92 protein-coding genes, 1 tRNA gene and 1 other annotated feature are annotated in these 108695 nt (G+C 62.9%); of the genes, 46 read left to right on the forward strand and 47 right to left on the reverse strand.

Annotated features, from left to right (window positions below; all coding sequences use genetic code 11):
- Nucleotides 1-194: 194 nt before the first annotated feature.
- Both V8352_RS10765 and V8352_RS10770 read right to left on the reverse strand, forming a co-directional pair.
- The gene (locus V8352_RS10765; protein ID WP_336424295.1) at nt 195-1148 is read right to left on the reverse strand and encodes a dihydrodipicolinate synthase family protein; all 954 of its coding nucleotides are present in this window, start codon (nt 1146-1148) and stop codon (nt 195-197) included.
- Nucleotides 1145-3298 carry a xanthine dehydrogenase family protein molybdopterin-binding subunit gene (locus tag V8352_RS10770; RefSeq protein WP_336424296.1) on the reverse strand — a complete coding sequence of 718 codons (2154 nt, stop codon included), beginning with the start codon at nt 3296-3298 and terminating at the stop codon, nt 1145-1147. The genes V8352_RS10765 and V8352_RS10770 overlap by 4 nt, the downstream gene beginning before the upstream one ends.
- Nucleotides 3299-3416: 118 nt before the next feature.
- On the opposite strand from V8352_RS10770, the gene V8352_RS10775 reads away from it, so the two are divergent.
- A complete protein-coding gene (locus tag V8352_RS10775) occupies nt 3417-4205 on the forward strand; it encodes an aspartate dehydrogenase (protein ID WP_336424297.1) in 789 nt (262 codons plus the stop codon).
- 3 nt (nt 4206-4208) lie between these two features.
- Nucleotides 4209-5171, forward strand: a complete 963-nt coding sequence (locus V8352_RS10780) for a LysR family transcriptional regulator (protein WP_336424298.1) — start codon at nt 4209-4211, stop codon at nt 5169-5171.
- Here V8352_RS10780 and V8352_RS10785 read toward each other — a convergent pair.
- From V8352_RS10785 to dctP, 9 genes are all read right to left on the reverse strand, one after another.
- Nucleotides 5135-6397: a TRAP transporter large permease gene (locus V8352_RS10785; RefSeq protein ID WP_336424299.1), complete on the reverse strand. Its 1263-nt coding sequence runs from the start codon at nt 6395-6397 to the stop codon at nt 5135-5137. The two genes, V8352_RS10780 and V8352_RS10785, sit on opposite strands and share 37 nt — an antisense overlap.
- Complete coding sequence (locus V8352_RS10790; protein WP_336424300.1) at nt 6394-6888, reverse strand: TRAP transporter small permease; 495 nt, start codon at nt 6886-6888, stop codon at nt 6394-6396. The genes V8352_RS10785 and V8352_RS10790 overlap by 4 nt, the downstream gene beginning before the upstream one ends.
- A 118-nt stretch (nt 6889-7006) precedes the next feature.
- On the reverse strand, nt 7007-7999 hold the full coding sequence (locus V8352_RS10795; RefSeq protein ID WP_336424301.1) for a TRAP transporter substrate-binding protein: 993 nt from the start codon (nt 7997-7999) through the stop codon (nt 7007-7009).
- Between the two features lie 88 nt (nt 8000-8087).
- On the reverse strand, nt 8088-8639 hold the full coding sequence (locus tag V8352_RS10800) for a 3-hydroxyanthranilate 3,4-dioxygenase (protein ID WP_336424302.1): 552 nt from the start codon (nt 8637-8639) through the stop codon (nt 8088-8090).
- Between the two features lie 150 nt (nt 8640-8789).
- Nucleotides 8790-10307, reverse strand: coding sequence for a malonate--CoA ligase (locus tag V8352_RS10805; protein ID WP_336424303.1), 1518 nt, complete (start codon nt 10305-10307; stop codon nt 8790-8792).
- A 3-nt stretch (nt 10308-10310) separates the two neighbouring features.
- Complete coding sequence (locus tag V8352_RS10810) at nt 10311-11558, reverse strand: malonyl-CoA decarboxylase (protein ID WP_336424304.1); 1248 nt, start codon at nt 11556-11558, stop codon at nt 10311-10313.
- Nucleotides 11555-12871: a TRAP transporter large permease gene (locus V8352_RS10815; RefSeq protein ID WP_336424305.1), complete on the reverse strand. Its 1317-nt coding sequence runs from the start codon at nt 12869-12871 to the stop codon at nt 11555-11557. Before V8352_RS10815 ends, V8352_RS10810 begins: the two co-directional genes overlap by 4 nt.
- On the reverse strand, nt 12871-13419 hold the full coding sequence (locus V8352_RS10820; RefSeq protein WP_336424306.1) for a TRAP transporter small permease: 549 nt from the start codon (nt 13417-13419) through the stop codon (nt 12871-12873). The genes V8352_RS10815 and V8352_RS10820 overlap by 1 nt, the downstream gene beginning before the upstream one ends.
- A gap of 210 nt (nt 13420-13629) precedes the next feature.
- Complete coding sequence (dctP, locus tag V8352_RS10825; protein WP_336424307.1) at nt 13630-14616, reverse strand: TRAP transporter substrate-binding protein DctP; 987 nt, start codon at nt 14614-14616, stop codon at nt 13630-13632.
- A 151-nt stretch (nt 14617-14767) separates the two neighbouring features.
- Between dctP and V8352_RS10830 the strand changes: the two genes are divergently transcribed.
- The 3 genes from V8352_RS10830 to V8352_RS10840 all read left to right on the forward strand — a co-directional run bounded on the left by V8352_RS10830 (nt 14768) and on the right by V8352_RS10840 (nt 16952).
- Entirely contained in the window at nt 14768-15424 is a 657-nt protein-coding gene (locus V8352_RS10830) for a GntR family transcriptional regulator (RefSeq protein ID WP_336424308.1), read from the forward strand.
- Between the two features lie 70 nt (nt 15425-15494).
- Nucleotides 15495-15938 carry a type II 3-dehydroquinate dehydratase gene (gene aroQ / locus V8352_RS10835; RefSeq protein ID WP_336424309.1) on the forward strand — a complete coding sequence of 148 codons (444 nt, stop codon included), beginning with the start codon at nt 15495-15497 and terminating at the stop codon, nt 15936-15938.
- A gap of 132 nt (nt 15939-16070) precedes the next feature.
- Nucleotides 16071-16952 (forward strand): lysophospholipid acyltransferase family protein, encoded by an 882-nt coding sequence (locus tag V8352_RS10840; protein WP_336424310.1) that lies wholly within the window; start codon nt 16071-16073, stop codon nt 16950-16952.
- A gap of 138 nt (nt 16953-17090) precedes the next feature.
- On the opposite strand, the gene V8352_RS10845 is transcribed toward V8352_RS10840, so the two are convergent.
- The 3 genes from V8352_RS10845 to rpsB form a co-directional block, all read right to left on the reverse strand.
- Nucleotides 17091-17495, reverse strand: coding sequence for a universal stress protein (locus V8352_RS10845; protein ID WP_336424311.1), 405 nt, complete (start codon nt 17493-17495; stop codon nt 17091-17093).
- 260 nt (nt 17496-17755) lie between these two features.
- Complete coding sequence (gene tsf, locus V8352_RS10850; protein WP_336424312.1) at nt 17756-18628, reverse strand: translation elongation factor Ts; 873 nt, start codon at nt 18626-18628, stop codon at nt 17756-17758.
- 75 nt (nt 18629-18703) lie between these two features.
- Nucleotides 18704-19585 carry a 30S ribosomal protein S2 gene (gene rpsB / locus V8352_RS10855; RefSeq protein WP_336424313.1) on the reverse strand — a complete coding sequence of 294 codons (882 nt, stop codon included), beginning with the start codon at nt 19583-19585 and terminating at the stop codon, nt 18704-18706.
- A gap of 365 nt (nt 19586-19950) precedes the next feature.
- On the opposite strand from rpsB, the gene V8352_RS10860 reads away from it, so the two are divergent.
- Nucleotides 19951-20637, forward strand: coding sequence for a DUF502 domain-containing protein (locus tag V8352_RS10860; RefSeq protein WP_336424314.1), 687 nt, complete (start codon nt 19951-19953; stop codon nt 20635-20637).
- A 6-nt stretch (nt 20638-20643) separates the two neighbouring features.
- Here V8352_RS10860 and V8352_RS10865 read toward each other — a convergent pair whose 3' ends face one another.
- Together V8352_RS10865 and V8352_RS10870 are read right to left on the reverse strand one after the other, a co-directional pair.
- Nucleotides 20644-21675 carry a patatin-like phospholipase family protein gene (locus V8352_RS10865; RefSeq protein WP_336424315.1) on the reverse strand — a complete coding sequence of 344 codons (1032 nt, stop codon included), beginning with the start codon at nt 21673-21675 and terminating at the stop codon, nt 20644-20646.
- Between the two features lie 80 nt (nt 21676-21755).
- Nucleotides 21756-22529 carry a 3-hydroxybutyrate dehydrogenase gene (locus V8352_RS10870; RefSeq protein ID WP_336424316.1) on the reverse strand — a complete coding sequence of 258 codons (774 nt, stop codon included), beginning with the start codon at nt 22527-22529 and terminating at the stop codon, nt 21756-21758.
- 378 nt (nt 22530-22907) lie between these two features.
- Between V8352_RS10870 and V8352_RS10875 the strand changes: the two genes are divergently transcribed.
- The 5 genes from V8352_RS10875 to V8352_RS10895 all read left to right on the forward strand — a co-directional run bounded on the left by V8352_RS10875 (nt 22908) and on the right by V8352_RS10895 (nt 27446).
- Complete coding sequence (locus V8352_RS10875) at nt 22908-24749, forward strand: extracellular solute-binding protein (RefSeq protein ID WP_442971016.1); 1842 nt, start codon at nt 22908-22910, stop codon at nt 24747-24749.
- Nucleotides 24750-24827: 78 nt separating this feature from the next.
- Nucleotides 24828-24941: an entericidin EcnA/B family protein gene (locus V8352_RS10880; RefSeq protein ID WP_336424318.1), complete on the forward strand. Its 114-nt coding sequence runs from the start codon at nt 24828-24830 to the stop codon at nt 24939-24941.
- 235 nt (nt 24942-25176) lie between these two features.
- A complete protein-coding gene (locus V8352_RS10885; protein ID WP_336424319.1) occupies nt 25177-25827 on the forward strand; it encodes a DsbA family oxidoreductase in 651 nt (216 codons plus the stop codon).
- A 98-nt stretch (nt 25828-25925) separates the two neighbouring features.
- Nucleotides 25926-27140 (forward strand): NADP-dependent isocitrate dehydrogenase, encoded by a 1215-nt coding sequence (locus V8352_RS10890; RefSeq protein WP_336424320.1) that lies wholly within the window; start codon nt 25926-25928, stop codon nt 27138-27140.
- A 78-nt stretch (nt 27141-27218) separates the two neighbouring features.
- A complete protein-coding gene (locus V8352_RS10895) occupies nt 27219-27446 on the forward strand; it encodes a hypothetical protein (RefSeq protein ID WP_336424321.1) in 228 nt (75 codons plus the stop codon).
- On the opposite strand, the gene V8352_RS10900 is transcribed toward V8352_RS10895, so the two are convergent.
- The 7 genes from V8352_RS10900 to V8352_RS10930 all read right to left on the reverse strand — a co-directional run bounded on the left by V8352_RS10900 (nt 27443) and on the right by V8352_RS10930 (nt 33889).
- Nucleotides 27443-28270 (reverse strand): ATP-binding protein, encoded by an 828-nt coding sequence (locus V8352_RS10900; RefSeq protein ID WP_442971017.1) that lies wholly within the window; start codon nt 28268-28270, stop codon nt 27443-27445. The genes V8352_RS10895 and V8352_RS10900 overlap by 4 nt on opposite strands.
- 8 nt (nt 28271-28278) lie before the next feature.
- Complete coding sequence (gene tatC, locus V8352_RS10905; RefSeq protein WP_336424323.1) at nt 28279-29211, reverse strand: twin-arginine translocase subunit TatC; 933 nt, start codon at nt 29209-29211, stop codon at nt 28279-28281.
- On the reverse strand, nt 29208-29948 hold the full coding sequence (tatB, locus tag V8352_RS10910; RefSeq protein ID WP_336424324.1) for a Sec-independent protein translocase protein TatB: 741 nt from the start codon (nt 29946-29948) through the stop codon (nt 29208-29210). Before tatB ends, tatC begins: the two co-directional genes overlap by 4 nt.
- A 7-nt stretch (nt 29949-29955) precedes the next feature.
- A complete protein-coding gene (locus V8352_RS10915; RefSeq protein ID WP_336424325.1) occupies nt 29956-30207 on the reverse strand; it encodes a twin-arginine translocase TatA/TatE family subunit in 252 nt (83 codons plus the stop codon).
- A 189-nt stretch (nt 30208-30396) separates the two neighbouring features.
- Nucleotides 30397-31482 carry an ABC transporter ATP-binding protein gene (locus V8352_RS10920; RefSeq protein WP_336424326.1) on the reverse strand — a complete coding sequence of 362 codons (1086 nt, stop codon included), beginning with the start codon at nt 31480-31482 and terminating at the stop codon, nt 30397-30399.
- A gap of 133 nt (nt 31483-31615) precedes the next feature.
- Entirely contained in the window at nt 31616-32989 is a 1374-nt protein-coding gene (locus V8352_RS10925) for a sodium:proline symporter (RefSeq protein ID WP_336424327.1), read from the reverse strand.
- 120 nt (nt 32990-33109) lie between these two features.
- A complete protein-coding gene (locus V8352_RS10930; protein ID WP_336424328.1) occupies nt 33110-33889 on the reverse strand; it encodes an SDR family oxidoreductase in 780 nt (259 codons plus the stop codon).
- 219 nt (nt 33890-34108) lie between these two features.
- Between V8352_RS10930 and V8352_RS10935 the strand changes: the two genes are divergently transcribed.
- From V8352_RS10935 to V8352_RS10955, 5 genes are all read left to right on the forward strand, one after another.
- Nucleotides 34109-35113, forward strand: coding sequence for a Hint domain-containing protein (locus V8352_RS10935; protein ID WP_336424329.1), 1005 nt, complete (start codon nt 34109-34111; stop codon nt 35111-35113).
- Between the two features lie 63 nt (nt 35114-35176).
- Complete coding sequence (locus tag V8352_RS10940) at nt 35177-36784, forward strand: peptide chain release factor 3 (RefSeq protein WP_336424330.1); 1608 nt, start codon at nt 35177-35179, stop codon at nt 36782-36784.
- A gap of 557 nt (nt 36785-37341) precedes the next feature.
- Nucleotides 37342-38169, forward strand: coding sequence for a sugar transferase (locus V8352_RS10945; protein ID WP_336424331.1), 828 nt, complete (start codon nt 37342-37344; stop codon nt 38167-38169).
- A gap of 3 nt (nt 38170-38172) precedes the next feature.
- Nucleotides 38173-39204 (forward strand): CpsD/CapB family tyrosine-protein kinase, encoded by a 1032-nt coding sequence (locus V8352_RS10950; protein ID WP_336424332.1) that lies wholly within the window; start codon nt 38173-38175, stop codon nt 39202-39204.
- Nucleotides 39205-39389: 185 nt separating this feature from the next.
- Nucleotides 39390-40685, forward strand: a complete 1296-nt coding sequence (locus V8352_RS10955; RefSeq protein ID WP_336424333.1) for a GumC family protein — start codon at nt 39390-39392, stop codon at nt 40683-40685.
- Here the strand turns inward: V8352_RS10955 and V8352_RS10960 are convergent.
- The gene (locus tag V8352_RS10960) at nt 40682-42040 is read right to left on the reverse strand and encodes an oligosaccharide flippase family protein (protein ID WP_336424334.1); all 1359 of its coding nucleotides are present in this window, start codon (nt 42038-42040) and stop codon (nt 40682-40684) included. The two genes, V8352_RS10955 and V8352_RS10960, sit on opposite strands and share 4 nt — an antisense overlap.
- A 142-nt stretch (nt 42041-42182) precedes the next feature.
- Here V8352_RS10960 and V8352_RS10965 point away from each other — a divergent pair, with 142 nt between their 5' ends.
- Nucleotides 42183-43382 carry a glycosyltransferase gene (locus V8352_RS10965; RefSeq protein WP_336424335.1) on the forward strand — a complete coding sequence of 400 codons (1200 nt, stop codon included), beginning with the start codon at nt 42183-42185 and terminating at the stop codon, nt 43380-43382.
- Nucleotides 43383-43384: 2 nt separating this feature from the next.
- Here V8352_RS10965 and V8352_RS10970 read toward each other — a convergent pair whose 3' ends face one another.
- The 8 genes from V8352_RS10970 to V8352_RS11005 form a co-directional block, all read right to left on the reverse strand.
- Entirely contained in the window at nt 43385-44203 is an 819-nt protein-coding gene (locus V8352_RS10970; protein WP_336424336.1) for a glycosyltransferase, read from the reverse strand.
- Nucleotides 44200-45888 (reverse strand): hypothetical protein, encoded by a 1689-nt coding sequence (locus V8352_RS10975; RefSeq protein ID WP_336424337.1) that lies wholly within the window; start codon nt 45886-45888, stop codon nt 44200-44202. Before V8352_RS10975 ends, V8352_RS10970 begins: the two co-directional genes overlap by 4 nt.
- Nucleotides 45885-46841 (reverse strand): hypothetical protein, encoded by a 957-nt coding sequence (locus V8352_RS10980; RefSeq protein ID WP_336424338.1) that lies wholly within the window; start codon nt 46839-46841, stop codon nt 45885-45887. Before V8352_RS10980 ends, V8352_RS10975 begins: the two co-directional genes overlap by 4 nt.
- A gap of 10 nt (nt 46842-46851) precedes the next feature.
- Nucleotides 46852-47592 (reverse strand): 4'-phosphopantetheinyl transferase family protein, encoded by a 741-nt coding sequence (locus tag V8352_RS10985; protein WP_336424339.1) that lies wholly within the window; start codon nt 47590-47592, stop codon nt 46852-46854.
- Nucleotides 47592-52127 carry a MupA/Atu3671 family FMN-dependent luciferase-like monooxygenase gene (locus tag V8352_RS10990; RefSeq protein ID WP_336424340.1) on the reverse strand — a complete coding sequence of 1512 codons (4536 nt, stop codon included), beginning with the start codon at nt 52125-52127 and terminating at the stop codon, nt 47592-47594. Before V8352_RS10990 ends, V8352_RS10985 begins: the two co-directional genes overlap by 1 nt.
- Nucleotides 52124-53143, reverse strand: coding sequence for a glycosyltransferase family 2 protein (locus tag V8352_RS10995; protein ID WP_336424341.1), 1020 nt, complete (start codon nt 53141-53143; stop codon nt 52124-52126). Before V8352_RS10995 ends, V8352_RS10990 begins: the two co-directional genes overlap by 4 nt.
- A gap of 22 nt (nt 53144-53165) precedes the next feature.
- Nucleotides 53166-59633 carry a type I polyketide synthase gene (locus V8352_RS11000; protein WP_336424342.1) on the reverse strand — a complete coding sequence of 2156 codons (6468 nt, stop codon included), beginning with the start codon at nt 59631-59633 and terminating at the stop codon, nt 53166-53168.
- Nucleotides 59634-59881: 248 nt separating this feature from the next.
- Nucleotides 59882-61297: a hypothetical protein gene (locus tag V8352_RS11005; RefSeq protein ID WP_336424343.1), complete on the reverse strand. Its 1416-nt coding sequence runs from the start codon at nt 61295-61297 to the stop codon at nt 59882-59884.
- A 127-nt stretch (nt 61298-61424) separates the two neighbouring features.
- On the opposite strand from V8352_RS11005, the gene V8352_RS11010 reads away from it, so the two are divergent.
- Nucleotides 61425-62174, forward strand: coding sequence for a WecB/TagA/CpsF family glycosyltransferase (locus tag V8352_RS11010; RefSeq protein ID WP_336424344.1), 750 nt, complete (start codon nt 61425-61427; stop codon nt 62172-62174).
- A gap of 4 nt (nt 62175-62178) precedes the next feature.
- Here the strand turns inward: V8352_RS11010 and V8352_RS11015 are convergent, their stop codons facing one another.
- From V8352_RS11015 to V8352_RS11030, 4 genes are all read right to left on the reverse strand, one after another.
- Nucleotides 62179-63123 carry a glycosyltransferase family 2 protein gene (locus tag V8352_RS11015; protein WP_336424345.1) on the reverse strand — a complete coding sequence of 315 codons (945 nt, stop codon included), beginning with the start codon at nt 63121-63123 and terminating at the stop codon, nt 62179-62181.
- Entirely contained in the window at nt 63120-64238 is a 1119-nt protein-coding gene (locus V8352_RS11020) for a glycosyltransferase (RefSeq protein ID WP_336424346.1), read from the reverse strand. Before V8352_RS11020 ends, V8352_RS11015 begins: the two co-directional genes overlap by 4 nt.
- On the reverse strand, nt 64235-65809 hold the full coding sequence (locus V8352_RS11025; protein ID WP_336424347.1) for a hypothetical protein: 1575 nt from the start codon (nt 65807-65809) through the stop codon (nt 64235-64237). Before V8352_RS11025 ends, V8352_RS11020 begins: the two co-directional genes overlap by 4 nt.
- Nucleotides 65810-65913: 104 nt before the next feature.
- Nucleotides 65914-67203 (reverse strand): ATP-binding protein, encoded by a 1290-nt coding sequence (locus V8352_RS11030; protein ID WP_336424348.1) that lies wholly within the window; start codon nt 67201-67203, stop codon nt 65914-65916.
- Nucleotides 67204-67339: 136 nt separating this feature from the next.
- Here V8352_RS11030 and V8352_RS11035 point away from each other — a divergent pair, with 136 nt between their 5' ends.
- Nucleotides 67340-68305, forward strand: coding sequence for an MBL fold metallo-hydrolase (locus tag V8352_RS11035; protein ID WP_336424349.1), 966 nt, complete (start codon nt 67340-67342; stop codon nt 68303-68305).
- Here the strand turns inward: V8352_RS11035 and V8352_RS11040 are convergent.
- Entirely contained in the window at nt 68296-69147 is an 852-nt protein-coding gene (locus V8352_RS11040) for a universal stress protein (RefSeq protein ID WP_336424350.1), read from the reverse strand. The two genes, V8352_RS11035 and V8352_RS11040, sit on opposite strands and share 10 nt — an antisense overlap.
- 12 nt (nt 69148-69159) lie before the next feature.
- Nucleotides 69160-70659, reverse strand: a complete 1500-nt coding sequence (locus tag V8352_RS11045; protein WP_336424351.1) for a SulP family inorganic anion transporter — start codon at nt 70657-70659, stop codon at nt 69160-69162.
- A 75-nt stretch (nt 70660-70734) separates the two neighbouring features.
- Nucleotides 70735-70790, reverse strand: a sequence feature (sul1 is cis-regulatory element that is thought to sense ions involved in sulfur or methionine metabolism; They are found in Alphaproteobacteria).
- 221 nt (nt 70791-71011) lie between these two features.
- Here V8352_RS11045 and V8352_RS11050 point away from each other — a divergent pair.
- The gene (locus tag V8352_RS11050; protein ID WP_336424352.1) at nt 71012-71626 is read left to right on the forward strand and encodes a VOC family protein; all 615 of its coding nucleotides are present in this window, start codon (nt 71012-71014) and stop codon (nt 71624-71626) included.
- A 69-nt stretch (nt 71627-71695) separates the two neighbouring features.
- On the opposite strand, the gene nhaC is transcribed toward V8352_RS11050, so the two are convergent.
- Together nhaC and putA are read right to left on the reverse strand one after the other, a co-directional pair.
- On the reverse strand, nt 71696-73222 hold the full coding sequence (gene nhaC / locus V8352_RS11055; RefSeq protein ID WP_336424353.1) for a Na+/H+ antiporter NhaC: 1527 nt from the start codon (nt 73220-73222) through the stop codon (nt 71696-71698).
- Nucleotides 73223-73340: 118 nt separating this feature from the next.
- Complete coding sequence (gene putA / locus V8352_RS11060) at nt 73341-77009, reverse strand: bifunctional proline dehydrogenase/L-glutamate gamma-semialdehyde dehydrogenase PutA (protein WP_336424354.1); 3669 nt, start codon at nt 77007-77009, stop codon at nt 73341-73343.
- A gap of 360 nt (nt 77010-77369) precedes the next feature.
- Between putA and V8352_RS11065 the strand changes: the two genes are divergently transcribed.
- Nucleotides 77370-77738 (forward strand): DUF4168 domain-containing protein, encoded by a 369-nt coding sequence (locus V8352_RS11065; protein WP_336424355.1) that lies wholly within the window; start codon nt 77370-77372, stop codon nt 77736-77738.
- Between the two features lie 146 nt (nt 77739-77884).
- On the opposite strand, the gene V8352_RS11070 is transcribed toward V8352_RS11065, so the two are convergent.
- From V8352_RS11070 to V8352_RS11080, 3 genes are all read right to left on the reverse strand, one after another.
- The gene (locus tag V8352_RS11070; protein WP_336424356.1) at nt 77885-78358 is read right to left on the reverse strand and encodes a hypothetical protein; all 474 of its coding nucleotides are present in this window, start codon (nt 78356-78358) and stop codon (nt 77885-77887) included.
- Between the two features lie 309 nt (nt 78359-78667).
- Nucleotides 78668-79630: an alpha/beta hydrolase gene (locus V8352_RS11075; protein ID WP_336424357.1), complete on the reverse strand. Its 963-nt coding sequence runs from the start codon at nt 79628-79630 to the stop codon at nt 78668-78670.
- Between the two features lie 33 nt (nt 79631-79663).
- A complete protein-coding gene (locus V8352_RS11080; protein ID WP_336424358.1) occupies nt 79664-80869 on the reverse strand; it encodes an iron-containing alcohol dehydrogenase in 1206 nt (401 codons plus the stop codon).
- Nucleotides 80870-81243: 374 nt separating this feature from the next.
- On the opposite strand from V8352_RS11080, the gene V8352_RS11085 reads away from it, so the two are divergent.
- The 8 genes from V8352_RS11085 to ligD all read left to right on the forward strand — a co-directional run bounded on the left by V8352_RS11085 (nt 81244) and on the right by ligD (nt 89812).
- Nucleotides 81244-81930, forward strand: a complete 687-nt coding sequence (locus tag V8352_RS11085; protein WP_336424359.1) for a GntR family transcriptional regulator — start codon at nt 81244-81246, stop codon at nt 81928-81930.
- Nucleotides 81931-81962: 32 nt separating this feature from the next.
- Nucleotides 81963-83483 (forward strand): sugar ABC transporter ATP-binding protein, encoded by a 1521-nt coding sequence (locus V8352_RS11090; RefSeq protein ID WP_336424360.1) that lies wholly within the window; start codon nt 81963-81965, stop codon nt 83481-83483.
- Nucleotides 83480-84484, forward strand: a complete 1005-nt coding sequence (locus tag V8352_RS11095) for an ABC transporter permease (RefSeq protein WP_336424361.1) — start codon at nt 83480-83482, stop codon at nt 84482-84484. The genes V8352_RS11090 and V8352_RS11095 overlap by 4 nt, the downstream gene beginning before the upstream one ends.
- Nucleotides 84485-84518: 34 nt before the next feature.
- Nucleotides 84519-85274, forward strand: a complete 756-nt coding sequence (locus V8352_RS11100; RefSeq protein WP_336424362.1) for a substrate-binding domain-containing protein — start codon at nt 84519-84521, stop codon at nt 85272-85274.
- Nucleotides 85271-85480 carry a hypothetical protein gene (locus tag V8352_RS11105; RefSeq protein WP_336424363.1) on the forward strand — a complete coding sequence of 70 codons (210 nt, stop codon included), beginning with the start codon at nt 85271-85273 and terminating at the stop codon, nt 85478-85480. The genes V8352_RS11100 and V8352_RS11105 overlap by 4 nt, the downstream gene beginning before the upstream one ends.
- Nucleotides 85481-85545: 65 nt before the next feature.
- The gene (locus V8352_RS11110; protein WP_336424364.1) at nt 85546-86139 is read left to right on the forward strand and encodes a DJ-1/PfpI family protein; all 594 of its coding nucleotides are present in this window, start codon (nt 85546-85548) and stop codon (nt 86137-86139) included.
- 281 nt (nt 86140-86420) lie between these two features.
- Nucleotides 86421-87365 (forward strand): non-homologous end joining protein Ku, encoded by a 945-nt coding sequence (ku, locus tag V8352_RS11115; RefSeq protein ID WP_336424365.1) that lies wholly within the window; start codon nt 86421-86423, stop codon nt 87363-87365.
- On the forward strand, nt 87362-89812 hold the full coding sequence (ligD, locus tag V8352_RS11120) for a DNA ligase D (protein WP_336424366.1): 2451 nt from the start codon (nt 87362-87364) through the stop codon (nt 89810-89812). The genes ku and ligD overlap by 4 nt, the downstream gene beginning before the upstream one ends.
- Nucleotides 89813-89851: 39 nt before the next feature.
- Here the strand turns inward: ligD and V8352_RS11125 are convergent, their stop codons facing one another.
- From V8352_RS11125 to V8352_RS11135, 3 genes are all read right to left on the reverse strand, one after another.
- The gene (locus V8352_RS11125) at nt 89852-91012 is read right to left on the reverse strand and encodes an amidohydrolase (protein WP_336424386.1); all 1161 of its coding nucleotides are present in this window, start codon (nt 91010-91012) and stop codon (nt 89852-89854) included.
- 94 nt (nt 91013-91106) lie between these two features.
- Complete coding sequence (locus V8352_RS11130; RefSeq protein WP_336424367.1) at nt 91107-91985, reverse strand: YihY/virulence factor BrkB family protein; 879 nt, start codon at nt 91983-91985, stop codon at nt 91107-91109.
- A 242-nt stretch (nt 91986-92227) separates the two neighbouring features.
- Entirely contained in the window at nt 92228-92647 is a 420-nt protein-coding gene (locus V8352_RS11135) for a hypothetical protein (protein WP_336424368.1), read from the reverse strand.
- A 642-nt stretch (nt 92648-93289) separates the two neighbouring features.
- On the opposite strand from V8352_RS11135, the gene V8352_RS11140 reads away from it, so the two are divergent.
- From V8352_RS11140 to V8352_RS11195, 12 genes are all read left to right on the forward strand, one after another.
- Nucleotides 93290-94543: a tyrosine-type recombinase/integrase gene (locus V8352_RS11140; RefSeq protein ID WP_336424369.1), complete on the forward strand. Its 1254-nt coding sequence runs from the start codon at nt 93290-93292 to the stop codon at nt 94541-94543.
- Entirely contained in the window at nt 94540-95226 is a 687-nt protein-coding gene (locus V8352_RS11145; RefSeq protein ID WP_336424370.1) for a hypothetical protein, read from the forward strand. Before V8352_RS11140 ends, V8352_RS11145 begins: the two co-directional genes overlap by 4 nt.
- A 69-nt stretch (nt 95227-95295) precedes the next feature.
- Nucleotides 95296-95532 carry a helix-turn-helix transcriptional regulator gene (locus V8352_RS11150; protein WP_336424371.1) on the forward strand — a complete coding sequence of 79 codons (237 nt, stop codon included), beginning with the start codon at nt 95296-95298 and terminating at the stop codon, nt 95530-95532.
- On the forward strand, nt 95529-95939 hold the full coding sequence (locus V8352_RS11155; protein WP_336424372.1) for a hypothetical protein: 411 nt from the start codon (nt 95529-95531) through the stop codon (nt 95937-95939). Before V8352_RS11150 ends, V8352_RS11155 begins: the two co-directional genes overlap by 4 nt.
- Before the next feature lie 20 nt (nt 95940-95959).
- Nucleotides 95960-96157 (forward strand): hypothetical protein, encoded by a 198-nt coding sequence (locus V8352_RS11160; RefSeq protein ID WP_336424373.1) that lies wholly within the window; start codon nt 95960-95962, stop codon nt 96155-96157.
- Between the two features lie 489 nt (nt 96158-96646).
- Nucleotides 96647-96829, forward strand: a complete 183-nt coding sequence (locus V8352_RS11165; protein ID WP_336424374.1) for a hypothetical protein — start codon at nt 96647-96649, stop codon at nt 96827-96829.
- Nucleotides 96826-99246 (forward strand): DUF3987 domain-containing protein, encoded by a 2421-nt coding sequence (locus V8352_RS11170; RefSeq protein ID WP_336424375.1) that lies wholly within the window; start codon nt 96826-96828, stop codon nt 99244-99246. Before V8352_RS11165 ends, V8352_RS11170 begins: the two co-directional genes overlap by 4 nt.
- Before the next feature lie 318 nt (nt 99247-99564).
- Nucleotides 99565-99933, forward strand: coding sequence for a hypothetical protein (locus tag V8352_RS11175; protein ID WP_336424376.1), 369 nt, complete (start codon nt 99565-99567; stop codon nt 99931-99933).
- Nucleotides 99926-101317 (forward strand): hypothetical protein, encoded by a 1392-nt coding sequence (locus tag V8352_RS11180; RefSeq protein ID WP_336424377.1) that lies wholly within the window; start codon nt 99926-99928, stop codon nt 101315-101317. The genes V8352_RS11175 and V8352_RS11180 overlap by 8 nt, the downstream gene beginning before the upstream one ends.
- Nucleotides 101318-101326: 9 nt before the next feature.
- Nucleotides 101327-101845 carry a hypothetical protein gene (locus tag V8352_RS11185; protein WP_336424378.1) on the forward strand — a complete coding sequence of 173 codons (519 nt, stop codon included), beginning with the start codon at nt 101327-101329 and terminating at the stop codon, nt 101843-101845.
- Between the two features lie 128 nt (nt 101846-101973).
- The gene (locus V8352_RS11190) at nt 101974-102972 is read left to right on the forward strand and encodes a major capsid protein (protein ID WP_336424379.1); all 999 of its coding nucleotides are present in this window, start codon (nt 101974-101976) and stop codon (nt 102970-102972) included.
- Complete coding sequence (locus V8352_RS11195) at nt 102969-103259, forward strand: hypothetical protein (RefSeq protein WP_336424380.1); 291 nt, start codon at nt 102969-102971, stop codon at nt 103257-103259. Before V8352_RS11190 ends, V8352_RS11195 begins: the two co-directional genes overlap by 4 nt.
- Before the next feature lie 437 nt (nt 103260-103696).
- Here the strand turns inward: V8352_RS11195 and V8352_RS11200 are convergent.
- A tRNA-Asn gene (locus V8352_RS11200) sits at nt 103697-103771 on the reverse strand.
- Between the two features lie 391 nt (nt 103772-104162).
- Between V8352_RS11200 and V8352_RS11205 the strand changes: the two genes are divergently transcribed.
- From V8352_RS11205 to V8352_RS11225, 5 genes are all read left to right on the forward strand, one after another.
- Nucleotides 104163-105362, forward strand: a complete 1200-nt coding sequence (locus V8352_RS11205) for an aromatic ring-hydroxylating oxygenase subunit alpha (RefSeq protein ID WP_336424381.1) — start codon at nt 104163-104165, stop codon at nt 105360-105362.
- 73 nt (nt 105363-105435) lie between these two features.
- A complete protein-coding gene (locus V8352_RS11210) occupies nt 105436-106299 on the forward strand; it encodes an ABC transporter permease (RefSeq protein WP_336424382.1) in 864 nt (287 codons plus the stop codon).
- Nucleotides 106296-107132, forward strand: a complete 837-nt coding sequence (locus tag V8352_RS11215; protein WP_336424383.1) for an ABC transporter permease — start codon at nt 106296-106298, stop codon at nt 107130-107132. The genes V8352_RS11210 and V8352_RS11215 overlap by 4 nt, the downstream gene beginning before the upstream one ends.
- A 2-nt stretch (nt 107133-107134) precedes the next feature.
- Nucleotides 107135-108238 (forward strand): ABC transporter ATP-binding protein, encoded by a 1104-nt coding sequence (locus V8352_RS11220; RefSeq protein ID WP_336424384.1) that lies wholly within the window; start codon nt 107135-107137, stop codon nt 108236-108238.
- Nucleotides 108239-108244: 6 nt separating this feature from the next.
- A complete protein-coding gene (locus V8352_RS11225) occupies nt 108245-108616 on the forward strand; it encodes a class I SAM-dependent methyltransferase (RefSeq protein ID WP_336424385.1) in 372 nt (123 codons plus the stop codon).
- The last annotated feature ends 79 nt before the right edge of the window (nt 108617-108695 follow it).

Genomic DNA, 108695 nt, shown 5'->3' on the forward strand with positions numbered 1-108695 from the left:
TCATCCAGGTTCAATTTGCGGTAGGGGCGTCTCATCACATCCTCCTGATCTGCATCAGAAATTTATCCAGTGATGCAATCCAAAATGGAATGTGCCAACGCACGTCCAAATTTCGTATAATCAATATTATGTAAATTATGGATAAGCATGCGCCACGACAGCTTCGCCCGGTAGATGGCTGATACCAAATCACTTTACACCTTCAGCCCGCAGGTTTCGAACGCCTCGCGCGCGGCGGCTTTCTCCGCATCGGTCAGTTGCAAGAGCGGCGCGCGTACAGGGCCGCCGACTTGGCCCAAGAGCTCTTGCCAGTACTTGCCATGCGCCTGAGGCTTGCCGCCCGGTTTGGTGCGTTTGAACGCCTCGCGCACCGGGTCAAGGCTGTCGCGAACGCGCCGTGCCTCATCAATGCGCCCGGCAAAAGCCAGCTGCGTATAATCATGCATGCGCCGGTCGACGGCAGATTGCAGCTGGTATGGCGGCGACGAGCAAAGGTAGAGCTTCCAATCCAGTTCGATGATATTGTCCAGCCACTCCACTTCGGACGCAGTCGAGACATGGATCTTGTCCCCGACCATATGGCTGAGGCGCACATACATTTCGCGCGGGACCGAGTATTTGATCGCCACGATATTGGGCAACTCGGCGATCCGCGCGCAAAGCTCAGGCGACATCAGGTAGCCACTGTCGGGATGGCTCCACATTGCAATTCCGATATTAACTTCGTCGCATATCGCCTTGTAATATTTGTAAACTGTCTCGTCATGATCGGTGACGAAGTGCAGCATCGGGGCATGGACCACGATGTAATCGGCGCCGCAAGCCTCGGCATGACGCGCCAGCGCGAGCACGGTGTCGAAATTCTGGTCCGAGGCCGACATGATGGTGCCAGCACGCCCGCCACATTCGTCGACCGCGATCTCGAAGTTGCGCTTGCGTTCTTCAAGCGACATGGAAAAGAATTCCCCTTGCTTGCCGCAGATGAAAAGTCCTTGGATTTCAAGATCATCCACCCAATGCCTGATGTTGCGGCGCAGACCTGCCTCATCCAGCGCGCCATCCGGGGCGAATGGATTAAGGGCGGCGGCCCAGATGCCGCGCATATGCGCGCGTGCATACTCCTTGGCGTCCAGCTTGGAATATTTCATGACCTGTCTCCCTTGGCCGCCTGCATCGCGTGCCAGAGCGTCTGCGATGTCAGCGGCATTTGCAAATCCTGCACCCCGAGGGGCGACAAGGCGTCAATGGCGGCGTTGAGAATGGCCGCCGGCGCGCCGATCGTGCCCGCCTCGCCCACGCCCTTTGCGCCCAGCGGGTTCATCCCGCTGGGCGTTGCCAATTCGGCCAGCGTGAGAGGCGGCATGTCACCTGCGCGCGGCACGGCGTAATCCATCAGCGAGGCAGTCAGGAGCTGACCCGAGGCGTCGTAACGCACCGCCTCCATCAGGGCCGCGCCGACGCCTTGGGCAAAGCCGCCGACAATCTGATCGCTGGCGCTCTGCGCATCCACGACACGGCCCGCATCGTCGACACAGAATGCGGCCTCAATCTGCGGTGCGCCCGTTTCCGCATCAATCGAAAGCTGCACCAGATAGGCGCCATAGCCCCATGCCTGCCCGCGCGTCTCAAACCGTGTCTCGTGCACCAAGGGCAAGGCATCGCCCGCGTCGCGCGCCGCCCGCAGCGCGCGACAGCACTCAAGCACGGCGCTGCCGCCGATGGCCGTGCTGCGCGAGGCAAGCGCGCCGATGCCTTCGGGGCATGTGCCGCTGTCGCCATAGCGCACGTCGATATCGCCGGGCGGGACGCCGAGGGCCTCGGCCGCGATCGCCGAATAGCTGCGCGCGCGCGCCTGACCTTGGGCCGAGCTGCCACTGGCGATCTCGACGCGGCCATCCTCGTGCCAAGTCACGCGCGCGCTCTCCCAGCCCTCTCCCGAAGGTTCGAGAAAGAATGCGACACCGAGGCCCACCAGATCGCCGCCGGCGCGGCGGCGCTGCACTTCGGCCGCCAGTGCGTCATAGCCAGAGAGCTGGCGCAGGCGGCGCAGCGCACCAGCGTAATCGCCGCTGTCCAATGTCTGCCCCGTGGCCGTTCCCCGTGGAAACTGGTCCGCATCCGGCAGGTTGCGCAGGCGGATGTCGAAGGGATCAAGGCCGAGCTTGCGCGCGGCCTTGTCTACCAGCCGCTCCATCAGGGCCGCCGCTTCGGGTCGCCCTGCCCCGCGATAGATGCCCGTCGCAGCGCGCCGCGCGCAAGTGGCGGTCGAAGTTATGTCGACCGCCGGCACGTCGTAGCCGCAGGGCAGAATCCGCGCGGCGTTCCAGCCGGGGATGAGCGCGCTATTGGGCAGCCAATGGCCCAGCGGCGCATCAATTTCGGCGCTGAGCGCCCTGAAGCGGCCATCTGCGTCGATGCCCAGCGTTCCACGCATGGCGATACCGCGCCCATGAGTGGCCGACAGAAAATCCTCGCTCCGTGTTGCGCGCCAGCGTACGGGCACGCGCAAGCTATGGGCGGCCCAGACGCAATACACCTCTTCGGGATAAAGCGACGCCTTCATCCCAAAGGCGCCGCCCACGTCAGGGGCGATCACCCGCAAGAGGCCAGCATCAATGCCCAGCATCTCGGCCAGATGGCTGCGCGTGCGGTGCGGGGTCTGGGTGGAATGCCAGATGGTCAGCCCGCCATCTGCCTCGGGGCGCACGGCAATGCCGCGCGGCTCAAGGCTCAGCGGCGCGCAGCGCGCATGGATCACCTCGGCTTCGATACGGTGCGCCGCGCGCGCCATGGCGCCAGCCGCGTCCCCGGCAGACCAGTGTTGTTCGGCAATGGGGCCTTGCGCCGGGTCGCCAGTGGCATCGGGATCTGCCTCGATCTCCAGCAAGATCGCCTCGGCGGCATCCATGCCCTCGGCGCGCGTCCGGGCCAGAATGGCGGCGACGGGCTGTCCCACGGCATCGACGCGGTCCTTGGCCAGCACTGCAAAGCTGGGCACACGGGCCAGCGGCATCACCGCGTTGACCGGCAGCGCGGCCACGCCTGCGACATCAGCGCCCGTATGAACCGCGCGCACCCCCGGCATCCCAGCCGCCTCCGAGGCCTCAAGCGCCGTGATCGCGCCCGATGCCTCATCGCTGCGCAGAAAAACCACGTGGAACGCGCCGGGCAAGGCAATGTCGTCGCAATAGCGCCCTGCCCCGCGCAAGAGCGCATCCGGGGTCTGGTCGCGAAGGGCCTGATCGCCAAGATCGCCGTTCATGAAAGGGTTGCCACGCTCGGGAAGGTCATGGCTCACCTTGCCCCGCCGCCACGGAGCCCGCAAATACCGAGGCCGCGCGTCGCTATCACGAAAACCGATAGCCAATGGGTTTGGCAATGCGTAATCTCGCGCAAAAAGGACGGGAGCGCGCAGCATGACATCCATTGGCATCATCGGTTACGGGGCCATCGCGCGCTATGTCGCGCGCATGCTGGCAGACGGCGGCCTGCCCGCCTGTGCAGTGCTGGCGCGCGCGGGAAGCGAGGCACCCGCCCATGCGGCGCTTGGCCTCGACGTGGTGACGCGCGCGCAGGATCTGGCCGCGCGCGCAGAGCTGATCGTGGATTGCGCCGGGCATGCAGGGCTGGCCGCCCATGGGCCGGAAATCCTGGGATCGGGGCGGCGCCTTGTCACCCTGTCGCTCGGGGCGCTGGCGGATGCGGGCCTCATGGCCGAGCTTGAGCGCGCGGCGGCGCGCGGCGGCGGCACGCTGCACCTGGCCTCCGGCGCCATCGGGGCGCTGGATGCGCTGGCGGCGGGCCGTGTCGGCGGGCTTGAACGCGTGCGCTATACTGGCACCAAGCCGCCCAAGGGCTGGGCCGGATCGCCCGCCGAAGAGGTGCTCGACCTCGCGGCGCTCGGCCAGGCGACGGCGCATTTCACCGGCACGGCCCGCGCCGCCGCCCTCGCATACCCCAAGAACGCGAATGTCGCCGCCGCCGTGGCGCTGGCAGGCATGGGGTTCGATGCCACGGAGGTGCAGCTGATCGCCGATCCAGCGGCCACGCAGAACACCCACCGGATCGAGGCGATAGGCGCATTTGGTAGCCTTGATTTCAGGGTTCAAGGCAACGCCTTGCCGGACAACCCCAAATCATCGGCCCTCGCGGCGATGAGCGCGGTGCATGCCCTGCGCCGTGAGGCCGGCTGGATGCGGATCTGATCCATGCAGGGCCATTCCCAGATCACCAGCCGCGTCATAAACCGGCTGAAGCTGCGCCAGTTGCGCCTCCTGATTGCCGTGGGCCGCCACGGCAGCATTCTGCATGCCTCGCGCGAGATGAACCTGTCGCAGCCCGCCGCGACCAAGATGATCAAAGATCTCGAAGTCGATTTCGACGTGCAGCTTTTCGAGCGGACCAATCGAGGGGTCGTTCCGACGGCGGCGGGCGCGGCGCTGATCCGGGGCGGGCAGCTGATCTTTTCGCAGATCGGCACCACCGCGCAAGAGCTCGAGGATATCGCGGGCGGCAATGCGGGGCGCATCGTGATCGGTACGCTTCTTGCGGCCTCGGCGCGGCTCTTGCCCGAGGCGATCGCGCGCGTGCAGGACGCGCGGCCCGGCCTCGTCATCAAGGTCGTCGAGGGCACCAACGAGGTGCTGATGCCGCGCCTGCGCGCGGGCGAGCTGGATCTCGTTGTCGGGCGCCTGCCGGTGCAGCGTCACCGCTCGGACCTGACGCAGGTTCGGCTGATGCAGGGGCGCATCGCGCTGGTGGTGCGGGCTGGCCATCCGCTGTTGGCGGCGCGGGAGCTGGGATTTGACGATCTGCGCGGCCATGGCTGGATCCTGCCGCCCGGTGACACGACGCTGCGTCGACAGATCGACCAGTTCTTTGTCGATGAGGGGCAATATGTGCCGCCGCGCATGGTGGAATCGGTCAGCTTTGTGACCAATCGCGCGTTGCTGGCGGGCAGCGACATGATCTGCGCCATGCCCGCCGAATTGGTCGAGGGCGATCCCGGCGGCGCGCTGGCGGAGTTGCCCCTGCCCCTGCCCTTTGGCGATGGCCCAGTCGGCGCGTCCTTTCGCACCGGCACCTCCCTGCCGCCTGCTGCCGCCGCCATGCTGGATGCGCTGCGCGCGGTCGCTCAGCCGATCAGCGCCAAGGATAGGCTGGGGAAATAGCAGACCGCCAGCAACACCAGCACCACCGCGACGAGGAAGGGCCAGAGCGCGGCAAAGATCGCCGTCGGTTTCACATCGCTCATCGAGGCCGCGATATAGAGGCCGACGCCGACAGGCGGGGTCAACAGGCCAAGCGCCAGATTGATGCTGATGACGACGCCGAACTGAAAGGGGCTGATGCCGTAATCCCCCGTGGCGATGGGCAGCAGGATAGGAGTGACAAGAATCAGCGCCGCGATCCCGTCGATCAACATGCCCACCAGCAAGAGCGCGCCCATCACGATCAGAAGGAAGACAAAAGGGTCCGCAGTCAGCGACGTGATCAGCGCCGCCAGCCTTTGGGGAATCGCCTCATAGATCACCACCCAGCCAAAGACATTCGCGGCAGCGACCATGAAGACCACCAACGACGCATTCTGCGCGGTGCGCAAAAAGAGTGACTTGAGGTGCTGGGGGCGCAGCTCGCCATAGACCAGCCAGCCCAGCAGAAATGCAATCAGGGAGGCCACAGCCGCGCTCTCGGTCGGCGTGGCGATGCCCAGGACGATGCCGCCGATGATCGCCACCGGGATCAGCGCGGCCGGCAGCGCGGCAAGGATGGCCGCCAGCGCATCGCGCGCGCTCATCCATTCGCCCTTGGGAAACTGGGCGGCAAGGCCGATCAGCGTGACGACGACAAAGAAACTGCCCGCCATCATCAGCCCCGGAATGATGCCCGCAAGGAACATGTCGCCAATGGGGATCTGCGCCAGAACGCCATAGATCACGAACAGCATCGAGGGCGGGATCACCGGCGCCAAAAGGCCGCCCGCCGCCGTCGTGGCCGCCGCAAAGCCGCGATCATAGCCCTCTCGCTCCATCGCGGGCACCATTGCGCGGCTCATCACCGCGATCTGGCTGACGGCCGATCCGATGATCGCGGCCATGAACATGTTGGCCAGAAGGTTGATCCAGACGAGGCCGCCGCGGAACCCGCCGACCAGAACGCGCGCGGCATTCACGAGGCGCCGGGTCATGCCGCCCTCGTTCATTAGCTCGCCCGTCAGCATGAAGAGCGGGATGGCAAGCAGGCCGTAATTTTCGGTGCCTGCAAACATCTGCTGGGCGAAACTGTCGAACAGAACAGTGTTTCCCGACTGCCAGATATAGCTCATCGCGGTCATGGCCAGCACGATGGAAATCGGCACAGCGCCAAACAGCAGGATAAGGAAAAGCGCGGCCGTCATGTCGGTGCCACCCGGCGCGCAGGGCCTGACAGGTTCGAGACCGCGTGCAGCGTCAGGCCGGCCGCAAAGATCGGCATGATGAGCCACAGCCAGAACTTGCGAACCCCAAGGGTCAGCGTCGGCTCGGCATATATGAAATTAAAGGTCTCGACCTGAAACGCCATTGTATCGAAGCCCGCGCGCGCAAGCTCCAGCGGCATGAACCACCGCCATGAAAACCAGAGCATCAAGAGGCCGAAGATCAAAACCGTGACATCGACGGCCCTGCGGGCGATCTGCGTCGCGGAGGCGGGTAGCATGTCGGTAAAGAGCGTCACACTGACGGACTGGCCGAAATGCACAGCGGCCGAGGCCGCCAGAAAGGTCATCCACGTCATCGCATAGATCGCCGCCTCATCGACCCAGAAGATCGACGCGTTCATCGCGCGGGTGATGACGTTGAGCAGCACAAGAACAGTGATCGCCACCGCCAGAATCGCGGCGATACCCATCTCGGCGCGCGCCCATGCATGTGAAATCCTGTGCAGCACCCTGCCCCTCATCCTGACCTTCAGACGTGAATGTGGCCGCCCGTCATCGGGGCGGCCATCAACCTAGCTTTTCAGCCGCTCATTCCGCAGAGGCAGCAGCCGCAGCGCGCATCTCGCCCAGTACCGAGGACTGCTCGGACCAGATGGCATCCCACTCGTCGGGCACGTCGCCAAAGAACTCGGCCCCCACGTCGAGAAAGGCCGTGTCGGTGCCGCGCACCTGATCGAGCCACTCCTGATCCTTGACGACATAGGTCGCGATGCATTCATCAAGACGCTTTTTCATCAGCTCGGTGATGGTGGCGCGGTCCTCTTCCGAAAGATCATTCCACACGCGGGCGGACACGAGGCCGACCATGGGGAACATCATGTGGTTCGACACGATTACGGTGTCGGCCTGCTCGAAATACTTCAGCTTCCAGATCAGCTCGGCGTCCATGTCGATGGCGTTGACCTGCCCATTGGCCAGCGCGTCATAGACCGCAGGCAGCGGCATGGGCGTGGGCGCGGCGCCCAGCAGGTTGTAGAAATCCAGGATCGGCTTGAAGGGCGTGATGCGCAGCTTCTTGCCCGCAAGATCGTCGGCGGATGTCACCTCGCCCCTTGAGACGATTTGGCGCAGGCCAGCCATGCCATAACCGATGCCGACGACACCCGCCTTGGCGGGCAGATCATCGAGCATGCTCAGCGCCAGATCCGATTGCAGGATGCGGCCTGCATGGGCGATGTCCTGAGCCATATAGGGCGCGTAGAATGCACCGAAGTCCGGCACGCGATTGCTGACCTCGGCCACCGTCAGAAAGGCCATGTCGAGCGCGCCGGTCTGAAGCTGCTGCATCATCTCGGCCTCGGACCCCAGTTGCTGCGCCGGAAAGACCGTGATGCTATGCGCCCCGTCCGTGGCTTCGGCCAGATCGGCGCCGAAATCCTCGGCCGCCTGCGTCCAGATGTGCTGCGGCGGTGTGATAAGGCCAAGGCGCATGTCCTTGGCAGCAGCGGCGCCTGCGATCAGCATCGTGGCGGCTGCCACCGAGGCCGCGAGGGCGGCGGGCAATTTCAGTGTGATCGTCATTGTGGGGTCTCTCCTCCCGTGTGGCTTTGGGCCGTGTGGCTTGGGGCCGGTTGGTGTCTATGCGCCTCTCTTTGCGGGGCGCTTGGTCTTATGCAGGATCCAGCTGGACCCAGCCTGCGGGCGCGGTCTTGCCGGGGTGGACGCTGCCACATTCGGGGCAAGTGCGCGCCTCTTGTGAGGCATAGAAACTTTCATAGACAGGCGGCAGATCGTCCACAATGGATTTCAGCTGCATCTCGGCGCGATGCACCAGCGCGCCGCAGTCAAAGCAGTACCACTCGATCGCATCCAGCTCGCCGGTCTGGCGCTTGGGCTCGATCACCAGGCCGATGCTGCCCTCCTGCGGGCGCTGCGGCGAGTGGCGCACATGTGGCGGCAAGAGAAACACATCGCCCTCGCGGATCGGCACATCATAGAAATCATCGCCATCCTTCAGCTTGAGCAGCATGTCGCCCTTGAGCTGGTAGAAGAATTCCTCGACCGGATCATCATGATAGTCCGTGCGGCTGTTGGGCCCGCCAACGACCGTGACCATCAGATCGGCATCCTCGAACACCTTCTTGTTGCCGACGGGCGGCTTCAACAGATGTTTGTGCTCGTCTATCCATTTGTGAAAGTTGAACGCTGCCAGTCTGGACATGACCTCTCCTCCGATGGGCGGTGGGCACCAGTTTCCGCCCCCGGTGCGCCCTTGCGCAATTGGTGAGGCCGAAATTCGCTATCGCGATTTGTGATAGCCACCGCTTTGGCGCATAGCTTTGACCAAAGCGGCGCAGACTGCAAGCGCGCGCTACTCGCCGGTGAAGAGATCGCCGTAGCGCTCGCGCAGGATGTTCTTTTGCACCTTGCCCATCGTATTGCGCGGCAACTCGTCCAGCACGATCAACTTGCGGGGATGCTTGAACCGCGCCAGCGCCTCGCCAGCAGCAGCCATGATCGCATCAGCGTCGGGCGTCTGACCGGCCTCGGGCACCAGAACGCCCACCACGGTCTCGCCGAAATCGGGGTGCGGCACGCCGATCACAGCGCTTTCCAGCACGCCGGCCTGCTCGTCCAGCACCAGCTCAATCTCCTTGGGGTAGATGTTGTAGCCGCCCGAAATGATCAGATCCTTGCCCCGCCCGACGATCTGCACATAGCCGCGTTCGTCGATCAGCCCCAGATCGCCGGTGATGAAGAAGCCATCCTCGCGCAGCTCTTCGGCGGTCTTTTCGGGCATCTGCCAATAGCCCTGAAAGACGTTCTCGCCGCGCACTTCCAACTGGCCGACCTCGCCTTGGGGCAATTCCTGACCGTTCGCCGGATCGCAAACCTTCAGCTCGACCCCCGGCAGCGGAAAGCCCACCGTGCCCGCCCGGCGGTCGCCCTCATAGGGGTTGGAGGTGTTCATGTTCGTTTCGGTCATGCCATAGCGCTCGAGAATCGCATGCCCCGTGCGCGCGCTGAAACGGTCATGCGTCTCGGCCAGCAGCGGCGCAGAGCCCGAGGTGAAAAGGCGCATATGCTGCGTTGCGGGGCCATCGAAACGGGCATCGTCCAGCAGGCGGGTGTAGAAGGTGGGCACGCCCATCATGGTCGTCGCCTGCGGCAGATGGTGCAGCACCGCGTCGACATCGAACTTGGGCAGGAAGATCATCGCGCCCCCCGCCGCCAGCGTCACATTGGTCGCAACGAAAAGGCCATGGGTGTGAAAGATCGGAAGGCAGTGCAGCAGCACGTCATCGCTGGTAAAGCGCCACTCGTCCTTGAGCACCTGCGCATTGCTCAGCAGGTTGCGCTGGCTCAACATTGCGCCCTTGGACCGGCCCGTAGTGCCCGAGGTGTAGAGAAGCGCGGCCAGATCATCCGCGCCGCGCTCTGCCGTGGGGAACGTCTCGGAATGGTCCGCCGCGCCCTCCATCAGGCTTCCACTGCCATCGGCGTTGAGCGTGGCCACCTGCGCGCCAAGGCCCGCCGCAATGGGGCCCAACGCCTCTCGCCCGGCGCCATCGCAAATGACGAGGGACGCGCCGGAGTTCTCCAGAAAATACGTCACCTCGGTCGGCGTGTAGGCCGTGTTCAGCGGCAAGAACACCACGCCCGTCTGCGCGCAAGCAGCATAGAGAGCCAGCGCCTCGGGCGATTTGGCGACCTGCGCGGCCAGACGGTCGCCCGGCTTCAGCCCCAAGGCCGACAGGTGGCCCGCGATGCGCGCCGCCATGGCCAGAAAGCCCGCATAGCTGATCTGCCCGCCATCCGGCAGATGCAAGAAAGGCGCATCGCTGCCTGCATGGCGTCCGAACAGCGTGTCATATAGCGGGTTTGCCATGGCTCAGGCTCCTTTGGTCAACTTGGTCTCGGCGGCGGAGGCCAGCGATTTTACCGCGCTTGTGGCGGCAACCGCGCCGGTCCCGGCAAATGCCTCGTGCCGCTCGGCCGTGCGGCGCAGATCGTAAAGGTAATTGACCATCACGCCGCCCGATTGTGCGCGGCCCTTCTGCGACAGATCGGCCTCCCCGTGCAAGGCATGAACGACCGCCCCGTTGCCAAGATGAAAGCGCGCGACCGGATCGCGCGGCAGACCAGCCCGCCCCTTGGCGTTCAGCAGGTAATAGGCGGCAACGCCCGGCAAATCGGCCTTGGCCGGGCTGTGCCCTTCGGCCTCCAGCCACGACATCAGTCCCGGAATGGGCGACAACGTGACAAAGCGCGCAAGGTTTGGCAGCTCGGACGCAAGATCTGTCGCCACCTGCTTGATCAAGGAATTGCCAAAGGAAATGCCCGCCAGACCCGCCTGACAGTTGGAGATTGAATAAAATACGGCCGTATCGGCCGCGCCCGATTTCAACGTCTTGCGTTCTTCGGCCAAAAGGGGCTGCACCGCGCCCGGAATGCCGTGCGTCAGGGCGACTTCGACGAAGATCAGCGGCTCGTCCTGCATGGAAGGGTGAAAGAACGCAAAGCAGCGCCGATCCTCGGGCTGCACGCGCCGGCGCAGGTCATCCCAGCTGTCGATGGCATGCACCGCCTCATAGGCGATGATTTTTTCCAGCGTCTGCGCTGGGGTGTTCCAGGTGATACGTCTAAGATTCAGAAAACCCCGGTTGAACCACGAGGCAAAGAGATGGCGAAAATCAAGGTCGAGTGCCTCCAGCTCAGGCGTGCCCTTGCCCAGCCGTAGAAGATCTGCGCGCATCTCCACCAGCGCGCCGGTGGCGCCTGCCACTTGATTGAGGCGGCGGATCAACTCCTGCCGGGGCGGCTCGATCCCGGCGAGAAAGGCGCGATACGTGGCCTTGGACGGCTCGGCCTCATATGCCTCAAGCGCGCTGCGCGCCGCCGCGGGATCAATGTTCATGGCGCCCGCGAGGTGGTGGAAAAACGCCAGTTTCGCTGCGTCGTCCATGCCGCGAAACCGCGACAGGATGCTTTCGGCCAGGATCGCGCCCGACGTCTCACCATGGGCACTGATCAGCGCGTCCGCCAACTCCTCGATGGGGCGCTTGCTCCAATCGCCGCGCCGCGCACCGCCTGCCCCGCGCTCGAAGACCGAGGCCAAAAGATCGCTGAGTACAGTCATACGGCATTCCCCATGACATAGTCGGGCAGCCAGGTGGCCAGACCCGGAAAGAAGCAAAGCAGCACGATTGCCAGCACCATGCAGGCCACGAAGGGCAGCGAGCCCATCAGGATCGTCTTGAGCGAGATGTCCGGCGCGATTCCATTGATCACATAGAGATTGAGGCCAACGGGCGGGCTGATCAGGCCGATTTCCATGTTGATCGTCAGGATCACGGCGAACCAGATCGGATCAAACCCCGCAATGGTGATGATCGGCAAAAGGATCGGCGCGGCCATCAGGATCACCGCAACGGGCGGCAGGAAAAAGCCCGCGATCAGCAGGAAGACGTTGATTGCGCCCATCAGCACCCAGCGATTGACATCCAGCGTGCCGATCCATTCCGCGATGCTCTGCGTGATAAAGAGGCTGCTCAGCATGTAGCTGAAGACGCCCGCCGCCGCGATGATGAAGAGGATCATCACCGACTCGCGGGTGGAATCGCGCAGGATCGTCCAAAGGCCCGCAGGGCTCCACAGGCGGTAGATCACCACCGCGATGACGATGCAAAGAAGCGCGCCGACGGCCGCCGTCTCGGACGGCGTCGCGATCCCGCCATACATGGCATAAAGAACGCCAAGGATGATGAAAATGAAAGGCAGGACGCGTGGCAGGATCTCGAACTTCTGGCGCCACGTGTAGCTGCCGGCTGTCAGAACCTCGATGTTGCCCGATTTCCACGTCGAATAGATCGACCACGCCATGAAGAGCGCCACCAGCAGCAACCCCGGAATGACCCCGGCCAGGAAAAGTCGCCCGATCGAGGTTTCGGTCGCGATGCCATAGACAATCATGGTGACCGATGGCGGGATCAGGATGCCAAGGGTGCCGCCCGCCGCGATGCTGCCCGCCGCGACGCCGTCGGGATAGCCGCGCTTGCGCATCTCGGGAATGCCCATCTTGCCGATCGCCGCGCAGGTCGCGGGGCTGGAGCCGGACATGGCCGAAAAGAGCGCGCAGGCCCCCAGGTTGGAGATCACCAGCCCGCCGGGAATACGCGTCAACCACCGCTCCAGCGCCTCGTAAAGGTCGGCGCCCGCGCGGGTCGAGGCGATTGAGGCGCCCATGATGATGAACATCGGAATGCTCAGCAGGGCAAAGCTGTCGAGCTTGCCAAAGAAGATTTCGGGCATCAACTCGAGCGAGCGCATTCCGTCGAACACCACCAGAAATCCGCCCGAGACGATCAGCAGACCCAGCGCCACCGAGACGCCGGAAAAGAGCACCGCGATGGTGCAAACCGCGACAAGCGCGCCAAGTAGAAGCGGATCCATCAGGTGTCCTCCAGACCGAAAGGGGCATCAATGCGCAGGACGAGGGCAACCAGATCCGCGATGATTTGCAGCAAAAGCAAGCCAAAGCCCACTGGGATGGACATGTAAGGAATCCAGAGCCTTACGCCCCAGATCGTGTCCGAGCGCCAGCCACGCTCCCACGCGAAATGCCAGTAGTCATACCCGTAGTAGAGCATCACCGCGACGATGGCCGCGCTGAGCGACAGGGTGAAACAGGCCATGACGAACCGCGCACGCGGCGGCAGGGCGATGGGAATCAGATCGACATTCACATGCCCGCGCAGGCGCTGGACATAAGGCAGCCCGATCAGCGTCGCGGCGATCATCAGATAGACGACCATCTCGGTCTGCCAAATGGTCGATTGGTTCAACACCGCCCGCACAAAGATCATCTGACAGGTAATGCCGACCGCGACGACGATCATCGCCGCCGAGGTCCAGCCCGCCAGTGTCGACATCGCTGCAACAATCTTTAGAAACGAATTGTCGCCTGTTCTGGCAACCCGGTGCGTCAGCTGTCCGGCCATTTCGCGCTCCTGTTGTTATTGGTTCCAGACACTCCGGGATAAGAGCCCTGGTTCGCCCGCGCCGCGCTGCGGCCGCCAGACGTTTGCCGACCCGTTCGAGCGGGCCGGCAAGTGTTGCGATGAGTGGCACCGCACGCATGACAAAGGGTATTTGTCGCCTTCAGGCGCGCGGCAGGGGCTGCAAATGCGCCGCCCCTACCCTCGTGCGGATCACTCGACGGCCAGCGCCATGTCGAGAAGCTCCTGCCCATCCGGCACGTTTTCGACAAAGTCCTTGTAGGAGGTCTCCGCCGCAATTGCGCGCCAGGCGTCAAAATCGGCCTGGCTCATCTCGGCGATCTCGACTCCGGCATCCTTGAACACCTGAACCGAATCCGCGTCTTCCTTCTTGGCCTCATCAAGGTAGTAGGCCTCGGCCTTGGCTGCCGCATCTGTGAGGGCTTGCTGTTGCTCTTCGGACAGACCCTCGAATGTGGATTTGTTCATCAAAAGCGGCTGATACATGAACCAAAGCGCCACGTCGCCGGCAGGCGTATAGCACGACACCTGTTCGTAGATGCGATAGCTGACAAAGGACGAGGACGATGTGTTGGCCGCATCCAGAACGCCGGTCTGCATCGCGTTGTAGATATCCGCACTAGACATCGACGCGATGGAGGCGCCAGCGCCTGCCAGCATCTGCTCGAACGCCTTGCCTGCCGCGCGGGTTTGCAAGCCGTCGACATCTTCGGGCTTGGTGATGCATTTGTCCGTGCCGGCAAAGCCGCCCGCAAGATAGCCATGGACCAGCACCATGACGTCATCCTCGGCCATCTTGGCCTCGATCGCCTCCATGAAGGGGCTTTCGTTCAGGCGCGCGGCGTGGTCGTGGTTTTTGACCAGTCCGGGCATCAGCGTCAGGTTGAAGGCAGGCTGCTGCCCCCCTGCGTAGCTGAGCGGAAAGACGGTCATGTCCAGCTGGCCACGGCTCAGCGGCTTGTATTGCTCGCGCGGTTTGAACAATGACTTTGAGCCAAAGATCTTGATGTCGAGATCGACATCGGCAGCGGCGACCTCATCGGCGACGATCTTGGCCACCTTGTGACGGATGTCGTTATTGGACCACTGGTGCGACAGGCGCAATTCGGTCGCGGCGGCGGCCGATCCCAGCGCCATCAGGGCAGTGGCCGCAGCAGCGGTCTTGAGCATCGATTTCATGGTGTGTCCTCCCAGACTGTTTTTTCGTGATCCGGCCTCCCCGCCGGATTGCGTGACTTGAAGCCTAGGCGCGCCGCGTTTTCGAAGTCAATCTTTTTGTATACAATAAATTTATCTTTGCATGCGCGCGGGCTGGCGCTATCGTGTCTCCATGGAAAAACGCCGCGCCGATATCATTGCAGACACCGTCGAAGAGTTGATCTTTGACGGCACCTTCTCAGAGGGCGCGCGGCTGGATGAAAATGCGCTCGCCGAACGATTCGGAGTCTCGCGCACGCCCATCCGCGAGGCGCTGCAAAAGCTCGCCCAATCTGGGCTGGCCGAGCAGATCCCGCGTCGGGGCGTCTTTGTGCGCCAGCCCGGCCCGGTCGAGTTGATCGAGATGTTCGAGGTCATGGCCGAGCTTGAGGCCGCCGCCGCCCGGCTGGCCGCACTGCGCATCACCGATGCGGCGCTGGCAGACCTGCGCGCCGCCAACGCGCTGTGCCGAAAAGCCGTCGAGCAAGCGGACCCCGCAGCTTATTACATTGAAAACGAACGGTTTCACCGGATCATCTACGTTCAGTCCGGCAACAGCTTTTTGCTGAAGGAGGCCGAGAAACTGCAACGCCGCCTGCGCCCGTTCAGGCGCCAGCAGCTGCGCCTGCGCGGTCGCCTCGCGCAGTCCATGGCCGAGCATGAGGCCATCGTCGAGGCGCTGACGCGCGGGGATGCGCCCGGCGCCGCGGATGCCTTGCGCGCCCATGTCGCCGTTCAGGGCGAGAAGTTTCACTACCTCATGTCCAGCCTGCGACCGGCCGCCGAATAGAGCGCGGCGCCGTGCCATCTCGACAGGGCTGGCTCCTGCGGTCTAAACAGAGTCCAAAGGAGCACATCCAATGACCTCGATCCTGATCCTGAACGGGCCAAACCTGAACCTGCTCGGCACGCGCCAACCCGAGGTCTACGGCCAGACGACCCTCGCCGATATCGAGGCGATGTGCCGCGCGCACGCCGCCGCGCGAGGGGCTGAAATGCAATTCGCCCAGAGCAATTGCGAGGGAACGCTGGTGGACCATATCCATGCCGCCAAGGGTGTGCATGGCGGCATCATCCTGAATGCCGGGGCCTATACGCATACCTCGATCGCGCTCATGGATGCGATATCGTCGGTGGAGTTGCCGGTGGTCGAGTTGCACCTGTCCAACGTCCACGCCCGCGAGGATTTTCGCCACGTCAGCTACATCGCCAAGGTCGCGCTTGGCGTCATCTGCGGGTTTGGCCCGTCGGGATATCCGATGGCAATGGACGGCTTGCTAGCGCATCTGGCACAGAAAACGTAAGGGCGATCCCTGCTGCGCTGGCAGAATTCGGGCGCGCCTTGCGCCCTCGCATGCGCCAGTGACTCGCCCCCGTCATGCGGATGTCACAAGGCCGCGCTAGGATTGCCGAAAATAGCGTGGAGACCGCCGGCGATGCCTTCTGTCGAAAAGATGACCGCAAAGACGATAAGCTATGCACATTCGGCACAGACCAAGCCCGGACAGGCACTGATCAGACTGATGGAGACCACCTCGGGCCGCCGGGGATTGATCAAGCGTGCGGCAGGCTACGAAGTGGACGTCGCCGCCGGGCGCAGCTTCTTCGAGGTTATGGCAGACCGCTATGGGCTAAGCCTGAATGTCGTCTCGGGCAGCCTCGACCTGATCCCGCGCCAAGGCCCCGTCATCTTTATCGCCAATCACCCCTACGGCATTCTGGATGGGCTGATGCTGGGCTGGATCATGGCACGCACGCGGGGCGATTTCCGTATCATGGCCCATTCCATCTTCAGTCTTGCTCCGGATCTGGGCCAATACCTGTTGCCGATCCGTTTCGATGGCGACAGGCAGGCGCTGGAGCAGAACCTGGCGACGCGCCGCATGGCGCTGGACCTTTTGGCTGAAGGGGGCGCCGTGGGGGTGTTTCCCGGTGGCACGGTCAGCACCGCCGCCAAGCCGTTTTCGCGGCCCATGGACCCGGCATGGCGCTGTTTTACCGCGCGCATGATCGCTAAGTCACAGGCGCAGATCGTGCCGATCTATTTTGATGGCCATACATCGCGCATGTTTCAGCTTGCCAGCCACCTGCATTACACCCTGCGGATGGGCCTGTTGATCAAGGAGTTCAAGAAACGCATCGACACTCCCGTCAAGGTCGCCATCGGTGCCCCGATCGGCCGCGAGGTTCTGGCACCCATGGCGGGCGACGCCAAGGCGATGATGAATTTTCTGCGTGAGGCGACATACAAGCTGTCACCCGGCCCCATCGTGGCCACGGAGATGGGCTTTGAATTCGAAGCAAATCACCGCGCCTGACCGATACAAGTAAGCTGTCTGGTGTTGCGAGACAGCCGAGCTTGCCACTCAAGGAAAGGCGCGCGCCTTTCGGCCCAACCCCAGCGCCATTCAGGCCCATGCAGCCAACCAGCCGCCCCGCATAGGGCAGCAGTCACATTACCGGATCACATGCACTGAACACTTTGCATGGCGCACGATATGCCCCGCCGTGCTGCCCAGGAAGTAGTCCCCAAAACCGGGCCTGTGGGATTGGACAACGATCAGATCAACCCCATTCTTGTCGGCATAATCCGTGATCGAGCGGCCCGAATGGCCGGTGATGATCTTCCCTTCGGCATTTGGCAGGTTGCTGGTCAGGTTGTTCATATGCTCTTGCAACTCGTCGCGAAGATCCTCAGAGGCCCCTTCGGGAACATACGAGATGACATAGGTGGGCAACTGCTCGATCACGTGCAAAAAGGTGATCTTGGCATTCGGCCCAGCCAAGGACGCGATTTGCAGCGCCTTGGTGTGATTGTGATCGCCCTCGAAGACGACCGGGATAAGGATGTTGTCATACATGTAAATACCTCCCTGACATTTCCAGAATGATAGCAATCATGTCGGCTCATGGAATTGATGCAGATCATTTACAGCGCATGCGCTCTGCGGCCCGATCCGGCCGCGGACGGTGAAGCTTATTCAAGCACGATATCGGCATCCGGCGCTTTTCGTCAACGGCAGTGCGCGACCTCGCGTCAGGGTCTAGAGGGTAGTCGCAAAAGAAAAGGAGCGCGCCTTTTGGGCGCGCTCCTCCAAATCTCGACCCAAGCTGAAAGCGCTCAGCTTTGGCCCATCTTGGCGACTTCAGCGGCGAAGTCTTCCTTTTCGACCGCAATGCCCTCACCCACTTCGAGGCGGACATAGCCTGTGATCTCGGCGCCGGCCTCTTTGGCGGCGGCCTCGACCGTCAGATCCGGGTTCATCACGAATGCCTGGCCCATGAGGGTGGACTCGGCCATGAATTTCTTCATGCGGCCCTCGATCATCTTTTCGATGACCTGCTCGGGCTTGCCGCTCTCGCGGGCGATGTCCATCTGGACCTGCTTTTCCTTCTCGACGACCGCCGGATCCAGCGATGCTTCGTCGAATGCGACGGGGTTGGTCGCGGCGATGTGCATGGCGATCTGGCGACCGAACGCCTCGTCACCGTTGAGCGCGACCAGAACGCCGATCTTGCCCATGCCTTCGGCTGCGGCGTTGTGGACGTAGGAGACCACGCTTGCGCCCTCGATGGACGCCATCCGGCGCAGGGTCATGTTCTCACCGATGGTCGCGATCTTGTCGGTGACCGTGTCCTCGACGGTCTTGCCGCCCAGATCGGCCGCCTTCAGCGTCTCGACGTCATCCACCTTGACGGCGGCATCCGCGATGGACGAGACCATCTTCTGGAAATCGCTGTTCTTGGCGACGAAATCGGTTTCAGAGTTGATCTCGACGGCGACGCCGCGGCCACCCTCGACCTTGACGGCAACCAGACCCTCGGCCGCGGTGCGGCCAGATTTCTTGGCGGCCTTGGCAAGGCCCTTGGTGCGCAGCCAATCGACGGCGGCGTCCATGTCGCCATCCGCTTCGGTCAGCGCTTTTTTCGCGTCCATCATGCCTGCGCCTGTCGTGTCGCGCAGCTCTTTCACCATTGCAGCAGTGATTGCCATTGGGCTCTCCTGAATTTGTCAAAACGGCCCGGCGGGACTGCCGCCGGACGCTGATATGTTGGGATCAGCCGAAGATCAGCTGTTCTGACCGGCCTTGGCAGCCATGTCCGACACTTCTTCGCTCGACTTGATGTCCAGCGGCGCATCCTTGGTCTGCTTGTCGTCGTGCACGGCCTCGTGCGAGATGTCGCCGGTTTCCACACCAGTCGACGCGGCCTCCTCGGCGGGGGCCTCTTCCATTTCGCCGATGTCGATGCCTGCGGCGCCCATCTGGGCGGTCATGCCATCCAGTGCGGCGCGGCTGATCAGATCGCAGTAGAGCGCGATGGCGCGAGCCGCGTCGTCATTGCCGGGGATGATGTAGTCGATGCCATCGGGCGAGCAGTTGGTGTCGACGATGGCGACGACCGGGATGCCCAGCTTGTTGGCTTCGGCCACGGCCAGCTGCTCTTTCTTGACGTCGATGACGAAGAGAAGGTCAGGCACACCGCCCATTTCACGGATGCCGCCCAGCGACGCCTGCAATTTGGTCTGGTCACGCTCCATGCCAAGACGCTCTTTCTTGGTCAGACCTTCGGCGCCAGCCTCGAGCGACTCGTCGATCTCCTTCAGGCGGTGGATCGACTTCGAGACTGTCTGCCAGTTGGTCAGCGTGCCGCCCAGCCAGCGATGATTCATGTAATACTGCGCGCATTTCTCGGCGGCTTCGGCGACGGGCGCTGCGGCCTGACGCTTGGTGCCCACAAAGAGGACGCGGCCGTTCTTGGCCACTGTTTCGCGCACGACGTTCAGCGCAGCGTCCAGCATCGGGACGGTCTGCGTCAGGTCCATGATGTGAATGCCGTTGCGCGCGCCATAGATGAACTCGCCCATGCGGGGGTTCCAACGCTGCGTCTGGTGACCAAAGTGAACGCCAGCTTCCAAGAGCTGACGCATGGAGAACTCGGGAAGAGCCATGCCGTATTCCTTTTCCGGTTTTCGCCTCGGCACGGGGTGAGAGGGGTTTTCCCTCAACCGGTGGACTGCCGGGGATGTCTCCCCCGGGTCAGCCCGCCCGTGCCTGCGGATTTCTAGTAGGCGCTGCATAAACGGACCGGGGCCTTGACGCAAGTGCTCTTGATGCAGATCCTCCGCATCGTGATTTTCGCTCTTTCACGGCGCATTCCTGTCAAAAGATTTCATCCGCCCTCAGTGATGCCCGCATTTTGAGCTGGCACATCCGGCGTCCCGCCAGATCCATCGCCTCCATCCGCTCGCCCATTGCCGCGCCGCGTATTTCACCCTAAACAAATTCAAACCCGATACCGAGGTCCGACCATCTCATGACTGCCCCATTTGACGAAAACACTGGCCCCAACCGCCGCGTTGGCCTTTTGGGACGGCTGCGCGCGTGGTTCCTGACCGGGCTCGTGGTCATCCTGCCGGTTGCACTGACCATCTGGCTGATCTGGACCATGATCGGTTGGGTCGATGGCTTGGTGCTGCCGCTGATCCCCTATGATCTGACGCCCTCGCACTACCTTGGCATCAATTTGCGCGGTGTCGGTGTTGTGGTCTTCCTCATCTTCACCATCCTTGTCGGCTCGGTCGCCAAGGGGCTGATCGGGCGCACGCTGATCCGCTTTGGTGAAAATCTGGTCGGGCGCATGCCTGTCGTCCGGTCGATCTATTCGGGGGTCAAGCAGATCTCCGAGACGATCTTTGCCCAGACCGAGCGCAGCTTCGAGACGGCCTGCCTGATCCAATATCCGCGCAAGGGGATCTGGGCCATCGGATTTATCTCCACCACAGCCAAGGGCGAGATTTCGACCAAACCCGAAACAGGCAGCGCGCTTTTGAGTGTGTTCCTGCCCACCACGCCCAACCCGACCTCGGGATTCCTGCTTTTCTTGCCGAGGGAGGACGTGATCGAGCTGGACATGACCGTGGAAGACGCGGCCAAGCTGGTGATTTCGGCGGGCCTCGTCTATCCCAACCAGGTCAACCCCGAGGACCTGCCGGTCAAATAAGCCGCATCACGCGAACATCGCCCGCAGATCCGTGCTACCGCGGTTGCCCAGATCGTCCCAATGCGCCGCCAGAAAGCTGTCGGCAGCGACGCGCCCGGCCGATTTGAGGCGGCTCAGCAGATAGGGGTTTGGCGCCAGCTTTGTCGCCACGGACAGTTCGGCCATCAGAGCATCATCTGCGATCATATGCACCAGAAGCCGCTTCATCGAGCTGTCATCGACGCGCCCGGCATCCAGCAGGCGCTGCACGAAGTCGATGGCACGCAATTCGCGCAAAAGCGATGAGTTGAAGCTGATTTCGTTGATGCGGTTCTGGATCTCCTGCGGGCTCCGCGGCAGATCAGGCCGGTCCAGAGGATTGATGTTCACGATCACGATATCGGCGGGCAGTTCCGGCAAATAGAGCGGGAAAAGCGCCGGGTTTCCGGTGTAGCCCCCATCCCAATAGAATTCGCTATCGATTTCGACCGCCTGAAAGATCGTCGGCAGGCACGCCGACGCCAAGAGCGCGTCGGCCCCGATCGCCTCGCCCTCGAACACTCGGATCTTGCCGCTGCGCACATTCGTCGCGCAGACGCTCAGGAAGGGCGGCTGCGCGGCGCACACCTTGTCATAGGAGAATTTATCGACCACCCGGCGCAATGGATTGCTGTAGAATGGACCATAGGCATAGGGCGACATGACGCGCGCCAAGGCATCGGACATGGCGACTGGCAGAGAATACTCGGGTGCCGTGCTCATCACCCCTGTGCCAAACAACCCTTGCGGCATCCACCCGGTCATCCAAGGCGGCATCCGCTCGTCATCAATGGCGCCCATCTGCCCCCAGAGCCAGTCGAGCGCCGCGCGCGCGCCCTCGCGCCCGCCCTCGACCCAGCCCGATTTAAAGGCCGCCCCGTTCAAGGCGCCCGCCGACGTGCCGGAAATGGCGCAGATGTCCAGCTCGTCTTCGTCCAGAAGGCGATCGATCACGCCCCAGGTGAAGGCGCCATGTGCGCCCCCACCCTGAAGCGCCAGGTTTATCCGCTTCTTTTCCATCACTGCCCTTCCGGTTTTGCTTGGTGAAAAGACCCATGGCGCGGCTAGCCGCACCTCGGCCCCTGCCGCGCCCCAGCTTATCAGAGCGCGGTCCAGCCCCCATCGACACTGATCGTGGTGCCTGTCACCTGCGCCGCCGCATCCGAGCAAAGGTAAAGCGCGGTGCCCCCGAGTTGCTCGACCGTCGCGAATTCCTTCGAGGGCTGACGCTCCAGCAGGACGTTCTTGATCACGTCCTCGCGGCTCATGTCATACTCTTTCATCGTATCGGGGATCTGGCTTTCGACCAGCGGGGTCAGGACGTAGCCGGGGCAGATGGCATTGGCCGTGATCGGCTCCTGCGCGGTCTCGAGGGCGGTGACCTTGGTCAGACCGACGATGCCGTGCTTGGCCGCGACATAGGCCGATTTGAAGGGGCTGGCGGTCAGCCCGTGCGCCGAGGCGATGTTCACGACACGGCCCCAGCCGGCCTTGCGCATCATCGGCAGCGCGGCTGCGGTTGTGTGAAAGGCCGAGCTGAGGTTGATGGCGATGATCGCATCCCATTTCTCACTTGGGAAATCCGGCATCGGCGCGACGTGTTGGACACCGGCGTTGTTGATCAGGATATCGCAGGCGCCCGCCTTCTCGATCAGCGCGCGGCATTCCGCGCCCTTGGACATGTCGGCCTTGATATAGCGCACCTTTGTGCCGAATTCCTCGGCCATGTCCTTGGCCAGCTGATGATCCTCGTCTGTATCGCTGAACGAGTTCAGGACGACATGCGCCTTGGCGCGGGCCATCTCGCGCGCGATCCCAAGGCCGATGCCGGAATTGCTGCCCGTGATGACGACCGTCTTTCCGCTGATGCTCATGATTTTTCTCCCGCTCTGTGTTGCATTGCAGAAGGTAATGCTGCATCTGCAAAATGTCACCCGCATTCAAGGCGCGGACGAATTCCACGTCGCACCTGGCAGGCAGGTGGAGCCCACTGTCGAAGGATCGGGATGGCCTTGAGGGCAGGACAATATGACAGGACAAAACGCGCGGCCAAAAAAAAACGCCAGCGCGAAGCTGGCGTTAAGTTATTGAGGCAGGTTTCATACAGGCAAGAAACCTATCGAGCAGTGACTCCCTTATAGGCAATCTCGCGCCGTCATCCAAGCTAAAAGTTTGAATTGCCTGACGCGCCCCTCTACGCTCAGCAACAAGTCGCTCCCGTCAAATAACGTATTACAGGAATTGTCTCCGCGATGAGATCACTTTGTTTCCCGCCGCTTAGAGGCCTTTCTTACAGTATGGCCTTTGTTTTTCTGGGTCTTGGCGGTGCATCGGCCCAGCCGACTCACGGTATTGCGATGTATGGCGAGCCTGCCCTCGCGCCGGGGTTCGAGGCGCTGCCCTATGCCAATCCCGACGCGCCCAAGGGCGGAAGCGTGACCACCGCCAATGTTGGTGGCTTCGATTCGCTTAATCCTTTCGCCCCGAAAGGCACCCCGCCCTGGCAGCTGCGGCACCTTTCCTACGAATCGCTTCTGGGTCGGTCCTACGACGAGCCCTTCACGCTCTACGGGCTTCTGGCCGAGACGATCGAGGTGGATGAGGACCGCACATGGGTCGAATTCACACTCAATCCGGCCGCTGCCTTTTCCGATGGCAGTCCGGTCACGACCGAGGATGTGATCTGGTCATTCGAGACGCTGGGCACGCGCGGCCATCTGCGTTATCGCGATTTCTGGACCCGCATCACGGAGATCCGCCAGTCCGGGCCCGGCAAGGTGCGCATTGATTTCGACACATCCAATGGCCCGCCCGACCGCGATCTGGTGATGCTGGCCGGTCTGCGGCCCATCTTGAAGAAATCGCAATGGGATACCCTCGTTTTCGAGGATGGCGCGATTGACGACATCCCCATCGGCACCGCGCCTTATGTGGTCGAAAGCTATGATGTCGGCCGCCAGGTGGTGCTGCGCCGCAACCCCGATTACTGGGGCCGCGACCTGCCCTTTCGCCAAGGCACCAATAATTTCGACGAAATCCGCATCGACTTTTACGGCGATGATGCCGTGATGAAAGAGGCGTTCAAGGGCGGCGAGATCAGCTATATCCGCGAATTCAACGCCGAGCGCTGGGAAGAGCTGGCCAACCTGCCTGCCGTGGAACGCGGCGATATCGTGCGAAGCGTGATCCCCAACGGCCAGCCTTCCGGCATTTCGGGCTTTGTCATGAATACGCGCAACCCGCCACTGGATGATTGGCGCGTCCGCGAGGCGCTGATCCGCGCGTTCAATTTTGAATACATCAACGATGCGCTGACCGGCGGGCGCCAGCCGCGCATCACCTCGTATTTCTCCAACTCCGAGCTGGGCATGCGCCCCGGCCCCGCATCCGAGGCCGAAGCCGCCCTTCTTGAGCCCTTCGCCGATGAACTGCTGCCCGGCACGCTGGAGGGATACACCCTGCCCGTCTCGGATGGCTCGCGGCGCAACCGTGACAATATCCGCGCCGCCGCAGATCTGTTGGCCGAGGCGGGCTGGACGGTCGAGGATGGTCTTCTTCGCAAGGATGGCGAAGCGCTGGTCCTGACGGTCCTTTTGCAACAGGACGCGCTGGTGCAGCAGGCGACGGCGATGATGGACATCTACGCCCGCGCGCTCGAACGGCTGGGCATCACCTTGGACGTGCAAAGCGTTGATAGCGCGCAATATACCGTGCGCGAGGCCAACTACGACTTCGATCTGACCTATATCCGCCGCTCCTTGTCGCTCAGCCCGGGCGCCGAGCAGTATTTCTATTGGGGCGCCGCCGGCGCGGATCAGCCCGGCAGCCGCAATCTGATGGGGATGAACAGCCCCGCCGCCGAGGCGATGATCCGCGCGATGCTGGCCACCACCCGGCACGAGGAATTCGTAACGGCCGTGCGCGCGCTGGACCGGGTGTTGATTTCAGGCCGCTATGTCATTCCGATTCACCAGTATTCCGAGGGCCGTATTGCCCATGACGCAAGGCTCAAGTATCCTGCCGACCGGCTTCCACTTTATGGCGACGGCGTGGGGTTCCTGCCCGAAGTGTGGTGGATGGCCGAAGACGAGTGACTGAGTATGACTGATCGCAAGACCGGGTAAACCGGCAGGATCCAACGAGCGGACAAAGGCAAAAGACAGGTAATCGAGATGAAAAAGATGATCGCCCTCTTGGCGCTGACCGTGATGGCAGGCTGCGCAACCGTCGACGGCGTGGGCCAGGATATCTCGGGTGCGTCGCGCGGCATTCAGAGCTGGTTCTAGACGCGCAAAGCGTTACGCCAAGAACCCGGATCCCAGCTATTGGCGACGCGCCGGGCAGGATATGGCCGATGCGCGCCTCCGAGCTATCGGGCTAGAAGCCTATCGCTTTGATTTGCGCGCCCTTCACGTTTCCTGCCCGGCGGCATCTGCCTGCCGGGGTCTGCCGCGTTGTCTTGCAATGACCCGCCCCAGCGCCTACCAAGACAGCGCCCCGCCCCCTTGAAAGGTCTGCCCCATGGTCAAGCTCGATATCGTCTCCGACCCGATTTGTCCTTGGTGCTATATCGGCAAGGCGCTCTTGGACGCCGCGTTGGCGCAGCGCCCGGATCATCCCTTTGTCATCGAGTGGCACCCCTATCAGCTGAACCCTGACATGCCCCGCGAGGGCATGGACCGGCGCGCCTACCTAGAGGCCAAGTTCGGCGGAAAGGAGGGCGTAATCGCCGCCTATGCGCCGGTGGTCGAGCGCGCAGAGACCGCAGGACTCAAGATTGATTTCGAGGCCATGACGCGCACGCCCAACACGCTTGACGCGCACCGCCTGATCCATTGGGCCGGCATCGAGGGCAAGCAGGAAGAGGCCGCCATGGCCCTCTTTGCAGCCTATTTCACCGAAGGCCGCGACATCGGCGATACAGACGTTCTGGCCGATATTGCCGACGCGATCGGCATGGACGCCGCCGTGGTCGGCAAACTCTTGGCCTCGGAGGCTGATCTTGAGGACATCATCAAGCGCGACACCCAGTTTCGCGAAATGGGCATCACGTCGGTGCCGACTTTCATCGTCGCCGCCCAGCATGCCGTGCCGGGCGCACAGGACACCGCCCTGTGGTTGAACGTCATGGATGAGATCATCGCAAAGCGCGCACAGGACGGCGACGCCTGAGTATCCTGCATACCGCCGTATACTGAACCCTTCCTTTCAATGCCGCGATGCGCTAGAACGCATCCATCAATTGCCCCTCCCATACGAAAGGCCGCCCCATGTCCAAGATCAAGGTAGAAAACCCCGTCGTCGAACTCGACGGCGACGAGATGACCCGCATCATCTGGGATTTCATCAAGAAAAAACTGATCCTTCCCTATCTCGACATCGACCTGAAATACTACGATCTCAGCATCCAGTCCCGCGACGAGACGGATGACCAGATCACGGTCGACGCGGCACATGCGATCCAGAAATACGGCGTTGGCGTCAAATGCGCGACCATCACCCCCGATGAGGGCCGGGTCGAGGAATTCGGCCTGAAAAAGATGTGGCGCAGCCCCAACGGCACGATCCGCAACATTCTGGGCGGCGTGGTGTTCCGCGAGCCGATCATCTGCTCGAACGTGCCGCGCCTCGTGCCGGGCTGGACCCAGCCCATCGTGATCGGCCGCCACGCATACGGCGACCAGTATCGCGCAACGGACATGAAGTTCCCCGGCCCCGGCACGCTCAGCATGAAGTTCGTCGGCGAAGACGGCACAGTCATGGAAGAAGAAGTGTTCAAGGCCCCCTCTTCGGGCGTTTACATGGGCATGTACAACCTCGATGACAGCATCCGTGATTTTGCCCGCGCGTCCTTCAATTACGGCCTGAAGCGCAATTATCCGGTCTACCTGTCGACCAAGAACACCATCCTCAAGAACTACGATGGCCAGTTCATGATCATCTTCCAGAAGGTCTTTGACGAAGAGTTCAAGGACAAGTTCGAAGAGGCCGGCATCACCTACGAGCACCGCCTGATCGACGATATGGTCGCCTCCGCGATGAAATGGTCGGGCGGCTATGTCTGGGCTTGCAAGAACTATGACGGCGACGTGCAGTCCGACACGGTCGCGCAGGGCTTTGGCTCGCTTGGCCTGATGACCTCGCAGTTGATGACGCCCGATGGCCAGATCGTCGAGGCAGAGGCGGCGCATGGCACCGTGACGCGCCACTACCGCCAGCACCAGAAGGGCGAGGAGACATCGACCAACTCGATCGCCTCGATCTTTGCCTGGACCGGCGGCCTCAAGCACCGCGGCAAACTGGACAGCAACGAGGCGCTGACAAACTTTGCCACAACGCTGGAAAAGGTTGTCGTCGATACGGTCGAGGCCGGTCACATGACCAAGGACCTCGCGCTGCTGGTTGGCCCCAATCAGAAATGGCTGACCACCATGGGCTTCCTCGAGAAGGTGGACGAGAACCTGAACACGGCGCTGAACGGCTAAGCGCCGCAACCTTGCACATGACGAAGGGCGGGCCAAACAGTCCGCCCTTTCTGTTTCTGCGCGGGGTTACTTCCCCCGATGAAGCGTCTTGCCAGGAAGATCAGCCACGATCCGGCTGGCCGTCTTGTCGAAGGCTGCGGGGATCAGCGTTGCCACCGATGGGCTGCCCCAGATCCGGAGCGTTTACCCGATGACGGGAAATCTCGATTATCTCGCATCGCGCGCGTGCCTATGGGCGATGTCAGCGCCAGTTTCGTGATGGAAGAGATCAAGGACACGACCGAATTGCCCCTACTTGATCTTTAAGGCAGGCGCACCCCGTGCCGCCCCGCCAGATCAGTGACGAACTGCCACGCGACGCGCCCCGACCGCCCGCCGCGCGTCGCCTGCCACTCGATGGCTTCGGCACGCAGATCCTCGTCCGAAATCTTGATACCGAACGCGTCGCAATAGCCCCGGATCATCGACAGGAACCCGTCCTGATCGCAGGCGTGAAAGCCCAGCCAGAGACCAAAGCGATCGCTGAGCGACACCTTTTCTTCGACCGCCTCACCGGGATTGATCGCGCTTGATCGCTCGTTCTCGATCATGTCGCGGGGCATCAGGTGGCGGCGATTGGAGGTGGCATAGAAAATCACATTCTCGGGCCGCCCCTCGATCCCGCCATCCAGAACCGCCTTGAGCGATTTGTAATGCTGGTCATCGTGGCTGAAGCTGAGGTCGTCGCAATAGAGCACGAAACGCGCATCGCTAGAGCGCAGGAGCGCCAGAAGGCGCGTGACGCTGGTGAGATCCTCGCGCTGAAGCTCAACGATCTTGAGGGGCATCCCCTGACTGACAATCTCGCCGTGAACCGCCTTGACGAGGCTGGATTTTCCCATGCCCCGTGCGCCCCAGAGAAGCGCGTTGTTGGCAGGCAGTCCGCGCGCGAAATGCAATGTGTTCTCAAGCAGCGTGTCGCGGGCGCGGTCAATCCCGACAAGCAGGTTCATATCGACCCGCGCCACATCCGGCACGGGCTGAAGGTGATCGGGCGACACATGCCAGACAAAGGCATCATGAGCCTCCAGATCCGGCGCAGGCGCAGGTGGCGGGCTCATCCGCTCGAGCGCGGTGGCGATGCGCTCCATTGCATCGCTCACGAACGCTTGTCCCCGTCCGGCGCATCATCTGGCTCATCATCGGCACGGTCCTCGGGGTGACCTTGGCCGTCATCCATGCCTTCTTCCATTTCGTCCTCGTCGTCGAACCAAAGACCCTCAGCGCGCAACTTGGCCTCGCGCTTGCGTTCGACACGGCCAACCAGCTGAATCGAAATCTCGTAAAGGCCGTAGACCACGACAAAGAGGATGCCTTGGGTAATCACGTCCGGCGGTGTGACCAGCGCGGCAAGCAGCAAGATACCGACAACGGCATATTTGCGCACCGAACGCAGGCCCATGGCGCTGACGAGACCGGCCTTGCCCATCAGGGTCAGAAGGACGGGCAGCTGAAAGCACAGACCAAAGGCGACGATGAACTTGATCGTGAGGTTCAGGTATTCCTGCGCCGAACCCTGGAAAACGACACTGAGCGGAGCTGACCCCTCGACACCGTCGATCACCTCGCCGGCGGTGCCGAACTGCTGAAAGCCAAGGAAGAAATCATAGGCCAGCGGCGTGACGACAAAAAACGCGAAGCTGGAGCCGAGAATGAACATGAAGGGCGATGCAACGAGGAAGGGAAGGAATGCCCCCTTTTCATTGCGATAAAGTCCCGGCGCCACGAAACGCCACATCTGGTTGGCGATGAACGGAAAGGCGAGGATGAAACCGCCAAGGAGCGATACCTTGATCGCGACAAAGAAGCCCTCTTGCGGGCTGATGAAGATCAGGTCGCAATCCTGACCGCGATCCGCCAGTACCGAGCAGAGCGGCGCCGTAAGAAAGTTGAAGATCGGCTGCGCGACGGTAAAGCAGACGATCATGCCCGCAAGAAAATACATTACCGAATGGATGAGGCGCGTGCGCAGCTCTGCCAGATGCTCGATCAGCGGGGCGCTGCTCTCCTCGATGTCACCTTCGGTACTCATGATTTGTTCTCGTCGCTCTCAGGAGCTTTGGCGGTCTTGCGCGGTTTCGGCGCGGTTTTGGCGGCGGCCTTGGGCGCGCCTGACTTTGCAGGCGCTGGTTTGGCCGTCGATGCCTTGGTCGTCGCCTTCTTCCTGGCAGGCGCTTTCTTGGCGGCCGGCGCTTTGCCGGTCTCGGCAGTGCCTTGTGTCTTTGCAGCAGGTTTTTTTGCAGCAGCGGTCTTTGTCGCTGGCGTCTTGCGTTGCGTCTTGGCCTTTGGCGCAGGTTTGGGCGTGTTTTCCGCCGTATCCTTTGCCGGAGCGCTCGCGGCCTCGGCGTCGGCCTTTTCGCGGTCCAAACGCTCTTGCGTCTTCTTTGCGGAATGGGCCGTGATCTTGTCCTTGGCTTCCTGGCGCTCGGCGCTCAGTTTTTCAGGTTCAGCCTTGGGCTTGTCTTCAGCGTCCGCCTTGGGCTTGCCTGCATCGCGCGTGGCTTGGGTAAAGCTGGTCGTGCTCTTGCGCACTTCGTTCATCGCCGAGCCGATGGGATTGCTCGCCTTGCGCAGCGTATCGGACATGCCCGAGACGCCCGCATCATCGGCGGCATCGTTCATGGCCTTGGAAAACTCGCGCGCCATACCCTTGGCCTTGCCCACGAACCGCCCGACCGTACGAAACATGCCGGGCAAGTCCTTGGGGCCGACCACGATGAGCGCCACGATTCCGATGACCAGCAGCTCGGTCCAGCCTAGGTCGAACATTTTGGATTCAGACCTTGTCTTTGTTCTTGGAGGTCACTTCGTCGCCAGAGGTCACATCGCGCGAGCCGGCCTCATAGTCGGCATCGGCATCCTTGGCAGACGTCTCGAGTTCCTTGTTTCCGTCATCGATGCCCTTCTTGAAGGACGTGATCCCCTTGCCAACCTCGCCCATGAGCGACGAGATCTTGCCGCGACCGAACAGTACCAGCACGACGACGGCGATCAGAAGAAGGCCGGGAAGGCCGATATTGTTGAGCATGAAATCTCTCCCTGAATTCGGGGCGCGTGTGAAGAGGCCCCGCTGACATGACTGCTGACAGTATCTAAACCCTGGCGCAAGCGGTTGAAAGGGCTAAGGCGTGCCGGGGTGCGGCGAATCGCGAAAAAAAGCGGCGTGGCGCCGATGGCGACTGCCGCGCAGATGAGTATTTTCAGAACAATGAAAGGGTCAGTCGCGCGCCTTGAACACAAAGCAGCGATCGCGGCGGATCATCAGCCAGAGCGCCTTGCCCGGACTGGGCAGAAAGACATTCGGCACGGTCGCCTTTAGGATGGAGCCGTCGTGATCCATGCGGAATTCCACGATGCTTTCCGAGCCCATGAAGCGCGCGCGCTCGACCACGCCGCGCGCGGGCGTGCCATCCTGCGCGGTGGGATCGGGTCCGCGCCCGGCGCGGTCGAAGTCGATCTTGATGTGTTGGGGGCGGATCACGATCTCGACCGCGCTGCCATCGGGCACGCCGGGGGCGAGGAACTGGCCAAAGGGCGTTTCAGTCAGCGCGCCGCGCACCGTGCCGCGTATGACGTTGATGTCGCTGAAGAACGCAATTGCGTCCTTGTCGACCGGGGCGTTGTAGACATTATAGGGCGCGCCCTGCTGCACGATGCGCCCGCCGCGCATCAGCGCGATATCGTCGGCCATGCGCATCGCCTCGTCAGGCTCATGCGTGACCAGAAGGACGGCAGCATCCTCTTCGCGCAGGATATCCAGCGTCTCGTCGCGGATGCCGTCGCGCAGGCGATTGTCGAGGCCCGAGAACGGCTCGTCCATCAGCATGATACGCGGTCGCGGCGCAAGGGCGCGGGCGAGCGCCACGCGCTGCTGCTCGCCCCCCGAAAGCTCGTGCGGGAAGGCCTTGGTGAAATGCCGCAGGCCCACGCGGTCCAAAAGTTCTGCCACGCGGGCGTGCATTTCGGTTCTCGAGCCGGTGAGGCCGAAGGCAACATTGCCCTCGACAGTCAGATGGGGGAAAAGCGCGAAATCCTGAAACATCAGGCCGATCTGGCGCTCTTCGGGGGGCACGCGCTCCGTGCCGTCGCAGATGATGTTGCCGTCGACACGTATGATGCCGCTGTCTTGGGTTTCGACGCCCGCGATCATGCGCAGCGTGGTCGATTTGCCGCAGCCCGAAGGGCCAAGCAAGCACGTCACCTGCCCCGGCATCACCGAGAGCGAGATGTCATCGACTACCAGGCGGCCGTCATAGCGGCGGCTGAGGTGTTCGATCTGCAAGCGCGGGGTCTGGGCGGGCATGCGGGCGTGGGCCTTTTGCGGGGTGAGCTGGCGTTATCCTACAGAAGAGCTCGGAAGTGCCCTTTGGAAAGGCAGATAGCAATGCCTCCCCGGCCTTGCAAGCGCCGGTCATCAGCCCGGTCGGTCATGCCGGCTAACCTTCGCCGCGGCGAGTGCCGGCCAGCGTGGCCGCAAACCCCAGAGCGAGCACAGCGGCGCAGATCAGCAAGAGCTGCTCGTATTTATGCGCCTCGGGCAGAAGGATCATTGCCCAATCGGCGCCGCGCGCGAAATAGAGAATGGCCCCGCCCATTGCAGCGGCGAAAGCGGCCACATAGGACCAAAGCGCAATGCGACGGCCCATGACCAGCCCCACGATCAGGATCGGAGTGAGAAACATCGAAGCCGTGCCGCTGACCGCGACCGCATCGAAGAGCGTCTGGTTGCCCCAGAGCATCAGCGCCGCGCCAAGCCCCATGAAGCAGGCCATCGCGATGCGCCCCGACATCAGGCTGCGCGTGCCGATCCGCAGCTCTTCGACCACCAGCCGCGCGGCGCTGGCCAGCGCCGAATCGAGCGTCGAGAGCGCTGAGACCAGCAGGGAGATCAGCAGCGCTATGTAGAGCCAGCTGGGGAACATCACGCTCCATGTGCCCAAAAGCTCGGCCTCGTAGTCGGCGCCGATGACGCCTGCCTGTATGCCGAACATGCCAAAGGCGATGATGCAGAGCGTCGAGATCCAGAAGGCATGGTGAAAGGAGCGCCGGGTCGTGGCGGGATCAGCAAGGAAGCCGCGATCCATCATCACTGGATCATGCGCGGGATAGGAGAAGACCTGGAGCAGCGCCACCAGCAAAAGCACCTGCCCGTTCCATGCGCCTGCCGTGCCCGGCGCGGTCAGAACGCGGCCCAGATCAAAGCCGGGGCTCAAGAGCAACGCGGCAAAGGCGGCAGCAAAGACGGCCAGGAACACGCTCATCTGCAAGACGTCCGTGCGCAAGGCCGCACTGAGGCCGCCCCATGCGCTGTAGCAGAGTCCAAGCAGCGCAACGATCACGATCGACGCGCTTTGCGCGATGCCTGACCCCGGCAGAGCGGCGGCGAAAATCAGGCCGACGACCAACAGGTTGGCAAAGACCTCGGACAAGAGGCGCAGCGCCACGACGAGGTTGTAACAGCCGGTGCCTGCCGAGCCGAATCGCGCGCCCAGCCAGTCCTGCACCGATCCCGCGCCCCCCTCGCGCAGGCGCGCCACGATAAAGCCACCGGTGAGGAAGGAGCCATAATAGGCGGCATAGGCCAGCGTGCCCCAGATGCCGTAGAAATAGCCCAGGATGGCCGAGTTCATCAGCGATCGTGCAAAGATCCAGGTTGTCACATGGCTGAGGACCAGCATCCATAGGCCGGGCGCACGGCCCGACGCGCTCGCACCGCCAAAGAAGCCGTCGACCGTGGCGCGGCGCGGGGCGGCCAGAAGACTGGCGAGGATGACACCGCCAAAGACGGCGATGATGATGGTGGCTTGCATGGATGGCCCCTCCGGCACGGGATTGCATAACGGTGCCAGAGGGTTATCCCCGCGCCTTTCGCGGGACTATCTGCAAACGTCGCGCTGGCGCAATCGTGATCAACAGCGCGCGCCTTGTGCCTACATGGTCAGCGACGTGGCCCCGCCATCGAGCAGCAGGTTCTGCCCCACGATGAAGCCCGCCTGGGCCGAGCACAGAAAGGCGCAAGCGGCGCCAAACTCGTCCGCCGTGCCATAGCGGCGCGCGGGAATGCCCGCATAACGACGCTCGCGTGCCTCCTGCATGGTGATGCCCTCGGCCTCGGCAACGCCGCCATCGAGTTGCACGGCGCGGTCGGTGGCATGGATGCCGGGCAGCAGGTTGTTGATCGTGACGCCCTTGGGCGCGACCTGCCGCGCGGTGCCGGCGACATAGCCGGTCAGCCCCGTGCGCGCCGCGTTCGACAGACCCAGCGCCGGGATCGGCGCGCGGACCGATTGCGATGTGATGTTGACGATACGGCCCCAGCCGCGCTCCATCATGCCGGGCAGGACCGCCTTCATCAGTGTAATGGGCGTCAGCATGTTGGCATCGAGCGCCTTGATGAAGTCATCCCTGTCCCAATCGCTCCAGACACCCGGAGGGGGGCCGCCCGCGTTCGTCACGAGGATATCGAGATCGCCCGCCGCCTCCAGCACGGCCGCCTGCCCCTCTTGGGTGGTAATGTCGCAGGCGACGGTCGTCACCTCCACGCCAAACTCGGCGCGAATCGTGTCGGCCGCCGCCTCGAGCGCGTCCTGCCCGCGTGCGTTCATCACCAGATGAACGCCCTCGGCAGCCAGGCTGCGTGCGCAGCCCAGACCCAGCCCCTTGGAGGAGGCGCATACCAACGCGCGCTTGCCGTTCAGACCCATATCCATGCAATTTTCTCCCTGATGATGTTGCCAATGCTGCGACGTTCGCCGCAAAATACGCCACTCTGGGGCGCACCTGCGCCACAATCGACCGATACGCCAAGTCTTAGGGCAGCCACGCGCGGACCAAAAGGCGAATTCGGGCGCGGGACCGCCCCCCGAAATGCGCCGCGCGTTCGCATGAGATCACTTGACCCCGGAACGGCAATGAGAGACCGATAGCCAATGTCCGAAACCTTCGCCCAGACCCTGCCCGTTTTTCACGCCCGCGACATTACTGTCGTGAGCGGCGCAAACCTTGGCGATGCCATGTCCTTTGCGGATGAGCTGGACCTTGACGATGTCTACGAGCTGTCGCAGCGCGCCCAGACCGCGCGGCTGTCGGTGCAGCCTGCACATGCAGGTATGCTGCGCGTCGCCTCAGGATCGGCCATCGGCACCGCAGGCAATGACCTTCATCTGGACGCGGCACTGACCATGATGACGGCCAATGGCACGACGAGTGAGCTTTTGGTTCTGGTCGAGGTAGACGGCGCCGGCGACATCGAAGCGATCTATGTGCTGCCCCTCGCGCAGATGGCGGCGCGCACCGAGTATACCCTTGTCGGGATCGAGAGGGCCGCCGCCCGTGACCGCTTTGCCGAGATGGCGTGTGTGTCCTTCTCGCGCGGCACGCAGGTGACGATGGCCTCGGGCGCACAGACACCCATCGAGGATCTGCGCATTGGCGACATGATTTTGACGCGCGACGATGGCCCCCGCCCGCTCCGCTGGATTGGCGCTGCAACGACGCGCGCCGTGGGTGATTTTGCACCTGTGCGCATCCGCGCGGGCGCGCTGCACAATTCGGGGGATCTGCTGGTCAGCCCCGAAAGCCGCCTGTTCATCTACCAGCGCTCGGATGCACTGGGCGCCGGGCGAAGCGAGGTGCTGGTGCGCGCGCGTCATTTGGTCAATGGCGGTAGCATCGTGCAGGAGCGGGGCGGCTTCGTCGATTACTTCCAGCTACTCTTTGACCAGCATCAAATCATCTATGCAGAAGGGATCGCCGCCGAGACGATGCTGGTCGATCCGCGCACCCGCAGCGTCCTGCCCGCCGATCTGAGCGATAGCTTGTCGCGCCCCCTGCCCGGCCATGTCCACCGCGCGCATCTCGATTTCGAGGTTGGTCAGCGACTGGTCGACCGGCCGGACGCGGCCGAGATCCTGCGCCGCGCCTCGATCCGCTGAGGCCCCACGCACCACTGCCTGCGCCCCATTGCCAGTCTTGGCGGCCCGCATTATACGCGCCCTATGCTGGATATCGCCCCAAACCGCCCCGATCTGCCGTCTGAAATCGCACGGCGCCGCACGTTTGCGATCATCTCGCATCCTGATGCGGGCAAGACGACGCTGACCGAGAAATTCCTGCTCTTTGGCGGCGCGATCCAGATGGCCGGCCAGGTGCGCGCCAAGGGCGAGGCACGGCGCACGCGCAGCGACTTCATGCAGATGGAAAAGGATCGCGGCATTTCCGTCTCGGCCTCGGCCATGTCGTTCGATTTCAAGGAGTTCCGCTTCAATCTGGTCGACACGCCCGGCCACTCGGACTTCTCCGAAGATACCTATCGCACGCTGACGGCAGTGGACGCGGCTGTCATGGTGATCGACGGCGCCAAGGGCGTCGAGAGCCAGACGCAAAAGCTCTTTGAGGTATGCCGCCTGCGCGATCTGCCCATTCTGACCTTTTGCAACAAGATGGACCGCGAGAGCCGCGACACCTTCGACATCATCGACGAGATCCAGGAAAATCTGGCCATTGACGTGACCCCCGCCAGTTGGCCCATCGGCGTGGGCCGCGACTTTGCCGGATGCTACGACATGCTGAACGACCGGCTCGAGCTGATGGACCGGGCCGATCGCAACCGAGTTGCCGCAAGCATAGAGATCAGCGGCCTTGGCGACCCCAAGCTGGACGAACACCTGCCCGCCGCGCTGGTCGCCAAGCTGCGCGAGGAGGTCGAGATGGCGCGTGAACTCATGCCGCAGCTGGACCCCCAAGCCGTGCTCGAAGGGCATATGACCCCGATCTGGTTCGGCTCTGCCATCAACTCTTTCGGCGTCAAGGAACTGATGTCGGGCATCGCGACCTACGGCCCCGAGCCGCAGCCACAAAAGGCCGGATCGCGTCAGATCGCACCTGAGGAGACAAAGGTGACTGGGTTCGTCTTCAAGGTGCAGGCCAACATGGACCCTAAGCACCGCGACCGCGTGGCGTTCTTGCGCATGGCGTCCGGCCATTTCAAACGCGGCATGAAACTGACTCACGTGCGCTCGAAAAAGTCGATGACGGTGAGCAATCCGGTTCTCTTCCTCGCGTCCGACCGCGAGCTGGCCGACGAGGCCTGGGCGGGCGACATCATCGGCATCCCCAACCACGGACAGCTGCGCATCGGCGACACCTTGACCGAGGGCGAGGCACTGCGCGTGACCGGCATCCCCAGCTTTGCGCCAGAGCTGCTCCAAACGGCTCGCGCGGGCGATCCGATGAAGGCCAAGCATCTGGAAAAGGCCCTGATGCAATTCGCCGAGGAAGGCGCGGCCAAGGTGTTCAAGCCTGCTTTCGGCTCGGGCTTTATCGTCGGCGTCGTCGGGGCGCTGCAATTCGAGGTGCTTGCCAGCCGGATCGAGCTGGAATACGGCCTGCCCGTTCGATTTGAACAGTCGCAATTCACATCGGCCCGCTGGGTGCAGGGCAGTCAGGCCGCAGTCGATGCCTTTATCAAGGCCAATCAGGCGCATATCGCCCACGACAATGACGGCGATGTGGTCTATCTGACGCGCATGCAATGGGATATCGACCGCGTGCAGCGCGATTATCCGGACGTGCGCCTGACCGCGACCAAGGAAATGATGGTCTGAGGGCGCGTCTGACTGCACGCATCGGCGACAGTGGCGTGAGAATCACCCCCCCCCCTGATACCACGTGGATTCAGATCCATATTCCGGGTAACCACCTCCAAATCAGGCATTTTCAAGGTAAACGCGACTTTCATCATTGTTGCAAATTTGGGGCAATTTTGTATAAGGAGTTTATCGCCCCAGCGATGATGTAAGCCGTATCGAAACAATGGGGGTTGTTCGATCTTGCCGTTGCTGATCTTTCAGTAAAATAACACGTTTGAGTTGCATTTGGTCTTAGATGGCTGCGTTCTTCCAGTACGTACTGGAAACGATTTGTTTCTCTACATTTTTCTTAAGATTACAGCGCGTAATGTTACCTTGAACGTGTCATTTTGAAGGCAGATTTTTGTCTTCTGGCTGGCAAGTTTGTTTCAAAGGCGGTGCGTGAATTTGTTTTTCGCGGGCCACGGCGTAAGTGGGGGTTGCACGCTGTGCATCACCCGAGTTTGGGGCAGTTGTTTTTGTGTTCGCATGGGTCCGGGGGACTCTGCGTGAGTTAACGAGTGAGGTCTGCCATGTCCGAAGCCAATGTCGATGTCCCCGCACGGACAGCGGGCCCCACAATGCCGCCCTTTCGGACAACGCGCCGCCTGCGCGCTATCCAAGGCCCGCAGTACCCAAGCCTTCACCGCTATGAGGCCATTGGCAGCTCAAGTCGGGCGGATGCTGCGGTATTCGCTCAGTCCGCTATCCTTCGGCCTGCAATCGCGCTGCCTTCACCGGCGCCGCGCCGTGGTGCCTACAGGCTGGTCGGAAAACGCGCGCTTGATCTGGCGCTGGTAATCCTCGCTGCACCTCTTGCGCTTCTAATGATTGGCATTGCCGCGCTCCTTTTATGGATCGAGGGCGGGTCGCCCTTTTACAGGCAGGCGCGGCTCGGCAAGGATGGGAACAGGTTTTCCATCTTCAAGCTGCGCACCATGGTCCGTGATGCAGATCGCCTGCTTGAGGTGCATCTGGCTGCGGATCCGGCGCTTAGGGCCGAATGGGACAAGACGCAAAAGCTGCGCCATGACCCGCGCATCACGCCGATTGGAGAGTTCCTGCGCAAGACGTCACTGGATGAATTGCCCCAGCTCTGGAACGTTCTGCGCGGCGACATGAGCCTCGTCGGGCCGCGCCCCATGCTGCCAGAGCAGCTGTCGCTTTATGGCAATGCCACGCATTATTTCGCGCAACGTCCCGGCATCACCGGATATTGGCAGGTCTCACAGCGCAACAATAGCGCGTTTCGCGCCCGCGCCGCGCTTGACGCGGCATATGATTTTGATGTCTCGCTGATCGAAGACGCCAAGGTGCTGTGGCGCACCATCGGCGCCGTGGTCAAGCGGACGGGGTATTGAGCCATGTTTCAACGTTTCCTCGATCCCGGCGCGGACCGCCCTGCAGGCAAAGGCCGGAAAATGGGCGCCCAAATGGATGAGGATCTGCCCTTCGATCTGGAGCTGACCCGGCGCGTCAACGGTGCCCGTATGACCCCCAAATGGGGGATGCGAGATCCAAGCGAGGCACCCGTGATCGATGCCCAAGCCGATGCCGAATACGAATTGGTCGAAGAGCTAAGTCAGGATGTCGCCCGACAGGACGCTCTGGCGCTGGAGACCGGTAGCCAAGACTTGATGCCGTCCAGCCGCGACATTTTTGGCCGCGATCTGTGGAACGTCCTGCCCACCGCCCGTTTCGGCCATGGCGGCACGCCGCTGGAAATGCAACTGTGGCTGACCGGTCACGACCGCGCCATGCTGCGCGCCTTCGATGATCTGCGCACACAACTCTTGCGCACGATGCACGGGGCGGGCTGGTCACGCATTGCCGTATGTGCCCCGACCGCAGGATCGGGAGCCAGCTTTACGGCGCTCAACCTCGCGCTGTCGATTGCCCGCATCCCGGACGCGCGCGCACTGTTGATGGACCTCGATCAACGCGCGCCGGATATCGCGGGCATGCTGGGAATGAAGGCCAAGGGCGACATGCAGCGCCTCATCGCGGGCGAAATCGAGCCGCATGACCATCTGGTCAAACCCGCCGAGACGCTGGCGCTGGGCCTTGGCCGGGGCACTGCGCAAAACCCGTGCGAGATGCTGCACGCACGTCGCACCGGCGAGGTGATGGACGAGATACTTGACGCGCTGCGCCCCGATATCGCGATTTACGACCTGCCCCCGATGCTCGAGCACGACGATCTGGAGGCATTCCTGCCGCATGTCGATGGCGTTCTTCTGGTGGCCGATGCCACCCGCACGCTGGCCAGCCAGATCACCGAATGCGAGCGGCGCTTGGAGGGCAAGACGCAGCTGATGGGCGTTATCCTCAATCGGACCCGTCCAGAGCGCATGACGGCGCGCCAAAAGCGCAAGGCAGACCGACGCGCGGCCTGATCTGTCTCTGGCCGGTCCCCCCTGATCGACCCAACCCCTGATCGGCGAGCTCATTGCACCCAGTCATGCAGTTTTGAAGTCGTGCGCGCGCCTCGGCCACTGTTGCGCCCATCGCGCGCGCAACTTACATCCTTCGTCATATTGTCGCCCCTTTACCATGTCAGGTGGTGCGGACGGACATAACCATGGGTGCCCGGCCTGCCGCCGGACGCCCCGATCAGCGCGGGACCAACCAGCGAATGGGATCTATATTCTCGGTTGCAGACTTCATGGACATGCTGCGGCGCCGCCGCGGCGTGGTTATTGGCGTCTTTGTGCTCGGCTGCATCCTGTCGTTGCTGTTCGCCGCTGCTCAGCGGCACCTTTATACCTCGTCCGAAGTGCTTCAGATGCAGGGCGCGATCATTCCCGGCGAAATGGCCCCCTCGACCGTCCAAGGCTCCTCCGCGCGCAGGCTTCAACTGATCGAACAACAGGTGATGTCGCGCGGTGCCATTCTGGACCTGATCGAGAAATTGGGGCTGTTCGACGACGCGCCCGCAATGACAGAGGAACGACAAGTGGCGATCGTTCGCGAATCTGTCAGTATCACCGGCGTGGCCGCCGCGCGCGAAGGTTATAGCGACGATGGCGAGGTATCGCTTTTGCGCATAACCGCCAATTGGCCAACGGCCGCCGGCGCGCAAAACCTCGCGCATGAGATTTCGCGCCGCACCGTGTCGCTCAGCGTCAGCACGCGGCTCGACCAGTCGCGCGAGACGCTCGATTTCTTTACACTGCAAGAGGATGCGGCCCGCAGCGCGGTGCAGGCGCTCGAGCGCGAGATCAGCCAGTTCAGGGCACGCAACGATGTTGCCCTGCCCGGCGAGGCCGATAGCGTTCAGCGCGAAATTGTGACCCTGAACGAGACGCTCCTGACCATCGACCGCCAGATGATTGCGCTGCAACGGCAGATCGCCGGTCCTGCGGAATCACGTGTCGAACGGCGCGACCGCGAAGAGCAGCAGGCCCAGCTGGATAGCCTCGAAGAAGAACGCGCGCTCTTGCAGCGCAACATCGACGCGCTGCGTGCGTCGATTGAGGGCACGCCAGAAACCCAGCGACAAGTGGAGGAGTATGAACGCCAGATGACCTCCCTTCAGGCCGAGCTTGAGGCCGCCAGCGCGCGCCGAAAGGAGGCCGATATCGCCTACCGGCTGGAAACGCAGCGCCAGGCCGAGCGGCTGACCGTGCTGGAACCCGCGTCCCTGCCCGAGCACCCCTACACGCGCTCGCGCAAGCTGTTGGCGGCGCTGGGTGTCGTGGCCAGCACGATTGCAGCGATCGGGGCCGCTTTCCTCGTGGACCTGCGCCATCCGGTCATACGCTCGGCAGCGCAGATGGAACATGCGCTTGGCCTGCGCCCGGTCGTCTCGATCCCCCAGATGCAGCCAGTCAGGCGTCGGCGCAGCCTTCGTGATCGGCTCTTTCGGCGCCGTTAGCGTACAGCCAGCGCGGCGATCGGCGCCCAATGCAGCCATAGCGCCAGCGCCACAAGCCCCAGCGCTACCACGGCGAAAAACGCATCATGCGCCGCGTCCCATGCGCCATGGCGCCGCGCCAGACGGATCAGCACGGGGTAGGCGATCAGCAGGGCCAGCCCCATTGCAACCAATGCACCGATCAGACCAAACGCCTGAAATCCGCCGTAGAGCATCGCGATCTGAAGCACTGCGCGCAGCGCCGAATAGACAAAGACCCCGCGCGAGTCTCCCGCAGCCAGCGCCGCGCGATCATAGCTAAGCCCGATGGCTTGTGGCAAAAAGGCCAGCGCGATCAGGACCAGCATCGCGCCCGCAGGCGCATAGCGCGGATCATAGAGCACCGACACCAGCCACGGCCCCGCCAGAGCCATGACCGCGAGCATGGCAAAGACGCCGCTGGTCATCAGCACGCGCATCTTGCGCAGGCGCCGACGATTGGGCTCGCTCCCATCCGGCGGGCGGTCTCGATAGATCGGGATGAGGATCTGCTGCGCCACGGATCCGCCGAGGAGCGCGGGGAAACTGGCCAGAAAATAGCCGATATTGTAGATGCCCAGAGTGCGCAGATCCAGCAGCCCACCGAGAATTGCCTTGTCGCCCTGCACGCTGAGAAACCCGAAAGCCGTGCTGAGAAATATCCATTTGCCGAAATGCACTTGCTCGCGCACTGCGGCAGGCTCCAGCCGGAACCGGTTGCGCGCGCCGGGCAAGAAAAGCGAAGTCAGGATCAGCTTGGCCACCGCAGTAAAGAGGCTGCCCAGCACCAGCGCGATCACGGACCGGGTCATCAGAGCCAGAACGATCATCGCGATCACCCCGATGGCTTGGGCGGCCAGATCCAGCGCGGTCAGCCTGCCAAAGACAAGGTGCCGATGCGCTGTCTCGATTCGCGTCGGGAAAAACCCCGAGATGATCAGCGCGACCCCCGCGATGGGCAGATAGGTCGCGAGCAGCGGCTCGTCATAGATCCGGGCCATCGGGACGGCCAGCAGCAGCGTCACCCCCCAAAGCGCGAGACCGCGCATCACCTGAATGGTCCAGGCGGTGTTCAGGAAATCCGGGTCATCGCCGCGCTTGGACTGGCTGATCGAGGGGCCGATGCCCACGTCCGAAAACATCATCAGCCCCACCGTGACGACCGTCACCAGCGTCATCAGGCCAAATGCCTCGGGAAACAGCAGGCGCGTCAGGATGAGGTTCGACGCCAGCCGGATCGCTTGCGCGCCGCCATAGCCGATCATCACCCACGACACGCTGCGCAGGACACGCGCGGTCAGTGCATTGCCGGCGAACGCGCGCGCCAGTTGTTTCATTCGCAGACCTCCCTGACCCGGCCGCGTGCGTGCGGGCGCGATTGCCACTCAGACCCTGCAAAATGCCGCGCAAAGGTGCAATCGCCTTGCGGCGCACGCAGGCGCCGATACCCTGCACATCTCATAGCCGGAGCGCGCCGACGTGAAGATCGCCTATATCCTCAATACCTATCCGCAGCCCTCGCACAGCTTTATCCGGCGCGAGATGCAGGCATTGGAACGGCTGGGGTTTGTCATCGACCGCATCGCGATGCGCACGCCCGATGCCGCCCTTGTCGATGCGGGCGACAGGGACGAGGCGGCGCGCACGCATTATGTGCTTGGGCGCGGCGCGGTCGCGCTGCTGCGCGATCTGGCGGCCGAGGCGTGGCGCACGCCACGCAGCATGGCCGCCGCATTGGCGCTGGCATGGCGCTGCGGCGGGCGCAGCGAGGCGGGGCGCCTGCGGCATCTGATCTATCTGGCCGAGGCCGCGCATGTCGTGCGGCGCTGCGCCGGATCGGGCGCGGCGCATCTTCACGCGCATTTCGGCACCAACGCCGCAACCGTCGCGATGCTGGCGCATGAAATGGGCGGTCCGCCCTACAGCTTCACCGTTCACGGCCCCGAGGAGTTCGACGCCCCGCGCGCGCTGTCTCTGGCGCCCAAGATCGAGCGCGCCGCCTTTACCACCGCCGTCAGCAGCTATGGCCGCTCGCAGCTGAGCAGGCTGGTCGACCATACTGTCTGGCCGCGGATCAAGGTGGTTCATTGCGGGATCGAACCTGCGCGCTTTGCAGACCCCGCGCCGATGCCCGAAGGGTCGCTGCGCCTCGTCGCCATTGGGCGCTTTGTCGAACAAAAGGGCCAGATGATGCTGGTGCCCGCGCTGCAAGAAGCTCTGGAAGAAACGCCGGACATTCACCTGACCTTGATCGGCGATGGCCCACTGCGCGGCGTGATCGCGGACGCGATCACTGCCGCGGGTCTGGGCGATCATGTCACGCTGACAGGCTGGCTGGACGAGGCGGGCGTACGCACCGCGCTTGGCGCTTCCCATGGCCTCGTCATGCCCAGCTTTGCCGAGGGCCTGCCGATGGTGGTGATGGAGGCGATGGCCGCTGCCCGCCCCGTAATCGCAACCTATATCGCCGGCACCCCCGAGCTGGTCGAGAATGGCAAGACCGGCTGGCTGGTTCCGGCGGGTGACGCCAGCGCATTGGCGCAAGCCATGGTCCGGATGGCCCAAACGCCGCCGAGTGATCTGGCCCATATGGGCAGCGATGCACGCGCGCGTGTGCTCGAGCGGCACGATGTCGATACCGAGGCGGCCAAGCTGGCAGATCACATACGCAGGCAGTAGCCTCATCTGCCACGCACCCAGCCGCCCGGCCCCGGCAGACGCACCGCCAGCGATACCGCCGCATAGACCGCAAAGCCAACCGGATCGCGCAGCCCCCGGCGGGCGATGCCGCGCAGGCCCAAGCGGGCTGTCCCGGCATTGGCCAGAAGGTCGGGATACCGCGCCTCGATCTCGCGCACGCCGCGATCCTGCCGCCGCCGCACGCGCACCAGCCGCCGCCAGCCTTCGACCATTGGCCAACGATAGCTCGCAGGCACGCGCACCCGTGCCTGCGGGGGGAACTGCAGGCGCACGAATGTGTCGTCCGAAATGATCTGCGGCCAGTCGCCCCAACGCGCGCGCCCTGCCGCATTGACCGCAAAGACCCCAAAACCCGGCACGTCCTGAGTGAAGAACGGCAAGCACTGCCAGAACCGCGCATAGCCGCGCGTGATGGGACTATGGGGGGGCGGAACGACAGGCGTGCCGCTTGCATAGCGCGGCGCCGCGCCGCCGAGTGCATCGATCAGTTGCGCGATGAGGTCTGGCGAAATCACGACATCCGCATCGAGGTAGATGCGGGTGCCGTGCCGCGCCGCCGCATCACCAAGACCAAGCGCATTCAGCTTGCCCCCCTGCGCCGTTTCGATGACCAAAAGATCACGCTGCGGCGCGTCAAAGCGTCTGGCAATCTCGGCTGTCGCGTCATGGCACCCATTTGCGACGACGATCACCTGCAAGGCCGCGCCACCCAGATCCGAGGCAAAGACAGCCTCAAGGCACGCGCCTATGTAGCCCGCCTCGTCATGCGCCGGAATGATGACGGTTGCGGAGTGCGTCACTTGCGCGTCTCGACCGCGCGCCAGCGGGGGTTGCGGTCATCTGGCCAGCGCATTGCGCCCCAGCTGCCCCATTTGCCGGGGGCCGACACGTCATTGAACTGGTTGAACGGCCCCGCATCCAGCGCGGCCCAGCTATCCAGCAAGTCGGCATAGAGCGCACCCATCTCGGCGCTGTAATTCAGATGCACGAAAAAATCAGTCAGCGCATCATCATCCACTTGCGGGCCAAGCCCGACGACATGCGTGCCGCCCTCATACATCGTCATGTCCAGCCCGTGCCGCTGCGCCACCTCGGCATGATGGGGCCAGATGCGCGTTATCAGATCCTCCAGCGTATCGGAAGGATCCCCGCTCTGCGCCCCGCTGCGCAGCTCGGCGGCGGCGTATTGCGTGGCCAGATCATAGCGATGCGCGTCGATATAGCTCTCCAGTTCCGCGCCGGTCAGCCCGGCATCGCGGCCCACGCCAGAGGCGGCGTCAAGGCTCTCCTCGAGCCAACCGGCGATCAGCCCGCGCCGTTTATCCGTGCCCAGAACATGGCCGAAATATCCCGTGACGGCGTAGGCGTCGAACGCCTCCACGGGCGCGGCCCAGCCATCGGCAACGGCCAGCGGGGCATTCAGGATATCCGCCTCAAGGCCCAGCCAGCCCGTCTGCGTGCCGATCACATTGACCAGCCGCGCGCGATCCTCAGCAAAGGCCGTGCTCCAGATCCGCGCCACTTCTGCCGCGCGCAGCCCGTGAAACTGCGCCCCCCGGTCCGCCTCGTCCCAAAGCGCGCGGGCCTGCGCATCGGCCCATTCTGTTTGTGCAAACTGCCAGTTCCACACCTCGTTCGAGAATTCGGCATGCACGCGCAGCCCTTGCGGGAGCATATCACGCACCGCCGCCGCCATGGCCTGCACATAGCTGTCGCCCGCCAGATGCGGCACGCAGAGCCACGGCTCGGCGCCGGTTTGCTCGCAAAGGGCCATCATCACCTCAAGCGGTGCGCCGGAGCGCGTGTAGGAGAAATCATCCGGCGTCGGCCGGCGGCTCCAGTCGTCCACCTCGGAATTATTGGTGTTCATCCAGTCCATGAAGCGCAAGCTCCGCAGCCCGCCGAGCATCTCAAGCCAGTCAGGCCGGAACATTGCACCGGCCTCATGCGACGCAACAAGATCGGCGCGCACGACGCTGATATTGCGAATATAATCGCCATTTCCGCCCGGATCACTGCGCTGAATCCGAATATCGACCGGGCCGGAGCCGGGGGCAAAATCAAAGCTTACCTCGCCGTCGCCGTAGCGCACATTCTGCGCACGCCCGGCAACCTCGACGATGCCCGTCCCGTCAAAGCGCAGGACATAACGCCCGGCCAGCGCTTGCGCCTCTTCGGGTAAATCGGTCAGTATCAGAGTCCCGATCGATCCCAGATCGCGCGGCAGCTCTTTCGGCCAGCCGTGAGCGTCCAGAAGGCCCTGCGCCGCGAGGTCCGCGTAATCGCGCCCGCCCCATTGGCCCGGCAGATGCCCGATCCAGCGGCGCGCGGTTTTGAATACGTCGATAAATGGCTGCTGGGTGCTCCAATCATTGATCGGCGCAAGGTTGACGGCAAGTGACTGTTGCGCGCTCGCAAGACCAATTCGGGGCGCAAAGGGCGCGGCCGCAAGGCCCGCCAGCACCGCGCGGCGGCTGAGGGTCATGATGCCACTCCCGTCTTTGCATAGCCCGTCACCACGTCCCAGACCGTCTCTTGCATGACGCGCGCCAATTCTGGCCCCGGCGTCTCCGCCGCCGTGCCGTCGGCGCGCAGCAGCGCATCCGGCAGTCCGACAGGCGAGCGATGATACAGCACCGCGTAATGCGTCAGCGCGACCAGATAATTGCCCAGATCGCTTGGATGGATCATGTCTTGGCTGCCGTCGGGCTTGAGGCGAAAGAGGTCGCGCCGCGTGCGCATCGGCCCGATGCCGCCTTCGGCTTCGACCCGGCGCACCAGCGCGGCCATGACTTGCCCTGCCGGGATCACGCGCACGGCAGGTGCATCCACATCATGCGCAGGGCGCAGGATGCGCGCCTCCCAAGCGCCGGGCAGATCGGCATCCAGCCGCTCCAGCCAGCCCTTGGGATCATCCAGCTGATGCCATGTCTCGTAGAGATAGACCCGCATTTCGGGGTTTTCGCTGCGCGCAAGCTTCGCCCATCTGGCCAGATACTCAGCGCTCTTGTGAGAGCGGATCGCATCCTCGATCTCGACCATTTCGGTCAGCACGACGGCATCATATGCCCCGCTGCCGATGGCTTCCTTTGCGGGTCTGAAACGGTCATGCGCGTTCTCGTCGTCAAAGCCGTTGATAGGCACATCCGGCTCCCAATGCTCGCGCAGGGATGTGCCCCAGCCAAGCTGGCTGTGATACCCGTGCCCTTCGGGCGCAAGCTGCGCCAGCATGGCGGGCATGTCGCGGCCCACCAGCGAATGGCCAAGGTGATAGACTTGCAGCGCGCCCTCGGGCGCGGGCAATGGCGCCGCATGCGCCGCCTCCAGCACCTCAGGCGAGGGCGCGCGGCTAGCCCACGTCCAAGCCATCGCCGCACCGGTCAGCGCCAGAATGCCCGCGCCCAGCCAGATCATCACGCGCTTGCCCATATGTGCCATGCCTCCAAAATCATCGTCTTAGCCCCCAGCGAGGCTTGCGCGCCAGCGTCATGCCGCAGGCGATAACATCATCCTCCATCGTGAACCGCCCCGAAAGACGGGCACCGGCGGCAAATTCGCCCACAGGGCGCGCAAATGTCGCCTCGAACTGGCCTGTGTCCAGATCGGGCGTAATCTCCAGCGTATCGAAATCAAAGAGGGTTTCGGTCAGCGGATATTGGCATTTATACGTGCATTCCTTGGCGGAAAAGATCAGCCGCGCAAGGATACCGCGCGCGTTCTCGGGCTGGCAGGCCAGCCATGCGCGCTCGGCCAGGGTGCAGACTTCGGGGATCAGATTGCGGTCGAGGGGCGCGGCCTCTTCCAGATCGACACCGATGGCGCGGATTTGAACGCGCGGGGCCAGCGCCGCGATGCACAAATGCCCGCAATGCGAGATGCTGCCTACCAGCCCCTCGGGCCAGATGGGTGCGCGGTCAGGGCCTGCTGGCACGGCCGCGGGCGCGCGGCCCAGTGCGACCATCGCGGCGCGCGCGGCGGCGCGGCCTGCGGCGAATTCCTGCACGCGGGCGGGCACGGCGCGCATGATGCTGCCCGCCTCCTCGGCCCAATGGGCTGGCTGCGGCGCGCGTGGATCGCTCAAGCTGATTTCAACCTCATCCGCAAAAAGCGCTGCCAGACGGCCCTCGCGGTGCGGCGTTGGCGCGCCGGAGGGGATGGTCGAGGCCGGATAACCCTGCAAATTGCACATCACCGGACCTCGCTGCGCGCCGCGCGCATTGCCCGGCGGCGCTGCATCATGTCATCGCGCGCAGGTGCCTGAGGCACAGTCTTGGGCGCCTCGGGCGCGGCGCCGCCCAGATGCGCGGCCAGATCGGACAGAACCGGGTAACGGAACACATCGGTGATCGTCAGCCGCACCTGCGGCAGAGCCGCCGATATGTCGCGGTGCATCTGCACGGCCAGCAAGGAGTGCCCCCCAAGCGCAAAGAAGTTGTCGCCCGGCTGCACGTCCGTGAGGCCAAGAACATCACACCAGATCCGTGCGATCTGCGGCGTCAGATCCGCTGCGCCCATGGGCGGCGCGCTCCGAATGTCTTGTGACACGGGCGGCTTTGCCTCCGGCGCACTGACCGCAGGTTGGGCATCAGGCTGCCGCACGGCCAAGGCGGCGCGGTCGATCTTCTTGTTCGGGGTCAGCGGGAAGGTCTCCAGCAAAGTCAGGCTGGCGGGCACCATCGCGGGCGGCATATGTTGCGACAGCTCGGCGCGCAGCGCGTCCGTGTCGATCGCGCTAGGGGCCGTGAAATAACCGGCGAGCCGGATATCCCCGCCCTCGCCCCTTGCCGTGACGACCGCCCCGGTCACACCAGGATGCGCCGCGATGCGCGCCTCGATCTCGCCCAGCTCGATCCGGTGGCCGCGGATTTTCACCTGCCCGTCGTTGCGCCCGAGAAAGGCCAGCGTGCCATCCGCGCGCCATGCGGCCAGATCGCCCGTGTCATAAAGCGTGCCGCCCGCAAGGCCCGGCAATTCGCGAAACCGCTCAGCTGTCAGATCGGGGCGCTGCCAATAGCCCATCGAGACACCCGCCCCCCCGATCCAGAGTGTGCCGGGCACACCGATCGGCACGGGGACCCCCGCCTCGTCCAGCACGTGGCACACGGTATTGGCAATGGGCGCCCCGATGGGGGCCGTGCCTGAAATGGCATCCTCCAGCGGCTGCACCGTGGACCAGATCGTCGTCTCGGTCGGGCCATACATGTTGAGGATGCGCGCGGAGCTGGCGCGGCGCAGGTCGGCGAGCAGATCGCCCGGCAGGGCCTCGCCCCCAAGATAGAGACGGTGCAGGCGGCCAAGCGCGCTGCGCGCTTCGGGGTTCATTGCCATGATCCGCGCCATGCTGGGCGTGCATTGCAGATGCGTGACGCCGTGGCGCACGATCTGCGCGGCAAGCGAGAAGTCATCAGCCTCCAGCACATCGGGCGCATTCGCCCGGCGCAGCACCTCGGCGATGGGGCGCAGGCCCTCAAGGACGCGCGCTGCGTCGATACCGTAGTCGATGAGGCAGCCGATCTCGGTCACGCCGATCTCGGCCAATTGTTCCACCCGCGCGAGGCCATCCTCGACAGTGCCAAAAAGCCCCGCATCCTCGAAGTATCGCTCGAACGCAAAGTCGAGGATGGCGTCCATCTCATCCTCATCCAGCCCGCCGAGGTCGATCTGCATCGGGTTCTGCACGCCCTTGGGCTTCTTGAAGGCAGGGAAGGCCCAGGCATATTGCTTGATGAGACCCGCCGCGCTGCGCAGGTAATCCTTCATCGGGCCGCGTGCGACCTCGCGAGCGGCCTCGCGGCTTTCGGCCAGATAGCTGTGCAGCATCATCGTGACCTGAAAATCAGCCGGATCGTGACCGGCCTCGCGCAGGGCGGCGTGGTAGATCTCGATCTTGCCGCGCACCTCCTCGATGGTCTGGCCAAGCAGATGGGTCAGCACATGCGCGCCCAGCGCGCCCGCCTCGCGCCATGTGTCGGGATTGCCTGCCGTGGTCACCCAGACCGGCAGTTCGGCCTGCACCGGGCGCGGATAAGTGACGACGCCATGCGGCGCGCCCGATGCCGTGGGAAAGCCCACCTCCTCCCCGCGCCAGAGCGCGCGCACCTGATCGAGCGCGGCGTAAAGCGCGGGCTTGTTGGCGGGGGGCGTATTCTCGGGGCGCAGGATGAAGTCATCTGGCTGCCAGCCCGAGGCAAAGGCAATCCCCGCGCGCCCGCCCGTCATGTTGTCGATCACGGCCCAATCCTCGGCGATGCGGGCCGGATGGTGTAGCGGTGCCACGCAGCTGCCCGCGCGGATATCGAGGTTTTGCGTCACCGCCGCCACCGCCGCGCCCGTCACCGAAGGATTGGGATAGGCGCCGCCGAAGGCATGGAAATGTCGCTCGGGCGTCCAGAGCGCGGTAAAGCCATTGGCATCGGCGAATTTGGCGCCCTCCAGCAAAAGATGATATTTGCCCGCTTCGCTGCCGCCGTCATTGCCCCAGTAATAGAGGCCGAATTTCATGCCGCCACGCCCCGCGCCGCGCATCCGCGAGCTGCCCGAGACGGCGGCGCGCGTCTCGCCTCCGCTGAGCACGACCTTGACGCCCCTGCTGAGCGTATGAAAAAGCTCGAGCACCGAGATGTCGAAGGCAAGGCTGGTCACCGCCAGCCAGACGTCGCCCGCGCCCGCATCGACATGCGCGTCCATCCCGGCGCGAAAATTGGCGACGTTACGATGGCTGACACGCACACCCTTGGGGGTGCCGGTCGAGCCGGAGGTATAGATCAGATAGGCGGGATCCTCGAGCGTGGCGGTATCTGTCACTGCGCCGTGCGATTGCGGGATATCCTCGATCCGCATCACCTTGGCGGCTGTTGTTCTCAGCGGCTCGGCCAGCAACCCCTCCAGCGCAGCCTCGGTCAGCACATGCGCCGCGCCGCTATCGGTGATGGCATGGGCAAGCCGCGCTGCGGGATAGTCGGGATCAAGCGGCACATAGGCGCCCCCCGCCTTCAAGATACCAAGCGCGCCGATCACAAGAGGCAGACCGCGCGCCGCGCAAAGCGCCACATGGGCGCCGCGCGCCACGCCCGCGCCTTGCAATGCGGCCGCCACGGCATCCGCTTGGGTCATCAGATCGGCATAGCTGAGCGATCTGTCCTCAAAGACCAGCGCCGTGGCGCCGGGCGTGCGCGCGGCCTGCGCCGCAATCGCGCCATGGATGGTCCGCGCGTCGCCCAGATCGACGGCAGCGCCGTGCCAGCCGTCAAGAAGGGCGCGGTCCGCCTCCGGCAGCGCAATATCGGTGCCGCCCTGCAACAGCTCATCCAGCCGCGCCGCCATGAGATCTGCCGCAGCGGGATCCAGCCGCGCGGCGTCCACCATCAGCTGGCCCTCGGGCAATAGAACGCTCAGCACCGTGCCGGGGATCGGCGCACCGGCTTCCGACAGGCCCACGGATGGCACGTCAAGGCCCGGCGCGCCCGGCAGGCGCAGCCCCAGATCGGCGGCCATCGCCCCATGCGCATCGGCATCGCGCAGCGCCGCGGGAGCGTCCTCGCTGGTCAGTGGAACCCATGGGGCCGCATCATCCGCCCAATCCCCCGCGCCGCGATGGGCAAGATAGCCCTCGCCGCCCGCGCTCAGCGCGGCCCATCGGGCAATGCGGCGCACGCCCTCGGCCCGGCTCAACCCCTCGGGCAGAGCGATGGCGCGGGCCTGCCAATCGGGCGCGGCCTCGCTGCGCCGGGCCAGAGGCAAGCCAAGCGGCTCGGCGGCGCTGAGCACGCGGCGCCAGTGATCCTCATGCGGAGCGAGAGCCGCGCGCGCGGCACAATCCACAGCGGGACGTGGCAGGGTGTCGCCGACGGCCACAGCCACTTCCGGCACCCGTCCGTCCATCCGCCGCAACCCCGAAAGGCGCAGCGCACCATCCGCGCACATCACGGTCAGCCAATCCGCACCCTTGGCGATGACCACACCCGGCGCGCCCGCGCCATGGGCAGGTTCGGCGGCAGGTTCGGCGCGACCCACTTGCACGGGCGTCTCGCCGATGTGAATGCGCGCGGTCGCGACCGGATTGGCGTGCCCCGCGAAGTCGAGCCCGCGCACCAGTGCCAGTGCCGCCTGCGCCGGCCCCATGAGATCCAGATACCACGCTGCTGGCGGCAGATCGGTGCGGGTGAAGACTTGGCGCCCAGTCAGATCCTGCGCAGCGCGGCGCGGTGCGGCAGAGGCCAGCTGATCGATCACCTCGCCAAAGCTGTCGAGCCCTTCGGCATAGCACCGCGCGTTCAGCGCATGTGCGGTGACGCCCCGCGGCATGTCAAAACTCCGCGCGACCAATATATCGCCCGCATCCACGCCGGCGGTCATGTGGTGCCAGGTCACGCCATGCGCGGCGCGCCCATTCAGGATCGCCCAGACCGGTGTGTTGACGCCCGCGTAGTCCGGCAGCGGCCCGTCGTGGAAATTGATCGCACCGCGCGCAGGCCATTCCAGCATCTCCTGCGGCACTATCCGAAGGTTCGCGATGCTCAAGAGCCAGTCGGCACCGCCCGGCACCAGAGCGGGCACATCCTCGATGCGCTCTGCCACTTGCACACCCGCGCCCTCGGCCCAGGCGCGCACGGCCTCGTCGCGCGTCGCGACTGCGTAAATGGCTGCCCCCCGCTCGATCAGCTGGGCACCGCAGGCGATGGTCAGGCTCTCGTCTCCGATGAGAACGCAGCTAAAAAGGCTCATGTCGGATCTCCTCCGCGCGCTGTTCGTTCGGCGGCAAGGACCGCCCGGCTGTCCGGGATCGCGCGCTGCGACCGGCACGTGACGCTGTGGCGCAGTCCGTGCATGATCAGATCCCGCAAGAAGTGCGGCGGATCGCGCCGCGTGCAGCCCGTCAGAACGCAGCGCACACGCCACAGCGCCTCGCCCAGCGCGCGCGCCACTGTCGCGGCAACCGCATAGGCGCGACCATGATTTTGCACGAAGTAATGCAGCCGCGAGTCGAACCAATAGTCCGGCGTGCGCGCCCAGTCGCGCATCCCCGTCGAGACCGAGCCCAGATGAACCGCCTCGGAGGCAGGCACATATAGGCAGGACCAGCCTGCACGCGCCGCGCGCAGGCAAAGGTCAGTTTCTTCGAAATAGAGAAAGAACGTCTCGTCAAAGAGGCCGATCTCGTCCAGCATCCGCTGGCGCAGCATGAGCGACGCCCCCGCGACCCAATCGACCGGTGCGGTCGCCTCGGGCACCGGGATCGGAACGACCCAGTCGCGCAAGAGCCGCGTGAAGAGGCCCGTGCGCACCGCGCCCTCGAACTCGCCCGGCACCGACGGAAAGCGAAACGCCGTGCGATGCAACGCGCCATCCTCGCCCACGATGCGGCTGCCTGCCATGCCTGCCTCGGGATGCGCCTCAAGCGTGTCGAGCAGAATCCGGATCGTATCAGGGTGCGGCCACGCATCCGAATTCAGGATATAGACAAAATCGGGTGCTGCCCCGCCCGGCAATCCCGCGCGCAGCCCCAGATTGTTACCCGCGCCAAAGCCGCCGTTGCGCCCCGATTGAAGCAGCGTGACGCGGTCCCAGCCGCGTGCGGCAATTGCCTCCGAGATCATCTGCCCCGAGCCGTCGCCCGCGGCGTTGTCGACGATGGTGATCGCGCCCCGCAGCCCCTCCATCGCCGTCAGAGCATGGCTGGCGGCCTTGAGGCTTAGCTCGGGCGTGCGATAGTTCAGCACGATCACGAGGATGCTTGGCATTCTAGGGTCCGTCACGTGATGCTTACTCCGCCGCCGTGCGACTGGCCCATCGCGGCGCGCTGCCACGGCGAGATGCCTTGTCCGCCTCCGCCGCGAGGGCGCTGATATGGCCCGCCAACACCGACACATTCGGCACCAGAACCATGCTGTCGTGATCGCCGGGCACCTCGATGACCGACACCTCCGAGCAGTAAGTCGACCAGCCATTGTCGGGAATGACATATTCGCGCGCCGCGCTGATCCATGCGCCGCCCATACCCCGCCAATGCCTGTCAAGCTTGGGCCGGAAGAGCGTCAGCGGCCCATCCCAGCGGGCCGGGCAATAGGCGGCGGCGGCAGCGCGAAACGCCTCTTCGATCGCGGCATTGTGGAAACTGCCGGGGGCCTCGGCGGGGCCAGCGCCGCGCCTTCTGGACAGCTCCCAGCGCAGGCGCGCGCCTGCCCATTCGGCCAGATAGCGCGGCCCCTTGCGGCGCAGTTCCTGCAGCTTGATCCGGGCCTTGTCGGCGCGGCTGAGCGCCGGGCGCTGCGGCAGCGGCGTGTCGAGAAGGGCGAGCAGGCCCACCTCCTGTCCCTGCTGGCGCAATTGCTGCGCGATCTCATAGGCGGTGATCCCGCCCCCCGAAAACCCCGACAGGTAGTAAGGCCCTTCGGGCTGCACGCGGCGCATCTCGGCGATGTAATCCGTCGCGGCGGCCTCCATCGTGCGGTGCGGGGCGGCGCCGCCCATAAGCCCGCGCGCTTGCAGGCCCCAGACGGGCCGGTCGCGCCCGGCCAACAGGGCAAGTTGACGCAAATTCAGCACATTGCCGAACATGCCGGCAACAATGAAGATAGGCGTCTGCGCACCTGACATATCCGGATGCAGCGGCACCAGATACTGAGGCGCATCATTGGCCTCGGTCTGCGCAAGCTCACCCTTTTCGGGCGCATCCGGCACGCTGCCACCTGCCACGGCGCCGCCTGCCGCGTCGATGCGCGCCGCCAGCGCCGCGATGGTCGGCGTCTCGAAGAGAACCGAAAGGGGGAAATCCACCCCGTGGCGCTGCTTGACCTGCGCAAAGAGACGCACCGCAAGCAGCGAATGCCCCCCAAGATCAAAGAAGCTGTCCTCGGCCCCCACGTCCGAAATCCCCAGAAGGCCCGACCAGATGGCGGCAAGGCTGGCCTCAGTGCCCTCCCTGGGCGCGATGTAGTCGGTATCCATCGAGGGACGCTCGAAACTGGCGCTGCTGCCCTTGGCATCCGGTGCAGTCGCCGCCTCGGCGATCAGTGCATTCAGATCAAAGGGCGAAATGGCGATGCGCGCCGCGCCGCTTGCGCGGGCAGACGCCAGCGCCCGGTGGAGCGCCTCTGCGCCCTCCTTGGCGGTGATGCCTTGGGCAATCTGGCGCATCAGGCGCTGCTCGGCCGGGGTCAGCGGAAGCGCCTCGCCAGCGGCAAAGTCGATCTCGGATGGGGCTGGCGGCGCGTCGAGCCTTGCCAGCGCCGAATGTGCAAGGCGACGCATGCAAAACCCCTCGGCCTCCAGCAGGACATCACCCTCCGGCGTCGCCAGCGTGATGTCAAATAGCGCCGTCTGCGCATCCCCGCCCTGTCCAAGGCGCACCCAACTGACGATGTCGGCGGGCAGCGGGGCATACATGCGCAGATCGGCATAACCCGCTGGCACCCACAGATCGCTGGCATCATAGCCCGCATGCAGCGCGATGGCCCACCCGGTGGCCAGATCGAGAAGCGCCGGATGCGCAAGCCAGCCAACCTCCAGATCCGCGCGATGCGCGGCGGGCAGCGCCAGATGTGCGATGCCCTCCTCCTCAGCCAGAGCCGTCCGCTGCACCACACGCCAGCGCGGGCCAAAGTCCAGATGCGCCTCCTGCGGCGACGTGAACTCTCCTTCGGCCCAAGGGCCGCAGCGCGCCTCGATGCCCTTCACGTCGATGCGCGGGGCGGCGCGCGTCAGGGGCGCGATCTGCGCCTCGGCGGTCGTCACCTCACCCGCGTGCCCGTCCAGAACGGCGCGGCGGTGGAGCGACAGCGCGCGAACGCCCTGCTCCGGACCCAACCTGAGCGCACCGGCCTGCGGCGCACCCGGCGCGGCGGCAAAGGGACGCAAGAAGTGCAAATCGCTCAGTTGGAAGGGGCAGAAGTCCGCGCCGCCAGCCATTGCCTCTGCCGCCAGCTCGATCACGGCGGTGCCGGGCAGCAGGATCTGCCCCGCCCGCGTACGATGCTCAGCCAGCACCCAGTCGGATTCGGGCGACAGCTCGAGCACGAAGCGCGTGCCGAGATCTGCCGCCTCAGCCACGCTTTGCAGCATTGGCGTGTCCAATGTGCGCGGCGCGTCCTCCTCGCCGGTGCGGCGGGCCATTGCATCCGCTGCCATTCCGATATCTGACCAGACACCCCAGTTTATCGCGATCACACGGGTGCGCCCGCCGCGCCGCGCAGCGGCCACGGCGTCGAGATAGGCATTGGCGGCGACGTAATCGACTTGGCCCGCAGGCGTGGTCAAGGTGCTGGTTGACGAGAAAAGGACCAGCATGTCGGCACTGCCATCGGGGAAAACCGCGTCGATGACGCGCAGGCCCGCGATCTTGGGCGCCAGAACCGCCTGCATGCTTCCCGCATCCTTGGTCAGAAGGGGCGCGTCGTCGATCACGCCCGCCGCGTGAATGATGCCCGCGAGCGGGCCGATCCTGGCCAGATCCGCACGCACCTGGTGCATTTGCGCCAGATCGGTGACATCGGCAGCAAGGCAGGTGACACGCCCGCCCAGATCCTCGATCTGGCGGATCGCGGCAATCTTGCGGGCCGTGCTGCCCGGAGTTTGCGCCATGCGCGCCCAGCTTTCGCGCGGCGGCAGCGCGCTGCGCGACAACAGCACGATATGCCCGCCGGCCCGCTGCGCGATATCGCGCGCGACGCTGAGACCGATCCCGCCGAACCCGCCGGTGATGAGGTAAAGACCGCCCTTGGCATAAACCGGCGGTTGCTCTGCCTCTGCGGCCTCCAGCGGGGTGGCACGCAGCACACGCTCAAGCCGCTGCTCGGCGCGATGTGCGGCGACGGTATTCGAGGGCTCGGCCAGCACCTCGCGCATCAAGAGGCGATGGCGATGGGCTGCACCCGCTTCGGCGGTGCGGCGGTTGCGGCGCGCGGCAGGCTCAGGCCGCTCGACATCGACCAACTGCGCGGTGAGGCCGGGAAATTCGCGGGGAATGACGCCGATGGGGCCAAGGACACAGGCCTTTTCCGGATAGCACGGCCCCTCGCCTGCCACGCGCAGCGCGCCCGAGGTCACGGCAATCATGTGGCAGCCGTCGGGCAGTTGAACCGCGCCAAGGGCCTGCGCCAGATGGGTCAGGCTATAAAGGCCATGTTCGAGATTGCGGTCGAAAAAGCTGGAGCCGGGGCGATGCGTCTCGCCGTCGGTGACACCCCAGAAATGCACGATGCGTTGGGGCAGACGGCCATCAGCGCCAAGCGCGCTCAGCAGCGCCTCATACCCTTCGCGCCCCTGTTCGGGCGACAGGATGTATGCCTCCTCATTTTGCCGCTGAAAGCTGTCGCCAGAGCGCACGACCGTCACCGTATGGCCTGCACCGCGCAGCGCCTCGGCCACCGGGGGCGCGGCACCCGCCTCATCGGCAAAGATGAGCCATATGCGCGGCGTGCCAAGGATCTCTTCGGTTTCGGTGTCGCAATCCGCGGGCTGGGGCCGCCAGCGCGGGGTATAGCCCCAGTCGCGCATGTCGGGCGTGCGCAGCAGCGCGCGGGCCTCTGCATGGGCGGGCTTGCCCGGCTCGATGAAATAGCGGCTGCGCTGGAAGGGATATCCCGGCAGCAGCACGCGGTTGCGCCGCGCGCCGCCCCAGATCTGATCCCAATCCGCCTCGATCCCGCAGGCCCAGAGGCGGCCGATGACCCCCAGGAAATGCGCGTCATCCGCCATCGCATGATCGGGGTGGCGCAGGGTGCTGAAGGCTTGTCCTGGCCTGACGTGCGGGCTCATCTGCGCCAGCGACGCCAGCGCCCGGCCCGGCCCCACCTCGAGAAAGACGGATGGGCGCGCGGCCAGCGCGTCGATGCAGCTGGCAAAATGCACGGTCTGGCGCAACTGCTGCACCCAATATTCGGGGTCCATCGCCTCTGCATCGCTCAGCGGTGCGCCGGTGCGGTTCGACATGATCGGGATCTGCGGCGCCGCAAGGCTCATCCCCTCGAGGTGCGCGCGGAACTGCGGCAGAATATCATCCAGCATCCGCGAATGGGCGGCGATATCAATGGCGACGCGCTGGCATTCGATGCCATCGCCCGCAAGGCGCGCGGCCAGCGCATCGAGCGCTGCCTGAGGGCCGGAAACGGCGCAGAGCCCCGGCGCATTGACGCTGGCAACATCCAGATCCGGGCCGACAAGCGGCGCAAGATCGTCCTGCGCCAAAGGTACGCTCAGCATCCCGCCCGCCGGGACGCTGTCAAACAGGCGACCGCGCAGATGCACGAGGTCAATACACGCCTCGAAGGACATCACGCCGGCCAATGCGGCGGCGGTATTCTCGCCCATCGAATGGCCGACCAGCGCATCGGGCTGCACGCCCCAGCCCAGCCAAAGCTGCGCCAGCGCATATTCCGTCATCATGATAAGCGGGAGCTGAACCGAGGGCCGCTTGAGCGCCTCTGCCGCGGCCGCCTCACCCCCCGGTTCAGGCAGCCAGAGCGCGCGCAGGTCATAGCCCAGCTGCGGCGCGAGATGATCGAGGCCCCGGTCCATCCATTCGGCAAAGACCGGCTCGGTCTCATATAGATCGCGGGCCATGCCGGGATATTGCGCGCCGCCACCCGGAAACATGAAGACCAGCTGCGGCGCGTCATTCGGCGCCTCATGGGTGTGAACGCGCAAGGGATCGGCTGCCTCCAGAAGGCTTGCGGCCTCTTCATGCGTCGCGGCAACCAGCACGCGCCGCTTGGCAAATCCGTGGCGGCCGTTCTTGAGCGTGTGGGCGATATCAGCGAGCGGCACGTCCTGATGCGCGCGCATATGTGCGGCCAAGTCCGACGATGCGGCATCGAGCGCGGATTTGCTGCGCGCCGAGAGCGTCAGGACATGATAGGGAAAATCACTCTCTTCCGAGGCGGCGCGCGCGGGCGCCTCCTCCAGCACGACATGGGCGTTGGTGCCGCCAACGCCCAGCGAATTGATGGCGGCGCGGCGCGGGCCAGCGTTGGGCGCGGGCCAATCCATCAGGTGATCCGCCACCGCAAAGCGACCCGCGGCAAAGTCGATGGCCGGATTGGGCGCCTCGTAATTCAGGCTGGGCGCAATCTGCGCGTGATGCAGCGACAGCGCCGTCTTGATCAGGCCGACAACGCCCGCTGCGGTGTCCAGATGGCCGATGTTACTCTTGACCGAGCCGATGTGGCAGGTGCCGCCAGCACCCGCATGCGCCGCGTTCAATGCGGCGACCTCGATCGGATCGCCCAGATACGTCCCGGTGCCATGACATTCGATGTAGCCGATGCTGGCCGGATCCACCTGCGCATCGCCGAGGGCGGCGCGGATGGCCTCCGCCTGCCCCTCGACGCTGGGAGCGAGATATCCGGCCTTGGCCGCGCCGTCATTGTTGATCGCCGTGCCCTTGATGACGGCCCAGATATGATCGCCATCGGCCACCGCATCCTCCAGCCGCCGCAGCGCCACCGCGCCCGCGCCGCTGCCAAAGACGGTGCCTTGCGCGCGATGATCGAAGGCATGGCAATGCCCGTCTGGCGACAGGATCTCGTTATCCTTGTAAAGATAGCCGCGCCCCTGAGGCAGCTCGATCGTCACGCCACCCGCAAGCGCCATGTCGCATTCGCCGCGCATCAGCGCCTGACGCGCGTAATGCACCGCCACCAGCGAGGTCGAGCAGGCGGTTTGCAGCGTGACACTGGGCCCTTTCAGATCAAAGACATGGCTGACGCGGGTCGACAGGAAATCCTTGTCATTGCCCGTATGACGCAAGAGGAAAAGGCCCACATCCTCGACCAGATCTGGATTGCTGCGGATATTGTCGCTGTAATAGCTGCCCTGCCCGCACCCGGCAAAAACGCCGATGCGCCCGGCAAAGCTGCGTGGCGCGTGGCCCGCCTGCTCCATCGCGGTCCAGGTGACTTCCAGGAATTTCCTGTGCTGCGGATCCAGAATGGCCGCTTCCTTGGGACCAAACCCAAAGAACTCGGCATCGAAATCGGCAAAGCCGTCCATCGGCGCGGCAAAGGGAACGTAATTTTTCTGTGCGATGCGCGCCGGATCCTCGCCCGCCGCGATCAGCGCGTCCCGGTCCATCTGCACGATGCTCTCGACGCCGCCAGACAGGTTTTCCCAAAAGCGCTGGAGATCGCCCGCCCCCGGAACGTTTGCCGCCATACCAACAATTGCGATGTCACCAGATACACTGCGACCGGATGCATTGCTGATAGGCGTGGCCAGATGGGAAGATGCAGCCATAAGATTAACCCCCCGTCGCCCCACACAAACACACGGGGTCAACCTACTCCATACAATAGCGCGCATTTATCGCGAAGAAGAGTTTTCTTCGAACATCAAGTTCATACTGTAAGCCACTGCAACCGATATACTTTTAGAAACCGTATAGACGTTAATATTGCAGTTGCGCAGGCGACAAATCACTGCTGAGAAACAAATTATGCATCCCGTTTCAACAATGGCACATTTTGGCCATTTTTCAAATGGAATCAGCGGCGTGTGGCCACGTCCACCTGGCCGATGACAACACGGCGACGCGGTGTCGGGTCGTGCGTGTCCGCCCGAGCGCGCATTTCGCAAAAGCCAACGATGGCCCCCGCCATCAGCCATGTGTAGGGCGTCAGGATCGCGTTCAGCAGCATGTCGATCATCGTGATCGAGAGCAATACGGCAACGGGCGCGACATATGGCGGCATCGGCGCCGCGCCCCTTGCCCCCATCCCCCACCAAAGCAGAATCAGCGGGCCACCGATCAGACCCATCTGGGCGAGATATCCCGCCCAGCCGAATGTGCCGAAAACGATGATCCACTCGCCGTCGGGGATGGTCAGGATTTCCCCTGTTTCCGCGTCACGCACCAGATTCCGGCCCCATCCACCCCACCCGAAGAGCGGTTTTTCATCCGCCCGATCAAGAAGTTGCTCTTCATTATCAAAGCGGAATTCCAGCGATTGCGCACGCTCGGGGCTGAATGCTTCGGCCTGCGCAAGGATCGCCTCGGTCGGGATCCAGTCATTGTTGCGCAGCATCGGATAGATCATCGCGATCATGGCGAACACAAAGGCCAGCCGCACCTGCATTCGGGCCGATGCAAAAAGGATGATCGGCGTCAAAAGCGCCGCATAGAGCAACGATGCGATGCTCTTGCAGAAAACCAGCAAGATGAGCAGATACAGCGCCGCACCCAGATAGCGCAGCCGGTCCGTCCCGGACGCGCCGCGCGCCAGCGCGATCGCGGCCATGGCCGCGCTCATGACAAAGAACGCGAGCCACAGGGCGTGGGGCAGGAAAACGATGGGGCGAAAGCCGCCCTGGCGCATCATCTGCTGAAAATCATGCTGGAAGAAGCCATAGACCCAAGTGTTTATCTGCGGGCTCAGCCGGATCTCGATCAGCGCCGGAATGGAATAGATCAGCGCGCCAATGACCAATGCAAGCAAGAGCTCGCGCAGCCCCTGTTCACTGGCCAGCAGGCTGCGGCCCAGAAAGAACGGCAAGAGCACGATGATCTGAGCCACCATCATCGACAGAAGGTCGCGCAGGCCAAGGCCCTGCAAGGATGCGCCCGGCATGGTGAAGGGGATCACATCCCCATTGGTCAAGACCGTCGGCACCGCGCCCAGCACGAAGACCAGAACAAGGATACGCATCCCCCAGCCCTCGGGCCACAGCGGCACGCGCCGCCGCAGATAAAAGACCGCAAGCGCAAAGGCGCAGATACTGGGGATCGAGGTCTTGTTCATCTCGGGCACCAACGGCAGGTCGAAGCCCGTCGACGGCGGCAGCACCAGATAGCCCCCGAGGATGCACCAGATGATCGCCCGCTCCCCAGGCAGGCGGCGGCACAGCAGGACGCAGACCAGCGGCCAGATCATCAGCATCAGATAGGCAAGTGCGTTGGGCATGAGGCGTCCGGCAGGGTGGCGACGCGGGCGTCTTAGCACGCCCTGCACCTCTTGTCGCCTGCGACGACATTTGCAATGCGGCGCAGCAAAGGTATGAAGGCGCAGCCCCGGCAAAGGACCCTGGCCGATGTTCCTGATCACCGCCAATGGCCGCAAGGTCGCCATCAGCCACCCGCGCCGCGCCGCGCTGCTCGAAGGTGTGCACGACCATCTGCGGCGGCGGGCGGGGTTTCGAATGGCGACGGTCAACCTCGATCATATGGTCCAGATCGGGTCCGATGACAGCTTTGCTGCAGCCTATGCGCAGCATGACATCATCGTCGCGGATGGGCGGCCCATTCGCTGGCTCTCGCAACTGGCGGGCGATCCCGTTGAGCTGATGCCCGGCTCGGACATGATCGTTCCACTGGCCGAGGTCGCGCGCGATACGGGGCGCCCCATCGCCCTCATCGGCAGCACCGAGGCCGTGCTAGGTGGCGCCGAAGCGTATTTGCGCAAACGGGTGCCAGGACTTGAGGTGGCCTATTCCCATGCGCCCGCGATGGGGTTTGACCCAAGTGGCGCGCCCGCTGCCGAGGTCTTGGGTGCGCTGGAGGAGTCAGGCGCCGGCCTATGCTTTCTTGCGCTGGGCGCGCCCAAGCAGGAAAGGCTGGCCGCGCGCGGCGCCGCGCTCGCCCCATCGGTGGGCCTCGTGTCGATCGGGGCTGGCCTCGACTTTCTGGCCGGGCACCAACGGCGCGCGCCGCACCTGATGCGGGCGCTGGCGCTGGAATGGCTCTGGCGGGCGATGACCAATCCCGCGCGGCTCGTGCCGCGCTATGCGCGCTGCGCGGCTATCCTGCCGGGGCTGGCACTGCGCGCATGGAAAGCGCGCTAGCGGCTCATTTGTATTCGATCAGGGCGCCGCGCCGCCTGCGCAGCCGCGCCATGTAGTAACGCAGCGCGCCGCCCGCTTCGGCAAATTTGCCCAAGACGTTAAAAAAGGCCCAAGGCCAATCGCCACTGCGCAGCCCCAGCCGCATCACCTGAGCGGGATAGACCAGCGCCACGAGGGCAAGGGGCGGCCAGATCAGAGTGCCCATGAAGATGGCTACCGGCAGGACCAGCCCCCAGATCAGCGCGCGCCGCCTCTCGGTCACCCAATGCCGCGCCGGGGGTGACCCGTGGCGCGCGGCGCCTTCGGCAAAGGCATAGCCCGCGCGACGGGCCCGGCGCCACCATTGGCCAAGACGGTGCATATCCGCATCATGCTGCGTCATCTCGGCATCCAGCCGGTAAATGCCCCATCCCGCAGCGCGCAGACGCAAGCACAGATCCGGCTCTTCGCCCGCGATCAGCGTAGCGTCAAAGCCACCCTCCGCCGCCAGCGGCGCGCGCCGCATCAACGCATCGCCGCCACAGGCGCGGGCGGGACCAACGGGCGTATTCCACTCGATATCGCACAGGCGGTTGTAAACACTCGCCTCGGGGCGCAGCTCGCGGCGTCGTCCGCAAACCACCGCCAGCGCGGGATCTGACCGCATCTGCGCCAGCGCAGCATCAATCCAGCCGGGCGCGAGGATGCAATCCCCGTCGACGAACTGGACAAACTCGGCCGTGCATCGCGCCAGACCGGCGTTGCGCGCCCGCGCGGCGGTAAAGGGCTGCGCCGTGTCCAACTGCACCAGCTCTGCGCCCTCGCGCAGCGCCGCCTCGCGGCTGCCATCGGTGCTGCCGCTGTCGACATAGATCACGCGTGCCACCTGCCCCTCGAGCGCGGCAAGGCAGGCGATCAGTCGCGCCCCCTCATTTCGGCCTATCACGACCGCCTCGACGGGTGGGGTCATAGTGCTTCGTTCCCGAACAAGGCGGGCGCCATCTGATCCAGGAAAGCGCCCGAACGGGCGTAGTCGTGCAGAACGCCAAAGGCGTTGCGCGCGATGCGGCCGCGGGCGGGCGCATCCTGCAACAGCCAGTTCAGACGCTCCTCGAAATCGCTCAAATCCCACTTGACCGGCACATATGTCTCATCCGGGATAAAGATGTCGGGTGCGGTGTCCACATGGCTCATGTCCTGCTTGAGCAAGGCCGCTCCGCACATGATCGCCTCATAATCGCGCCAGCAGACCTCGCCGTAGCCAAACGGGCTGAAGCAGACCTTGGAGGCCCTCAACTCGCGCAGGAAACGGTCATGGCGGATGCCAAAGCCGGTGACAGTCTGCACACCGTCGAGGCGCGCGACCGCCTCATCGCTGGCCCGGCGCATGGCGCTGTACCAAGGCGATCCCTCCACCGCGATGCGTGCATGCAGGTCATGCGGGCGCGCGCCATCTGGCATCCGCCCCCGGTCGAAGGCAGGCAGCAGAAAATCACCCGTCAGAAAGGACGGACCTAGATAAAGTTTGGAAAGGAAATCGTTGGGAATATTGAATATCTGCTCCTCATGGTCCAGATCATATGCGCGTCCGTAGTAGTCCATGAGCGTCGTGTCGCCATAGGTCGGCTCGCCGTATTTGCCCCGATCGCGCAGCAGATGTTTGGACACATAGGCATCGACATGCGGTCCGACCCGCGCAGCAAGGCGCAGATCGGTTGGCGCGAACCAATCAAGATAGATCAGACGCGCATCCTGATTGTGCTGGCGGACCTGCGAGACAAGCGCGTTTAGCGCCTCCTCCGATATATCAAAATGTGTTTGCAAACAGATTGTTGTCGCGCTTTTTAAAAGTGATGGATCAAGAGGCGCATCGACTGGCACCTCACGAATATCCGCATCCAGACGCTCACGGAATGACGGCGCGTAGTAGTGAAAGCCAAACAGTTGGCTTTGCGGGATGGGATGATCGACGGCCAGGAGCAGGACGCGCCTGGATGCCGCCGGATCAAACGGGCGCTGAAAGTCGCCCCGCCGCTTGCGCCCGTGGCGCGCACGTGCAAGCCGAAGGCCGAGATACTCGATCATGTCGCACCTTTCGTGATCACATCCGAAATCAGGCGTCTTGGCCGCGCGTCGGTCAGCCGGTCGGTGATACTGATGAGCCGGCGGGCGCGCGCCGCATCCAGCCCATCGAGGCACAGCGTGTGCAGGCGCAGCGCCGTATCCGGCCCACGCCTCAGCCGCGGCGGCACGCGGAGGAACGCGCGCCGGTCGGCCATGGCGCGCGGTCCCATGGTGGCGGTGATCCGCAGCACATCGGCCACGCTGCGCAGCTTGTGGCGGGCGCCGCCGCGCGATGCCGTAGGCGCGGGAAATCCAGAGGCAAAGGGAATGTCGGCAAAGCGCGGATAGGCCCCCGCTATCACGTCGTCGTGCAAAAGCTGATCGCGCGTCACGCTATAGGGGAGCGACAGGCAGAAGGCGGCGAAATCGGGATCGAGATAGGGGCAAAAGACCGTTTCAGCGGGCGACAGAATGGCGCCCGGCACAAAATTGATCTCGCGCCGCGTGCGGTGATACATCCAGAACATCTGATACGGGTCCGGCGCATCCGCATATTTGGCAATCGTGGCCCCGAGGTAATCGTGCACCTCATCGTCCATACCGGGTGACAGGATCGGCCCCGCCCCGCGCTCCCACTCGGGCGTCGAGATGACGCGTGCGTGCCCCTCCGTCAGCCCTCGGGCGATGCCGGTAAAATCCCCCTTTTCGGCCAGGCGAAAGAACGCCTCGGCGTCATTGTCCGGATTGGTCAGGATATCGCCTGCAATGCCGTCAAAGGCGGCGCCCCCCTGCTCCAGCATGTAATCGTGCAGGGGCATCATCTGCGCATGCTCATCCGCGCAAAGGCTGGTCATCACCGTGCAGCGCAGCGCATCGGCAAGGCGCGGGCGCGCATAACCCAGGACGTCATGGGCGACCCCACCGCGCAGGGCCAGCGCCCGCGCGGCCAGCGCCTCGCCATTCATTGCCTTGCCGTTATGATGAAAGGTCACGCAAGCGCGCGGCTCGCGGCCCTGATGCAGCATCTCAAGCAGGATATGTCGCGAGTCGCGCCCCCCGCTGAGCGGCAGGGTCAGCGGGGCCTCCCACGCGGCCAGAATCCGGGCCATTGCCTGCCGAAATAGCGCGGTCATCCCCTCGACTGCAGCCGCACGCGTGATGTCCTGCGCCTTGGGGATGGGTGCGCCTCCGGTGATCTCGGCGCGGCCCGCGCGCCATGTCAGCTGGCCGTTTGGCGGCAAGGTGCGCACATGACGCAGGGGCGTGTCGTCGTTGATGAACACCCCGATCCGGTGAAAGACGGCGAGCGCGCGCGGATCCTGCGCCGCGTCCGCCCCCGCCGCGACCAGCGCCAGAAGGGAAGGCGAAACCGCCAGAGTGCTGCCCTTCTGGTAGACGAAAAGACTATGGAAGCCGTGCACATCCACCTCGGCGCGCAGCGCAGTGCCATCCCAGTGCCAACCGGCAAAGAGGCGGCCCACCTCTTGCGGCAGATCAGGTCCAGACCGCCACGACCACTGGCCGGTAGCAGTGGCGATGCCATCCTTCATCTCAAGCCACAAAAGCGGCGCGCCGTAGTCGGTCTTTGCCATCGAAGACAACTGGTTCAAGGAAGGTGCCCTCGCCGCTGGGTTTTCCCCATCATAAAAGCAGGCGCGCCGCTACGCCGCAATCCATTTGGGCAGATACCGCGCGCTTATCGCCCGATCACCAGATCCGCGCGCAGGCCACCCAGCCTCTGAGATGTGCCCAGACGCAAGCTGCCGCCATGCGCGCGCGCAATATCTGTGGCGATCGAGAGGCCAAGTCCTACGCCCGGCCCCTGATCCTGATTGCGCGACGCCTCGAGCCGGGAAAAGGGGCGCAGCGCCTCGTCGCGGCGCGCTTCGGGGATGCCGGGGCCATCGTCCTCGACAGTGATGCGCAGGGCCCGTTCGCTGAGCACCATCGACAGCTCGGCGCGGCTGCCATAGCGCACGGCATTGCCGATCAGGTTTTCGACCGCGCGCCGGATCGCGTCGGCGCGCAGGGGCACGGTGCCCGATCCGATGATCTCATGCAGGCTCGCGGGGATGTTGGCGCGCACGCAATCCTCGGCGATGCGCCGGACCAGCGCCGCAGGATCGACCGGCTCGGCCTCGCCCTCGGTGGTTCCGCGCGCAAAATCAAGGAAGGCATCCAGCAATCGCTCCATGTCGCGCACATCGCGCAGCATCGGGTCCTTTTCCTCGTCGTCCTCCAGCATTTCAAGGCTCAGCTTCAGCCGCGTCAGCGGCGTGCGCAGATCGTGGCTGACGCCTGACAGCATCAATGTGCGCTGCTCGATCTGGCGGTCGATCCGCGCGCGCATGTCCAGAAATGCGCTACCGGCGGCGCGCACCTCATTGGCCCCCGAAGGACGGTAGGGCACGGTGCGCCCCCGGCCAAATGCCTCGGCGGCGCGGGCAAGCCGCGTGATCGGGCGCAGCTGATTGCGCAGGTAAAGATAGGCGATCAACGTCATGAGAACGCTGAAGAATAGCATGTTCACAAAGAGCTGGTGCGGATTGGAAGCCGAGAACCGCCGCCTGTCCACCGTCATGCGCAGCGCGCCATCTGGCGTATCGAGATACAGCTGAACAATCTGCGAATCCTGTAGATCAACCGAAATAAGGCGCGGCAGCAGAACCTCGATCTCATCAAGCAGGATGATGCCGGTGACGTCGTACCATCGGCGCAGGTTCTGCGGCGGGATCTCGGCCTCGTCCACCGGCTGCACCACGATCGAGAGGGCTTGCGCAATTGGCTCAGGTTCGCTCGCATCCAGCAAGAGCCGCACCTCGCGGCTGACGGAGGTCGTCATCTGGCGCGTGACCCCCTCGAAAAGGCGCTGCGCGGACACGACGGAGACGACCACAAGCAACGAGATGACCGGCAAAAGCAGGATCAGGAAGGCGCGGCCATAAAGGCCGCGCGGCATGGTGCGCTTGAGCCATCGAAAGATCATGGCCGACGCTACGCCAGCGGCCCTGACCGCGCAAGGCACGGCAGGGCCAGATGGGGGCAAGCGGCTCTGGACGGGGCTGGGGTGCCTCGGCTAGCGTAGCGGCTCGCCTTCTTTCCCGACCGGAGCTGCCCTGCCCGTGCCAGACACCCCCGCGCCCGCCACATCCGTCTTTGATCCGGTTCCAGGCCAGCCCGAGCAGATTGGCCCGGACCTGCGCCGCATCCTCGCGCCCAATCCCGGCCCGATGACGCATCGGGGCACGAACACCTATCTGCTGGGAACGCGCGGGATTGCGGTGATTGATCCCGGCCCCCAAGATGCCGGGCATCACGATGCGATCCTTGATGCGCTTGGCCCGGATCAGCGCATCACGCATATCCTTGTCACCCACGCGCACCGCGATCACTCCCCCCTCGCCAAGGCCCTTGGCGCCCGGACTGGCGCGCCCGTTCTGGCCTACGGCGATTCGGCGGCCGGGCGCAGCGCACTGATGGAGGATCTGGCGACAGAGGGGCTGATCGGCGGCGGCGAAGGCGTGGATGCCGGTTTTTCCCCGGACATGACACTTGCCGATGGCGCAGAGGTGGAGGGTGACGGCTGGCAGATCCGCGCGCTCTGGACGCCGGGGCATTTCGGCAACCACATGTGTTTTGTCAGTGCGGACAGGATATTTACTGGCGATCTGGTGATGGGCTGGGCCAGCTCGCTCGTCTCGCCGCCTGACGGGGATGCGGCGCAGTTCGTGGCCTCCTGCCAACGGCTTAAGGCGCTTGGCGCGTCGATCCTGCACCCCGGCCACGGCGCGCCGGTGACCGATCCGGCCGCACGGCTGGATTGGCTGATCGCGAACCGCGCCGCGCGCGAGGCCGCGATCATTGCAGAACTGTCAAAGGGTGCGGCAAGCGCTGCAACGCTGGCGGCGGCCATCTATGACGGCACACCCGCCAAGCTGATCCCGGCCGCCACGCGCAATGTTCTGGCGCATCTGATTGATCTCAGCGCGCGCGGCATAGCAGCGCCGCAGGGGCCGATACGGGCGGATGCGGTATTCGCTTTGAGCGAGGCCCCGGATGAACCGGGGCCCATGCCCGCTCAGCGGTAGAGCAGAACGGGGATCTTGGCCGTCTGGATCATCGCCGTGGTTGTCGAGCCGATGATGAGGCTCCGGATCCGGCTGTGGCCGTAAGCCCCCATGACGAGCAGATCAAAACCCTCTTCGGAGACCAATTTACCCAAGACCTCTTCGGGCTCGCCTGATGCGGTGCGGGGCGATGCGGTCAGATTTGCGGCGTGCAGCTTGGACACGGCCTCAGCGGCGGTTGCCTCGGCGCGGGTCTCGTCATTGCCAATGCACAACACACGGATATCGAGGCCGGTAAAGACCGGGCTGATTGCCATCTGATCGATTGCGGTCTTGGCGCTTGCGCTGCCGTCATAGGCAACAAGCACCTTTTCAATCGGCTTGAAGGCGCGAGAGGCGACAAAGACCGGCACCTTGGAGGTGCGCACGATCCGCTCAAGGTTGGAGCCAAGATGCCCCGTCGCATAGTCCGAGCCTTCGCCCCGTTTGCCGATGGTGATGGCGCGCACGTTGTCCTCCACATCTCGCACGGCATCCAGAATATCGCCCTTGCGCAGGCGCAGATTGACCTCGCGCACGCCGTCCTCTTCGAGGATCTTCTGGGCATCCTCGAGGATCGCATGACCCCGCGTCTGGGCCAGTTTGGAGCGCTGCGCGTCCAGCCTCGACAGCTCTTCGAGCAGGGCCGAGCGTGCGCCGAGGCCGAGCGTGCCCGACAGGTCCGTGGATTCCGCCCCCTCCCGGCGACCCAGGACATGCATGGCCTCGACCCCGACGTCTATCTTGCGCGCGATCCAGGCAGTGTGATGACAAACGCTTTTGGAGTATTCGGATCCATCCAGCAGTGCGAGTATCTTGTCCATTCGTTTCCCCCCTTAATGGCCCATCAGTTTGTCCATCGCGCCAGGCTTGTCATGAATGGCAAGCTTGTCGACGATGGTTTCGGACGCCTTGTTCATGCCGATGACCTCGACCTCCGCACCATCGCGGCGGAACTTGAGGATCGCCATATCCAGCGCCTGAACGGAGCTGATGTCCCAGATATGCGCCTGGGTGACGTCGATCACAACCCGGTCAAGGGCCTCGCGGAAATCAAAAGCATCCGCGAAATCCTCGGCCGAACCGTAGAACAGCTGCCCTTCAAGGACGTAGGTCCGGGTGCGGCCGTCCTTTGATAGCGTGGAAGAGATCCGGAAGAGCTGCGCAATCTTGGCGGCAAAGAAGATACCCGAGAGCAGCACGCCCACCAGCACGCCGATGGCGAGGTTGTGGGTGTAGACGACCGTGGCGACCGTCGCCAGCATGACGACGGTAGAGGATCTGGGATGTGTCCACATGGCCTTGATCGACGACCAAGAGAATGTGCCGATCGAGACCATGATCATGATGGAGACCAACGCCGCCATGGGTATTAACGCAACCAGATCGCCCAGCCCGACAACGAGGATCAGCAGCACGACCCCCGCAGTGAAGGACGACAGACGCCCCCGACCGCCGGATTTCACGTTGATGATCGACTGGCCGATCATCGCGCACCCCGCCATGCCCCCGATAAAGCCGGTGGCGGTGTTGGCGATGCCTTGTCCGACGCATTCCTGATCGCGGCTGGATTTCGTGTCGGTCAGATCATCGACGATGTTCTGCGTCATCAGGCTTTCCAGCAGACCCACGACCGCCACGGCGGCAGCATAGGGCAGGATGATCATGAAGGTTTCGAATGTCAGCGGGATTTGCGGGATCAAGAACACCGGAAGCGTATCGGGCATGGCGCCCATGTCGCCCACCGTGCGCACGTTGTCCCAGCCCATGACGACCACCAGGATCGTCAGCACGATGATCGTGACCAGCGGTGACGGTATGATAGTGGTCACACGCGGCAAGAGGTAGATGATGGCAAGGCCCAGTGCGACAAGGGCGTAGGTCAGCCAAGTCACGCCGGGATTGCCCAGGTTCAACTCTGGCAACTGCGCCATGAAAATCAGGATGGCCAGCGCGTTCAGGAAGCCCGTCATCACCGATTTCGAGACATAGCGCATGAAGCGGCCCAGTTTCAGGAAACCCGCCGCGATCTGCAACAGTCCGGCCAGCACGGTGGCGGCCAGCAGGTAATCAAGGCCGTGTTCGCGCACCAATGTGATCATCAGCACCGCCGTCGCGGCGGTAGCGGCCGAAATCATGCCCGGCCGCCCACCGACGATGGAGGTCAAAACCGCGATCGAGAAGGAAGCGTAGAGACCGACCTTGGGATCGACCCCGGCGATGATCGAAAAGGCGATGGCCTCGGGAATCAGCGCCAGTGCGACGACAATTCCCGCCAACACGTCGCCGCGGATGTTGCCAAACCATTGTTGGCGGTAGTCGTGAAGTGATATCATGTGAAAGGTCCAATACTCTGCGTCGGAAAGCCTGTAATGAGACGTCCCGGCGATGCATTCTGAGCAAGTAACTAGAGTTATCCGGCGGATCAGCGGCCGGAAGAGCCACCCGGTGTTTCGCCGGGTCCAAACGTTATTGTGGCCGCATAGACGCGATTCTATCGCGAATCTCAAGGGTCAATGGGGCATTCGAGGCTTTAGCGCGCGCTGCTGGCCGCAGGGCAACAAAGCGGCGCGCGGCATCCGCCAGAGGGCCGGATCATCGCGCGCAGCCCATTGCAAGGTTGAGAGCGGCGGCCCGCCCTCCATATAACACGGCAAGACCCAACATCATGACGAAAGGATATCCCGCATGACCGACGGCCCAGAGCTTCGCAAGATCCAGACGCAAGGCGTTCATCATATCACCCTTACAGGCGCCAACCGTCAGACCTCGATCGATTTCTGGGAGGGGGTGCTGGGAATGCCGTTCATCTTCGACCAGCCCAATCTGGACGACCCGAACGAAGGGCATCTCTACTTCGACCCCGGTGACGGGCGGCTCATCACCATCTTCACCAATGAGGGGCGCCGGCCGGATGCAAGTCCCGTTCCCGAGGCGGTGGGATCGCTGCATCATCTCGCGCTCAATGTCAGTCAGGCGACATTCTGGCAGGTGGCGGAGCGGCTGGATGCGCGGGGCGTCGCGCATTCTGGGCCCGTTGACCGCGGTTTCATGGATTCGATCTACTTCCGCGATCCGCTGGGCCTGCGGATGGAACTGGCCAGCTACCGCTTTGAGCCGCCAGAGGGCAGCCGCCATGCAGAGGTGATGATCGAGGCGCATCGCATCCGCGTCGCGCGCGGCGATCATCATATCGACAAGGCACATCTGGCCGATGCGATCGAATTGATCGTCGCGCGCGGCCAGCAGTCGTTGTCCGATGAGCGCGGCGCGCGAAACCCCTACGCGCCCCGGCGCCGCTGAGTGCCGCGCCAAAAAAAACCTGCGCCCCGAAGGGCGCAGGTCATTACCGTCACCTCGGCAGAGCGCCGATCACTCGGCAGGCGCCGCCTTGATCCGGTGCCCCTCGAGAGGGTCGTCATAGCCATATTCGCTCATATCCGCGATGGAGCGGTCGTTCTCTTGCCAGTCACGGATTTCATCGTCGCTGGCGTAGGGCGAAAAGAGGCCCGTCCAGGCATAGAAGATGCCGATGATCGGCGTCAGCCAGCAGGCGAAGGCCAACGGGATGTAGAGCAGGTTCTCGAAGTTGCCGTCGATCACGCCCAAACCAAGCGCCGAGATGACGAAGGCACCGCCCGCGTTCCAAGGGATGAGCGGCGACATCAGCGTGCCACCCTCCTCGGTCGCCCGGCTGAGGTTCAGCGTCGACCGGCCCATGCCGCGATACACCGGCGCATACATGCGGCCCGGTAGCGCGATGGAGAGGTACGGATCCCCTGCGACAAGGTTGGTGGCGGTCGACGTGGCAATCGCCGCCGTCTGGACACCCGCGAAGGAATGCACCTTGGACAGGATCTTGGCGATGATCGCCTGAAGGCAGCCCGTCCGCTCGAGCGCGCCGCCAAAGCCGAGGGCGATCAGGATCAGCGAGATGGTCCACATCATCGACTGGATGCCGCCCCGATTCAGCAGGCTGTCGATCTCGGTTATTCCTGTGTCTATGGAATAACCGCTATTGGCATAGCCGAAGACGTCTTGAAGCGTGGAGCCTTGTGCGATTATTGCGGTGAGCGCACCGGCCACGACACCTGCAAAAAGCGACGGAATTGGGGGCTTTTTCATGATGGCCAGACCGATGACCAGCAGCGCAGGCACCAAAAGCCAGGGCGAGATGGCGAAATACTCGTTCAGCGCCACAGTAATGCTTTCAATCCGCTCGAACGAAGTGCCGCCCTCCCCGATCAGGGCGTAGCCGGCCCAGATGTAGATACCGAGCGCGACAAGCATCGCAGGCACTGTCGTCGGCATCATGTTTCGGATGTGATCAAAGAGGTTCACGCCGGTCACGGCAGGCGCCAGGTTCGTCGTATCCGACAGCGGCGAAATCTTGTCGCCAAAGAAAGCACCCGAAACGACGGCGCCCGCAGTCCAATACATCGGAATGTCAAACCCCGCGCCAATGCCCATCAGAGCAAGGCCAATCGTGCCGACCGTGCCCCAAGACGTACCCAGTGAGACAGAGACGACCGCGCACATGATCATCGAGGCCGCGAGGAAAATCTGCGGCGACAGGACGAGCAGCCCGTAATAGATCAGCGTGGGCACGGTGCCCGACGCGATCCAGACACCGATGATCATCCCGACCACGATCAGGACCGACACCGAAGGCAGCGAGACGTTGATGACGCGAAAGACGCCGTCTTCCATGTTGCCCCAGTCGTGCCCCAGATAGAGACCGACCAGCCCGGTGATGGCCAAGCCGATGGCCAGCGGGATATGCGGGGTGAAATCGCCGAAATAGAACAGCTGGACCCCAAGGACCAGCAGTGTCAGCACGACAGGAACAAGCGCGAGGCCGAAGGACGGCTTGCGGGGGTTGATGTCATCCGATGACATGGGTTTCTCCTCTGTTGGGACCTCGTCCCGGCCTGTCGGCAGGGACAAGGATACGCCTTATGCGTCGGGCCTAATTGCCCGGCGTCATCGCTTCAGGTCGTTCAATTGTGATGCAAGATCACGACGTGGTGGCCAGCAGGCTGGCATTGCCGCCCGCAGCCGTGGTGTCGACACACAAATGGCGCTCGAGGATATAGCGATCGGGCGCGATGGTCTCGGTCACGAGCGGCAGGATCGCGCCCTCGCGCTCGGACAGTGCCACGCGAAGCTCGCGCGTCCAATCGGATGCGCCCGAAGCAGCCACGACAGAGAACCCTTCGAGCTCCTTGAGGAACTCAGGCTCCAGCGTGCCATCGAGCGCCGCGATGGGCGCACCGGCCGCCATGAGGGCGCCCGCCATGGACGAGGCCGCACCCGGCACGACGACCACCGCGCCGCACCCGGCACCAAGGGCTTGCAACGCCTGAGCCACCGCAACCTCAGGCGTCGGCCCAAGGCAAAGGACGGTGCCGCGCGGGAACATGCGCAGACGGTTGCTCTCACCCGTGGGGCCAGGCAGCGTCTGGGGTGTTGTGTCGAAGGCCGCCGTCTCGGCCAGCGCCTTGCGCACGATGCCGGTCCGGCCCGTCAGGGCAGCGCGCAGAATCGATACGCGGTCAGGACGTGCGCCCCAGTTGCGCGCGTCGATACGCGCCAGCGCGGCCTCGACCGCCTCGCGTTCGACAGGCTCGCCAAAGGGAACGGTTGGCGCGTCAGGCTTGCGCGTGCGGCGGAACCGCGCCAGGTAGTGCGGTCCACCCGCCTTGGGCCCGGTGCCCGAAAGCCCCTCGCCACCAAACGGCTGACTGCCGACGATGGCGCCGATCTGGTTGCGATTGACGTAGGTGTTGCCGACCTTGATGCGCTCGACGATCTGTTCCACGCGGTCGTCGATGCGGGTGTGCAGACCGAAAGTCAGGCCATAGCCGCGATCGTTGATCTCATCGACGACCTTGTCGATGTTGCGCGCCTTGAAGGTCGCCACATGCAGCACCGGGCCGAAGATCTCGCGCTCCATGTCGGCAATGCCGCTGACCTTGACCACGGCGGGCGTCACATAGGTGCCACCCTCGGGCGCGTCGAGCTTCTTGAGCAGGGTGCCCGCCTTTTCGTGCTGGGCTACATATTCCATGATGCCCTGCTGCGCCTCGGCGTCGATCACCGGCGATACATCGACATCCGTCGACCACGGATCACCGATCACCAGTGCATCCATCGCGCCATAAAGCATCTCGGTCAGCCGCTCCTTGGCTTCCTCCTGCACATAGAGCATGCGCAGCGCCGAGCAGCGCTGGCCTGCGGACTGGAAGGACGAAATCAGGATGTCGCGCACCGCCTGTTCGGTTAGAGCGGTCGAATCCACGATCATCGCATTCAAACCGCCTGTCTCGGCGATCAGCACCGCATCGGCGCCGGCATTCTTCGCCAGCGTCTTGTGGATGATCTGCGCCACCTCGGTCGAGCCGGTAAAGCACACGCCCGCGATACGCTTGTCGCTGGTCAGCGGGCCGCCCACGGTCGGGCCGTCCCCCGGCAAAAGCTGAAGCGCCGCCTCGGGCAGCCCCGCCTCGCGCATCAACTCGACCGCGCGCGCGGCGATCATCGGCGTCTGCTCGGCCGGTTTGGCCAGCACGGCATTGCCTGCCGCCAGCGCCGCCGCGACCTGACCCGAGAAGATGGCCAGCGGGAAGTTCCAAGGGCTGATGCAAACAAAGATGCCGCGCGGCGTGCCCGGATCCTCCTCGTCCAGACGCTCGGCCTCATTGGCGTAATAGCGCAGGAAATCGACCGCTTCGCGCACTTCGGCAATCCCGTCCAGCAGGGTCTTGCCTGCCTCGCGGGTCGTAATCGCGCACATTTCGGCGGTGTGGTCTTCGTAAAGGTCGGCGGCCTTGCGCAAGATTTCCGCCCGCTCCGATACGGACATGGCGGACCACTCCTCGAAGCCCGCCTCGGCGGCGCTCAGAGCGGTTTCAACCTCTTCGGGCGTCGCGTCATGCACAGTGCCGACCACACGGCTGCTGTCTGCGGGCGAGATGGCGTCGCGCGCCGGCCCCTTGGGCTTGGCTCCGCCGACGATCATCGGGCCGCCGGTCCACTTCTTGTCGGCAAATTCCTCACGCTTGGCCAGAAGCGGCAGGACCGACGCAGGCTCGTTGACGCGGAACCCCTTGGAGTTGCGCCGCTGCGGCGAAAAGAGGTCATGCGGCTGCGCGATGGTAGGGTTGGCCACCTGCTCGCCCAAGTGCTTGACCTCATCGACCGGGTCGCGCGAGATCGCAACTGAAGGGATCGAGGTATCGACGATCTGGTTCACAAAAGACGAGTTCGCGCCATTCTCGAGCAGGCGGCGGACCAGATACGCCAGCAGATCGCGGTGCGCACCCACAGGCGCATAGATGCGGCAGCGCGTGCCCTCGGCCGTCTTGACGATCTCATGCAGGGACTCGCCCATGCCATGCAGGCGCTGAAACTCGAAGCTGTCCTTGTCATTGCCAGCCATTTCAACGACCGCCGCGCAGGTGTGCGCATTATGCGTCGCGAACTGCGGATAGATCCGGTCGCGCCGGTCCATCAGCATCTGCGCACAGGCCATGAAGCTGAGATCGGTGTTGATCTTGCGGGTAAAGACGGGGAAACGCTCGACGCCCAGTTCCTGCGCGATCTTGATTTCGGTGTCCCAATAGGCGCCCTTGACGAGACGCACCATGATCTTGCGATCCAGACGCTCGGCCATGTCGTAGAGCGCCTCGATCACCGGCGCGGCGCGGCGCCCATAGGCCTGCACCACAACGCCAAAGCCGTCCCAGCCTTCCAACGCGGGGTCCGACAGCATGGCGTCGATCACGTCCAGAGACAGATCCAGCCTGTCCTGCTCCTCGGCGTCGATGTTGAAGCCGATGTTCGCCTTGGCCGCCTGCTTGGCCAACTCCAGCGCGCGAGGGACCAGCTCTTTCATCACAGTCGATTTATGGGTGTATTCATAGCGCGGATGCAGCGCCGACAGCTTGACCGAGATGCCGGGGGACGAACGCACGTCCCCCTTGGCCTGCTGTGCGATTGCCGTGATCGCGTCGGCATAGGCCTTTTGATAGCGCTTGGCATCGTCGTCGGTGCGCGCGGCCTCGCCCAACATGTCGTAGGAATAGGTATAGCCCTCTTCCTCATGACTGCGGGCGTTCTTCATGGCGTCCTTGATGTTCTGGCCAAGGACGAATTGGCGCCCAAGAATACGCATGGATTGCCCGACCGCCGTGCGAACGATCGGCTCGCCCAGACGCTTGACGAGGCCGCGCAGAACGCGGGTCGGCCCCTTGGGATCATCGTCCAGAACGCGGCCCGTCAGCATCAGCGCCCAAGTTGAGGCATTGACCATCGACGACGATGAGTGTCCTAGGTGCGCGCCCCAGTTCGATGGCGCAATCTTGTCCTCGATCAGATCGTCGATCGTTTCGGCGTCCGGCACGCGCAAGAGCGCCTCGGCAAGGCACATGAGACCGACGCCCTCCTCGGTCGAGAGGCCATATTCTGCCAAAAACGCCTCCATCATGGAGGGCGATGTTTCCTTGCGAACCCGGTCCACATATTGGGCGCCGCTTGCGGCAACCTTCTTCCGGTCATCGTCTGAAAGCTTGATCTGCTGCATCAACATCTCGACGACGTCGGCCTCGTCAGCAACATATCTTTCACGAATGCGCGCACGGAATTTGTCGTCGATAGTGGTCGATGGGCTCGCTTGATCTTCCATGCGGTGTATCTCCGATCATTACTTTAACCTTTAAGGCTATAAGTAGAACATAATGTGGTCAAGCAAGCTTGCCAGCGCTGTACAAGGCACTTGAAGCATCGGCTTTGATGTTGATGCCGGTGCTTTTCCAGCCCGCGCAAACGCGTGGTTCGGCTGCCACATGACGGGCAGCAGAGCCAGGTAGCGCCCCCCTGCCCCGATGCGGCAGCACGGACTGCGAAAGCAGATAAATGCCGACCCGCCGACGTGAAAAAGCATGTTTCCGCTCAGGTATTTGCGGCCCTCTGATAGCTGGCATATGTCGATGTCAACCGAGCGTGAAATGCCCGGTCAATTACGAGCAAAAGACGGAGACCGAACATGAAACTTTCAAAAAACCTCAGTGCAATGGCTCTCATCGGCCTGATGGCAGGCGCAGCACCAGTGGCTGTGGTCGCACAAGACCAGCAGAATTCATCGGCAGAAGCCGAGGTCTCGAGCAGCGAAATCGATGCCTTCGTCGTTGCCTTCAATGACGTGCAGAAAATCGATCAGGAATACGGCGCGCAGATCGAGCAGACGACAGATGAGGACAAGCTCCTCCAGTTGCAGGAAGAAGCCCAGATCAAGAAGACCGAAGTCGTCGATCAGACGCCCGGGATTAACGTCGACCGCTATGTCGAGATCATCACCCTCGCACAGACCGATCAGGAAGTGGCGGCACAGATCGTGGAAAAGCTGGAGCAGTAAGCCCGCCAGACTTTCGCCCACCATCAAAGAGAAGCCCATCGTGCAGACTGCGCGATGGGCTTTTTTAATTTTACAAGAATGCTCGCGCGCCTTTACGGCAGTGGGCCCTAAGAATGCCCACATGTCTGAGACGTCACTATGCTGAGTTATGGCAGCGTGACGTCAAATTCGATTGTCGAGCGTCCATTGTCTGAGGTCGGCAAGATGGCGATCTTGGCGTTGATAATCGCGTCGCTGGAAAATTCAATCGTCTCGTCCAGTACGTCATCCTGTCCTTGATTGATGGTATACCCGGCCTCTCTCAGTGCATCCTCCCACTCTTCAAGCAATTCGAGCGCGTCACGCTCGGTGCTCATCGAGAACATCCGGATGGTCGATCCTATCGCCCGATCCATCAGCACCTCACGGTCTTCCGGCAATTCAATCTCTTCCGGCAGCCAGTCCGGCTGATCCTCTTCTGCCTGCAAGCCTGTCGCCAGCGACAAGCTGAGCGCCGATGTCAGCATCGCGCCGCGCAAAACATTGGTCATACGTCCCCCGACAGGGGCCGCCGCGATGCTGCCAAGAGCGCTCCGTAAAAGCGCGAAGGCAGCCATTGAATTATTGAGATATATTTTCATAACCGGAAGATAGGTCGCATGCTGGGGGTTGGCAATCACGTTTCCCGGGGGTGCGGCTGGCATCCGCTCAATACCGGATCCTGCGCCTGCGCTTTGGCCGTCATCTCGAGCCGTCTCGATGCCCAAATCCACCCTGACCGCACAGGCGAGACCCAAGGGGCGATCAAAGGGTTAGGAAAGCGGCTAGCACAACGGATATTCCCGACCGCGATCCAGGAGTTTCGGTGCGTAAACCCGTCCCAGCCTTATCGATGCTAAATGCTAGCGTTAGCGCCATTGGGGAGTTGAAATCCTGATCGCCAAGCAGGACTACAGCAGCACCAGGTCTCCGAGCAGCGCGCCGAGAGGATGTCGCGGGTCTGCCAACGCAAGCACGATGGTCAGGTGGTTGAGGTCGGCTTCTGTGCGGCAATCGACATCCTGTCCTTGGTCGCGCAAAGCACTTGAGAAGCGTGTCGCCTGGTCGTGGAACGGCAGCGTTTCATTCTCGCCACGCGTTACAATCCGGGGGCCGCACGGTAGCTGGGTCGAGGAAAGAGGCGTCCAGCTGGCACTTTCTTCGGGTGTCATCTCCGCTTCATCTTTGAGGAAGCTGTCTGGAATGCCGGATAAATCGTAGATGCCACTCACCAGCAGCATTCCCTTTATCGGCGGGACGTCGGGAGGCCCATCGTCCGCCGGCGAGCGGGCCGCCAGAAATGATGCAAGGTGCGCCCCCGCCGAATGGCCGCTGACGCTGAAGCGATCTGGGTCTGCTCCGAATTCGGTTGCTCTGCTTGTCACGGCGCGGGCTGCCCGGCGTATCTGCCCGACGATTTCGCCAAGTCGTGTGCCGGGCATCAGGTCGTACCCGACGATTGCCGCGATCCCGCCCGCTGCAATGACCGGACCGGCTACGAGCGTATTCTGGTCCTTCGACCCGGCACGCCAGTAGCCGCCATGCACGAACATGTTGATCGGCGCACCGGCCACAGGTCGCGGCGGCAGCACGATGTCGAAGCATTGCCGCGGCGTGTCGCCGTAGGGAATGTCGCGGAGCATATCGCTCCTTGCTGCAAGCTCGCGGCTGCGCGCTGCGGTCTCTTCCATGATTTCGTCGAAATCCGGAACGAAATCCCGGTTCCGGTACAGATCCTTATCAGCCATACCCAGCACCTCCTTAAAATTCCGCAGCGAGGATGCCGTGAACTCCACCCTCCCAAGCCCACTTTGTGTCACGCCACCGAAAGGGGCGGCAATGTGCAAAATGATCCCGTGATTGATGCCGATCATCTCCGCTTCTATTCTGCGACCGATGCCACTCCTTCAGTTCAGGGATAGGGCTGCGCGATCGCCGCTGAAGGCGGCCCCGACAAGACGGCGCATATCTGGCAGCGGCAGCGGCCTTGGATTGTTCTCGATCAGTCTTGCAATCCCGCAGGACTGTTCAGCCACCCAGTCGAGACGGTTTTCCGCCAGCCCGAGGTCGTCCAGGCTTGCAGGAATGCCGATCCGTGCGAACAGCTCTGCGATGGCGGGTACGACCTCGGCTCCGCAGGCCAGATCCATGGCGCGCGCCATCTCGTTCAGATGCGGCCCGATCTCGGGCGTGTTCCATGCCATGACGTAGGGCATGAGGCAGGCCACTCCAGATCCATGGGCTGTATGGGTCAGCGCGCCCACCGGATACTGGATCGCGTGCGCAGCACCGGTCCCGGCGACGCCAAATGCGAGGCCGGCCATCGTTGCACCCATCATGGTCTGCTCGCGCGCTGCACGGTCCTGTCCGTCCTTGAAAGCCGCTTCCAGCCCGCGCCATAGCAGCCCGATCGCGCCAAGCGCAAAATGATCTGAAATCGCGTTCTTTCCGACAAAAACACGCTCTTGGGCGATGCCCGGCACAGGCTCTCGGCGGATGGCGGTGAACGCCTCGATTGCGTGGGTGAGCGCGTCCGCTCCGGCGATGGCGGTCAGACCCGCAGGGCAAGTCATGGTCAGGTCAGGGTCGCAAATCGCGATGGTCGGCACGATATAGGGACTTGAAATTCCGACCTTCAGGCTTCGCTCGGAGTCGGAGAGAACGGCGACAGGCGTAACCTCCGACCCGGTTCCCGCAGTCGTCGGGACAGCAATGAGGGGGAGCACCGGTCCGGGCACCTTGTGCTCGCCATAATAGTCCTGCGGACGGCCGCCATGAGCCAGCAGGATAGCCACGCATTTCGCCATGTCGAGGCAGGACCCCCCTCCGATACCTATTACAAGGTCCGGTGCGAAGTCACGGGCAGCCTCGGCACTGCGCACGGCCGAGTCGACCGGCACATCAGGCATGGTGGAGCTATCGACCATAAGCTCGATCCCTGAAGTCCGCAATTCGTCCATCATTTCGCCGAACGTTGTATCGTCTGCAAGGCGCGCGTCAGTGACCACCAGCGCCCGGTTGCCGAGGCCCCGCGCGATGCCGCCAAGCGATTTGCGCTGCCCCGCACCGAACATCAGTTCGCGCGGAGCGCGCAGTACTCCAAATAACGTCATGGTTCTGTCTCCCTTTTTCATTCAGGCGGCCGCGAGGTGCGCCAATGTTTTGTAGAGGTCCTCCGGCCCCTCGATGCCTTCGCGAAGTGCGTCGGCGCGGCGTCACCGGGCGCCATCTCCAGGGATCGCAACCGGTCGGTCCGGGTCGTCAGGGCGCGAGGCGCGCAACCGACTGCAGATCCGCGTGGCTCGGCAGCGCCCCCTTGTTTCTTTAGCAAGGTCACAACGCTGGCGTGCAATTCCTCCCCTGAAAACAGCACTTTGGCCCTAATCTGAATCATATCGTATATGATAATGTATTTGACATCCGATATTCTATGTGGTCGAAATTGGGGCCTGTCAAGTCGCGGGACAAACTCGGGAGGGGGACAATAATGGCAACAGCCGCTGAACGCGCCGGCAAGTCGGGACCAATCGCAAGGTCCAGCATCGTCGACGATGTCTACGACAGTATTTACCAGCGATTGATGTCACTCGAGATCTCGCCTGGATCCCGCATTCCAATCGAGACACTCGCCCGAGAACTTGCCGTGTCGCAGACTCCGGTGCGTGAAGCCCTGAGCCGCCTCGTCAGGGAAGGACTTGTTCGCAAGGCCCATCTGATCGGTTACTCAGCCGCTCCGCAGCTGACACGCAAGGAGTTCGATGACCTTTACACGTTTCGCCTGCTCCTTGAGCCCGAGGGTGCCCGGCTCGCCTGCCGCAACATGACAAGCGAGGGCCTGGCAAAGCTCGAAGAAACCGCTGCCGATATGGAGCGTGGCGAGCAGCCAGTCGACCGCAACAGCCGGTATTCCCGCTTCGCCCGCACCGACGCGCATTTCCACGAAGAGATCTTGCGGATTGCCGACAACGAGGTGATGCGTCACGCGCTCGTAGATCAGCACGTCCACCTGCACATCTTTCGCCTGATGTTTCATTCCCGCGTCACGCAAGAGGCCTTGGAAGAACACGAGAACCTGCTTGCCGCGTTCCGTGCCGGCGACGAGCACGCCGCGCATGCGGCAATGGTCGCCCATATCGAACGCTCGCGCGATCGCCTGCTGGCGGCCTTCGAATGACTCACGCTGATGCCATCAATGTCGCCCGAGCCATGAGTGACGCCCCAGTAGTGCTGCGTGCCGAAGCTCTCAGCAAGGCTTATGGTCCGATCACGGTCCTGTCCGACGTGACGTTGGATGTCCGCGCGGGTGAGGTTCACGCGATCATTGGCGAGAACGGCGCGGGCAAATCCACCCTGATGAAGCTTCTTTCCGGTCACGTTCGTCCCACCGAGGGGCATATCGCCATGGAAGGACATCGCGCCGATTTTGCCGATGCTGTCGAGGCTGAATCCGCCGGCGTGGTGCTGGTTCATCAGGAAATCCTCCTCGCCCCAGACCTGACCGTGGCACAGAACCTGTTTCTCGGGCGCGAACTGTCACGGGGTCCGTTCGTCGATGATCGGACCATGAACCGCCGCACGGCCGAGATTCTGTCGCGGATCGGGGCATTGGCGCATCCGCGTGATTTCTTGTCCGACTTGCCGCTCGCCCAACGTCAGCTTGTTCAGATCGCTCGCGCGCTTCTTGAGGACCGCAAGGTGGTGATCCTCGACGAACCGACAGCCGTTCTGGCCAATGACGAGGTCGCGGCGCTGATCGACATCGTTCGCGACCTGCGCGACCAAGGCGTCGCAGTGCTCTACATTTCGCACCGGCTGGAGGAAGTCGAGGCCCTCGCCGATCGCGTCACCGTCCTGCGCGACGGCAAGATGATCGGAACCTGGCCCGCCGAGGGACTGAGCCAGCGCGAGATGGCCGAATTGATGGTCGGCCGTGAGCTGTCGATGCTCTACCCGGCCAAGCGGGGCCTTTCTGCCGCTGATCCGGTGCTTGAGGTCGAAGGATTGTCCGTCGACCACGGACGCACCGAGGGATCATTCGTAGTCCGGCCAGGCGAGGTGCTTGGCATCGGCGGGATGATCGGAGCAGGCCGCACCGAGCTCTTCGAGGGATTGATGGGCCTCCGCCCGTCGGCCGCAAAACGGGTGGCTCTGCATGGCAACACCGTCGCTCACCGAGACGTGCGGTCTCTGATGGCGCGCGGGCTCGTCTATCTGACAGAGGATCGCAAGGGCCGTGGCCTGATGCTGGACAAGCCGTTGGCGCAGAACGTGACCTTGCAGGCGCTCGACGAGGTCAACCCGGGCGTGATCCTCAACCGGACGAACGAAGCCGAACAGCTAAGGTCATCAATCCGCGACTACGACATCCGCGTCAGATCGCTCGACCTTGATGCCGGACAGCTATCGGGGGGCAATCAGCAAAAGCTGCTGCTGGCCAAGATCATGATGACTGACCCCTCGGTAATCGTCATCGACGAGCCGACCCGCGGCATCGACATCGGCAACAAAGGTCAGATTTACCAGTTTATCGACGGGCTTGTGCGCAAGGGCAAAGCGTGCGTCGTGATTTCCTCCGAGATGCAGGAGCTGGTCGGTCTATCCGACCGGGTCCTCGTGATGCGCTCTGGACGCATCGTGGCCGAGTTGGCTGGCGCGGAGATCACCGAACAGAACGTCATCTACGCCGCTGCCAGCGGCAGCAACCAACACCTGGGAGCCCCGATATGAGCGCCACAGAAGCAGACGCCGCGCAGGACGCATCCAAGACCAAGCGTGCCGGCATCCGTTGGGGCGCGCTCGCGCCGTTCATCGCACTCGCCATAATCTTGATCGCGGGCGCGCTGATCAATCCGAACTTCCTTGCGATGAACAACCTGATGAACGTCATCACCCGCACATCGTTCATCGCGATCATCGCAATTGGAGCGACTTTCGTAATCGCCTCGGGCGGCCTCGATCTTTCCGTCGGCTCGATGATGGCCTTTGTCACCGGCATCATGATCATCGCGATGAACTCGATGGTACCTATGCTGGGTGATTGGGCGATCCTGGCCGGTGCCGGCGTGGCGTTGGTCGTCGGAGCGCTCTGCGGCTTGTTCAACGGGCTTGTGATAACGGTCGGACGGATCGAGCCGTTCATCGTGACGCTTGGAACGATGGGCATCTTTCGCGCCTTCACAACCTTCATGGCCGATGGCGGCTCGCTGCCGATCGACCGTTCCCTTCGCGAGGCCTATCGCCCCGTGTACTTTGGCGATTTCCTTGGCGTCCCCTACCCTGTCCTGATCACCCTTGTGGTCATCGTTTTGGGGTCATTCCTGCTCTACCGGACCAAGTATGGCCGCAGGGTAACGTCAGTGGGCTCGAACATCGACGTGGCGCGATTTTCGGGTGTCCATGTCGGGCGCGTCCGGACCATGGCGTTTGTCATTCAAGGCGTTTGCGTCGGTATTGCGGCGATCTGCTACGTGCCGCGGCTGGGTGCCGCCACGCCCACCACCGGCCAGCTTTGGGAGCTTCAGGTCATCACAGCGGTCGTTATCGGCGGCACGTTGCTGCGTGGCGGCAAGGGGCGGATCTGGGGGAGCGTTGCAGGCGCCCTGATCCTCGAGGTCATTGCCAATGTGATGGTCCTGTCGGACCTGGTGTCGGAGTACCTCGTGGCAGCAGTTCAGGGGGCGATCATCATTATCGCGATGCTTGCGCATCGTTTCACGAACAGTCGCTGAACAGACGACTGAAATTCCAAGGGAGGAAACTACCATGACCAAATACAGACCGAACGCAAGGATGCTGATGTCCAGCGTCTTGCTGGCCGGGAGCACGCTTGCCAGCGCTGTCCATGCCCAGGACATCGAATTCACGGTTGCCGTGTCGATCCCAGCGGCAACGCATGGCTGGACTGGGGGCGTAGTGTATCACGCCGAACGCGCGGAGACCGAGATCGAGGCCGCGTTTCCCAACATCGACGTTATCGTCTCCACGGCCTCGTCGGCCACGGCGCAGGTGTCCGCACTGGAAGACCTGACGGCCACCAACGATCTCGACGCGCTGGTGATCTTGCCGTTCACCTCGGAAGAGTTGACCGGCCCGGTTGCACAGGTGGCCTCGGAAGGCACCTTCATCACGGTCGTCGACCGCGGCCTTGCGGATGAATCGATTCAGGATCTCTATGTCGCTGGCGACAACATCGCAGTCGGCGCGAACACAGCGACCTGGCTTACCGAGCAACTCGGTGGCGAAGGTCAGATCGTGGTCCTGCGCGGCATCCCGACCGTCATTGATGATGAACGGATCCAGGGGTTTACTGAAGTTATCGAAGAGACCGACATCGAGATCCTCGATATTCAGTATGCAAACTGGAATCAGGATGAAGCCTTCACGCTCATGCAGGACTACCTCGCCCGTTACCCGCAGATCGATGCGGTCTGGGCCAACGACGACGACATGCTGTTGGGCGTGCTCGAAGCGATCGACCAGGCAGGCCGCGAGGATATCAACTTGGCGGCAACGGCATGAAACAAGTCGTCGAGATGGTGATGGCCGAGGACGAGCGGACACCGATCTCTACCCCCTACCCGCCGTCCATGATTGCGTCCGCTCTCTACATGACGGCTGCACAGTTCGCGGGCCAAGCACCCATGCGGGGATCTTTCCTGCTCGACGCACCGCTGATCACGCCGGAGAATGCAGACCAGTTCTACTTCCCCGACTCCCCATTCTAAGACACTACAACGCCCGCGCAGGCACAGCTTGCGCGGGCTCAACAGACAGCTAAAGGAGGCGAGTTATGAGCGGCAAGAAGGTCCTCATGCTGACCGGTGAATTCACCGAAGAATACGAGATCTTTGTCTACCAGCAGGGCATGGAAGCGGTTGGCCACACCATTCACGTGGTGTGTCCCGACAAGAACGAAGGTGACCTGATCAAGACCTCGCTCCACGATTTCGAGGGCGATCAGACCTACACGGAAAAACCAGGGCACCTTGCGGAGATCAACAAGACGTTCTCTGAAGCCGAGGCTGAACTCGACAGCTACGACGCCGTCTATTGCGCCGGCGGGCGTGGGCCGGAATATATCCGGACCGACCCGCGCATCCAGGCGATCGTCCGGCATTTCCATGAGACGCAGAAACCGATCTTCACGATCTGCCATGGCGTCCAGATTCTGATGGCGGTGCCCGAAGTCCTGAAAGGTCGTAAGGTCGCTGGCCTTGGAGCCTGTGAACCCGAAGTCACCGCAGTCGGCGGGATCTATGTCGACTTGGGTCCGAAGGACGCGCACGTTGATGGCACGATGGTTTCTGCTAAGGGCTGGACCGCCCTTGCCGCCTTCATGCGCGAATGCCTGAAAGTGCTGGGGACAGAGATCAAGCACACCTGATGTGCCATTCAATGGCGGCGTCTGCCTTTTGAGCAGGCGTCGCCACCGGTCACATAAACCCCGTCTGCCAGCGTCGATCAGACATGTGCGCAACGGGATATCGGCCAGCCACTCCGCTTCGACGGCGAGCATCGATCCTCGGACAACCGCAAGCGGAAGGGCAAAAGGGCGCACGTTCGCGCGACGGATAAGGCACTTCGACCGCTGCCGATATACCTGCTAGCCGGAACCACTCGCCCACGCCGGGCGTTAATCGTTTCAGGCAATACAGGAGATCCCCAATGGCATCGCGCGCGCTTTGGAAGGGCCAGTTGCGATTGTCGCTGGTTTCGATCCCGGTCGAGATCCATTCGGCGCGCCGGTCGGATCGCAAGATCACCTTTCGCCAGATCCACAAGCCCAGCGGCATGCGTGTCCGGTACGAAAAATCCGTCACCGGCGTCGGCCCGGTAAAGTCCGAGGACATTATGAAGGGCTATGAGGTCAGCAAGGACGAATATGTCCTGCTCGAGCCCGACGAGATTGATGCCATCAAGCTGGAGACCAAGAAGACACTCGAACTGGTGCAGTTCGTGGACGGGGCGGAGATCGCGCCGATCTGGTTCGACAGGCCCTATTATGTCGTGCCCACAGACGATCTGGCCGAGGACGCCTACCGCGTCGTGCGCGATGCGCTGCGCAATTCGGGCAAGGTGGGGCTGGGCCAGTTGACCATGCGGGGGCGAGAAGCACTCTGCGCGATCCGGCCCTGCGGCGACGGGCTGCTGATGGAGACACTGCATTACGAGGATGACATCCGCGATGCCGAGCCCATGTTCTCCGGCATCGAGGATGATCCGGCCGACGCCGACCTGTTGCAGGTGGCAACCGAGTTGATCGACCGCAAGACCGCGCCATTTGATGCGGGCGCGTTCGAAGATCACTACGCCGCCGCCTTGCGCGATCTGGTAGACCGCAAGGTCAAGTCGCGCAAGACGCCCCGTGCCACCACAGATGAGTCTGACGAGCGACCCGAGGCGACGAACGTGGTGGACCTGATGGATGCGCTGCGGGCAAGCTTGAAAGGCTCCAAGGCTGGCGGAAAGGCATCCGCGGCCAAGCCTGCGGCGGGCAAGGACACGCCGGACAAACCGTCCAAGAAAACCCCCGCCAAAAGCACGGCCAAGTCTTCTTCCAAATCTTCGTCAAAATCTACAGCGGCTGGTCGCCGCAAGAAGGCGTCTTGAGCAAGCTCGAGACCTACCGCGCCAAGCGCGATTTTGCCCGCACGGCCGAGCCGGATTCGGACGTGATCGCGGCGGGCAGCAGCCAGTCCCGCTTTGTGGTGCAAAAGCACGATGCCTCTCGGCTGCACTATGACTTTCGCCTTGAACATGACGGTGTGCTTTTGTCCTGGGCCGTCACGCGGGGCCCCTCGGGCGATCCCGCGGAAAAGCGTCTGGCGGTCCGGACCGAGGATCACCCGCTGGACTATGTCGACTTCGAGGGGACGATCCCGAAAGATGCCTATGGCGGCGGCACCGTGATGCTCTGGGATCAGGGCTGGTGGCAACCGCTGCATGACCCCGCAGAGGGATTGGACAAGGGCAAGCTGCATTTCATACTGCACGGAGCACGGATGATGGGCGGCTGGGTGCTGGTGCGCCTGCGCGGCAAGGCACGCGAGACACGCGAGAACTGGCTGTTGTTCAAGGAGCGCGACAGCCATGCCGGGCGCAGTCCCGACGGGCTGCTGAACCGCCATCGCACCAGCGTGACAACAGGGCGCACGATGCGCCAGATCGCCGCCGGCAAGGCAGTGGTAGGCAATACCAAGGCCCAAACGAGCAAATCCCAGACCGGAAAGCGCCCGGCCTTCCGCCCCGTCCAACTCGCGTCCCTGCGCGAAAGCCCGCCCGACGGCGCTGAGTGGCGCCATGAGGCCAAGTTCGACGGCTATCGCTGTCTCGCTGCCCTCGGGCGGGGCGGTGCCCGCCTCTTTACCCGCAACGGTCACGACTGGACCGACCGCTTTACCGGGCTGGCCAGAGCGCTTGAGGCCCTGCCCTGCAAGGCGGCACTGCTGGATGGCGAGGTGGTGGCCGGGCAGGACGGCGGCGATTTCTCGGCGCTGCAAGTGGCGATGAAGGACGGCGGTGCGCTGACCCTGCATCTGTTCGACCTGCTGCATCTGGACGGACAAGACCTGACCGCCAAGGCCCTGACCGACCGGCGGCAAGCGCTAGAGACGTTGTGCGCCCGGCTGCCGCCGCGCGGCCCGGTGCGTCTGTCGCCGTTCATCGAGGGCGACGGCGACCACGTTTTTGCAGCGATCTGCGCGGCTGGGGGAGAGGGGATCATTTCCAAACGACCCGACGCGCCCTATCGCAAGGGTCGAAGCAAATCCTGGATCAAGACAAAATGCATCCGGCGGGCCGAGTTCGCGATCGTCGGCTGGTCGCCCTCGGACAAGCGCGGACGTCCCTTTGCATCGCTCCTGCTGGGCAGTCACGAGAACGGCAGGCTGGTCTATCGCGGCCGTGTCGGCACCGGGTTCGATCAGGCGGTGTTCCAAGACCTCACCACCGCAATGGCCCCGCTGGAGCGGAAAACGTCGCCCGTCGCGGGCGACCTGCCCCCTGAGACGCGCGGCGCGCATTGGATCACACCGCGTCTGGTGGCCGAGATCAGCTATGCCGAGTTCACCGCCCAAGGGCACATCCGCCACGGTGTGTTTCTGGGCTTGCGAGAGGACAAACCCGCAATGACCGTCAGCGCATCCGCCGAGGAGCAAGGCGACACCGTCACAATCGCCAGGACCCGAATTTCAAACCCGGGCCGCGTTGTCTATCCAGGCACCGGGGTAACCAAGGGCGACGTCGCCGAATACTACGCCATGATCGCCGATCGTTTAATCAAGACCGCCGGGCACCGGCCCGTGTCGCTTTTTCGCTGCCCGGACGGGATCGAGGGCGAAGGCTTCTTTCAAAAGCATGCCGGCAAGGGGTTTCCGGACAGCATCGGGCGGCTGCCGATCACGGAAAAGGATGGCGACCCGGCTGACTACATCCAGCTCTCCGGTGCGGCCGCCGTGATGGGTGCCGTGCAGATGGGCAATCTGGAGTTCCACATCTGGGGTTCGACCGCGGACCGGCTGGAACAGCCCGACCGAATGGTCTTTGACCTCGACCCGGACGAAGGGCTGGACTTTGCCGCAACCCGAAAGGCGGCGTTGGCGCTGCGCGACGACCTGGACAGCATCGGCCTGCCCTCCGCCGCTATGGTCACGGGCGGCAAGGGTATCCATGTGATTGCGCCGCTGCGCCGGTCTGCCGAATGGGCAACGGTCAAAACCTTTGCCCAGACCTTTGCCACCGTCCTCGCACAGCGCCATCCCGACCGATATACCGCAGGCATGTCCAAGGCCCGCCGCAAAGGCCGCATTTTCATCGATTGGCTGCGCAACGAACGCGGCGCGACTGCGATCGCCCCCTACTCCCTGCGCGCCCGCCCTGGCGCCCCGGTGGCCACGCCCGTCACATGGGAAGAACTGGCCAAACTTAAGGACGCCAACGGATTTAGCATTCCAGAGATTTCGCAGCGGCTATCAGCCCCCTGCCCCCTGACGCTGCCAACACCGCGCAGCATCGGTGTCACAACTATCCGCGCCCTTGAAAACTGGGCGACAGAGTAGCCCTACCACTTTTTTGCACAGGCATAGCCAATAGAGCGCTTATGCGGTTCCCAGCAAATCTCGCGCGATGCGTTCAAAAATCGCGCTGCCAATGGGGATCAGGTCATCAGGAAAGTCGTAATCCGGATTGTGTAAGGCAGCATGATTTTCGCCCGGCCCCAAGCACAGCATCGCTGCTTTCGCGCCCCATCCAAACACACCAAAATCTTCTGACGCGCGCATGGGGATGCTCTCTTGCCCATGAGGGACCCCGATCGCGTCCAGCGCTTTCGTTGCAACGGCGTAGGCATCTGGATCATTCACAGAAGCGGCGAAGTGATCGCGGACCTCGAATGCCACACCCAGCCCGAATTCCTCTGCAACTGCTATGGCAATGCTTCGAGCCGTCTTTTCGAGACTTTCCATCTTTTCGTCACCCGCAGTGCGCAAGGTGGCGAAAATCTCGGCCTCACCGGGGGCGACGCCGAAGGTAGGTTCGCCGATGTTGGCATGGGTAATCGTCACCAGACGGAAATCATCGTTGCGCGGCCCGCCCTCCCCTTGACCAAGGGCATCCAGCGCAGGGATCAGTTTGGCAACCGCCAGCGCGGGCGAGACACCATCCTGCGGATCGGCGGCATGAGCCGTCTTGCCGCTGAGCTTGATCCTCAGCCCCAGAGACGCGCAGTTCATCAACCCGGCACGGGTAGAGACAAATCCAAACGGGCTTCCGGGCGCGTTATGAATGGCAAAGGCCCAATCCGCTTTGATCTCTTGATAGGCCGGATCGGCGACCACCGCCTTCGCGCCGCTTCCGTCTTCTTCAGAGGGCTGGAACATCAGGATAACACGCCCCCGCGCGACCGCTTGGCGCGAAATCATGCGACCCAAGGCAAGCAGCATTGTCATGTGGCCATCATGGCCGCAGACATGGCTTTTGCCGGCAATTTCCGAGGGCCAATCTATTCTATCGTTTTGTTCCGGAATTGGCAGAGCGTCAAGTTCGGCACGGAAAAGGACTGTCGGGCCATCGTTGCCGGAGTCAAAGACCGCTGCCACACCATGACCGCCAAGTCCGGTCAAGATGCGCGTAGGAGACATGGGTTTCAGTGCAGCAACTATGCTTTTTGCTGTCTCCACTTCCTCTCCAGATACCTCTGGGCGGCGGTGAAGGTCACGCCGAAATTCCGCCAGTTCGATCAAGTCACTATTTGTTAGCACGTGTTGCTCTGCTTTCGAAGTCAGTTCCGACGATTGAACAGATACCAAAGCAGAAAAGGGAACAACAGCCGAGCTGTGCAACACAGTGGCGTTCTCAATTGCTCAAAACCCGGGCAAGGCGCCTGATCCTGAGCGCCCTGTTCAGCTCGCCCCCGAAAATCAGAAGAAGTGCTGCGAGGTACATGAAATAGAGGGCAGCGATGATACCAGCCATGCCGGCATAGTAGCTGGCGTAGGTGCCGAAGCTGCCCACGTAAAACGAGAAGGCCGTGGCGAGCAGCGTCCATGCGGTCGCAGTAAAGACGACGCCGGGCCAGATATTGGTAAACGTCGTCCGCCGCGCCGGCAGCCAGACATGCGCGGCAAACAAGGCAATCACGAAGATTGTTGCCGACACTGGAAATCGAACCAGCCTGACCGTAACGGACTCGGGTTCAAAGCCTGGAAAGAACGCGTGCAGCCACGACCCGGCCCGCGGCGCTAGAACCAGAAGGTAGCCAACCAGCACGAGAACCAGACCGGCAAGGATGACCATAGCGATCTGGACGCCATAGAGCGTGACCGTGGATCGAGTTTCTCGAATGCCGTAGGCGCGGTTAAGCCCGACACGAACGCCGTCAACGCCGCCAACGGCAAACCAGATCGTCAACAGGATACCGATGCTGAGCACACCTCCGCGGGGCACGGTCATTACCTGCTCGACCTCCGACACAATCGGTTCGATCAACGGTGGCGGCACGATGGCTATGAGAAAATCGACCAGATCGTTGGCCATGGATCGATCTCCGACGAAGGCCGTCAGCGCACTGGTGAAGATAAGGAAGGGAAATAGCGCCAGCAACGCACGAAATGCCACATTTCCGGCCAGTCCGAACGCGTCGTCATTCCAGAGCCTCAGGATCGCTTCCCTTAGAACAGCCCTCGCGGCGCGCCACCCCTTGCCGTGAAACAGTTCATCGGGGTTTTCGCTCATGACCCCGTGGGTCATGGCAATATCGCGCCGCGTATCCTGAGCAGACTTGGCATTCATGCACCGACCTCGCCCATAATGCGATGCCCGGACGCTCCAAGGGGAAGTGCGCGGGTTGAAGCACGATATCCTCGTCGCATCGGATGCACCACAATGAACTCTGTCTGGGGTTGGTCCTTCCTGGCGGTTCGTGTGTCATAGTGGCGGCAGGCGGATCCATTTCGACGTCCGATGTCGGTGCTGGCCTATCTGTGAGCGTTGGTCATTGAGAAATCAGGGACGCAATCAATGAGCGGTCGAACTGGCTTGAAATAGACGGAAGGATCATCGAAATGGCCCTGATCGCGTCGCAAATTTTCCTGCTCAGCTTCAAGCATGACGCGAAGCGCCCGAAATGCCAGTTTTTGCCAGTCCGGATCGGCCTCGTCGAGCGTGACGCCGAGTCGCGTCGCCACAGCAAGGAGCGGATCGCGGGCCAGCGTCCGGTCGCGATTGACGATGGCCTGGCGAAGCGTCTCGAGGGCAGCGTTTGCGCAGTTGAGTTCGTAGGTCGCGATCTCCGGAGTGCGCAATGTCGCGATCTCACGCGCGGCGTCGGCCGCTTCGACAAGAAAGCGGCAGAGCTCAACGAGAAGCCTTTCGATTTTGTCGGGCGCGATCGCCATTGTCCACTCCGTCATTCCGGCGAAGGCGATACCGCTCAGCAGCGTAAGCTTTTGGGCGAGCACCTTTGCGTCGGGAAGGACGTGGGATCGTAACGGGAAAAGGAGTGAAACTTTTTTGGTCGACGTTCAGAATTTCAGAGCATTCTGCGGCCAGCGTCGGCGCCAGTGGAAGCCAGAGGCTCTATATTCGAGATGGGGTTGTGCCGAGACCTGTGACCGCATGTCTTCGTTTCCTGTGCCAGCATTTGTGCCATGCGCGGGGACAGGAATCGTGCCATGTGGTTGAAACCGCGATCACATTCGCAATTTCACCAATAAATTCAGATACTTAGAATATATTGGCTCCGGCGGTAGGGATCGAACCTACGACCAATTGATTAACAGTCTAATTTTAGAGTCAAACAGGGCCTAACTTTGTAAAACTATCGGGGCGGAAAAACGCCATATAAACCAACTATTTCCTTGCAATGATGGGTAACGTTACTAACTTGGGGTAACGGTGCAAATCACCGGAATCTGTTACCCCTGTGTTACCCCGAGCCGCTGGGGTAACAAATCGGACCGCCAAATCGGAGCCTTCAAGACAAGCCGTTGTCGGGACTGAAAAAAGCCGGGGTAACACCATTTGACTGAGGTGTAATAATGTCGAAGGCATTCACGACTAAGACCGTCGAGGCGTTCAAGCCTCACCTAGATCGACGGGAAATTCCCGACCCTGCATTGTCTGGGCTTTACCTAGTCGTCCAGCCCAGCGGCGCGAAAAGCTGGGCCTTGCGCTACCGCTACGCTGGCAAGCCCCGCAAGCTGACTTTGGGCCGCTGGCCCATCATGGGCGTTGCCAGTGCCCGCGCCGCCGCGTCCGAAGCAATCGAGGCTGTGGAACATGGCAACGATCCGGGGGCGTCCAAAAAGAAAGCCAAGGCCCAACGCGTCGAGGCGCAGCTATCGGAGCGCGACCTTATCAAGACGCTGATGGGCGACTATGCCAAGCGCCACCTTGTCAGCCTGAAATCTGGGGCAGTGGTGGCGCGCGAACTTGAGCGTCACGTAGTCAGCCAATGGGGCGAAAGAGATATTCACGACATCACCAAGCGCGACGTCATCGACCTGCTGGACGGGATAGCCGATAGCGGGCGTGTGGTGACTGCCAACCGCGTGCGGTCCTATCTGGGGACATTCTTCAACTGGGCCGTTGATCGAGACATCATTCCAATGTCACCGGCGCAGGGGGTGAAGCCGGTTGCCAAGGAAAAGAGCCGCGAGCGCGTATTCACCGACGACGAAATCAGATTGTTTTGGCGCGCCTGTGACGATCTGGGCTTTCCTTGGGGGCCGCTGGGCAAGACCTTGCTTTTGACCGGGCAGAGACTTGGCGAGGTCGCGGGCATGACCGATGCGGAAATCAGCGGCGGCATTTGGAACATGACAGCGGACCGGACGAAAAACGGGCGCGCGCATTCGGTGCCGCTTTCCGATGCTGTGAGCGACGTTCTGGAGGGCGTGGAGCGCGTCAAAGGCGACGCCGGGTTGATCTACACCACAACGGGCAAGACGCCGCTGAGCGGCTTCCACAAGGGCCGGAATCACATTGCCGAACGCATGGTCGAGATTGCCAGCAATGAAGCGGGCGAGCCGGTCGAGATACCCCACTGGACGTTTCACGATCTGCGCCGCACCGCCGCAACCGGGATGGCACGGTTGGGCATTCCAGTGCGTGTAACCGAAGCCGTTCTAAACCACGTCAGCGGCACCGCCGCCGGTATCGTCAGCGTGTATCAGCGCCACGACTATGCCGACGAAAAGCGCAACGCACTGGACGCTTGGGCGCGGCTGGTGGCCGATCTGGTGGACGGGACACACGACAACGTGGTGCGAATTGCGGGGGTAGGTCAGTGACAGATTGGGGCTTACCAGATTGGCGGTCTGCTGACGCCTATGATTTAATCGACACTTGGGATTGGCTTCGCTGGCGGTGGGAGTTTTATCGTCGTCGTGACGATCTGCGGCGCGATTTTTGGGATCGAGCGCAATCGACATACGAGCTTTACCATCGTTGGTATTCCGAAAACCCAAGACTTGGTGTTGATCCAGAAACCATGTTGAAGCCCAAAGATGCAGGCTTCACAGCGCAAGCCTATGTTTCAGACGAATACAAAATGATCGGATTACCGAACCCGTCAATTTCCGAACAACCAAGATGGGCAATAGAGGTCTTTGACCGCCCAAACGATATTGACATAGTATATGCGTCCGCTGGCTTTGATACTGGGCCTATGGAGTCCCCAAACCTTGTGACAAAAATCGACCTAGACCGGCCCTTGGCCGCACAGATTGAGACCTTGGAAAAGGAGGCGAAAGCATACCAAAAAAATCGCCACGGAAAATTGCTTCAATCAAGAAAGCACTTTTCAAAATGGGGCGATTACTTGCGGGCGCTTGATGCAAGAGAAGATGGTGCAAAGTGGGTTGAGATTGCCGATATGCTGAGGCTTTCACCAAGTGAACCCGGGAATGCAGTCAAGGCAGCGAAAGACACTTTTGAGGCGGCTGACCGACTGAGATTTAATTTCCCAAATTAGATCACATACCGCGCCGGTCACAGCGGTGACTATCTGGTGCCACGTTCTAGCAAGAGGGAACTTGGCACCATGAACATTCAAACCGAAACCGCGATTGCGCGCGCTACCAGCCCGCAAAATTCGCACCGCCGAATACAAGCCGGAACCGTGCGCCAAATGTGTGGCGACATCAGCGACATGACCTTGTGGCGCTGGCTGGACAATGCCGAACTGAACTTTCCGAAACCGACCTATATCGGACGCCGCCGTTACTGGCGCGAGGCTGATGTAATCGCGTGGCTCGAAGCGCGCGAGGTGGCGGCATGAACCTCAACCTGTCTGACCTTCCCCCCGAGGCCGTCGAAAAGCTGAAATCGCTTTCGCGCCATGAATTCGGGTTGCTTTCTATCGACGCGGCGCTGATGCGCGAGAACGAGGCCAAAGCCAAGTTGCCAAGCGATCCGATGGAAGCGGCGGCAGGTGCCAATGCGTGCCTGATCCGTAGCGATACCATGATCGACGTGGACGACGCGGCGGGCTTTGTCGAATCCGTTTTGGAGATTGCCAGCACCGCGTTGGGCAATCCCGACTTTGACGACACGGACGCAACGCACCTGCACCGGATCATGCGGGCAGCGGTGGATGCGCAGCGCGCCAGCATGAGCAACACACGCGAGGCAAACGAACGCCTGCGCGCGGCGCTGCAACCCGTCAAATCTGGGGGGGCTGCATAATGGATTGGGAAAAGCAAATTGTGCGCCGCACCCTTGAACGCGCAGGCGACAATCCCGGCGCGCAGCTTGAACTTTTGCTGCGCCGCCTTGAAGCCTGCCCCGAAGCCCTGCCCGCAATCGCGGATGCGATGGAGGATATGGCCGCCCTGCAAGAGCAACAGGCCAAAGCCCTACGCGCCGAGATACGCCGCCGCAACGGCGGGGCCGAGATAATCTAACTGCAAACGTAAAACCCCACCCACGGCGGCACGCGGGCGGGGCTGGAATTGATCGAGCAGGCAAGCGCGATTGTTACAGTATAACCGACCGTGCCGTTGTGGGCAACTACAAGGCACGAGCAATGAAAAACCAGAACAGAGCGACGATCCGCAAAATGCGGAGGGACGCGGACAAGATCGCAGCGGTGCTGGCGGCAAACACCCTTGAGGCGGATGGCCGCGCTGGTGTTGTGGTCAACCCGACCGCCCGCAAGGTGCTGGCACGCGGATACGCCGACCTGATCCGCAACGGCTGCAAGCCGGTTGTGCAGCGTATCACAGAGGCCGAGGCGGCCAGCCTGCCCGGCTATCGCCCGACGCCACCCGGCGTGACGTGGTGGGCCGCTTTCGGGCTGGACGTTGACGGGCGCGGCACATGGGTTTCGCGCTGGGCGCAGGTGCGCNGCCGAGGCGGCCAGCCTGCCCGGCTATCGCCCGACGCCACCCGGCGTGACGTGGTGGGCCGCTTTCGGGCTGGACGTTGACGGGCGCGGCACATGGGTTTCGCGCTGGGCGCAGGTGCGCGGCTTGCCACCCGAGGAAGCCCGCGATGCAGTCGAGGTGCGCCTGCTGGCCGATCTGGGCCGCGCCTGCAACGTGGCTGGCTTCCCGGTGATGGAGGGGCAGCGATGACCACAGACCCCGAACAAATCCACGCCTTCACCGATGCGTTGTTTCGCTATGCCAGCGAAGGCGGTTTCATATCGCTGCGCGCGTTTGATGATCGAGAGAAGGGCAAGCCGCCTTTCGCGATTGAGGCCGTCCAGATCAACGGCAGCGGTTTGCAGCCGGTCACAGAACGGGCCGCGATGCTGGCCGCACGCTGCGCCAATGCCGCGCAGTCAATCGTGTTCTGCCCGCCCGTGGCGACGTTCAAGACAGGCGACAACGCCAAGGCCGAGAACATGGCCGAGGGCGTGGCGCTTTCGGTCGAGTGTGACAGCACGCCCGGCGCAGCCCGTGCCAAGCTGGAAAGCCTGCTAGGGGCCGCAACGGTTGTCGTGGCATCGGGGGGCGAGTGGACGGACCCCGAGACGGGCGAAGTGCTGGACAAGCTGCACCTGCACTGGAGATTGAACGAGCCGACACAATCGCCCGAGGATCACGCCAAACTGCGCCGCGCCCGCGAACTGGCAACGGCGCTTGTCGGGGGCGATACAACCAACGTGCCGCCGGTCCATCCGATCCGGTGGCCGGGCAGTCTGCACCGCAAGGGCGTGCCGCGTCTTGCGCAGATCGTCACCTTGAACGAGAGCGCAGAAATCGACCTGGGGGAAGCGCTGGAGAGCCTTCAAGACGCCGCCGGGGCGTTGCCCCCAACCGCCCGCGTAGCGCCCGCCAGTGAGCCGCACAACGGCGCACAGGGTGCGCGGATCGACACGTTGCAGCCGGGCAAGAGCACTGACGATTATGCAAGTCTGCTGCGCGGCATGAAAACGGACGGCGAAAAACACGGCGCGGTGCGCGACATTGCCGCCAGCATGGCCGCGCAAGGATGCAGCAAGCGGTTTGTCGAGGGTTTCATAAAAGACAACTGCCCGGTTTATGACCGCAACGTGCAGAACTCTATCGACAGCGCGTTTCAGAAATACGCCGAGCCTGCACCGACTGGCGACCCGGTGGACCTTTGGGGCAGCTTCGATCCGCCGGAATTGCCGCAAGGGCTGTTGCCGCCGATCATCGAGGACTTTGCCCGCGCCAATGGTGCGCAGATGGGCGCAGACCCCGCCGGGCTGGCAATGGCCGCGCTTGCGACATGCGCCGCCGCGATACCGGACGCGGTGCAGATCAAGGTCAAGCGGCACGATGACTGGACCGAAAGCGCCCGGCTTTGGGTGGCACTGATGGGGCCACCATCCGCCAAGAAAAGCCCGATCATATCCGCAGCGACCAGCCCGCTTTGTCGCCTTGACGTTGAAATGATGCGCGCATGGCAGCAACGCGCGGCAGACTATGACGCCCTGAGCGCCGACGAGAAGAAGGGCCAGCAACGCCCGAAACAAACCCGCCTGCGGATCGAGGATGCGACCGTCGAGGCCGCGCAGCAAGTCTTGGAGGGCAGCCCGTGGGGCGTGCTGCTGTTGCAAGACGAACTGAGCGGCTTTTTCGGGGCAATGGACAAATACAACGGAGGCAAGGGCGCACAAGCTGACCGCGCGTTTTGGCTGCGCAGCTTCAACGGGGGGCAATTTGCACTTAATCGGGTGGGACGCGGCGCTGCGATCATCGACAACCTGAGTATTTCCATGTTGGGGGGCATACAGCCCGAACCCCTGCGCAAGATCGCAGGCGACAGCGTTGACGATGGTTTGCTACAGCGACTTTTCCCGATCACCCTGCGCACCGCCACGATGGGCCGCGATGAACCCATGCCGCCGGTCAACACCGCGTATCGCACGCTTATAGAGGATCTTCGCAACCTGACCCCGCCGGGTTGGATGGAACAAGGCGTGCTGTTTTTCGACGATGGCGCGCAGACCATCCGCCGCGATCTGGAAGCCCGCCACCTTGACCTGCAATCGCTGGAAACGATCAATCGCAAGCTGGCATCGCATATCGGAAAATATGACGGCATGTTTGCCCGGCTTTGCGTGGTCTGGCATTGCATCGACCATGCCGGGCAGGAAATGCCCGATACAGTCACGGAGGCGACCGCACAGCGCGTTGCGGACTTTCTGCACCGCTTCCTGCTGGCGCACTCGATTGCCTTCTACAGCGGCGTTCTGGGCTTGTCCGACGATCACGACCGGCTGACCGCAATCGCGGGTTATATCTTGGCCCATAGGGTTGAGCGGATCACCAACCGCGACGTGCAGCGCAGCATCCGAACGATGCGCAATCTGCGCGAACAGGAAATCCGCCCGCTACTGGAACAACTCGCCGCCCTTGGATGGCTGGATCGTATCGACCCGCCGCGCCCTTCATCGCCACCACACTGGCAGGTGAACCCGGCGGTGCATGGGAAATTCACCGACCGCGCCGCCCGCGAAACAGAACGTCGCAACAAAGCCCGCGAGACAATCCAAGTCCTGAGCCGGGGGGCTGCATGACTTTTGTCGACTTTGTCGCTTGCGCGCATGTAACAAAGTCTGGAATCCGCCTCTTTTTCTATAGCGACAAGTTTTCATTTCGCGCGCGCAAGCGACTTTGGCGACAAATCTACGTCAACAGCTTTGGATTACGGTTTTGGCACTTAATGAAAAATTCAGCCCAAATAGCTGGTTTTTTCCTGCTTCGACACTCCGACCATTTGATATACAATCACTTTGCCTAACGAACATAAACACGCAAAAACAAATACTTGACGTATGACAATCGAACCTTGATGTAATCAGGGTAACACAGGGGTAACAAAGGCTTCACTTAGCATGGCAAAAGCACCACCACCGCCAGAGTTTAGAACGCGCCGGGGAACTGGTGCGGTTGTCTTGGCTGGCGTTGATGGCCGTTCGATGATGGCGCGCCGCTTTCGTGAAATCACAACCGGGATTGAAACCGACCTTGGCGGCGATCTGACCGAGGCGCAGCGGCAACTATTGGCACGGGCTGCAACGCTGGCGTGCTGGTGCGAGGAGCGCGAGACAGAACTTGCCAGCGGGGCAGACTTCGACGCGGCGGAATACGCGACCATCTCGAACGCACTGCGCCGCCTGCTGGCCGATCTGGGGCTTGATCGTCTTGCGCGGGACGTGACGCCTGATCTGCAATCCTACATCAACGGGCGCGCCAATGGCTGAACGCTTTTCAATTCTTGATGCGATGACCGATCCGAAGTTGTTCGGCAGCACGTTTGGAGATGACAGCTTTGCGGCGTGGCGCGCGCTGCTAGGCCGCTTCTATGGTTTGCCCTTGGACGATGCGGCCGAACTGGTGGAGGCCGTCACACAGCGCCAGACAGCGCCACACAGCGGATTTAGGGAGCTTTGGGTTGCCATTGGGCGCAGGGGCGGCAAGAGCCACGTGGCGGCACTGGTGGCGGCGTTCGAGGCAGCTTTTCACGACCATCGGGACAAGCTGGCACCGGGAGAATTTGCGACGGTGTTTCTGATCGCAGCGGACAGGGCGCAGGCCCGCACGCTCTTGCGTTACGTGCGCGGTATATTCCAGAACCCGATGCTGAAGGCGATGGTCGCCCGCGAGACGACAGCCGGTCTCGAACTCAAAAACCGATCTGCAATCGAGGTTGCCACAGCGTCGCACCGTTCGGTGCGCGGATACACGGTTGCGGCAGTGATCTGTGATGAGATTGCGTTCTGGCATTCGGACGGGGCGTCACCTGATACAGAAATCATCGCGGCTTTGCGCCCGTCGATGGCAACGCTTGACGGGCGGCTGATCGCCATTTCATCGCCCTATGCCCGGCGCGGCATCTTGTGGGACACCTACCGACGCCATTTTGCAAGCGACAGTGACCGCGTGCTGGTGGCGCAGGCGGCAAGCCGGTTTATGAACCCGACACTGCCCCAGCGGGTAATTGACGATGCGATGGCAGAGGATGCGCCGCGCGCGTCTGCTGAATATCTGGCGCAGTTTCGAACTGACATTGCATCGCTGTTGAACCCTGACCTGATCGAACAAGCCATGCGACCGAAGCCCGTCGAAATCCCGGCAGCATCGAAAACCCGTTACTTTGCCTTCTGCGATCCAGCGGGCGGCGGTCAGGATGAATTCACACTCGCAATCGGTCACATGGACCGCGACACGGTTGTGGTCGATCTGGTGCGCGGGTTGCGGGGATCGCCTGCCAAGATTGTGCAAGAGTATGCGACCGTGTTGCGCAACTACGATCTGCGCCGGGTAACGGGCGACCGATACGCAGGCAGATGGCCGCGCGACGAATTCTTGCGCTGGGGCATCCGCTACGAGGTGAGCGAGATGGATCGCAACGCGCTTTATCTCGAATTGCTGGCCGCGATGAATTCGGGCCGGATCGAACTTCCCCCAGATCAAAAGCTAGGCCGTCAGCTTGGTAGTTTGGAGCGTCGCACGGGGCGCAGCGGGCGCGACCTGATCGACCATCCACCGGGCGGACATGATGACTTGGCAAACTCGGTTGCGGGGCTTGTGACAGTGGCACAGTCGCCGCGCATGACCATGAAACAGACGCCACTGCCATTTTAGGAGAACACTATGGCTGAGACTGAAAAAGACGATGTGCAAGGCTTGCTGGCAAAGCGCGACGAGCTGCTGCGCGAGGTGAAGAACTTGAAAGGCCGGGTTGCCGAATTGGAGGGCGAACGGGACGCAGCCAACGGGCGTGCCGACAATGCCGAAGGCGAGGTGCAGCGGGTGCGGCTTGACGAGCCGGTGGCGGCAGTCCTGGGCGATATGTTCGCGGTGAAACTGAAATACGTGTTGCCGGACGTTCAGGAACACTTTTCGTTCAATCTGGGCGATGACGGGCAAGTGCAATTCACTGCCAAGGATGGCGCACGGGTGAAGGTTGGCGAGGCTGGCAAGGAACGCGAGGCCGGGTTCAATTCTGACGATGTGCGGGCCGCTTTGGAAGCGCACGGCGGCTTTGATGACGTTCTGTTGACGCGGGCCAAGGGCGGAACGGGCAAGCCACCCTCTGCCGGGCAGAATGGTGTGATGACCGGCGATGCGCCAAAGTCGCAAAAGGTTGCACCAGAATTCGGCTTGCGGTAGTATGTTATTACATCGCGCGGCGGGTCTGGGATGCGTGCGCGCGATGTGAACCAGCCGCAATGCGGCACCGGACGCGGTCTTGTGGGCTGCACCGTCTTTTCCTGAAATTGCAAAGATGAGGTGCAGCTATGGCTGTTACACGTATTTCTGACGTGGTGGTCCCTGACGAATTCACCAGCTACGTCATTCAAAACACAATGGAGGCCAGCGCGCTTGTGCAAGCTGGCGTGGTCGCGCGCAACGGTGTGATCGAAGATCAATTGCAGGCGGGCGCGGACAGCTTCAACGTCCCGTTCTGGAATGATCTAGCCGACGATGAAGCGGACGTTGTGTCCGACGATCCGGCGGTGAACTCGACGCCGAAAAAGCTATCGGCTGAAAAGCAGATCGTGCGCAAATCGTTCTTGCACCAGTCTTGGTCTGCAATGAACCTTGCCAGCGAATTGACCGGCGACAATGCATTGCCGCGAATTCAAGGCAGGGCCGAAGCCTACTGGACACGCCAGACACAGCGGCGGCTGATCTCAAGCCTGAACGGTGTTCTTGCCGACAACGTGGCAAACGATGCGGGCGACATGGTAGTGGATATTTCCGCAGAAACCGGCGCGGCGGCGCTGTTTTCGGCATCGGCGGTGATCGACGCAGCGGGGACGCTTGGCGACCAAATGTCCGGCGTGACAGGGATTGCGATGCACAGCGATGTTTATCGCAAGGCGCTGAAAGATGACATGATCGAAACCATCCGCGACAGCGAAGGGCGCAATTTCCAGTCGTTCCGAGGTATGGCGGTTGTGGTCGATGATCTGTTGCCGGTGGCGGCTGGCGACTACACGTCGATCCTATTCGCACCGGGCGCAATCGGCTGGGGTTTGACCGAGCCGCGCATTGCTGAGGGCACCGAGATTGAAAACCTGCCAAGCGCGGGCAACGGCGGCGGTCAGCAAATCCTGCACAGCCGCGTCAATCTTTCGATCCATCCGGCGGGCTTCCAATGGTCCGAAGGGTCGGTTGCGGGTGACAGCCCGACGATCACGGAACTTGGCGCTGCTGCGAACTGGAATCGCATTGTAGAGCGCAAGGCCGTTGGTTTGGCGTTCCTGATCGCACGCGTTGCCGAGGCTGCATGATGACTGGCAACGGTAACAAGATCGACTGCAAGATCGTTGACGTGTCGTTGCCGGTGCCACCACAGACAACGCCAGCGGGTTTCGACCTGCTGGCGCGTTTTACCCTGCTGGTGCGCCCGTTGCGGATTGTAGGCTGTTCACTGGTGCGCGCGCCAAATGGCAGGCTGCTGATCTGGACACCATCGCCCGATGTGAAGGTGGCGCGCGCGTGGCGCGATGACCTTGTCGACGTGGTGTTGCAGGAGATCGAAGCCGCCAAGGAGCGCCTTGGTATGCATGAATACTGATAAAGAGCCGGGAGCGAGCGGGCTGCGGAAGATCAATACACGGTTTTGTATCCCGCTCCACCGCAGTTGACGCTCAGGTGTCCAAGTCGCCAGTTGTGGTAGTGGGTTCGTGCTGCAAGGATTCCATTACGACAGCGGCTGGCCACCCCTCTGCAATCAGCCCGGCACGGATGAAAACATCATCTTGACCGCCCATGCGCATGTATCTGACCCTAAGCCGCACTCTGGCGAATTGATCCTGGTGGTTCGGGCTCATTGTCTTCCTTTCTTCATCCTTATGAAGGGTTAGTTTTGGCGAGACGGACGCAAATTCGCAACACGATTCCCAAGCGCCCTACCTCGGCGCAATCCGTTACCCCAGACGTTACCCCAGCACCAAAATCCACCAAGCCCGCTCAGAGCGGTTGAAGCTAACTTATTGCTTTCTTGGGGATTTTTGGCTCCGGCGGTAGGGATCGAACCTACGACCAATTGATTAACAGTCAACTGCTCTACCGCTGAGCTACGCCGGAACACGAGGTGCCGTATAGCAATGCGGTCTGGTGGCGTCCAGAGGGTTATTTGGAAAAAGTCACCATCGGGTAAAATTGCGGGAAACGCGATCTTGGACGACGACGACGAACGCCGATTTTGGCCTGAAAGCCGCACCTTCCCCCTGATGGCAGCCTTCCTCCGGGGATCAGGCTGGCGCGCTGATGACAATTCGCGCGCCGCCAAGGGAAGACGCACCTTATGCGTCGTCTGCCGGCTGACCTACCCTGCGGTCCTTAGCCGGATCGCGGGCAAGACCGCCGCACGAACCACTTTTTACGGGGGCGCTTGTCACGATAAAATTTTTTGTTTGAGCGCTCATTCAAAATATCTATACTGGCCGCTGAAGCATACAGGGAGGCCGGTATCGCCATGGACAGCCAAAGCAATCGAATTCCGACTGAATGGGACCGTAAAGGCCTGCCCGCATGGAGTTTTTTCAGCCCCGAGATGCTGGAGGCCGAGAAAGAGCAACTGTTCCGCCGCCACTGGCAGGTGGTCTGCCATGTCAGTGACGTGCCCGAGCCCGGTGACTTCATGGCCTCGGACCTCGTCGGCGAACGCGCGCTGGTCATTCGCGGACGCGACATGGAAGTGCGGGCCTTTCACAACCTGTGCCGCCACCGTGGCAGCCGCGTCGTCGCCGAGCAGTCCGGCAATTGCAAATCGGCCATCATCTGCCCTTTCCACGGCTGGGCCTACAATCTGGACGGCACGCTGCGCGGCGCGGCACAGCCGCAGTCCCTGCCCGATCTCGACCCGGTCGAGATGGGCCTGAAACCCATTGAGATGGAGATCTGGCAGGGCTTCATCTTTGTCCGGTTCAAGCCAGGCCCGCAGCCCAGCGTGGCCGACATCATGTCACGCTTCGACGACGAGTTGGCACAATATGATCTGGAAGACCTGAGGCCCGCTGAAGAAGGCTTCTGGGCAAGTGAGATCGAGGCCAACTGGAAATGTGTGCGCGATGTCGACAACGAGGGTTACCACGTGGCGATGGCGCATCCGGGCCTGCATGACCTCTTTGGCACCAACTACCACGACGAGCCCTTCACCAACGGCACATCGCGCTCTCTGGGGCAGTTCCGAGAGGGCAAGCACCGCCTCTGGAGCGTGGAGCAATACCGCAATATCCTTGAGGCGCCCGAGGGGCTGGATGACGATCACAAGGCAGCATGGCTTTATATCGGGATGTTCCCGAACCTCGTCTTTGGTCTCTACCCGGACTCGGTGATCTTCTACCATGAATTCCCGGTCGAGAACGGTCGCACCGTGCAGCGCGGCAGCGTCTATCGCCGCAAGGACGAGGACCGCAGGCTGCGTGCCGCGCGCTATCTCAGCATGCGCATCGACCGGATCACCAGTAAGGAAGACGAGCAGCTGATCGAATGGACTTGGGAGGCCGCATTTTCCAGCGGTTTCGACGGCATCATCCTGTCTGACCTCGAATATGGCGTGCGCAGCTATCACGACACGCTGCGCAAGATCTTTCCCGTCCTCGAGGGCGACGAGCCGCCAAAGGGCAAGCTGGAGCAGATCAATGCCGAACGGCTGAGCGCCGGCGCATCTTGATCCGCACAAGCGCGATTGCTTTTGATCGCGGACCATGTATCGCTGAATTTGCTCTACGGGAGATGGAGGCATCGTGCCCAGCCTAAGCCCTAACAGTCGTCAGGGGCTGACCCTGATCAGCCCCACCCTGCTCTATGCCCTCATCATGCTGGCAGCCCCATTGGCAATGGTGCTCGCGTTCAGCTTCTGGACCCAGAACTATCTGGAACTGGACAGGACGCTAACCTTTGACAACTATCGCGAAGCCTGGACCCAGCCCATCTTTCAGGTGCTGATGTGGCGATCGTTGCGGATCTCGATCATCGTGACGGTGGCGACGGTGGTGCTGGCCTTTCCCATCGCCTACTACCTTTCGTTTCACGTCAAGTCGCGCAAGGCGCTGTGGCTATTCCTGATCACCGTGCCGTTCTGGACCAGCTATCTGTTGCGAGTGTTCCTGTGGAAGGTCATTCTGGGCTACAACGGCGTCTTCAACTCGGCGCTGATGAACCTCGGCATCATCGACGAGCCGCTGACATTCATCCTCTACAACGCCAATGCGGTGGTCCTGACGCTGGCGCATGCATGGGCCCCCTTTGCCATCCTGCCGATCTTCGTGGCGCTGGAAAAGATCGACCGATCGCTCCTTGAGGCCGCAGAAGATCTGGGCGACGGGCCAGTTCGGCGGTTCTTTCGGATCACCCTGCCACTGGCGATGCCGGGCGTTGTCGCCTCGACCCTCATCGTGCTTATCCCGACCGTGGGTGATTACATCACCCCCAAGCTGGTTGGCGGCACCGATGGATTGATGGTGGCCAACATGATTCAGGTCCAGTTCGGCAAGGCCAACAATGCGCCCCTTGGCGCCGCACTGGCGGTGTCGTCGATGGTCGTGGTCGGCGCGATCAGCGTTGGCATCTACTTTGCGGGCCGAAAATTCGGTGGAAAGGTCAAATGATGCGCAGCCTCTCGCGATATGTCTCGGCCCGGTGGCTGGCGGCCTATGCTGTCGCCTACATGATCTTCCTGTATGCGCCGGTCATCCTTCTGCCACTGTTTGCGTTCAATGATGCCACCGTCATCGCCTTCCCGCTCAGTGGATATACGACCAAGTGGTTCGACCTTCTGTGGACCACCGACGCGCTGCACAGCGCTGTGCGCAACAGCGCCTTCGTCGCGATCAGCACGGCGTTCATCAGCACGCTTTTGGGGGCCTGTGCGGCGCGTGCGGCGGCCAACCACAGTTTTCCGGGGAAGAAGGGCATCATGGGCTTCATCATGCTCCCCTTGGTGCTGCCCGAGATCATCGTCGCGGTTGCCCTCTTGGTCATGCTGATGCAACTGGGCATGTCTTTGTCGCTCTGGACGGTCATCGTAGGGCATGTGCTGATCTGCACGCCCTTCTCGATTGCGATCCTCAGCTCGGCCTTTGCCGGGATGGAGGCCAGCCTGGAGGAAGCGTCCTTTGATCTGGGCGAGACGCGCTGGGGCACATTCCGGCGCGTAACGCTGCCCTTGATCATGCCAGGGATCATCTCGAGCCTGCTCATCACCTTCACGATCTCGCTGGACGAGTTCATCATCGCGTTCTTTCTCACCGGCACCGATGTCACCCTTCCGGTCTACATCTGGAGCCAACTGCGCTTTCCGTCGAAACTGCCGTCGATCATGGCCTTGGGAACCATCCTTCTGGTTGCCTCCGTCTCGCTGCTGTTCATCGCCGAATTGTTTCGGCGTCGGGCAGTTCGCCGGCAAGGAATGGACGCCGAATCAACACAAGGAATGGTCTGACCATGACAAAAGGCGATCCCGCACCGATCATCGAAATCAAGGGCGTGACCAAGAGCTTTGGCGCCGTCACCGCGCTGAGCGGCGTCGATGCCACGATCCGTGAGGGCGAGTTCTTTTCGCTTCTGGGCCCTTCGGGCTGCGGCAAGACGACCCTTCTACGTCTCATCGCAGGGTTCGAGCAGGTGACCGGCGGCACCATCCTGATCGGCGGCAAGTCGATGAAGAACATTCCCGCCAACCAGCGGCCGACCAACATGGTGTTCCAGAGCTACGCGATCTTTCCGCATCTGAACGTGGCCGAGAACGTGGGTTATGGCCTGACGCGCAAGAAGCTGGGCAAGGCCCAGATGGCGCGCGAAGTGGATGCGGCACTCGAAATGGTCGATCTGGCTGGATACGGCCAGCGCAAGGCACACGAGCTGTCGGGCGGCCAGCGCCAGCGCGTGGCGCTGGCGCGCGCACTGGTGATGCGCCCCAAGGTGATCTTGCTGGACGAGCCTTTGTCGGCGCTGGACAAGAAGCTGCGCGACCAGATGCAGCACGAGCTGCGTAGCCTGCAAAAGACGCTGGGCATCACCTTCATCCTCGTCACCCACGACCAGGAGGAGGCGCTGATCATGTCCGACCGGATCGCCGTCATCTTTGACGGCACCATCGCGCAGCTGGCCACGCCCGAAGAGCTTTACCGCCGCCCCGCCACGCGCAAGGTCGCATCCTTCATCGGTGTGATGAACTTTCTCGAGGCGACCGCGACCGGCGGCAAGGGCGCGCCCTACCAGTTGGACATTCCCGCGCTTGGCAAGATCGAGATCAGCGAGGATCAGGCGCCGCTCGGACTTGAAGCGGCGAAAATTACAGCCGTCGGTGTGCGCCCCGAGATGTTTACAATCACCAGCAACGACACCGGCACGTTCGAGCGTGAGGTCGAGGGCACCGTCACCAGCACCGATTACTACGGCGACATGACCTATTACAGTGTCGCCCTGCCCGGTACGGTCACGCCCGTGACCATTTCGATGCGCAACACTGCCGGGCGCGCCATTGCCCGCGACGGCAGCACCGTGACCGTCGGCTGGGGCGCCGAGTCCATTGTTCTACTGGAGTGATCCGCCATGACCGAGCCGCTATACGACAAGGGACATATGTCCTTTCTGGAAATGCTATGGGGCGAAGGGTATCTGTCGCCCGGTGGCCCCGAAGAGGTTGCGCGCGTGCTGGAGGGGCTGGACCTGAACGGCGCGCGGGTGCTGGATATCGGCTGCGGATCAGGGGCAATCACGCTATCGCTCGCACAATCTCATGGCGCGGCCCATGTCACCGGCATTGATGTCGAGGAGGATGTGGTCGCCGCTGCCCGCGCGCGCATCGAGGCTGCAGATGCCACGGCAGAGGTGACAATCCAGATGGTCACGCCCGGTCCCTTCCCGCATGAGGATGAGGCCTTTGACGTGGTCTTTTGGTCCCTTCTCGTTCCGTGTGGGTAGTCGGGCGCACCGGTGCTTGAGCCGCTCCCATATTTCGTGCCTTCGGTAGGCGCGTCCGACGCGGAGACCTCAGCCATCG

Origin of the sequence: Roseovarius sp. D0-M9 (genome assembly GCF_037083805.1) — a bacterium.
GTDB lineage: Bacteria > Pseudomonadota > Alphaproteobacteria > Rhodobacterales > Rhodobacteraceae > Roseovarius.

Coding starts and splice junctions, on each gene's coding strand:
- V8352_RS10765 (WP_336424295.1), bottom strand. CDS start 1,148: ATGAAATATTCCAAGCTGGACGCCAAGGAGTATGCACGCGCGCATATG.
- V8352_RS10775 (WP_336424297.1), top strand. CDS start 3,417: ATGACATCCATTGGCATCATCGGTTACGGGGCCATCGCGCGCTATGTC.
- V8352_RS10780 (WP_336424298.1), top strand. CDS start 4,209: ATGCAGGGCCATTCCCAGATCACCAGCCGCGTCATAAACCGGCTGAAG.
- V8352_RS10785 (WP_336424299.1), bottom strand. CDS start 6,397: ATGACGGCCGCGCTTTTCCTTATCCTGCTGTTTGGCGCTGTGCCGATT.
- V8352_RS10790 (WP_336424300.1), bottom strand. CDS start 6,888: ATGGGTATCGCCGCGATTCTGGCGGTGGCGATCACTGTTCTTGTGCTG.
- V8352_RS10795 (WP_336424301.1), bottom strand. CDS start 7,999: ATGACGATCACACTGAAATTGCCCGCCGCCCTCGCGGCCTCGGTGGCA.
- V8352_RS10800 (WP_336424302.1), bottom strand. CDS start 8,639: ATGTCCAGACTGGCAGCGTTCAACTTTCACAAATGGATAGACGAGCAC.
- V8352_RS10805 (WP_336424303.1), bottom strand. CDS start 10,307: ATGGCAAACCCGCTATATGACACGCTGTTCGGACGCCATGCAGGCAGC.
- V8352_RS10810 (WP_336424304.1), bottom strand. CDS start 11,558: ATGACTGTACTCAGCGATCTTTTGGCCTCGGTCTTCGAGCGCGGGGCA.
- V8352_RS10815 (WP_336424305.1), bottom strand. CDS start 12,871: ATGGATCCGCTTCTACTTGGCGCGCTTGTCGCGGTTTGCACCATCGCG.
- V8352_RS10820 (WP_336424306.1), bottom strand. CDS start 13,419: ATGGCCGGACAGCTGACGCACCGGGTTGCCAGAACAGGCGACAATTCG.
- dctP (WP_336424307.1), bottom strand. CDS start 14,616: ATGAAATCGATGCTCAAGACCGCTGCTGCGGCCACTGCCCTGATGGCG.
- V8352_RS10830 (WP_336424308.1), top strand. CDS start 14,768: ATGGAAAAACGCCGCGCCGATATCATTGCAGACACCGTCGAAGAGTTG.
- aroQ (WP_336424309.1), top strand. CDS start 15,495: ATGACCTCGATCCTGATCCTGAACGGGCCAAACCTGAACCTGCTCGGC.
- V8352_RS10840 (WP_336424310.1), top strand. CDS start 16,071: ATGCCTTCTGTCGAAAAGATGACCGCAAAGACGATAAGCTATGCACAT.
- V8352_RS10845 (WP_336424311.1), bottom strand. CDS start 17,495: ATGTATGACAACATCCTTATCCCGGTCGTCTTCGAGGGCGATCACAAT.
- tsf (WP_336424312.1), bottom strand. CDS start 18,628: ATGGCAATCACTGCTGCAATGGTGAAAGAGCTGCGCGACACGACAGGC.
- rpsB (WP_336424313.1), bottom strand. CDS start 19,585: ATGGCTCTTCCCGAGTTCTCCATGCGTCAGCTCTTGGAAGCTGGCGTT.
- V8352_RS10860 (WP_336424314.1), top strand. CDS start 19,951: ATGACTGCCCCATTTGACGAAAACACTGGCCCCAACCGCCGCGTTGGC.
- V8352_RS10865 (WP_336424315.1), bottom strand. CDS start 21,675: ATGGAAAAGAAGCGGATAAACCTGGCGCTTCAGGGTGGGGGCGCACAT.
- V8352_RS10870 (WP_336424316.1), bottom strand. CDS start 22,529: ATGAGCATCAGCGGAAAGACGGTCGTCATCACGGGCAGCAATTCCGGC.
- V8352_RS10875 (WP_442971016.1), top strand. CDS start 22,908: ATGAGATCACTTTGTTTCCCGCCGCTTAGAGGCCTTTCTTACAGTATG.
- V8352_RS10880 (WP_336424318.1), top strand. CDS start 24,828: ATGAAAAAGATGATCGCCCTCTTGGCGCTGACCGTGATGGCAGGCTGC.
- V8352_RS10885 (WP_336424319.1), top strand. CDS start 25,177: ATGGTCAAGCTCGATATCGTCTCCGACCCGATTTGTCCTTGGTGCTAT.
- V8352_RS10890 (WP_336424320.1), top strand. CDS start 25,926: ATGTCCAAGATCAAGGTAGAAAACCCCGTCGTCGAACTCGACGGCGAC.
- V8352_RS10895 (WP_336424321.1), top strand. CDS start 27,219: ATGAAGCGTCTTGCCAGGAAGATCAGCCACGATCCGGCTGGCCGTCTT.
- V8352_RS10900 (WP_442971017.1), bottom strand. CDS start 28,270: ATGGAGCGCATCGCCACCGCGCTCGAGCGGATGAGCCCGCCACCTGCG.
- tatC (WP_336424323.1), bottom strand. CDS start 29,211: ATGAGTACCGAAGGTGACATCGAGGAGAGCAGCGCCCCGCTGATCGAG.
- tatB (WP_336424324.1), bottom strand. CDS start 29,948: ATGTTCGACCTAGGCTGGACCGAGCTGCTGGTCATCGGAATCGTGGCG.
- V8352_RS10915 (WP_336424325.1), bottom strand. CDS start 30,207: ATGCTCAACAATATCGGCCTTCCCGGCCTTCTTCTGATCGCCGTCGTC.
- V8352_RS10920 (WP_336424326.1), bottom strand. CDS start 31,482: ATGCCCGCCCAGACCCCGCGCTTGCAGATCGAACACCTCAGCCGCCGC.
- V8352_RS10925 (WP_336424327.1), bottom strand. CDS start 32,989: ATGCAAGCCACCATCATCATCGCCGTCTTTGGCGGTGTCATCCTCGCC.
- V8352_RS10930 (WP_336424328.1), bottom strand. CDS start 33,889: ATGGATATGGGTCTGAACGGCAAGCGCGCGTTGGTATGCGCCTCCTCC.
- V8352_RS10935 (WP_336424329.1), top strand. CDS start 34,109: ATGTCCGAAACCTTCGCCCAGACCCTGCCCGTTTTTCACGCCCGCGAC.
- V8352_RS10940 (WP_336424330.1), top strand. CDS start 35,177: ATGCTGGATATCGCCCCAAACCGCCCCGATCTGCCGTCTGAAATCGCA.
- V8352_RS10945 (WP_336424331.1), top strand. CDS start 37,342: ATGTCCGAAGCCAATGTCGATGTCCCCGCACGGACAGCGGGCCCCACA.
- V8352_RS10950 (WP_336424332.1), top strand. CDS start 38,173: ATGTTTCAACGTTTCCTCGATCCCGGCGCGGACCGCCCTGCAGGCAAA.
- V8352_RS10955 (WP_336424333.1), top strand. CDS start 39,390: ATGGGTGCCCGGCCTGCCGCCGGACGCCCCGATCAGCGCGGGACCAAC.
- V8352_RS10960 (WP_336424334.1), bottom strand. CDS start 42,040: ATGAAACAACTGGCGCGCGCGTTCGCCGGCAATGCACTGACCGCGCGT.
- V8352_RS10975 (WP_336424337.1), bottom strand. CDS start 45,888: ATGACCCTCAGCCGCCGCGCGGTGCTGGCGGGCCTTGCGGCCGCGCCC.
- V8352_RS10980 (WP_336424338.1), bottom strand. CDS start 46,841: ATGGCACATATGGGCAAGCGCGTGATGATCTGGCTGGGCGCGGGCATT.
- V8352_RS10985 (WP_336424339.1), bottom strand. CDS start 47,592: ATGTGCAATTTGCAGGGTTATCCGGCCTCGACCATCCCCTCCGGCGCG.
- V8352_RS10990 (WP_336424340.1), bottom strand. CDS start 52,127: ATGAGCCTTTTTAGCTGCGTTCTCATCGGAGACGAGAGCCTGACCATC.
- V8352_RS10995 (WP_336424341.1), bottom strand. CDS start 53,143: ATGCCAAGCATCCTCGTGATCGTGCTGAACTATCGCACGCCCGAGCTA.
- V8352_RS11000 (WP_336424342.1), bottom strand. CDS start 59,633: ATGGCTGCATCTTCCCATCTGGCCACGCCTATCAGCAATGCATCCGGT.
- V8352_RS11005 (WP_336424343.1), bottom strand. CDS start 61,297: ATGCCCAACGCACTTGCCTATCTGATGCTGATGATCTGGCCGCTGGTC.
- V8352_RS11010 (WP_336424344.1), top strand. CDS start 61,425: ATGTTCCTGATCACCGCCAATGGCCGCAAGGTCGCCATCAGCCACCCG.
- V8352_RS11015 (WP_336424345.1), bottom strand. CDS start 63,123: ATGACCCCACCCGTCGAGGCGGTCGTGATAGGCCGAAATGAGGGGGCG.
- V8352_RS11020 (WP_336424346.1), bottom strand. CDS start 64,238: ATGATCGAGTATCTCGGCCTTCGGCTTGCACGTGCGCGCCACGGGCGC.
- V8352_RS11025 (WP_336424347.1), bottom strand. CDS start 65,809: ATGGCAAAGACCGACTACGGCGCGCCGCTTTTGTGGCTTGAGATGAAG.
- V8352_RS11030 (WP_336424348.1), bottom strand. CDS start 67,203: ATGATCTTTCGATGGCTCAAGCGCACCATGCCGCGCGGCCTTTATGGC.
- V8352_RS11040 (WP_336424350.1), bottom strand. CDS start 69,147: ATGGACAAGATACTCGCACTGCTGGATGGATCCGAATACTCCAAAAGC.
- V8352_RS11045 (WP_336424351.1), bottom strand. CDS start 70,659: ATGATATCACTTCACGACTACCGCCAACAATGGTTTGGCAACATCCGC.
- V8352_RS11050 (WP_336424352.1), top strand. CDS start 71,012: ATGACCGACGGCCCAGAGCTTCGCAAGATCCAGACGCAAGGCGTTCAT.
- nhaC (WP_336424353.1), bottom strand. CDS start 73,222: ATGTCATCGGATGACATCAACCCCCGCAAGCCGTCCTTCGGCCTCGCG.
- putA (WP_336424354.1), bottom strand. CDS start 77,009: ATGGAAGATCAAGCGAGCCCATCGACCACTATCGACGACAAATTCCGT.
- V8352_RS11065 (WP_336424355.1), top strand. CDS start 77,370: ATGAAACTTTCAAAAAACCTCAGTGCAATGGCTCTCATCGGCCTGATG.
- V8352_RS11070 (WP_336424356.1), bottom strand. CDS start 78,358: ATGAAAATATATCTCAATAATTCAATGGCTGCCTTCGCGCTTTTACGG.
- V8352_RS11075 (WP_336424357.1), bottom strand. CDS start 79,630: ATGATCGGCATCAATCACGGGATCATTTTGCACATTGCCGCCCCTTTC.
- V8352_RS11080 (WP_336424358.1), bottom strand. CDS start 80,869: ATGACGTTATTTGGAGTACTGCGCGCTCCGCGCGAACTGATGTTCGGT.
- V8352_RS11085 (WP_336424359.1), top strand. CDS start 81,244: ATGGCAACAGCCGCTGAACGCGCCGGCAAGTCGGGACCAATCGCAAGG.
- V8352_RS11090 (WP_336424360.1), top strand. CDS start 81,963: ATGAGTGACGCCCCAGTAGTGCTGCGTGCCGAAGCTCTCAGCAAGGCT.
- V8352_RS11095 (WP_336424361.1), top strand. CDS start 83,480: ATGAGCGCCACAGAAGCAGACGCCGCGCAGGACGCATCCAAGACCAAG.
- V8352_RS11100 (WP_336424362.1), top strand. CDS start 84,519: ATGACCAAATACAGACCGAACGCAAGGATGCTGATGTCCAGCGTCTTG.
- V8352_RS11105 (WP_336424363.1), top strand. CDS start 85,271: ATGAAACAAGTCGTCGAGATGGTGATGGCCGAGGACGAGCGGACACCG.
- V8352_RS11110 (WP_336424364.1), top strand. CDS start 85,546: ATGAGCGGCAAGAAGGTCCTCATGCTGACCGGTGAATTCACCGAAGAA.
- ku (WP_336424365.1), top strand. CDS start 86,421: ATGGCATCGCGCGCGCTTTGGAAGGGCCAGTTGCGATTGTCGCTGGTT.
- V8352_RS11130 (WP_336424367.1), bottom strand. CDS start 91,985: ATGAGCGAAAACCCCGATGAACTGTTTCACGGCAAGGGGTGGCGCGCC.
- V8352_RS11135 (WP_336424368.1), bottom strand. CDS start 92,647: ATGGCGATCGCGCCCGACAAAATCGAAAGGCTTCTCGTTGAGCTCTGC.
- V8352_RS11140 (WP_336424369.1), top strand. CDS start 93,290: ATGTCGAAGGCATTCACGACTAAGACCGTCGAGGCGTTCAAGCCTCAC.
- V8352_RS11150 (WP_336424371.1), top strand. CDS start 95,296: ATGAACATTCAAACCGAAACCGCGATTGCGCGCGCTACCAGCCCGCAA.
- V8352_RS11155 (WP_336424372.1), top strand. CDS start 95,529: ATGAACCTCAACCTGTCTGACCTTCCCCCCGAGGCCGTCGAAAAGCTG.
- V8352_RS11170 (WP_336424375.1), top strand. CDS start 96,826: ATGACCACAGACCCCGAACAAATCCACGCCTTCACCGATGCGTTGTTT.
- V8352_RS11175 (WP_336424376.1), top strand. CDS start 99,565: ATGGCAAAAGCACCACCACCGCCAGAGTTTAGAACGCGCCGGGGAACT.
- V8352_RS11180 (WP_336424377.1), top strand. CDS start 99,926: ATGGCTGAACGCTTTTCAATTCTTGATGCGATGACCGATCCGAAGTTG.
- V8352_RS11185 (WP_336424378.1), top strand. CDS start 101,327: ATGGCTGAGACTGAAAAAGACGATGTGCAAGGCTTGCTGGCAAAGCGC.
- V8352_RS11190 (WP_336424379.1), top strand. CDS start 101,974: ATGGCTGTTACACGTATTTCTGACGTGGTGGTCCCTGACGAATTCACC.
- V8352_RS11195 (WP_336424380.1), top strand. CDS start 102,969: ATGATGACTGGCAACGGTAACAAGATCGACTGCAAGATCGTTGACGTG.
- V8352_RS11205 (WP_336424381.1), top strand. CDS start 104,163: ATGGACAGCCAAAGCAATCGAATTCCGACTGAATGGGACCGTAAAGGC.
- V8352_RS11215 (WP_336424383.1), top strand. CDS start 106,296: ATGATGCGCAGCCTCTCGCGATATGTCTCGGCCCGGTGGCTGGCGGCC.
- V8352_RS11220 (WP_336424384.1), top strand. CDS start 107,135: ATGACAAAAGGCGATCCCGCACCGATCATCGAAATCAAGGGCGTGACC.
- V8352_RS11225 (WP_336424385.1), top strand. CDS start 108,245: ATGACCGAGCCGCTATACGACAAGGGACATATGTCCTTTCTGGAAATG.